At 70.0% G+C, this 111,550-nt stretch carries 108 protein-coding genes, 1 tRNA gene, 1 pseudogene and 1 riboswitch (2 of these 111 only partly in view); of the genes and pseudogenes, 50 read left to right on the plus strand and 60 right to left on the minus strand.

Going from position 1 to position 111,550, the window contains the following annotated elements; genetic code table 11:
• Positions 1-941, plus strand: the 3' portion of a protein-coding gene (locus AC6CCG_RS29865) for an aspartate aminotransferase family protein (protein WP_496658445.1). Its footprint begins 316 nt before the window's first position; 941 of the gene's 1,257 nt are visible here — the last part of the coding sequence; its start codon lies beyond the left edge, outside the window; it ends in the stop codon at positions 939-941.
• 66 nt (positions 942-1,007) lie between these two features.
• Here AC6CCG_RS29865 and AC6CCG_RS29870 read toward each other — a convergent pair whose 3' ends face one another.
• The 5 genes from AC6CCG_RS29870 to AC6CCG_RS29890 all read right to left on the minus strand — a co-directional run bounded on the left by AC6CCG_RS29870 (position 1,008) and on the right by AC6CCG_RS29890 (position 4,948).
• Entirely contained in the window at positions 1,008-2,402 is a 1,395-nt protein-coding gene (locus AC6CCG_RS29870) for an MFS transporter (protein ID WP_496658446.1), read from the minus strand.
• Positions 2,403-2,570: 168 nt separating this feature from the next.
• A complete protein-coding gene (locus tag AC6CCG_RS29875; protein WP_496658447.1) occupies positions 2,571-3,575 on the minus strand; it encodes an SAM-dependent methyltransferase in 1,005 nt (334 codons plus the stop codon).
• 4 nt (positions 3,576-3,579) lie between these two features.
• A complete protein-coding gene (locus AC6CCG_RS29880) occupies positions 3,580-4,137 on the minus strand; it encodes a TIGR03086 family metal-binding protein (protein WP_496658448.1) in 558 nt (185 codons plus the stop codon).
• Complete coding sequence (locus AC6CCG_RS29885) at positions 4,134-4,616, minus strand: SRPBCC family protein (RefSeq protein WP_496658449.1); 483 nt, start codon at positions 4,614-4,616, stop codon at positions 4,134-4,136. The genes AC6CCG_RS29880 and AC6CCG_RS29885 overlap by 4 nt, the downstream gene beginning before the upstream one ends.
• Entirely contained in the window at positions 4,613-4,948 is a 336-nt protein-coding gene (locus AC6CCG_RS29890; RefSeq protein ID WP_496658450.1) for an ArsR/SmtB family transcription factor, read from the minus strand. The genes AC6CCG_RS29885 and AC6CCG_RS29890 overlap by 4 nt, the downstream gene beginning before the upstream one ends.
• A gap of 104 nt (positions 4,949-5,052) precedes the next feature.
• On the opposite strand from AC6CCG_RS29890, the gene AC6CCG_RS29895 reads away from it, so the two are divergent.
• The 4 genes from AC6CCG_RS29895 (at position 5,053) to AC6CCG_RS29910 (ending at position 8,461) form a co-directional block, all read left to right on the plus strand.
• A tRNA-Val gene (locus AC6CCG_RS29895) sits at positions 5,053-5,129 on the plus strand.
• A gap of 349 nt (positions 5,130-5,478) precedes the next feature.
• Positions 5,479-6,348 (plus strand): hypothetical protein, encoded by an 870-nt coding sequence (locus AC6CCG_RS29900; RefSeq protein ID WP_496658451.1) that lies wholly within the window; start codon positions 5,479-5,481, stop codon positions 6,346-6,348.
• A gap of 178 nt (positions 6,349-6,526) precedes the next feature.
• Positions 6,527-6,617, plus strand: a riboswitch (ZMP/ZTP riboswitch).
• 66 nt (positions 6,618-6,683) lie between these two features.
• Entirely contained in the window at positions 6,684-7,487 is an 804-nt protein-coding gene (folP, locus tag AC6CCG_RS29905) for a dihydropteroate synthase (RefSeq protein ID WP_496658575.1), read from the plus strand.
• On the plus strand, positions 7,484-8,461 hold the full coding sequence (locus AC6CCG_RS29910; RefSeq protein WP_496658452.1) for a threonine ammonia-lyase: 978 nt from the start codon (positions 7,484-7,486) through the stop codon (positions 8,459-8,461). Before folP ends, AC6CCG_RS29910 begins: the two co-directional genes overlap by 4 nt.
• Positions 8,462-8,471: 10 nt before the next feature.
• On the opposite strand, the gene AC6CCG_RS29915 is transcribed toward AC6CCG_RS29910, so the two are convergent.
• The 4 genes from AC6CCG_RS29915 to AC6CCG_RS29930 are packed head-to-tail and all read right to left on the minus strand — an operon-like array spanning position 8,472 to position 10,493.
• Positions 8,472-9,248 (minus strand): class I SAM-dependent methyltransferase, encoded by a 777-nt coding sequence (locus AC6CCG_RS29915; protein ID WP_496658453.1) that lies wholly within the window; start codon positions 9,246-9,248, stop codon positions 8,472-8,474.
• The gene (locus tag AC6CCG_RS29920; protein WP_496658454.1) at positions 9,226-9,699 is read right to left on the minus strand and encodes a MarR family winged helix-turn-helix transcriptional regulator; all 474 of its coding nucleotides are present in this window, start codon (positions 9,697-9,699) and stop codon (positions 9,226-9,228) included. The genes AC6CCG_RS29915 and AC6CCG_RS29920 overlap by 23 nt, the downstream gene beginning before the upstream one ends.
• Positions 9,696-10,049, minus strand: a complete 354-nt coding sequence (locus tag AC6CCG_RS29925) for a VOC family protein (protein ID WP_496658576.1) — start codon at positions 10,047-10,049, stop codon at positions 9,696-9,698. Before AC6CCG_RS29925 ends, AC6CCG_RS29920 begins: the two co-directional genes overlap by 4 nt.
• Positions 10,050-10,094: 45 nt before the next feature.
• The gene (locus AC6CCG_RS29930; RefSeq protein WP_496658455.1) at positions 10,095-10,493 is read right to left on the minus strand and encodes a hypothetical protein; all 399 of its coding nucleotides are present in this window, start codon (positions 10,491-10,493) and stop codon (positions 10,095-10,097) included.
• Between the two features lie 144 nt (positions 10,494-10,637).
• On the opposite strand from AC6CCG_RS29930, the gene AC6CCG_RS29935 reads away from it, so the two are divergent.
• The 10 genes from AC6CCG_RS29935 to AC6CCG_RS29980 all read left to right on the plus strand — a co-directional run bounded on the left by AC6CCG_RS29935 (position 10,638) and on the right by AC6CCG_RS29980 (position 17,312).
• Entirely contained in the window at positions 10,638-12,008 is a 1,371-nt protein-coding gene (locus tag AC6CCG_RS29935; RefSeq protein WP_496658456.1) for an ABC transporter substrate-binding protein, read from the plus strand.
• Positions 12,005-12,910: a carbohydrate ABC transporter permease gene (locus AC6CCG_RS29940; RefSeq protein ID WP_496658457.1), complete on the plus strand. Its 906-nt coding sequence runs from the start codon at positions 12,005-12,007 to the stop codon at positions 12,908-12,910. Before AC6CCG_RS29935 ends, AC6CCG_RS29940 begins: the two co-directional genes overlap by 4 nt.
• Positions 12,903-13,775 (plus strand): carbohydrate ABC transporter permease, encoded by an 873-nt coding sequence (locus tag AC6CCG_RS29945; protein WP_496658458.1) that lies wholly within the window; start codon positions 12,903-12,905, stop codon positions 13,773-13,775. The genes AC6CCG_RS29940 and AC6CCG_RS29945 overlap by 8 nt, the downstream gene beginning before the upstream one ends.
• A 34-nt stretch (positions 13,776-13,809) precedes the next feature.
• Complete coding sequence (locus tag AC6CCG_RS29950; protein ID WP_496658459.1) at positions 13,810-14,823, plus strand: acyltransferase domain-containing protein; 1,014 nt, start codon at positions 13,810-13,812, stop codon at positions 14,821-14,823.
• A gap of 41 nt (positions 14,824-14,864) precedes the next feature.
• Positions 14,865-15,176: an ArsR/SmtB family transcription factor gene (locus tag AC6CCG_RS29955; RefSeq protein WP_496658460.1), complete on the plus strand. Its 312-nt coding sequence runs from the start codon at positions 14,865-14,867 to the stop codon at positions 15,174-15,176.
• The gene (locus AC6CCG_RS29960) at positions 15,169-15,687 is read left to right on the plus strand and encodes an SRPBCC family protein (RefSeq protein WP_496658461.1); all 519 of its coding nucleotides are present in this window, start codon (positions 15,169-15,171) and stop codon (positions 15,685-15,687) included. Before AC6CCG_RS29955 ends, AC6CCG_RS29960 begins: the two co-directional genes overlap by 8 nt.
• Complete coding sequence (locus AC6CCG_RS29965) at positions 15,684-16,091, plus strand: DoxX family protein (protein WP_496658462.1); 408 nt, start codon at positions 15,684-15,686, stop codon at positions 16,089-16,091. The genes AC6CCG_RS29960 and AC6CCG_RS29965 overlap by 4 nt, the downstream gene beginning before the upstream one ends.
• A gap of 69 nt (positions 16,092-16,160) precedes the next feature.
• On the plus strand, positions 16,161-16,502 hold the full coding sequence (locus tag AC6CCG_RS29970) for an ArsR/SmtB family transcription factor (protein WP_496658463.1): 342 nt from the start codon (positions 16,161-16,163) through the stop codon (positions 16,500-16,502).
• Positions 16,489-16,950, plus strand: coding sequence for an SRPBCC family protein (locus AC6CCG_RS29975; protein ID WP_496658464.1), 462 nt, complete (start codon positions 16,489-16,491; stop codon positions 16,948-16,950). Before AC6CCG_RS29970 ends, AC6CCG_RS29975 begins: the two co-directional genes overlap by 14 nt.
• 2 nt (positions 16,951-16,952) lie before the next feature.
• Positions 16,953-17,312: a nuclear transport factor 2 family protein gene (locus AC6CCG_RS29980; RefSeq protein ID WP_496658465.1), complete on the plus strand. Its 360-nt coding sequence runs from the start codon at positions 16,953-16,955 to the stop codon at positions 17,310-17,312.
• Between the two features lie 11 nt (positions 17,313-17,323).
• Here AC6CCG_RS29980 and AC6CCG_RS29985 read toward each other — a convergent pair whose 3' ends face one another.
• Positions 17,324-19,858, minus strand: a complete 2,535-nt coding sequence (locus AC6CCG_RS29985; RefSeq protein ID WP_496658466.1) for a PEP/pyruvate-binding domain-containing protein — start codon at positions 19,856-19,858, stop codon at positions 17,324-17,326.
• Positions 19,859-19,990: 132 nt separating this feature from the next.
• On the opposite strand from AC6CCG_RS29985, the gene AC6CCG_RS29990 reads away from it, so the two are divergent.
• Entirely contained in the window at positions 19,991-21,316 is a 1,326-nt protein-coding gene (locus tag AC6CCG_RS29990; RefSeq protein WP_496658468.1) for an MFS transporter, read from the plus strand.
• Positions 21,317-21,397: 81 nt separating this feature from the next.
• Here the strand turns inward: AC6CCG_RS29990 and AC6CCG_RS29995 are convergent, their stop codons facing one another.
• Positions 21,398-21,730 carry a hypothetical protein gene (locus AC6CCG_RS29995; RefSeq protein WP_496658469.1) on the minus strand — a complete coding sequence of 111 codons (333 nt, stop codon included), beginning with the start codon at positions 21,728-21,730 and terminating at the stop codon, positions 21,398-21,400.
• Between the two features lies 1 nt (position 21,731).
• Entirely contained in the window at positions 21,732-22,484 is a 753-nt protein-coding gene (locus AC6CCG_RS30000; protein WP_496658470.1) for a GntR family transcriptional regulator, read from the minus strand.
• Between the two features lie 154 nt (positions 22,485-22,638).
• Here AC6CCG_RS30000 and AC6CCG_RS30005 point away from each other — a divergent pair, with 154 nt between their 5' ends.
• A complete protein-coding gene (locus AC6CCG_RS30005) occupies positions 22,639-22,848 on the plus strand; it encodes a hypothetical protein (RefSeq protein WP_179749047.1) in 210 nt (69 codons plus the stop codon).
• A 150-nt stretch (positions 22,849-22,998) separates the two neighbouring features.
• Here the strand turns inward: AC6CCG_RS30005 and AC6CCG_RS30010 are convergent, their stop codons facing one another.
• The 5 genes from AC6CCG_RS30010 to AC6CCG_RS30030 all read right to left on the minus strand — a co-directional run bounded on the left by AC6CCG_RS30010 (position 22,999) and on the right by AC6CCG_RS30030 (position 30,515).
• Positions 22,999-23,361, minus strand: a complete 363-nt coding sequence (locus AC6CCG_RS30010) for a hypothetical protein (RefSeq protein WP_496658471.1) — start codon at positions 23,359-23,361, stop codon at positions 22,999-23,001.
• A 109-nt stretch (positions 23,362-23,470) separates the two neighbouring features.
• Positions 23,471-25,609, minus strand: coding sequence for a putative phage tail protein (locus AC6CCG_RS30015; protein ID WP_496658472.1), 2,139 nt, complete (start codon positions 25,607-25,609; stop codon positions 23,471-23,473).
• Between the two features lie 36 nt (positions 25,610-25,645).
• Positions 25,646-27,244, minus strand: a complete 1,599-nt coding sequence (locus AC6CCG_RS30020) for an extracellular solute-binding protein (protein ID WP_496658473.1) — start codon at positions 27,242-27,244, stop codon at positions 25,646-25,648.
• On the minus strand, positions 27,202-28,794 hold the full coding sequence (locus AC6CCG_RS30025; RefSeq protein ID WP_496658474.1) for an FAD-dependent oxidoreductase: 1,593 nt from the start codon (positions 28,792-28,794) through the stop codon (positions 27,202-27,204). Before AC6CCG_RS30025 ends, AC6CCG_RS30020 begins: the two co-directional genes overlap by 43 nt.
• Entirely contained in the window at positions 28,791-30,515 is a 1,725-nt protein-coding gene (locus AC6CCG_RS30030) for an FAD-dependent oxidoreductase (protein ID WP_496658475.1), read from the minus strand. The genes AC6CCG_RS30025 and AC6CCG_RS30030 overlap by 4 nt, the downstream gene beginning before the upstream one ends.
• Positions 30,516-30,590: 75 nt before the next feature.
• On the opposite strand from AC6CCG_RS30030, the gene AC6CCG_RS30035 reads away from it, so the two are divergent.
• Complete coding sequence (locus AC6CCG_RS30035) at positions 30,591-31,631, plus strand: LacI family DNA-binding transcriptional regulator (protein ID WP_496658476.1); 1,041 nt, start codon at positions 30,591-30,593, stop codon at positions 31,629-31,631.
• Positions 31,632-31,650: 19 nt separating this feature from the next.
• Here AC6CCG_RS30035 and AC6CCG_RS30040 read toward each other — a convergent pair whose 3' ends face one another.
• Positions 31,651-31,851 carry a DUF1918 domain-containing protein gene (locus AC6CCG_RS30040; RefSeq protein WP_496658477.1) on the minus strand — a complete coding sequence of 67 codons (201 nt, stop codon included), beginning with the start codon at positions 31,849-31,851 and terminating at the stop codon, positions 31,651-31,653.
• 56 nt (positions 31,852-31,907) lie between these two features.
• On the minus strand, positions 31,908-32,711 hold the full coding sequence (locus tag AC6CCG_RS30045; RefSeq protein ID WP_496658478.1) for a hypothetical protein: 804 nt from the start codon (positions 32,709-32,711) through the stop codon (positions 31,908-31,910).
• Positions 32,712-32,785: 74 nt separating this feature from the next.
• Between AC6CCG_RS30045 and AC6CCG_RS30050 the strand changes: the two genes are divergently transcribed.
• A complete protein-coding gene (locus AC6CCG_RS30050; protein ID WP_496658479.1) occupies positions 32,786-33,391 on the plus strand; it encodes a TetR/AcrR family transcriptional regulator in 606 nt (201 codons plus the stop codon).
• Complete coding sequence (locus AC6CCG_RS30055; RefSeq protein ID WP_496658480.1) at positions 33,388-33,768, plus strand: RidA family protein; 381 nt, start codon at positions 33,388-33,390, stop codon at positions 33,766-33,768. Before AC6CCG_RS30050 ends, AC6CCG_RS30055 begins: the two co-directional genes overlap by 4 nt.
• 20 nt (positions 33,769-33,788) lie before the next feature.
• Here the strand turns inward: AC6CCG_RS30055 and AC6CCG_RS30060 are convergent, their stop codons facing one another.
• The 5 genes from AC6CCG_RS30060 to AC6CCG_RS30080 form a co-directional block, all read right to left on the minus strand.
• Positions 33,789-35,048 carry an enolase C-terminal domain-like protein gene (locus tag AC6CCG_RS30060; protein WP_496658481.1) on the minus strand — a complete coding sequence of 420 codons (1,260 nt, stop codon included), beginning with the start codon at positions 35,046-35,048 and terminating at the stop codon, positions 33,789-33,791.
• On the minus strand, positions 35,045-36,658 hold the full coding sequence (locus AC6CCG_RS30065) for a type 2 periplasmic-binding domain-containing protein (RefSeq protein ID WP_496658482.1): 1,614 nt from the start codon (positions 36,656-36,658) through the stop codon (positions 35,045-35,047). Before AC6CCG_RS30065 ends, AC6CCG_RS30060 begins: the two co-directional genes overlap by 4 nt.
• Before the next feature lie 9 nt (positions 36,659-36,667).
• Positions 36,668-37,624 (minus strand): carbon-nitrogen hydrolase family protein, encoded by a 957-nt coding sequence (locus AC6CCG_RS30070; RefSeq protein ID WP_496658483.1) that lies wholly within the window; start codon positions 37,622-37,624, stop codon positions 36,668-36,670.
• Positions 37,625-37,759: 135 nt separating this feature from the next.
• Positions 37,760-38,227, minus strand: coding sequence for a peroxiredoxin (locus AC6CCG_RS30075; protein WP_496658484.1), 468 nt, complete (start codon positions 38,225-38,227; stop codon positions 37,760-37,762).
• Entirely contained in the window at positions 38,214-38,687 is a 474-nt protein-coding gene (locus AC6CCG_RS30080; protein WP_496658485.1) for a DUF3052 domain-containing protein, read from the minus strand. Before AC6CCG_RS30080 ends, AC6CCG_RS30075 begins: the two co-directional genes overlap by 14 nt.
• 271 nt (positions 38,688-38,958) lie before the next feature.
• On the opposite strand from AC6CCG_RS30080, the gene aceE reads away from it, so the two are divergent.
• A complete protein-coding gene (gene aceE, locus AC6CCG_RS30085) occupies positions 38,959-41,727 on the plus strand; it encodes a pyruvate dehydrogenase (acetyl-transferring), homodimeric type (protein ID WP_496658486.1) in 2,769 nt (922 codons plus the stop codon).
• Positions 41,728-41,896: 169 nt separating this feature from the next.
• On the opposite strand, the gene AC6CCG_RS30090 is transcribed toward aceE, so the two are convergent.
• Positions 41,897-43,579, minus strand: a complete 1,683-nt coding sequence (locus AC6CCG_RS30090; RefSeq protein WP_496658487.1) for a hypothetical protein — start codon at positions 43,577-43,579, stop codon at positions 41,897-41,899.
• Between the two features lie 167 nt (positions 43,580-43,746).
• Here AC6CCG_RS30090 and AC6CCG_RS30095 point away from each other — a divergent pair, with 167 nt between their 5' ends.
• From AC6CCG_RS30095 to AC6CCG_RS30105, 3 genes are read left to right on the plus strand one after another with little or no spacing between them, the layout of a single operon-like run.
• Complete coding sequence (locus tag AC6CCG_RS30095) at positions 43,747-44,799, plus strand: hypothetical protein (RefSeq protein ID WP_496658488.1); 1,053 nt, start codon at positions 43,747-43,749, stop codon at positions 44,797-44,799.
• The gene (locus tag AC6CCG_RS30100; RefSeq protein ID WP_496658489.1) at positions 44,796-45,815 is read left to right on the plus strand and encodes a glycosyltransferase family protein; all 1,020 of its coding nucleotides are present in this window, start codon (positions 44,796-44,798) and stop codon (positions 45,813-45,815) included. Before AC6CCG_RS30095 ends, AC6CCG_RS30100 begins: the two co-directional genes overlap by 4 nt.
• The gene (locus tag AC6CCG_RS30105) at positions 45,787-46,407 is read left to right on the plus strand and encodes a hypothetical protein (protein WP_496658490.1); all 621 of its coding nucleotides are present in this window, start codon (positions 45,787-45,789) and stop codon (positions 46,405-46,407) included. The genes AC6CCG_RS30100 and AC6CCG_RS30105 overlap by 29 nt, the downstream gene beginning before the upstream one ends.
• 116 nt (positions 46,408-46,523) lie before the next feature.
• Here AC6CCG_RS30105 and AC6CCG_RS30110 read toward each other — a convergent pair whose 3' ends face one another.
• Genes AC6CCG_RS30110 through AC6CCG_RS30120 form a run of 3 tightly spaced genes read right to left on the minus strand, consistent with a single transcriptional unit; the run spans position 46,524 to position 49,298 of the window.
• A complete protein-coding gene (locus AC6CCG_RS30110) occupies positions 46,524-47,276 on the minus strand; it encodes an inositol monophosphatase family protein (protein ID WP_496658491.1) in 753 nt (250 codons plus the stop codon).
• A 1-nt stretch (position 47,277) separates the two neighbouring features.
• Positions 47,278-48,312 (minus strand): PHP domain-containing protein, encoded by a 1,035-nt coding sequence (locus tag AC6CCG_RS30115; protein WP_496658492.1) that lies wholly within the window; start codon positions 48,310-48,312, stop codon positions 47,278-47,280.
• A gap of 2 nt (positions 48,313-48,314) precedes the next feature.
• Positions 48,315-49,298 (minus strand): pirin family protein, encoded by a 984-nt coding sequence (locus AC6CCG_RS30120; RefSeq protein ID WP_496658493.1) that lies wholly within the window; start codon positions 49,296-49,298, stop codon positions 48,315-48,317.
• Between the two features lie 68 nt (positions 49,299-49,366).
• Here AC6CCG_RS30120 and AC6CCG_RS30125 point away from each other — a divergent pair, with 68 nt between their 5' ends.
• Entirely contained in the window at positions 49,367-50,575 is a 1,209-nt protein-coding gene (locus AC6CCG_RS30125) for a PucR family transcriptional regulator (RefSeq protein WP_496658494.1), read from the plus strand.
• Positions 50,572-51,252 (plus strand): hypothetical protein, encoded by a 681-nt coding sequence (locus tag AC6CCG_RS30130; RefSeq protein ID WP_496658495.1) that lies wholly within the window; start codon positions 50,572-50,574, stop codon positions 51,250-51,252. Before AC6CCG_RS30125 ends, AC6CCG_RS30130 begins: the two co-directional genes overlap by 4 nt.
• Before the next feature lie 13 nt (positions 51,253-51,265).
• Here AC6CCG_RS30130 and AC6CCG_RS30135 read toward each other — a convergent pair whose 3' ends face one another.
• Positions 51,266-51,718, minus strand: coding sequence for a hypothetical protein (locus tag AC6CCG_RS30135; protein WP_496658583.1), 453 nt, complete (start codon positions 51,716-51,718; stop codon positions 51,266-51,268).
• A 139-nt stretch (positions 51,719-51,857) separates the two neighbouring features.
• Positions 51,858-52,025: pseudogene (locus AC6CCG_RS30140) on the minus strand (alpha/beta fold hydrolase); the annotation flags it as partial.
• 118 nt (positions 52,026-52,143) lie between these two features.
• Between AC6CCG_RS30140 and AC6CCG_RS30145 the strand changes: the two are divergent.
• The 7 genes from AC6CCG_RS30145 (at position 52,144) to AC6CCG_RS30175 (ending at position 60,784) form a co-directional block, all read left to right on the plus strand.
• Positions 52,144-53,295 carry an ROK family protein gene (locus tag AC6CCG_RS30145; protein ID WP_496658496.1) on the plus strand — a complete coding sequence of 384 codons (1,152 nt, stop codon included), beginning with the start codon at positions 52,144-52,146 and terminating at the stop codon, positions 53,293-53,295.
• A 57-nt stretch (positions 53,296-53,352) separates the two neighbouring features.
• Positions 53,353-55,416 carry a fibronectin type III domain-containing protein gene (locus AC6CCG_RS30150; RefSeq protein ID WP_496658497.1) on the plus strand — a complete coding sequence of 688 codons (2,064 nt, stop codon included), beginning with the start codon at positions 53,353-53,355 and terminating at the stop codon, positions 55,414-55,416.
• A 155-nt stretch (positions 55,417-55,571) separates the two neighbouring features.
• A complete protein-coding gene (locus tag AC6CCG_RS30155; RefSeq protein ID WP_496658498.1) occupies positions 55,572-57,068 on the plus strand; it encodes a SulP family inorganic anion transporter in 1,497 nt (498 codons plus the stop codon).
• 113 nt (positions 57,069-57,181) lie between these two features.
• Positions 57,182-58,114: an ACP S-malonyltransferase gene (locus AC6CCG_RS30160; protein ID WP_496658499.1), complete on the plus strand. Its 933-nt coding sequence runs from the start codon at positions 57,182-57,184 to the stop codon at positions 58,112-58,114.
• On the plus strand, positions 58,111-59,139 hold the full coding sequence (locus AC6CCG_RS30165; protein ID WP_496658500.1) for a beta-ketoacyl-ACP synthase III: 1,029 nt from the start codon (positions 58,111-58,113) through the stop codon (positions 59,137-59,139). The genes AC6CCG_RS30160 and AC6CCG_RS30165 overlap by 4 nt, the downstream gene beginning before the upstream one ends.
• A gap of 55 nt (positions 59,140-59,194) precedes the next feature.
• Entirely contained in the window at positions 59,195-59,440 is a 246-nt protein-coding gene (locus AC6CCG_RS30170; protein WP_152364508.1) for an acyl carrier protein, read from the plus strand.
• 99 nt (positions 59,441-59,539) lie between these two features.
• Positions 59,540-60,784, plus strand: a complete 1,245-nt coding sequence (locus AC6CCG_RS30175) for a beta-ketoacyl-[acyl-carrier-protein] synthase family protein (RefSeq protein ID WP_496658501.1) — start codon at positions 59,540-59,542, stop codon at positions 60,782-60,784.
• On the opposite strand, the gene AC6CCG_RS30180 is transcribed toward AC6CCG_RS30175, so the two are convergent.
• Positions 60,771-61,688: a LysR family transcriptional regulator gene (locus AC6CCG_RS30180; RefSeq protein ID WP_496658502.1), complete on the minus strand. Its 918-nt coding sequence runs from the start codon at positions 61,686-61,688 to the stop codon at positions 60,771-60,773. The genes AC6CCG_RS30175 and AC6CCG_RS30180 overlap by 14 nt on opposite strands.
• 71 nt (positions 61,689-61,759) lie before the next feature.
• Between AC6CCG_RS30180 and AC6CCG_RS30185 the strand changes: the two genes are divergently transcribed.
• Positions 61,760-62,776: a DMT family transporter gene (locus AC6CCG_RS30185; protein ID WP_496658503.1), complete on the plus strand. Its 1,017-nt coding sequence runs from the start codon at positions 61,760-61,762 to the stop codon at positions 62,774-62,776.
• On the opposite strand, the gene AC6CCG_RS30190 is transcribed toward AC6CCG_RS30185, so the two are convergent.
• From AC6CCG_RS30190 to AC6CCG_RS30210, 5 genes are all read right to left on the minus strand, one after another.
• Positions 62,763-63,668 carry a glycine betaine ABC transporter substrate-binding protein gene (locus AC6CCG_RS30190; RefSeq protein WP_496658504.1) on the minus strand — a complete coding sequence of 302 codons (906 nt, stop codon included), beginning with the start codon at positions 63,666-63,668 and terminating at the stop codon, positions 62,763-62,765. The two genes, AC6CCG_RS30185 and AC6CCG_RS30190, sit on opposite strands and share 14 nt — an antisense overlap.
• A gap of 30 nt (positions 63,669-63,698) precedes the next feature.
• Entirely contained in the window at positions 63,699-64,718 is a 1,020-nt protein-coding gene (locus AC6CCG_RS30195) for an ABC transporter permease (RefSeq protein WP_496658505.1), read from the minus strand.
• Entirely contained in the window at positions 64,696-65,997 is a 1,302-nt protein-coding gene (locus tag AC6CCG_RS30200) for a quaternary amine ABC transporter ATP-binding protein (protein ID WP_496658506.1), read from the minus strand. The genes AC6CCG_RS30195 and AC6CCG_RS30200 overlap by 23 nt, the downstream gene beginning before the upstream one ends.
• Positions 65,998-66,372: 375 nt before the next feature.
• Positions 66,373-68,160: a BCCT family transporter gene (locus AC6CCG_RS30205; RefSeq protein WP_496658507.1), complete on the minus strand. Its 1,788-nt coding sequence runs from the start codon at positions 68,158-68,160 to the stop codon at positions 66,373-66,375.
• Between the two features lie 140 nt (positions 68,161-68,300).
• Positions 68,301-68,798 (minus strand): DUF3145 domain-containing protein, encoded by a 498-nt coding sequence (locus tag AC6CCG_RS30210; RefSeq protein WP_496658508.1) that lies wholly within the window; start codon positions 68,796-68,798, stop codon positions 68,301-68,303.
• Between the two features lie 217 nt (positions 68,799-69,015).
• On the opposite strand from AC6CCG_RS30210, the gene AC6CCG_RS30215 reads away from it, so the two are divergent.
• Positions 69,016-70,881 (plus strand): S9 family peptidase, encoded by a 1,866-nt coding sequence (locus AC6CCG_RS30215; protein ID WP_496658509.1) that lies wholly within the window; start codon positions 69,016-69,018, stop codon positions 70,879-70,881.
• Between the two features lie 6 nt (positions 70,882-70,887).
• Here the strand turns inward: AC6CCG_RS30215 and AC6CCG_RS30220 are convergent, their stop codons facing one another.
• Positions 70,888-71,613 (minus strand): YggS family pyridoxal phosphate-dependent enzyme, encoded by a 726-nt coding sequence (locus AC6CCG_RS30220; RefSeq protein WP_496658510.1) that lies wholly within the window; start codon positions 71,611-71,613, stop codon positions 70,888-70,890.
• A gap of 129 nt (positions 71,614-71,742) precedes the next feature.
• Between AC6CCG_RS30220 and AC6CCG_RS30225 the strand changes: the two genes are divergently transcribed.
• Entirely contained in the window at positions 71,743-72,732 is a 990-nt protein-coding gene (locus tag AC6CCG_RS30225; protein ID WP_496658511.1) for a hypothetical protein, read from the plus strand.
• Between the two features lie 5 nt (positions 72,733-72,737).
• Here the strand turns inward: AC6CCG_RS30225 and AC6CCG_RS30230 are convergent, their stop codons facing one another.
• The gene (locus tag AC6CCG_RS30230; RefSeq protein ID WP_496658512.1) at positions 72,738-73,412 is read right to left on the minus strand and encodes an RraA family protein; all 675 of its coding nucleotides are present in this window, start codon (positions 73,410-73,412) and stop codon (positions 72,738-72,740) included.
• Positions 73,413-73,491: 79 nt separating this feature from the next.
• On the opposite strand from AC6CCG_RS30230, the gene AC6CCG_RS30235 reads away from it, so the two are divergent.
• Entirely contained in the window at positions 73,492-74,823 is a 1,332-nt protein-coding gene (locus AC6CCG_RS30235; protein ID WP_496658513.1) for an MFS transporter, read from the plus strand.
• Positions 74,807-75,568 (plus strand): FadR/GntR family transcriptional regulator, encoded by a 762-nt coding sequence (locus AC6CCG_RS30240; RefSeq protein ID WP_496658514.1) that lies wholly within the window; start codon positions 74,807-74,809, stop codon positions 75,566-75,568. Before AC6CCG_RS30235 ends, AC6CCG_RS30240 begins: the two co-directional genes overlap by 17 nt.
• Here AC6CCG_RS30240 and AC6CCG_RS30245 read toward each other — a convergent pair.
• On the minus strand, positions 75,529-76,059 hold the full coding sequence (locus AC6CCG_RS30245) for a GNAT family N-acetyltransferase (protein WP_496658515.1): 531 nt from the start codon (positions 76,057-76,059) through the stop codon (positions 75,529-75,531). The genes AC6CCG_RS30240 and AC6CCG_RS30245 overlap by 40 nt on opposite strands.
• A gap of 93 nt (positions 76,060-76,152) precedes the next feature.
• On the opposite strand from AC6CCG_RS30245, the gene AC6CCG_RS30250 reads away from it, so the two are divergent.
• Both AC6CCG_RS30250 and AC6CCG_RS30255 read left to right on the plus strand, forming a co-directional pair.
• Entirely contained in the window at positions 76,153-76,407 is a 255-nt protein-coding gene (locus AC6CCG_RS30250) for a type II toxin-antitoxin system Phd/YefM family antitoxin (RefSeq protein WP_496658516.1), read from the plus strand.
• On the plus strand, positions 76,400-76,804 hold the full coding sequence (locus AC6CCG_RS30255) for a type II toxin-antitoxin system VapC family toxin (protein WP_496658517.1): 405 nt from the start codon (positions 76,400-76,402) through the stop codon (positions 76,802-76,804). The genes AC6CCG_RS30250 and AC6CCG_RS30255 overlap by 8 nt, the downstream gene beginning before the upstream one ends.
• A gap of 12 nt (positions 76,805-76,816) precedes the next feature.
• Here the strand turns inward: AC6CCG_RS30255 and AC6CCG_RS30260 are convergent, their stop codons facing one another.
• From AC6CCG_RS30260 to AC6CCG_RS30280, 5 genes are read right to left on the minus strand one after another with little or no spacing between them, the layout of a single operon-like run.
• Positions 76,817-77,884, minus strand: coding sequence for an ABC transporter ATP-binding protein (locus AC6CCG_RS30260; RefSeq protein ID WP_496658518.1), 1,068 nt, complete (start codon positions 77,882-77,884; stop codon positions 76,817-76,819).
• A 2-nt stretch (positions 77,885-77,886) separates the two neighbouring features.
• On the minus strand, positions 77,887-78,744 hold the full coding sequence (locus AC6CCG_RS30265) for a carbohydrate ABC transporter permease (protein ID WP_496658519.1): 858 nt from the start codon (positions 78,742-78,744) through the stop codon (positions 77,887-77,889).
• Positions 78,741-79,664 (minus strand): carbohydrate ABC transporter permease, encoded by a 924-nt coding sequence (locus AC6CCG_RS30270; RefSeq protein ID WP_496658520.1) that lies wholly within the window; start codon positions 79,662-79,664, stop codon positions 78,741-78,743. Before AC6CCG_RS30270 ends, AC6CCG_RS30265 begins: the two co-directional genes overlap by 4 nt.
• A 30-nt stretch (positions 79,665-79,694) precedes the next feature.
• Positions 79,695-81,029 carry an extracellular solute-binding protein gene (locus tag AC6CCG_RS30275; RefSeq protein WP_496658521.1) on the minus strand — a complete coding sequence of 445 codons (1,335 nt, stop codon included), beginning with the start codon at positions 81,027-81,029 and terminating at the stop codon, positions 79,695-79,697.
• 23 nt (positions 81,030-81,052) lie between these two features.
• Positions 81,053-82,075: a Gfo/Idh/MocA family protein gene (locus AC6CCG_RS30280; protein WP_496658522.1), complete on the minus strand. Its 1,023-nt coding sequence runs from the start codon at positions 82,073-82,075 to the stop codon at positions 81,053-81,055.
• Between the two features lie 146 nt (positions 82,076-82,221).
• Here AC6CCG_RS30280 and AC6CCG_RS30285 point away from each other — a divergent pair, with 146 nt between their 5' ends.
• Positions 82,222-83,412, plus strand: a complete 1,191-nt coding sequence (locus AC6CCG_RS30285; protein ID WP_496658523.1) for an ROK family protein — start codon at positions 82,222-82,224, stop codon at positions 83,410-83,412.
• Between the two features lie 69 nt (positions 83,413-83,481).
• Here the strand turns inward: AC6CCG_RS30285 and AC6CCG_RS30290 are convergent, their stop codons facing one another.
• The 5 genes from AC6CCG_RS30290 to AC6CCG_RS30310 all read right to left on the minus strand — a co-directional run bounded on the left by AC6CCG_RS30290 (position 83,482) and on the right by AC6CCG_RS30310 (position 88,317).
• The gene (locus AC6CCG_RS30290) at positions 83,482-84,108 is read right to left on the minus strand and encodes an endonuclease domain-containing protein (protein WP_496658577.1); all 627 of its coding nucleotides are present in this window, start codon (positions 84,106-84,108) and stop codon (positions 83,482-83,484) included.
• Positions 84,099-85,061 carry a VWA domain-containing protein gene (locus tag AC6CCG_RS30295; RefSeq protein ID WP_496658578.1) on the minus strand — a complete coding sequence of 321 codons (963 nt, stop codon included), beginning with the start codon at positions 85,059-85,061 and terminating at the stop codon, positions 84,099-84,101. The genes AC6CCG_RS30290 and AC6CCG_RS30295 overlap by 10 nt, the downstream gene beginning before the upstream one ends.
• Before the next feature lie 43 nt (positions 85,062-85,104).
• A complete protein-coding gene (locus AC6CCG_RS30300) occupies positions 85,105-86,085 on the minus strand; it encodes a VWA domain-containing protein (protein ID WP_496658524.1) in 981 nt (326 codons plus the stop codon).
• Positions 86,082-87,065 carry a DUF58 domain-containing protein gene (locus tag AC6CCG_RS30305; RefSeq protein ID WP_496658580.1) on the minus strand — a complete coding sequence of 328 codons (984 nt, stop codon included), beginning with the start codon at positions 87,063-87,065 and terminating at the stop codon, positions 86,082-86,084. The genes AC6CCG_RS30300 and AC6CCG_RS30305 overlap by 4 nt, the downstream gene beginning before the upstream one ends.
• Before the next feature lie 190 nt (positions 87,066-87,255).
• The gene (locus tag AC6CCG_RS30310) at positions 87,256-88,317 is read right to left on the minus strand and encodes an AAA family ATPase (protein ID WP_496658525.1); all 1,062 of its coding nucleotides are present in this window, start codon (positions 88,315-88,317) and stop codon (positions 87,256-87,258) included.
• 336 nt (positions 88,318-88,653) lie between these two features.
• Here AC6CCG_RS30310 and AC6CCG_RS30315 point away from each other — a divergent pair, with 336 nt between their 5' ends.
• Genes AC6CCG_RS30315 through AC6CCG_RS30325 form a run of 3 tightly spaced genes read left to right on the plus strand, consistent with a single transcriptional unit; the run spans position 88,654 to position 91,944 of the window.
• Positions 88,654-89,643 carry a hypothetical protein gene (locus AC6CCG_RS30315; RefSeq protein ID WP_496658526.1) on the plus strand — a complete coding sequence of 330 codons (990 nt, stop codon included), beginning with the start codon at positions 88,654-88,656 and terminating at the stop codon, positions 89,641-89,643.
• 4 nt (positions 89,644-89,647) lie between these two features.
• The gene (locus AC6CCG_RS30320; protein ID WP_496658527.1) at positions 89,648-90,499 is read left to right on the plus strand and encodes an HAD hydrolase family protein; all 852 of its coding nucleotides are present in this window, start codon (positions 89,648-89,650) and stop codon (positions 90,497-90,499) included.
• Positions 90,496-91,944 (plus strand): amidohydrolase, encoded by a 1,449-nt coding sequence (locus AC6CCG_RS30325; RefSeq protein ID WP_496658528.1) that lies wholly within the window; start codon positions 90,496-90,498, stop codon positions 91,942-91,944. The genes AC6CCG_RS30320 and AC6CCG_RS30325 overlap by 4 nt, the downstream gene beginning before the upstream one ends.
• Here AC6CCG_RS30325 and AC6CCG_RS30330 read toward each other — a convergent pair.
• The 4 genes from AC6CCG_RS30330 to AC6CCG_RS30345 form a co-directional block, all read right to left on the minus strand.
• Complete coding sequence (locus tag AC6CCG_RS30330; protein WP_496658529.1) at positions 91,929-92,291, minus strand: hypothetical protein; 363 nt, start codon at positions 92,289-92,291, stop codon at positions 91,929-91,931. The genes AC6CCG_RS30325 and AC6CCG_RS30330 overlap by 16 nt on opposite strands.
• Positions 92,284-92,676 carry an SgcJ/EcaC family oxidoreductase gene (locus AC6CCG_RS30335; protein ID WP_496658530.1) on the minus strand — a complete coding sequence of 131 codons (393 nt, stop codon included), beginning with the start codon at positions 92,674-92,676 and terminating at the stop codon, positions 92,284-92,286. Before AC6CCG_RS30335 ends, AC6CCG_RS30330 begins: the two co-directional genes overlap by 8 nt.
• Positions 92,673-93,299, minus strand: coding sequence for a PadR family transcriptional regulator (locus tag AC6CCG_RS30340; RefSeq protein WP_496658531.1), 627 nt, complete (start codon positions 93,297-93,299; stop codon positions 92,673-92,675). The genes AC6CCG_RS30335 and AC6CCG_RS30340 overlap by 4 nt, the downstream gene beginning before the upstream one ends.
• 189 nt (positions 93,300-93,488) lie before the next feature.
• Complete coding sequence (locus AC6CCG_RS30345; protein ID WP_496658532.1) at positions 93,489-94,460, minus strand: zinc-binding dehydrogenase; 972 nt, start codon at positions 94,458-94,460, stop codon at positions 93,489-93,491.
• 118 nt (positions 94,461-94,578) lie between these two features.
• Here AC6CCG_RS30345 and AC6CCG_RS30350 point away from each other — a divergent pair, with 118 nt between their 5' ends.
• The 3 genes from AC6CCG_RS30350 to AC6CCG_RS30360 are packed head-to-tail and all read left to right on the plus strand — an operon-like array spanning position 94,579 to position 99,471.
• Positions 94,579-95,919, plus strand: a complete 1,341-nt coding sequence (locus AC6CCG_RS30350) for a glycosyltransferase 87 family protein (protein WP_496658533.1) — start codon at positions 94,579-94,581, stop codon at positions 95,917-95,919.
• 43 nt (positions 95,920-95,962) lie between these two features.
• A complete protein-coding gene (locus AC6CCG_RS30355) occupies positions 95,963-97,930 on the plus strand; it encodes an LTA synthase family protein (protein WP_496658535.1) in 1,968 nt (655 codons plus the stop codon).
• Positions 97,931-97,980: 50 nt separating this feature from the next.
• Complete coding sequence (locus tag AC6CCG_RS30360) at positions 97,981-99,471, plus strand: purine-cytosine permease family protein (RefSeq protein WP_496658536.1); 1,491 nt, start codon at positions 97,981-97,983, stop codon at positions 99,469-99,471.
• Between the two features lie 1,349 nt (positions 99,472-100,820).
• Here AC6CCG_RS30360 and AC6CCG_RS30365 read toward each other — a convergent pair.
• From AC6CCG_RS30365 to AC6CCG_RS30375, 3 genes are all read right to left on the minus strand, one after another.
• A complete protein-coding gene (locus AC6CCG_RS30365; RefSeq protein WP_496658537.1) occupies positions 100,821-101,654 on the minus strand; it encodes a helix-turn-helix transcriptional regulator in 834 nt (277 codons plus the stop codon).
• A 32-nt stretch (positions 101,655-101,686) separates the two neighbouring features.
• Entirely contained in the window at positions 101,687-102,445 is a 759-nt protein-coding gene (locus AC6CCG_RS30370; RefSeq protein WP_496658539.1) for an SDR family NAD(P)-dependent oxidoreductase, read from the minus strand.
• Between the two features lie 117 nt (positions 102,446-102,562).
• Complete coding sequence (locus tag AC6CCG_RS30375; protein ID WP_496658540.1) at positions 102,563-103,477, minus strand: TIGR03560 family F420-dependent LLM class oxidoreductase; 915 nt, start codon at positions 103,475-103,477, stop codon at positions 102,563-102,565.
• 85 nt (positions 103,478-103,562) lie between these two features.
• Between AC6CCG_RS30375 and AC6CCG_RS30380 the strand changes: the two genes are divergently transcribed.
• Entirely contained in the window at positions 103,563-104,207 is a 645-nt protein-coding gene (locus AC6CCG_RS30380; protein ID WP_496658541.1) for a TetR/AcrR family transcriptional regulator, read from the plus strand.
• A 90-nt stretch (positions 104,208-104,297) separates the two neighbouring features.
• On the opposite strand, the gene AC6CCG_RS30385 is transcribed toward AC6CCG_RS30380, so the two are convergent.
• From AC6CCG_RS30385 to AC6CCG_RS30400, 4 genes are all read right to left on the minus strand, one after another.
• Entirely contained in the window at positions 104,298-105,935 is a 1,638-nt protein-coding gene (locus AC6CCG_RS30385) for an alpha-L-arabinofuranosidase family protein (RefSeq protein WP_496658542.1), read from the minus strand.
• Between the two features lie 64 nt (positions 105,936-105,999).
• The gene (locus AC6CCG_RS30390) at positions 106,000-106,881 is read right to left on the minus strand and encodes a carbohydrate ABC transporter permease (protein ID WP_496658544.1); all 882 of its coding nucleotides are present in this window, start codon (positions 106,879-106,881) and stop codon (positions 106,000-106,002) included.
• A complete protein-coding gene (locus AC6CCG_RS30395) occupies positions 106,878-107,855 on the minus strand; it encodes a carbohydrate ABC transporter permease (protein WP_496658545.1) in 978 nt (325 codons plus the stop codon). The genes AC6CCG_RS30390 and AC6CCG_RS30395 overlap by 4 nt, the downstream gene beginning before the upstream one ends.
• A complete protein-coding gene (locus AC6CCG_RS30400; RefSeq protein ID WP_496658546.1) occupies positions 107,852-109,342 on the minus strand; it encodes an ABC transporter substrate-binding protein in 1,491 nt (496 codons plus the stop codon). The genes AC6CCG_RS30395 and AC6CCG_RS30400 overlap by 4 nt, the downstream gene beginning before the upstream one ends.
• Positions 109,343-109,483: 141 nt before the next feature.
• Between AC6CCG_RS30400 and AC6CCG_RS30405 the strand changes: the two genes are divergently transcribed.
• Positions 109,484-110,737 (plus strand): ROK family transcriptional regulator, encoded by a 1,254-nt coding sequence (locus AC6CCG_RS30405; RefSeq protein WP_496658547.1) that lies wholly within the window; start codon positions 109,484-109,486, stop codon positions 110,735-110,737.
• Positions 110,734-111,550: the 5' portion of a sulfatase family protein gene (locus tag AC6CCG_RS30410; RefSeq protein WP_496658548.1), read on the plus strand. The gene runs 668 nt beyond the window's last position; only the first 817 of its 1,485 coding nucleotides appear in the window; its start codon is at positions 110,734-110,736; the stop codon falls past the right edge of the window. Before AC6CCG_RS30405 ends, AC6CCG_RS30410 begins: the two co-directional genes overlap by 4 nt.

Here is a 111,550-nt window from a genome sequence, read left to right on the forward strand (position 1 = left end):
CGCTGCGGCTGGCCCGGCAGGCCACCGGTCGGCCGAACGTGATCGTCTTTCACGGCGGCTTCCGCGGCCGTACGGTCGCCGCGGCCACCATGACCACCTCCGGAACCAGGTTCCGGTCCGGCTTCGCGCCGCTGATGGGCGGAGTGCACGTGGCACCGTTCCCGGATCCGGGCCACTTCGGCTGGCCGGTCGAGGACTGCACCGACTTCGCCCTGAAGCAACTCGACTATCTGCTGCAGACCGTGTCCGCGCCGGCCGACACCGCAGCCTTCCTGGTCGAGCCGGTGCTCGGTGAGGGCGGCTACGTGCCGGGCAACACCCGCTTCTTCGCCGGGCTGCGGGAGCGGGCCGACCGGCACGGCTGCCTGTTCATGATCGACGAGATCCAGACCGGGTTCGGCCGCACCGGACGATTCTGGGGCGGTGATCATTTCCAGGTACGGCCCGATGTCCTGATCACCGCCAAGGGCCTCGCGTCGGGGTTCCCGCTGTCGGCGATGGCCGCGCCCGCCTCCTTGATGGAGCAGGCCTGGCCCGGTTCCCAGGGCGGCACCTACGGGGCGAACGCGGTCGCCTGCGCCGCCGCCTGCGCGACCCTGGACGTGATCGAGTCGGAGGGATTGGTCCGCAACGCCGAGGAGCGCGGCCGGCAGCTGACCGACGGGCTGGCCGCCGTCGCGAAGGACCATGATCAGATCACCGACGTGCGCGGGCTCGGGCTCATGATCGGCAACGAGTTCCGCGATGCCGAGGGCCGTCCGGACGGGGCCACCGCGGCCGCCGTGCAGCAGGAGGCCTCGCGCCGCGGGCTGCTGTTGCTGACCTGCGGGGCGTACGGCCAGGTGGTCCGCTTCATCCCGGCCCTGGTGGTCTCACCCGCCGAGATCGACGAGGCCGTCGGGCTGTGGGCGGGCGCCGTCGCTGCCGTACTCGCTCGCTGAACACGCCGCAGGGCGAGGCCCGGAGCGGACCTCGCCCTGCGGCGGTCGGTGGTCAGTCGGTCAAGATCAACGGAGACCGAGGTCCGGCATCGGGCCACCCCGCGAGCCGGGCCGGCGACCGGCCGGACGGGAGATCACGCCGGGCACTCCGCGGCCGCGCAGCGACACCCCCTTGGTCTCGACCACGAAGACCAGAGCGACGATCCCGACCGCGCAGGCAGCCATCGTGTAGAACGCAGGGATCAGTTGGTTGCCGGTCGACTCGATCAGACCCTCGTTGATGCTCGGTGCGGTACCACCGAACAGCGAGGTCGCCAGGTTGTAGGAGATCGCCAAGGCCGCGAACCGGATGTGGGTCGGGAACATGGCCGGGAAGGTCGCGGAGATCGTCGCCAACTGCGGCACGTACAACAGACCGAGAACGGCAATTCCGATCAAGGCACCTACCGCGTTCGTGCCAATCAGCAGATACATCGGCACGGCCAGTACGAAGAGGCCGATCAGCGAGGCCCACCACATGGGCTTCCGTCCGACCCGATCCGACAAGGCTCCGGCGAAGGGAACGAAGATCATCATGGCCAACTGCGCGATGATCGGAACAAGCAACGCCATCGTGGAGTCCAGCCCGATCTGGACCTCGAGATAGGTCGGCGTGTACGAGATCAACGTGTAGTTGACGACGTTGAGCGCGATCACCAACCCGAAGAGCTGCAGCATCGGCCGCCAGTACTGGGTGACCATATCCCGGAACTGTGTCTTGGCCGTCGACTCCTTCTGGCCGGCTTCCTCCAGTTCCTGGAAGATCGGGGTGTCCTCCATCCTCGACCGCAGGTACAGCCCAATGAGCCCCATCGGAGCGGCGATCAGGAAGGGCACCCGCCAGCCCCAGGCCATCATCGCTTCCGGGCTGAGGATCTGCGACGCCGCGAACATCAACAGCGCGCCGAGCGAGAACCCACCGAGGGTCCCGAACTCGAGGAAGCTGCCGTAGAACCCCCGCTTCTTGTCCGGCGCGTACTCGGCCATGAACGTCGCCGCACCGCCGTACTCGCCACCGGTCGAGAAGCCCTGGATCAGCCTCAGCAGGATCAACAGAAGTGGCGCTGCGTAGCCGATCGTCGCGAAGGTCGGCAGCAACCCGATGCAGAGCGTGGCGCCCGACATCAATAGAATCGTGATCGCCAGGATCTGCTTCCGTCCCAGGCGATCACCCAGCGGCCCCCAGACCATCCCGCCCAACGGACGGATCAGGAAGGACACGGCGAAGATGCCCAGTGTGATCAGGACGTTCTCGCCCGGGATCAGGTTCGCCGTGATGTAGGCCGTCCCGTAGGCGTAGAGCCCGTAGTCGAACCATTCGGTCGCGTTGCCGATGGCCGACGCGCCGACGGCACGGCGCAGGGTTCTGGGATCGACTTCCTCCGGTGGTTTGGCGGACTCGGCGGCTGCTGCATCAGTCATCGAACTCTCCTCCGTCCCGGCCCGGGGCGGCCCCGAACCACGGCAGCGGCGCCTCCGGGCACCAGCGGCCGTAGGATTGTTGACAATCTCCTGGTAACGATACTCAGGAGCGTGCCCAAGGGCCAGCCTTCGGTACGGAAAGCCCGTGACAATCCGTGGCGGCGGCGATTACCGCCGTCGGCCGACGACCGTAACTTCGTTTCGGTTGTGATGCAACTGTCGAGCGAAGATGATCTTGTAGGAATCGCCCAGATTCCCAAGCGCACGGTCGATGTTCTCGACCGGCCGGTTGGTGGTGATCTTGAGTGTGATAATGATCAAGTCACCCGGGCGCTGCAGTCGAGCCGCCGTGATCATGGTCCGGACCGATTGCAGCGGGTCCATCCGCATGTCGTTGACGATCACCTGGAAGGTCCGCTGGGTGCGCCGGATGAACTCCCCCGCGGTGGTCCGGTGCCAGCTCAGGTCGGGCCGGCGCGCGAGCGACGGGGCCGGCTCCCCCGGGTCGACACCGTGCACCCGGCGAGCGCCGTACTCGAGCAGGATCCGGCTCCAGCCGCCCGGGCTGGCCCCGAGATCGAGCGCGTCGCCGCTGATCGTCAACGGCAACAACGAGAACAGTTCCTCGAGCTTGTGCTCGGCCCGCGAGATCTGGTGCGGCGAGTCGGCCAGCCGGACCCGACCGCCGGGCCAGTCGGCCAGCGCGTCCGCCGTTCGGGTCCGACCGACGACGACGCGCCGCTCACCCAGGCAGACCGCGAGGACGTGGTCGCAGCCGGCTCGCCGGACCTCACGGCCGTCAGTCGCCAGCCGGGCGGCGATCGCCGCCCGGATCGCCTCGGGCCGGTGCCGGCTCCGGCCGCTCGCCCAGACCTGCACGGCAATCGGGCTCTTCGCCGGCACCGCCGACGTCGCGAGGTCGATGATCACGGCCGGGTCGTCGGCCTGGTCGACTGGCAGCTGCGCCGTCGCGTTCGCCAGATGCCGGACGAACCGGAGGTCACCGGACCGCGCCGCCGTGACCACCTCGGCCAGTCCCGCACCGTCCAGGCGGATCAGGCCGGCGTCGTCACCGACGGCGACATGATCAGCCACGGGCAGTGATCGTTTGAGCTCCTGCACCGCGAACCGGTAGTAGCGATCCGCGGCGGAGAACAGGACTTCGGTCGTCACCAGCTCAGGGCTGCCGGCCGATGAACGCGATCAACTTCGTCTGGACGTCCGCATCCTCGGGCACCTCGACCTTCGGCCCGTACTGCCCACTGGCCCGCAGCACCTCGTCCAGCGATTCCATGCCGGCCAGCAGTTCCGCCGCGAACTCCTCGTCGAGCGTCTCGTCCTGTCCGGTGGCCCGGGCCAGGTCCCAGGTGTGCATGAAGACGTCGGCGGTGAAGAAGTTCTGCACGGCCTGCGGCAGGGGATGACGCCCGGCCACCGGATGATCAAGGAACTTGCCCTCGGTGGCCGGGTCGTCCAGGAGTTGCTGGATCCCGTCGCTCATCGTGGTCCAGTTGGCCAGCGGGTCCTCGGTGACCGGAGGTCCCTGCGGCAGGTTGATGCCGGCCCCCGAGGCCAGGAAGGCGGGGAACCATTCGGTCAGGTGGCCGACGACGTCGCGCGCCGTCCAGCCGTCCGGCGGCGCGGGCTTGGCCCAGTCCGGCTCGGCGACGTTGCGGACGCGTTCGGTGAACCCTGCGGCGACCTGCCGGTAACGCTCAGCGGGTGTCATGGTCATGGCTCCTTCGTCAGTTGGTCAAGAATGGCATCGATCCGCCGGAGAGATCGATTCAGCCCGGCCTCCATGCCGGAGCTGACGTGGTTGTCCCGGTGCTCCCGGCTGCCGTGGCGCACGGTGATGATCATCGTGGTCCGGCCCTGCTGCTCGGTCAGTCGCAGTTCGCTGATCGCCTCGACACCGGGATTGCCCTCGAAGCCCTCGGTCGAGACCAGCCGGCGCGGCCGGTCGATCACGCGATAGGTGCCGTACCAGCCGAGTTCGGTGCCGTCGGCGTCGCGCGACACGTACCGCCAGCGTCCGCCGACCCGGAGGTCGATCTCGCAGACCACCAGCGGAGCGTCGGGCGAGGTCCACCACCGGCGCACCAGGTCCGGCGTCGTCCAGACCGTGAAGACCAGCTCACGAGGAGCATCGAACGTCCTGGTGATCATGATCTCGGTCTCACTGGGCAGCGTCACCGCGGTCTCGTTGATCATGAGCTGCCGTCCTGCAACTCGGCCAGCAGGGCGTCGAACCGGTCGAACCGATCCGACCAGGTCCGCCGCAGCCCGGACAACCACTTCTCCATCGGTACCAGCGCGGCCGGCTCCAGTCGGTAGACCCGGCGCCGCCCGTCGTTGCGTACCCCCACCAGGTCGACCGCCCGCAGCACCGCGAGGTGCTTGGACACCACCGGCTGCGGCAACCTGAGCGTCTCCACCAACTCCCCCACCGACCGCTCCCGGGCCGCCAGCGCGCCGATGATCTCCCGGCGGCAGGGCTCGGCCACCGCGTTGAACACGTCGGAGGTGGTCGCTGCCCTGGCCATATCGTGATCATATTCCACTATCGACATACGTCAAGCCCGGCGGCGGAATCGCCTTTGGCCCGCCGCCCCGCTGCCGTTACTGTTAGTCGACGCACACCCGGTGCGGGCGCATAGCTCAGCTGGTTAGAGCACCTGCCTTACAAGCAGGGGGTCAGGGGTTCGAGTCCCTTTGCGCCCACCAGACCCCTTGTTCGCAGGGCAATTCACCTGCTTCCGAGGAGATCGCGACCTGGTGCGGAGGATCTGGTGCGCCGGATCGTTGTTGATCTTGGCGTGTGCCCAAGCTTTCGCCGGTGCGGACTGGATCGATGGATCGTCTTCAGTGCCGCTCGGTAAGCACGAATCGCACCACTCGGTCACGAGGATCACATTCCCATAACTATCACTCCGTGGATGTGGGGTGAGCGTAGCTTCATCCGCGTCGGGGGCAGCACCTCTTTCTGCATGAGATCTCCTGCACTCTGGCAACGGTCCCATCCACCCAGCTTCCCGCAGGAGGGAGTCATGCGTAGGGCTTTCTTCTCGCGGTGGTGGGGGCAGCGGTTCTCGCGACCACCATCGCGGCGCCGGCTGCCGCGGAACCGCCGACCACTCCCCTTTCTGGAGCGATCTTCACGACCGATGCCAGCGGTGTGCCCGTCAATCTCAACAGCTACGGCGCCAAGGAGGACGTCTACCTCAACGGCGGTCCAGGCATCAACGCACCCGCTGACGCCGCGGGGCTCCCGGCGGGAACGTACAGCTTCCAGGTCACCGACCCATCGGGCAAGACGCTGCTCTCCACCGATCCGGTGACCTGCCGGCAGTTCACCGTCGACACCAGCGGCGTCATCCAGGACGTCACGCCCTCGGGTGCGTGTGCCCACCTGACCGGCGCTGAGGGCGAGGACGGTGGAGCCACCGTGCAGCTGTTCCCGTTCGCCGACACCCCGAACAACGGCGGTGTCTACAAGGTCTGGGTAAGCCCGACCGAGCTGCTGGACTGCACCGCGCCCGGGAACAAGAACTGCTTCGTCCCCCGCTACAGCAAGACCGACAACTTCAAGGTCCGCGACAACGTACCGATCGAGATCGACACCCGGTTCTCCGAGCACGGCACGCCGGGCTACATCGACGGATTGGCGGTGACGTGGACCGACACTGCCGGAGCCGGCAACGTCAAGTATTCCGAGTACAACCCCGCGGTCCTGGCGTTTCACGAAGCACACGTCGAAGCGGTCGAGCCGGGACAGCACTTCATCACGATCAAGGACCAGCCGGGCTGCATCATCGACGACGTTCACGGTCCGAACGGGACGACCTACCAGCCGGCCGACGGGGCCGTGACCGTTCCGGTCTCGGTCGCGAGGAACACCCAGAAGTCCGCGACCTACTTCGTCGACGTCCACTGCGCGTCGTGATCATGAGCGACCCGATTCCCTGACGACCAAGGGAATCGGGTCGCTCAGCCTCGTACGGCACCGACACGGCTGCGGCGTCTCCAGGGCCGCCGCATCCCGCGGGGCCATCCGAATCTCTTGTCGCCGCATCCCGGCGATCGGCCCCGCCGAAGAACCTCGAGTGATCTTGCTAGGGTGTCGATCGGGCCGTGACTGGCGTCTTGCGATGGATCACCATCAGGGAGCGGCCTCGTCGACGTGACGTCGTGCCGTGCGCCTGGGCTCTGGTTGATCGAGATCCGGGAGACACGGCTGTGCTACCTCATCTGGCTCCCCAGGGAGAGCCCCGCCCGACGCTGGTCGGGATCGTCAACGTCACCGAAGATTCGTTCTCCGACGGGGGAAGGTTCCTGGCTCCGGCGGACGCCCTCGCGCAGGCGCACCGCTTGCACGCGGCGGGGGCCGACGTCATCGAGCTCGGACCGGCCGCCAGTCATCCGGGAGCCGAGCAGGTGACGGCCGAGGAGGAGGTGCGGCGGCTGGAACCGGTTCTGGAGGAGTTGGTCGCCGCCGGGATCGCAGTGTCGGTGGACTCGTACCAGCCCCGGACCCAGCAGTTCGCCGCCGCTCGCGGCGCAACGTTCCTCAATGACATCGAGGGTTTCGCCGACCCGGCACGGTACGCGGAGCTGGCCGACAGCGGCTGTCGGCTCGTCGTCATGCACTCGGTGCAGCGGCACGGTCCCGCCACCAAGGTTTGCACCGATCCCGAGGCTGTGCTGGCCGGCCTGCTGCGCTTCTTCGATCAGCGGCTGGCCGCGCTGCAGGCGGCGGGCCTGGACGGCGAGCGGCTGATCATTGATCCCGGACTCGGCTACTTCCTCGGCGCCACACCGGAACCGTCGCTGGCCGTACTGGCCGAACTCCACACGATCAGAGCCCGGTACGGCGTTCCGATCATGGTCTCGCCGTCGCGGAAGTCGTTCCTCCGCGCGATCACCGGGCGGAACCTCGCCGGGATCGGGCCGGCCAGCCTGGCCGCCGAGCTGTACGCCGCCGGCCAGGGCGTCGACTTCATCCGGACCCACGATGTCGCGGCCCTCCACGACGCGCTCGCGGTCGTCACCGCCGTGGACCGGTACGCGGGAGCCGCACGATGACCCGGCTCGACCCGGCTCGGATCCGGGCGGCCCGAAGCATGATCAATCCGGTCTTCCTCGACTCTCCCCTGTACCGCTGCGAAGCGCTGGACTCCGTCCTCGGCTGTGCGGTGAGCATCAAGCTCGAGACCGCGAACCCGGTCCGCAGCTTCAAGGCGCGCGGGACCGAGGTGGTGGCGAGCCGGGTCTCCGAGACCGGCCCGCGCGCCATGGTGTGCGCCAGCGCGGGCAACCTCGGCCAGGCCCTGGCCTGGTCCGGTCGGCGGCGGGGACTCGAGGTCACGGTCGTGGCCTCTCGCCATGCAGCCAAGGCGAAGCTCGACCGCATCCGTGCGCTGGGCGCGAGGTTGGAGCTGGTGGACGGCGACATCGAAACGGCGCGCGAGCGGGCGGCAGCCATCGCCGGTGATCACGGCATCCGGCTGGTCGAGGACAGCCTGGACCTCGAGACCTGCGAGGGCGCTGCCACCATCGGCCTGGAACTGGTCGAGCACCGGTCGGCCGAACCGCCGTTCGATGCCGTCCTGATCGCGCTCGGCGGCGGCGCCCTGGCGACCGGCGTCGGTCACGTGATCAAGGCCCAGGCGCCCCGAGTCGAGGTGATCTGCGTCCAGCCGTCCGGGGCACCGGCGATGACGCGTTCCTGGCACGAACGACGCGTCGTCACCACGGACTCGATCCACACCATCGCCGACGGCGTCGCGGGCCGGCACCCCATCCCGGAGGTCTTGGGCGACCTGCTCCTCGTCGCGGACGACGCCGTCCTGGTCTCCGAGAAGTCGATCATCACGGCGATGCGCCTGTTGTACGAGCACGCCGGCCTCGTCGTCGAACCGTCGGCCGCGCTCGGTCTGGCGGCCGTCCTCGAAGATCATGATCGTTTCGCCGGCCGGCACGTCGTCACGATCGTCTGCGGCAGCAACGTCGACCTGGACGCCTACCGCGCCTGGCTCGACGGGGCTCCTCCGGCCTGAGTTCTCCTGGTCAGGACGGCATCGCGCGCACGAGGACGAGTGATCCTTCGAAGGTCGGCCGGCGGCGAAGCTCACCGTACGACGCATCCCAGGCACCACTCTCGAGCGACTCCGCGAGCACCCGCGCGTACGTCTCGCGAACATCCGGTGCGACGAAGCTCCAGGCCGAGCACGCCGAGCGCGCCTCCGGGATGAGCAACTGCTCCGGCCGGCCGTAGTAGGCCTCGTTGAACCCGTCGGTGCAGTCCAGCGGGATCGGCACCAGGTCCACGGTCACGTCGCCGCCCAGTCCGTCGCGCAGCCGGCGGATCGTCGGGTACCGACGGCGCTCGGTCTCGATCACCTCCGGAGCGTACTCGGTGAGCCAGAAGCGGTGCAGCAGGTCGGGATCGCAGGTCAGGATGACGACCGGCCCGCGGGTCACCCGGCGCATTTCGGCGAGGCCGGCCTCGAGGTCCGCCCACTGATGCACCGAGAACGTGGTCATGGACGCGTCGAAGGAGTCGTCGGCGAACGGCAGCGCTTCGGCCACGCCGTCGATCGCCGGCACCAGCGAGGGCGGTCGCTGGCGGCGCATGCTCTCGGATGGTTCGACCGCGGTCACCGACCGATCGGTCGGCTCGTAACTGCCGGCACCGGCGCCGACGTTGAGCACCGTCGTGGCGTCGCCGAGGGCGTCCCACACCGTCTGGGCCAGCCGCGGGTCGGGCCGGCGGAAGTCGCTGTAGGACGTGCCGATCACTCCGTAGTCCGCGTCACCCGCACTACCGTCCGCGGTTCGCATCATGGTTTCCTCTCTCGTCAGGTTCGTCCTCGGCCAGCACGCCGCGCAGCCGCCGGAGCAGGTCGACGGCGGCGGCGAGTTCTGCTTCGGTCACGGCCGCCGCCGTACGTTCGGCCCAGGCCAGTCGCCGCGGCCGGATACGGTCGAGCGTGCGGCGCCCCGCCTCGGTGAGATGCACCAACGGGGCTCTCGCATCGGCCGGGTCCGGGGTTCGTTCGACGAGCCCGGCAGCCTCCAGTTGGGCCACGGACTCGCTGGCCGACTGACGTCGCAAGCCGCGTCTCCTGGCGATGCCGGCCACGCTGCGCGGGCCGTGCGCAACGGCACCGAGCGTCAGCCAGCGCGAGGCCGTGAGATCGTCCTCGGCCACAATCGCATCGCCCGCCCGCGTGAACGCGTCGGAGAGCCGAAAGACCTCGTCCACCAGCTCGGTCAGCCGCCGGGCGGAGCTCATGCCCGCTCGCTCAGACAGACCACATGGCCATCGGCATCGCGTACGACAGCCATCCGCTCGCCCCACGGACGAACCTCAGGAGCGTCGACGATGGCACCGCCCGCCGCCGCCCAGCGGGCGACGACCTCGTCGAGCGCCGGGGTCGCGAACCCCACGGCCACCGCGGTGTCGGACGGCGAGGACGCCCGTTCGTGCAGCATCAACTCGACGCCGTCGGCGCTGCGCAGCCAAGCGAATCCCGGGGCGCGGTTCGCGATCTCCAGCTCGAGGACCCCGCGGTAGAAGGCGAGAGCCTCCTCGAGGTTCGTCACGGAGACGACGATGCGCTGGAGGGTCACGGCACGACTCATGATCACGATCCTCCCTCGATTGACAGGGCCCTGTCAATTTCGGATTCAGCTACCCCGCGTGGAGTCCACGACCGGCGAGCGGAGTCTCAGTGGATTGCGATACAGCACGACACGTACGCCCGGGAGTGTCCGTTCAAGATCAACAAGAACGGCGAGATCGACCTCGGACAGGGGCGCCGCCTCGATCACCCGGCACAGCTGCACCGTGCCTGCCGCCCGGTGCCCGCCCTGCTCGCGGTAGGTCATCGCAAACTGACCGGTGAGCCCTTCGAGCCGCCGTACGACATCCGCAACCGCACCGATCGGCACCTGGAACTCCGCCCAGTCCAGCCGCGCGAGCAGCTCGCCCGGCAACCGCAGCAGCCATGGGAAATGCGCCCGAAACGCCAGCTCGCGAGACGCTCCCGACCCACAGGGGTGATCTTCGGCCTGCAGCGTCACCACCTCCTGATTGGATACGTATACATGAATATCGATTCTGCGACCCCTCGGCCCGGCTTCTATCTTGTCGAGCTGATCAATCGAGGTCTAGACTTTCCAGGAAACCGGATTAGTTTTCGATATTTCGAAACTAGTGGAGGGTACGTCATGATCAATCAGATGACCCCTGCGCCCACGCTGAGTCGTCGTTCACTGCTCCGGGCCGCCGGCGCCATGGGTGTCGCAAGCGGAACTTTCGGACTCGCCGGCTGTCAGAACCCGGCAGGGGGCGGTGCCGGGTCCGGCAACGTCACCTTCTGGCTGACACCGAACGCCTCCGATGCCGAGATGGCGGCCTATGTGAAGCGGATGACGACGGGGTTCGAACAGGCGAATTCGGGGACCAAAGTGTCCAGCCTGGTCATTCCGTGGGAGAACGCTCTGACGAAATACACGGCCGCCTTCTCCGGCGGCACACCGCCCGACGTCACGTACCAGATCATTCCGTGGATGAACAAATGGCGGACGACCGGTGTCCTGGCCGATCTGCGCCAGCACTTCTCCGATGCCGACTTGGCCCCGATTCTCGAAGGTTGTCCCCAGGGATATCTGGACGCGGCGCAGGGCGACAACGGCGAACTGCTGGCTGTCCCGTTCACCCAGGGCTACTTCTCTCTGGTGCTCAACCTCGACATCTGGGAGAAGGCCGGCAAGCCCCCATTGCCCAGGACGTATGACGATCTGGTCGAGTTCGCCAAGGCCCTGACCATGGACAAGTCCGGCCGCCGGCTCGGCGACTCCGGGTTCGACAGCACGAGCATCGCCCACTACGGGATGAACTGGCCCCTCGTTCCGGCAGCCGAGGACAATTACGTTTGGCAGTACTTCTGGGCGTACGGGAGCGACTACATCTCGGCCGATCACCAGGACATCGGCTTCAACAACGACGAGGGGCGCGCGGCGCTGCAATCGCTCAAGGCGATGAGCGACTCCGGTGGCGCCACGCCGCCCGGTTTCTACACCGACAACAGCAAATGGGGTGCGGCCGTCTATTCCGGTGCCGTGGCCATGCAATGGACCGATCAGTTCACGCCCGCTCAGGCCAAGCAGTTTCCGAAAGCCCGGGTCAAGGTGATCGACCTGCCGTCCGGACCAGCAGGAAAATTCGTTGTCGCCGGCTGCGGATACTGGGCCGTCTCGGCCAAGAGCCCGAACCTCGACAAGGCGGTCGCACTCGCCAAGTTCCTGCTCAGCCCGGCCCAGGCGGACGATTACATCCGGATGATCCTCGGCCGTCCCACCCGCAAGGTTCAGGGCGACTACTACTCCGAACCGCTCGCGGACCCGCGGATCAACACCTTCCTCAACGAGTCCAGCGCCTACGGCCAGTACGCCCGCCCGACCCTCATCCTGCCGTACCAGCCGCAGGAGTACCTGCTCGGCAAGATCAACGACTACCTGTCCGGCCGACAGGAGCTCGACGCCATGATCAGCGACGCCTCCAACCACGTCCAGCAGATGGCGAAGGCGGCCGGGTGAGCACGACGGCCCGGCGCCGGTCCGCTCGTCGCCGCCTGATCGCGGGTCGGGACGCGCTGCCCTTCGTGCTGCTGAAGGCGGCGGTGTTCGTCACCTTCGTCGTCATCCCGGTCGGCTACACGTTCTACCTGACCTCCCAGCGCGGCTCGCTGCTCAGCGGGCTCCGGTTCGCCGGGCTCGACAACTACCGGGCCGTGGTCCAGGACACCTTGTTCTGGGCAACTCTGGGCAACACCGTGATCTTCATGGCGGTCCTGATCCCGGCCACGATCGTGGCGGCGCTCGCGCTCGGCACGTTGCTGTCCGCGCAGGTCCGCGGGATGGGGATCTACCGGACCATGATCTACCTGCCGTCGCTGCTGTCGGTGGTTGCGACCGGTGTCGTCTGGAAGGTGTTGATCGACTCCGAGACCGGCCCGCTCGATCTGCTGATCCGTACGGTGTTCGGGATCCAGGTGCCGTGGCTGACCAGCGGAACCGTCACGATCGTGTTCCTGTCGGCGATCACGTTGTGGGCGACGGCCGGGTTCTACGCCTTCGTCTTCATGTCGGCGTTCAACGAGATCCCGGAGTCCTTGCTCGAGGCCGCCCGGCTGGACGGGGCGAACCTCTGGCAGGTGTTCGTGTTGATCAAGCTCCCGATGATCAGACCGGTGATGCAGGTGGTTCTGGTCCTGGTCACGGTGAACACGATCCAGGTCTTCGATCTGGTCTATGTCCTGACCCAGGGCGGGCCAGGAACCTCCACCTACACAGCGATGTGGTACATCTACCAGAACGCCTTCAACGGCGGCAGTGTGCCGTATGCGGCCACGATGAGCGTGGTCATGCTGGCCTTCACCGCCCTCGTCTCGGCGATCTTCGTCGCCCGGCGCGACACCGGGACGGTCGGCTATGGCTGACCTGGCCACGGAGGCCCTCCCGCTGCAAGCCCGGGCCGTTCCGCGCCGGCGACGCGGCCGGGTGCTGCGGGTGGTGCCGCTCCACATCGCGGGCGTGCTGGCCAGCGCCGTGTTCGCCGGGCCGGTCCTGTTGATCTTGCTCGCCTCGTTGATGACGAGCACCTTCGCCACGATCTCCTTCGACGTCCGGTCCTGGACACTGCAGAACTATGTCGAGCTCGTCCAGCTGCAGTCGTTCACCCGCTGGATCGGGAACAGCGTGATCGTCGCCGTCTGCGTCACTGCCCTGACGGTGGTGCTGGACACCCTCGCCGCGTTCGCGTTCGCCAAGATCGACTTCCCGGGCCGCGGGGCCGCCTTCGCCCTGATGCTGGGCACCCTGATGCTGCCGTTCTCGGTCACGCTGGTGCCGGCGTATCTGATCGCGTCGTCGTTCGGCATGATCAACCAGTACTCGGGACTGATCATTCCGGCGATCGCCGGGCCGTTCGGCGTCTATCTGCTGCGGCAGTTCATCCGCGGCATCCCGGATTCGATCATCGAGGCGGCCAGGATCGACGGCGCCTCCTACCCGCGGGTGTTCGCCCAGATCGTCCTGCCGCTGTGCCGTCAGCCGATGGCGGTGCTCGCGATCTTCACGTTCATCGGCAACTGGAACAGCTTCGTCTGGCCGCTCCTGATGGCGCAGAGCGAGGACATGATGACCCTGCCGGTCGGCATCGCGACCACGAACACCCAGTTCGCGCAGAATGTCAACGGCATCAATGCCGCCACGGTGTTGAGCCTGCTGCCGATGGCCGTGCTGTTCGTCGTGTTCCAGCGCTACTTCGTTCGCGGGGCCCTGGCCGGTGCCCTCAACGCCTGATCACCCACCCGCCCGCACGAACCCTGGAGAACCCATGACCGCTGATGAAGCCGTCGGCGCCGCGGACGTCCGATCCGGCGTCCGGGACCGGCTCGGCCTGTCGCCGGCCGGCGACGAGGTCCTGGCTCGGCTCGACCGCCTCGGCCCTCCGCCGGAGCCGATCACCGTTCCCGGCGACGACCTCGCGGACCTGCTGACCAGCCTGCGCGTGACCGAGCAGGACCAGGCCGAGATCGCCGCCGAGCGCCCCGACCGGGAACGCGACCCGGACCGCTGGTGGCTCCTGGAACGCTGTTGCCACGAGCTTCAGCAGACCATGGGCGGCGCTGGCACGATCGACGGCTGGCCCGCCCCGACCGCGGCGATGGGCCGCTACTTCTACGTCTGGGTGTTCCTCGCCCACGTGCCCGTACTGCGGGCCCACAACGACGCCCGCGGCATCCCGGCGGACATCACGACGGCGACCATGGCCGAGCTCGCCGCGCAGTTGTTCTATCACCGGTCGATCAACGGCACCGGCGGGCTGAGCGCTCAGCAATGGCTGACCGCCCACTTCCGCGGTGTGCTCTACCGCGTGGGTCGGCTCCTCTACGAACGGCAGCGCTGCTGGTTCGACGCCGGCTCCGGCCCGGCGCGGGGCGACCTGGCGCTCGGTGTCCACATCCCCCGCGGCCGGCTGACACCGGAGTCGTGCGACGAGTCACTCATGGCCGCGACGGAGTTCTTTGCCGAGCACTTCCCGGACGAGCGACCGCTGCGGTGGGCGACCTGCGTCTCCTGGGTGCTGGATCCCCAGCTCCGCGAGTACCTGGACGCCACCACGAACCTGCTCCGGTTCCAGGACCGCTTCACGCTGCTCGACGAGCCGAAGCCCGCGAACGGCGACCAGCCCACCGTCGAGGCGATCTTCGCCCGCTCCCTCGGCGACGGCTCCGGTCTGCCCCGCACCACCTCGCTGGAACGCGCGATCGACGATCATCTGCGCCGGGGCCGCCATTGGCACTTCCGAACAGGCTGGTTGGCACTGCCCGGATCACCTGACAAATAGATCAGGTTTGGCGTATATACGCATTTAGTTATTCTTGTGCCATGGACGTCTTCGAAGCGGTCGCCGATCCGAGCCGGCGGAGCGTGCTGGAACTGCTCGCGGACGGTGAGCAGCCGGCCGGCACGCTGGTCGCCGGCCTGCCGCGGCTGAGCCAGCCGGCGGTCTCCCGGCACCTGCGAATCCTGCGCGAGTCCGGCCTCGTCGACGTTCGGCCGGACGGGCAGCGCCGCCTCTACGCGCTGCGCCCGGACGGGTTGTCCGAGATCGACCGGTGGATCGGCCGCTACCGCCGGTTCTGGTCCGACCATCTCGACGCGCTGGAACGGCACCTGGAGCGTTCGAACGATGCCTGATCACGACGGCGTTCTTGATCATGGCCGAGAGGGTGCGGTGATCAGTTTCGTCCGGCGACTGCCGTACCCGATCGAGAAGGTGTGGGCCGCACTCGCCGATCCCGATGAGCGGCGACAGTGGTTCGGTCCGACCATGATCGACGGCAGGGCGGACGGCCGGATCGACCTGGTGCCGACCGGCCCGGCGGCCCCGGTGCCGGACAAGCGGATGACCGGCCGGATCCTGGTCTGGGACCCGCCCCACGTCCTGGAACACGAATGGCGGCAGGCGCCGATCGAGGACGGCGTCGTCCGCTACCAACTCGAGGCCGACGGCGACGAAACCGTGCTCCGCTTCACCCATCGCGGGCTGAGCGCTCGCAACGCCCGCGGGTTCCTGCCCGGCACCCACGCCTACCTCGACCGGCTGGCCGCCCACCTGTCCGGAGCGATCCCGCCCAACTGGATCCGCCGGTACGACGAGCTGGCACCGGGCTATGCCACTCCCGCGGCGGAACAAGGAGAACGATGACCCGGACCGACAAGGCGGCGCGGCGGCTCGCCGCGATGTTCCTGTTCGGCGGCAGCCTGCACTTCCTGGCGCCCGTCTGGTTCGACAAGATCATCCCGTCGGCACTGCCGGGCCGGACGCGCGCGTACACCTATCTGTCCGGGGTCGGCGCGCTGGCGATCGGAGCCGGGCTGACGACCCCGGAGACCCGGCGCCCGGCCGCGGCAGCCGCCGCCGCGTTCCTGATCGGCGTCATGCCGGCCAAGATCAAATTGGCCCGTGACTGGCTGGACAGCGACAGGCCCCGCTGGGCCAAGGCGCTCGGCGTCGCCCAACTCTTCTGGCAGGCTCCGCTGATCGCCGACGCGATCAAGGCCGGCACCGATCCACAGCAGGCCGACGCTCACGGCTCGCGCGCACGTTGATCGGTGAGCACTCCCAGATCTCCACCCACAGCCGTTAGTACAAACATTCATTTGTGATACGGTCGCGTCATGGCACCCGAACCCGCCGCGGAACTCGATCTCGCCCTGCGGGCGCTGGCCGACCCGAATCGGCGGGCGATCCTCGCCGTCGTGCGGACCGGACCGCGGCCGGTCGGGCAGATCGCCGAGGAGGTCGGGTTGTCGCAGCAGACGACCTCACACCATCTCGGCGTGCTCCGTTCGGCCGGGCTGGCGAGTCGTACGGCGGAGGGCACCCGGCACCTGTTCGCGATCAACACGGACGGGCTGGCGGCGGTGCGGTCGTATCTGGACGACTTCTGGCCGACCAAGCTGGCCGCACTCAAGGCGGCGATCGAAGCGCGAGAGGACACGGACCGTGGCCGCGTTTGAGACGTCGATCGAGATCGAGGCGCCGCCCGAAGTGGTGTTCGAGTATCTGACCACCGACGCCGGGATGACCGCCTGGATGGGCCAGTACGCCAGCCTCGACCCACGGCCCGGCGGCCGGTTCGCCGTCGACATCGCCGGGTACGCGATCCGCGGCGAATACCTCCAGGTCGAGCGGCCGCGCCGAGTCGTCGTGTCGTGGGGCAGCGTCGGCACCGAGAGCCTGCCGCCCGGCTCCTCCACGGTGGAGTTCGTCCTGACCCGTACCGTCCTCGGAACCCTGGTCCAACTGACCCACGCGGACCTGCCCGAACCTGATCTTCCCGGCCACCAGGACGGCTGGGCACACTTCCTGCCCCGGCTGCGGATCGTCGTCACCGGCGGCGATCCCGGCGTCGATCACTGGCGCCCCGGGACCGACCGGCAGCACCGATTCCAGAAGGAGAAATGATCATGACGCAGAGCACCGCCCAGACCGTCGTCCGGGACTACCACCAGGCGTGGACCAGTGGCGATGTCGATCAGGCCATGACCCTCGTCGCCGACGACATCACCTGCCGTGCCCCGGGGATCGATCTCGTCGGCAAGGAGGCCTACCGGGAGTACCTCGCCGGGTTCGCGCCGATGCTCACCGGGATCGGCGACATCGCCGACTTCGCGACAGAGGACAAGGTGGCGCTGTTCTACTACCCGCGTACGGCAGCGACCGGCAGCGCGCCCGCCGGCGAGTGCTTCACGGTCCGCGACGGCAAGATCATCGAGAACGTCCTGGTGTTCGATCGCCTCTCGTTCTCGCCGCCCGCCGCTTCCTGAGCGCCGCGACCTCACCCGCTCATGATCATGACGGTGCCGGCGGCGCCGTCGACCGTGACGCGGTGCCCGTCACGGAGCTGTCGGGTGGCTCCGGCGACGCCGACGACGGCCGGGATGCCGTACTCGCGCGCCACGGTGGTGCCGTGCGAGATCATGCCGCCCGTCTCGGTCACCAGGGCCGCAGCGTTGAGGAACAGCGGCGTCCAGCCCGGATCGGTCGAGGGACAGACCAGGATCTCGCCGGCGCTCACCGAGGCGGGGTGCGGGTCGAGCACGACCCGCACCGGACCCGTCGCCCGGCCCGCCGCGGCACCGAGCCCACGCAGCATCGAGGTCGACAGCTGATCCTCGTCCGTCGCAGGCAGGCCGACGACGGTGCCGTCGGAGAGCACCACCGAAGGAACGTGCCGACGCTTCAGTTCGACGGCATACGTCTCGCGCCGCTGCCGAACGAGCTCGCGCACCGGCGCACCGTCCAGCGCACTGCGTAGCTCGGCGAGTCGGAGAAACATCACATCGCCCGGACCGGCCAGCCTGCCGCGCTCGACGAGTTGATCACCGAGCACGAGCAGTTCGGTCCGCAGCACGGCGAATCCACGCATCAGAAGGAGTTTGGGCAGTTCGCGCAGGCCGCGCAGTTCCCGCGATCGGCGCAGCAGCTGCCCGACCAGCAGCCGGCGCAGCGGCCTCCACCACGGGACTCGACGGGTCAGCGCGACGACCTCGGCCTCCGCCTCGCGCCGGGCTCGGTCGAAGTTCGTGCGGGCGTTCTCGCCGGTACGGATCGCTTCGACGTAGCTGGCCAGCGACGCGAGCAACGGAGTCGGGTCGTCGCTCCAGCGTGGCGTCCCCAGGTCGATCTCGGCGGGCCCGCGGCAGCCGAACTCTTCCAGGAAGGCGCGCAACCCTCTGCCGATCGGCTCGGCCAGGGTCCCCAGCCGGTGACGCTCGGCCAATGCGCGGGGATCGCCCTCGAGGTCACCCGCTGCGCCCGCGGCCTCGATCGACTCGGCGAGGGCCCAGAGCGAGAGGTCCATCTCGGTGGTCGGATTGGCCGGGATACCGCGGTAGGCGGCCTGAACCTCGGCGCTGCTCGCGAGGCCGTCGAGCAGCCGCGTAACGTACTGCTGGGACCAGCTTCCCGCGGTGTTCGCCGCTCGCGGCAGCGTCGACTCGATCCGGCAGAGTCCCCGGTACGCGCTCTCGATGAACCGCACCCGTGCCTCCGGGGCTGCGCCCGGTGCCGGCACTCCACCGGCCGATGCGACGAGCGCGGCGAGCTGCCGTTCCGCCTGCTGCCGCGCCAAGGTCCGCGCGGCCCGGGGAAATGCCAGTGCCGCGATCATCGATGGCTTCATCCGGCGCCGGGCGACCGGCCGGCGATCGCGCGGCCCGGCCGGGCGAACGGTGAACCGGGCGTCCCCGGCCAGGCTGTCGATGATCCGGCCCGACGGCGCCGCCAGGCTGTCGGCGAAGGCCACCAGCTGTTCGCGCTTCGCCGGATGCACGACGCCCTCGGTGATGTCCCAGTAGAGCCAGCCGCGCACGTCGGTGATCACGGTGGAGAACCCGATCGAGGCGAGATAGGTCTGCATTCCCTGCTGCCGGGTCATGATCATGGTCGAGCCGATCGGCGTGAACGGCTGGGCCAGTCCCTGATAGACGTTGACGGACCAGTAGGCCCGCAGCCCGTCGTCGGGGGCGGCCGGCGTCGGGAAGGCCGTAGTGACGGGCCTCGCCTGGGTCAGCCAGAGGCGCCCGGTCCGGTCGATCGCCCACTCGGCGTCCTGCGGCGTGCCGAACTCCCGTTCCAGCCGGCGACCAAGATCACGGAGCCGTACCAGCTCGTCGGCGCTGAGACAGCCCGAGGGGTGTGCGACGCCGCCCTGCGCCGGCACGACATAGTGGTCCGGCACCACGGTCCCGGCCACGACCGCCTCGCCCACGCCAGCCACCGCCTCGATCACGGTTTCGGACCGGTTCCCGGTCACCGGGTTCACGGTGTGCAGGACCCCCGCCTTGGCCGCGTCGACCATGCGCTGGACGACGACCGCCATGGCGACCGCACCGTGCTCGACCGCCCTGGCTTCCCGGTACGCGATCGCTCGCCCGGACTGCAGCGACGACCAGCAGCGCCCGATCGCCTCCTCGACCGCGCCGGTGCCCCGGACGTCGAGGAAGGTGTCGTACTGGCCCGCGAAGCTGGCGTCGGCCAGATCCTCGGCCGTCGCGGACGAGCGGACCGCCACCGCCACCGGCGCCGGCTCGGGGCCCGACAACGCCAGGTAGGCAGCACGGACGGCCGCCCGCAACCCGGGAGCGGACAGGCCGGACCAGGCGTTGCCGACACCGCCGCGCCGAGCCCGCGTGGTGATCACGAAGCCTTCCGGAACGTCGAAGCCGCGTTGGATCAACTCGGCCAGACCGGCCGCCTTCCCGCCGACCAGCGGCCGGTGTTCGGCTCTGATCTCGTCCAGCGACAGCAGCAGGGGCTCGCGGGCCGCTCCCGGTCGAAGGCGGTCCGGTGCATCGGTCGTATCGGTCATCCGCCAACCCTGGCAACCCAACCGCGGTTGAGTTCAAGCCGACGTCCGCGCATTTCGTTGCGGGACCGCTGTCCGATCCGGCCGCAACCATTCGTAGCAGAAGTGAGCGGTCACCCAGACGGGGTTGACCAGATGACCGAACGGATCCCGGAGATGAACACCACCGAGCAGGAGCAGGAGAAGAAGAGCCTCTTCAAGGCGAAGCAGTTGCTGAGCGTGCTGTCGGCGCAATCGGCGTCGACGTTCGCGAACCAGGTGATCGCCCTGGTCGTCCCGTGGCTGGTGCTGACCCGTACCGGCAGCGCGGCCAGCGCCGGCACCATCGCCTTCATCATGGGCATCGCGGCACTGGCCGGGACGCTCACCGGCGGACTCGTCACCGACCGGATCGGCGGCCGCCGGGTTTCCGCGCTGGCCGACAGCCTCAGCCTGATCACGGCGCTGATGCTGGCCGCGGCGCTCTGGCTGGACTCGTTCTCGCTCTGGCTGGTCGCGGTGACGCAGGTGCTCGGCGTGTTCTTCGACGGCCCGGGCAACATCGCGAAGTCCAGCATGGTGCCGGCCGCCGCGGAGAAGGAGGGCATTCCGATCACCCGCGCGATGGGATCGGCGCAGACCCTGCAGGGTGTCGCGACCTTCGTCGGGCCGATCACCGCGGGCCTACTGATCGCGACCGTCGGCGAGGCGAACACGCTGCTGCTGACCACCGTGCTCTTCCTGATCAGCATCGTGATCGTGGCCCGGCTGCCGAAGCAGGTGATCACCCACGAGCGCCCGATGTCGCCGGTCCAGGTCTACTACGACCTGCGCGACGCGGTCCGCTTCCTGATCAAGGAACCGTTCCTCGGCAAGATGCAACTGGTCGGCCCGCTGATGGGTGCGGTGATCGTGCCGATCTCGGCGCTGATCTTCCCGGCCTGGTTCGTCTTCGGCCAGCAGGACTCGCGGGCCCTCGGCACCTTCCTCGGCGCCGGTGCCGTCGGCGGCATGGTCGGCGGCGCGATCTTCGCCGCACTGGCGCAGAAGCTGCCGCAGCGGACCTGGCTGATCGGCGCGACCGGCCTGTACGGAGTCGCCCTGCTGGGCCTGTTCTTCCTGCAGCCCGGCTCCATCCCGGCGATCCTGGTCAGCTTCGTGGCCGGGACGATGATGAGCGTGATGTTCGCGGTCCCGTTCACGGCCTTCTACGCCAGGACCCCACAGCGGCTGCTCGGCCGGGTCGGCAGTCTGGGGGCCGCCAACGGCGCCTTGTTCGGCGCGGTCGCCTCACTCGGCTTCGGCCACTTGATCAACAACGTCTCCGCGCCGCAGGCCCTACTGACCTCGGCCGTGATCATGGGTGGCATCGCGATCACCCTGGCCGTGCTGCCCTTCGTACGGCTGCTGGACCGGCCCACCGAGTCGGAGCAGCCGGCCGAGCAGACGGGCGAGTTGATCTTGGCCGGCGACGCCCGCTGAGTCGACCCCGGTCGCGACCGCTCGCCGAAAACAGAGCCCCCGGACTCCGTCAGGAGCCGGGGGCCTTTGTTCTGTGGGGTTCTACGCGTCGCAGGTCCCCTCGGACTTCTCCTGGAAGTCGTCGTCCAGGATGTGCCAGGCGACCCGGTTCTTGACGACCTTCTGGGCCCGGTCCGCCGGAACGTACGGCGGCAGGTCGCTGATCTTGCCGACCATGCTCCAGTCGGCACCACTGCCGCCCACCGGACGTTGCATCCAGGACCAGCCGTTGGCCAGCCGCTCGATGCGGTACTCGCTCCCCGCCTGAAGTTCGGCCGGCGCGGCGTCGCTCGACGTCGCCGGAAGGACGACCAGGTCCGTGGCCTGGAACTCCGTCTCGGACTTCCGCTCGGTCGGGAAAATCGGTGCATCCATGTCATTCACCTTCCGTTAAGGGATATTGCTCGACGATCACGTTCCTGTCCGCAGGCAGGAACTCGATCGTGTCGCGCACGGCTATATCCCCCGAATAGGCGCTTTCGTTACGGAGAAGCAGGGCAGCGCCCGCACCCATCGCCAACATGCTTTGCTCATCCGTGGTAGCAAACCTGGCCGAGGTCTCAACCCGCCACCTCGTCTCAGGCATCCCCGCCCCTTCTAACGCTGCCACCGTCCCGCCTGGAATGTCCCGAGGGTTGTCCAGGCCGGCCTTGTGCGCCACGTCCAGCGGATAGCTGGACTCCTCCAGAGACCACGGGATCCCGTCGATCCTCCGGAGTTGCCGACGCACGACGACCATCGTCTCCGGCTCGATTCCGAGCCGGAAGGCGATCGAGTTCGGCGCCGGCACGATGCGCATGTCGAAATCCGAGGACGGCTCGCCGATCTCCTTGGCCCGTTCGGACCACTCGTGAGTGAACGGGGAGACGTGACTCGGATGTGGCAGCACGGCTGGGTTCCTGACCACCATGCCGTCCCGACCCCGTGTCGCCACCAGGCCCTCGGCCTGGAGCTCGGCCACCGCACGTCGCACCGTCTCACGCGAGACGTTGTAGAGCCGCTCGAGCTCCGTGTACGTGGGCAGCTGGGCACCGCGAGACAGTTCCTTACCGCCGACGGCCCGGCCATTGATGATGGCCGACCGCAGGTCATCGGCGATCTCGCGATACCTCGACACGACCTGCAGCATAGCCCAACACTGGCGGATCAGTCTGTGGTGTTTGGTCTTGACGTACTAGACCAATAGGAGGATTGTTGTTCTCGGCAGGTCGGGGTGTCGGACGGTACGCATACCCCGGCGCCTTGACCTCGCCTCCAGGACTAGCGGATGGAGGCAAGACCCGATGGCGGGCGAGTTGGTTGAACACCGGGTGCAGCTCTGGTTCGGGCAGCACCTGCTCCGGGAGTATCGCGCCGAGCCGACAGCGGCTACGGAGTACGCGAAGGCCATGGGCCTGCGCTTCCCGGGGATCATGATCAAGGTCGACCGGGCGGCGGTGGACGGTCTGGTTCACCTTCCCTGCGAGCAACTGTGGACCGTCATGACTCCATGATCGACGGTCGCCGATGATCACGTGACCCGCATCCGCAGCCACCCCCGAAGGTTACGGCCGCGACGTCCATGATCACGCCGGTCCCCGGACCGCCGGCACGACAAGCGAAGAAACAGCCTTCACTCGGTACTCGATCGACCGCGGTCAAGCTCAACGACGACGCCGCGGCCGCCAGGCCGGGTCGTACTCAGGATGGCCGGCGTGGGCCAGCGCCAGCGCGCGGTGCATCGCGACGGTCAGCGCATCGGCCTCGCTCTCCGGGTCGTCCCCGAAGACCGCGTCGCCGATCTCCTCGTCGGCCCAGTTCGCTCCCCCGCCGTCGGTGAACCAGTCGACCGCGCCGAACGCGGCGCTCTCGATCCAGTCCCAGTCGGCGTCCCGGGTGGCCTCCTTGCGCAGCCGTACGCTGAGCGCGAGCAGGGCCTGGTGCGACTCGCGCAGGGCCGGATCGGTCAGTTCCGCCGTCCGGGCCGTCACGAACGCGGCCAGTCGTTTGCGTTCCTTGCGGTTCATCCCGCAGACCTCCCTCGTTCGGTACGAGGCGTCCACGGTAGCCAGCACCACGCTGTGACACATCACTCTTTGGAATGATCACGGCGGCGTGCCGTCGTGCACCTGCCCCTCACCCGACGAGCTGGTACGCGAACTGCACCTCGAGGCCCTGGGCGGCCGCGGCACCAGCGATCCGGAGCCGCAGCCGCAGCGGCGCGGACAAGCCGTCGATCAGGATCGGCTCGGACAGGTTGGCCGCGCCGGTCTCCGGCGTCGCCTCCAGGTCGGCGCCGCCGAGCGGTTCACCGTCCGCGGTCAGCCGGACTCGGCAGATTCCCGCCGCGGTCCGGCGGATCACCGCCAGCACGCGGAGGCGTTGTCGGTGCAGATAGAGCAGTTCGCCGAGGTCGTGGTCGCCGTCGGTGACCGCGCCCGGCAGGTGCAGGGTGAGGTAGCCGTCGTAGGCGACGATCCCCTTGTTGTGCAGGAACCTCGAGAGTACGCCGGCGTCGCCGGTGGTCCGGTAGGGACCACCGTGGTTGTGCGACAGGTCGTTGTCGGAGACGAGCACGTCGGCCGCGCCGCTGACGATCCCGTAGTCCTGCCGATTGGTGCCCTCCGGCAGGCCGCCGATCACATTCCCGGTGATCACCACCCGGCTGGCCTTGCCGCGCAGATTGATCCCGGAGCCGTGCCGGATGATCACGCCGCCGCCGGTGTAGCCGGCCGATCCCGCGCCCTTCAGGTCGATCACGTCCGAGCCGGCCACGGTGATCGGCCAACGTCCGTTCAGCGCGGTGCCGGTCGCGTCCTGCACGGTCACGCTGTCGCCGTCCTCCCAACCGTGCGGCGCGTCCAGGGTCACCCGGACGCCGCCGTCGACGGCCGTTGCCGCGGTGATCGTGCGGCCGTACTTCGGATGGGCGGCCCGGCCGTTGTTGCCGATCACGCTGCCGGTGATCGTGATCACCGGTGCGTCGAGGTCGAAGCCGTGCCGGCCGGCTCCGCGGACGATCACGCCGGAGAACATGGCGCTGCCGGCGAAGCCGTCGGTGATCCGGACGTTGTCGGTGAAGCCGTCCTGCGAGATGTAGCAGTTGGCGAACTTCGCGTCCGCGCCGGCCTCCAGCAGCACCGGGTAGCCGTGGCCGTTCTCGAACCCTCCCGCCTCGAAGTACAAGAACTTGGGCAGACTCTCGGTGTCCGGAGTGGTGTTCCGCATCCAGATGCCGTGCCGGCCGAACAGGATCGCCGTCTCGACGAACTTGATCGAGCCGCCGAGGCCGTCGATCACGACGTTGTCGGTGCCCGGGTTCTTCGTCCCCGCGGAGATCGCGCACTGGACGAACTCGACCGGGTCGGCCCGGTGCGTGTCGCCGATGCCGTTGAGCAGGATCACCTGATCACCGCGGAACCCGTTCCAGACGCAGTGCTGGAACCTGATCGTGTTGCAGCCCTGCAGCACGATCCCGTGATGCCCCTCCTTGAACCGGCAGCCGGTGAAGGACACGAAGTAGTTGTTGATCGTTTCCACGTCCGGGTGCCGTTCGGTCCGGACGAACGCCCCGCCCTTGAGCAGCGGCCGTTCGTCCGCCGGGTCGAGGTCACCGCGCAGTTGCAGGTCACGGAAGCCGCCGCCGCGGACCCCGCGGAGCAGGAACGCGTCGGTGTCCGGCGTCTTGATCAGCAACTGGGTGCCGAGGTCGGCCTCGACCAAGGTCTTCGGCTCCCGGTAGTCCCCCATCCCGGCGCCGACGAAGGTGATCGGCGCCATCGTCACGACGACCGTCTGCTCGATCCGGAACACCCCAGGGCCGAAGATGATCTTGCCGCCGTCAGGGAGCGCGTCGACCGCGTCCTGGATCCGTGGCGCCTGGTCGCCGTCGTCGCTGCCCACGCCGAACCAGGCCGCCTCGACCTCGCCGGCCACGAACCTCTTCCAGCGACCCTTCGCCGCTCCGGCCACGGCGAAGATCGTTCCGCCGTTGTCGGGCTCGGTCGCCTCGGCGTCCCAGTAGAGCAAGCCGCCACCGATCCCGGGCCGCGCCTCGGCGTAGCCGAGCAGCAGCGCCAGGTCGCCGGTCGCCGACCCGGTGGTCTGCCGGAGCTTCCCGACATCGGTCACCGTCGCGGCGCTCGCTGCGGCCCGTGGGTCGGCGTGGGCGGGCCGGGCCAGGGCCGCCGTGCCGGCGGCAGCAAGGCCGGCGACGCCGAGCGCCGAGAGAGCGCGGCGGCCGAAGCGGGTCGGTTCGTGATCATGACTCTCCATCGAGCCACTCCTTCACAGGTTGGATGGGCCAGGGATTCAGCGGTTGCCGAGCTGCTCGAGGTACTCGGATCTGATCTTGTCGCCGGCTGTCGTGCGCCACTCCGCGACGACGTCGTCCCAGTGATCGATCGGCTTGCGCCCGGCCAGGATGTCGCTCTCGGCCGAGGAGATGAGCTTGGTGATCTCCGCGCTCTTGTTGATCGACGTGTCCGAGGACAGCGCCTCGCACGGGTTGGTCTGCAGTAGGGCGATCGCCTTCTCGTGGTACCCGCGTTGCCGGGTCACCCGGTCCTTCGTCGACGGCCCGAGGACGTGCGGCGAATCCGTGAGGTACTCCAGGGGGAGCTTCACCTCGGTGATCCCGAGATCGGTCCGCTTCGGCACGCCGTCCACCCAGTCGTAGTGCTGCCCCTCGACTCCGAACTTCCGCAGCAGATACTCCTTCGTGCCGAGCGGTGCGGCCAGCCAGTCGAGCACCCGGAGCACCTGCCGGATCCGGTCCGGCTCGGCCTTCTTCAAGGCGGTCAGGGCGAACGCGGGCGGGCCGGACCGGTGCACGCCCGCTCCGCCCTCGAAGCCGGGCTCCAGGATGCCGCCGACCTCGATGCCGGGGTACGTGTCGTACAGGATGTCCCAGGCGGCGTAGCCGTCCGGGTTGAGCGCCAGCGTGCCGTTGCCGAACAGCTCCCGCAGCTGCAGCCGGCCGCCGAGCGTGTCGGGATGGAAGTAGCCGGCCTTCATCAGCTCCGCCGTCCGGGCGATCGCCTCCTTGCGTTCCTCGGTCTCGTACTCGGAGGTGAGCGTGCCGCCGTCCAGCCGCCACTGGTTGGGCATCTTCAGCATGCTGCCGATGTAGGTGATCACGGACCGGAAGTTGCCCAGCGCCCAGGTGTTCTTGCGCGGATCGGTGAGTCCCTTGAGCAGCTCGGCCCACTCGGCGAAGCTGGCCGGCTCGGCGTTCAGCCCCTTGGCCTCGATCAGGTCGGTCCGCGCGAACATGATCGTTCCGGCCACAGAACGGGAGATCGGCACGGCGTAGATGCCGTCGCCGTAGACACACTGCGACCAGGACGCCGTCGGCAGATTGGCCAGGAACGGGTACTCCCCGACCGCGTCCCCGGAGACGAACTCGGAGAGATCGGCACAGAGCCGGGTCAGCACCTGGGACCGGTTCGGCAGCGTGCTGGAGATCAACAACGCGTCCGGCAGTTGGCCGCTGGCGACGACCGTGGACACCTTGGCTCCGTAGTCGGCGGCCGGCGTCATGGTGAGCCTGACCTCGGCGCCGAGAGCGGCGTTGATCGCCTGCCAGTACGCGTTGCCCTCCACCCCGGGCGGCGTCGGGTTGAACATGTTGGTGAGGAACTCGACCGTGCCCGCGCCGGCTCCGCGCGGCTCGGCGAAGGCCGCGACCGGGTCCTTCGGATAGCCGTAGTAGGCCGCCATCAGGCCGGCCTCGGTGGCCGGCAGGTCCGGCTTCACCTTGGCGTAGGGGCGAAAGCCGGGCAGGTCGACCGCGGCCTTCCCGGCCGGCGTGCTGGTCTGCGGTTGTCGATCACTGCACCCGGCGAGGGCGAGCCCTCCGGCACCGATCAGGCCGAGGACGCTGCGCCTGCTGACGTCGTCGTCACGCATGGTTTCTCCTTCGAAACTTGATCAAGGTGAGGCCGAGCGCCGTGCTCGGTCAGAGCGGCGCGCAACCTCGGGTAGTCGTAGTCCTGGACGGCGCGGCCGGTGCTCAGGGACTGCGCGGCCAGTTCGCCGGCGGCCTCGCCGAGCATGCCGAAGTTCGGTTCCATCCGGGCCGACAGGTAGCCGACGTGGCTGGCCGAGAAGCAGACCGGGACGGTCAGGTTGCCGATCCCGCCGCGCGCGGGGAACAGGATCTCGGCGGGCAACTGGTAGAGATCGGCCGGCGCGTTCCTTGGTGTGCCGGTGACCGTGCCCTCGCCGACGATCGCGTCGTCGCCGTCCGGGTAGTACTGCACCAGGTGGCAGTCGATGCCGTACTTCCAGGCGCAGACGGCGGTCGGCTTCCGCTCGTTGGGCCGGCGGAGATCATGTTGGGTCAGCACGGCCGCGCCGATCATGCGGCGCGCCTCGCGGATGTAGAGGGCGTGCGGAAACCCTTGGCCGTAAGGGCTGTCGACGAACTCATCGGGAGGCAGGCCGAACCCGGCGGCGTCGGCCCGGAAGCTCTCCGGCAGCGACGGGTCGTTGGCCAGCCAGTAGAGCATGCCCTGATGCCAGCTGACGTGCTCCGCGATCACCCGCTCGCGGGTGGCCCAGTCGCCGTCCGGGTAGGGCCAGGAGGCGCCGGGAAGATCGAACCCGATGAACAACGCCTGGTTCGTCTGGTACTTGCCGTTCGGCAGTTCCGCCGTCTGGGTGACGATCGAGGTGAGCCCCGGGAGGCCACGGTGTGCCAACAGCTGTCCCAGGTACGCGTAGCGCCGCGGGTCGTAGTCGTCCGGCCGCGGGAACGGGATCCGGTCGGCGTTCTTGGACAGGATCCCGCGGAAGTTGTACGCCTGCGTCGCCTGGTCCGCCTCGCCCGGCCCGAGGTCGGGCCGGGCCCGGACCGGGTAGTGCGTGTTCGGACGGAACGGGGCGAACCGGAACGCCTTGTGCGGAAGGAATCCGGCCAGGTCCTCGCCGTACTGCTCGGTGCTCTCCCGCCCGGTCGCGTACGGCACGCCGGCCGCGGCCAGCAGGTCGCCCTCGTAGGAGGCGTCGATGAAGAACCGCGCCGAACGCCAGCCGCGCGACGTCCGCACAGCGGTGATCGAGTCGCCCTCGACCCGCACGTCGACCGGCCCGCTGATCCGCTGGTCGAGCAGCACCTGCGTCTCGGCCTCGTCGAGCAACTGCCAGGCGACCCGTTCGGCAACCTTGGCCTCGAACCGGTAGCGGACGTCGAACGGGTAGCGATCGCCGTCCTCGCCGTACTCGGCACCGATCGCCGCAAAGAACTCTGCCGTGAGCCCGGCCAGGGCCTCCGGAACGTTCGGGGTGTCGGTCTTCACCAGGCCGCCGGCGACGATCCCGCCGACGTGGCCGGTCGGTTCCAGGACCAGGCTGCGGTAACCCCGCCGGTGCAGGCGGGTCGCGGCCATGATCCCGGCCAGGGTCGCACCGTAGATGATCACGTCCGGCTCGGGGGCCCGGCTCGGCATGATGATCATGGCGCCGGGACTCGCGGTTCCGGCTGCACGTAGACCGGGGTCGGTCGGGCCGCCTGGGACGGCCGGGTGCGCCGGAGGGAGTCCGGCCAGGCCACCGGCGCGCCCAGGGTGCCGGCCAGGATCCGTTGCAGGTCGGCGATCCGGTCCGGTGACCCGGCGACGGCGTGCGGCTCGGTGCGCTCCCGTACGCAGAGGGCAGCCAGGGCACCGACGGCCTCGCCGATGCTCCACTCCACCGGGTGCAGCCGGTAACAGCCGTTGGTGATGTGCGTGGTGCCGATGTTCTTGGCGGCCGGCAGCAGGTTGCGGACCCGGACCGGGATCAGCGCCCCGAGCGGGATCTGGAACGGGTAGACCTCGAGGTTCACGTAGTTCACCCCGGCCGTGCTCGGGTGCAGGTCGATGTTGTAGTGGCCGACCCCGACGCCGTCGGCGAAGATCGCCGAGCCGGCACCTTCGCCACCTTGTTGATCACGATCCAGGACCGCCACGTGATCTTCGAGAACGGTGAACCGGGCCTGGATCCGGCGGGCCTCGCGGATGTAGGCGTACTTCGCCAGGCCGTCCTCGGTGCCGGTCAGGTCCGGCCGCAGCTTCAGTCCGGGATAGCCGATCCCGCCGTCGTGCCGGGGTGCCTCGGTCTGCATCCAGTGCAGGTACGACAGCGACAGCTCGCGGCACCGCTGCAGGGCCCACTGCCGCCGGGTCTCATCGATCCCAGGGCCGATCAGCGGGGCCTCCCAATAGTCGGTGTTCGGCCAGTTGACCAGCGAGATGTCGGTGTCGATCACGCTGCGGTCGAACTGGCTGCGGGCCCGGATCCGGCGGAAGTGCCACAGGTCGGCGGCGAACGGGAGATCCATCTCGGTCTCGAAGATCCGGTTCTCCCGGCCCGCCATGGTGTGGATGTCGATCTTCTCCCAGGACAGCTGCGGCCCGGGCCAGAAGTCGCTCTTGTGAGTCCGCCAATGATCATACGAAACGGGCCGGTCGATCGTGTGGTCCTCCCCCGGCCGGTATTCGACCGGGAAGCACCAGGTGATCGACTGTTGATCATGGGGCATCGGCTCCGGCGCGGCGAACCGTTCGCCGGTCTGCTCGGCGGACTCGGCGCCGATCACGTGCTCGACGCCGGCCAGCTCCAGCAGGTCACCCAGCTCGGTCGCGTCGACGATCAACGGTGCGGTCAGCTCGCGTACCGCGCCGGAACGTTGATCATGAACCGTCACCGCGGTGACCCGGTCGCCGTCGGTGGCGGCGGCGACCGGACGGTGCTCGAGGAGCACGGTGATCAAGCCCGCCGATCGATACGGTGCCAGCAGTTCGTCGATCACGGCGACCCCGACCCGGGGCTCGTGGCACAGCCGGCTCACGTTGCCGAGGCCCGGATTCAGGTCCGGCAGGGCCGCTGCTTCCGGCGTCAGCGGATAATTGCGCCGGTAGTAGTCGCGGATCCGGCGACGCAGGTCGGCGTAACTCGCCGAGATGTGCCGTGTCTCGATCCAGGGATGCTCGTCCGACGGCACCGCCTGCGCGGTGAGTTGACCACCGAGCCAATCGGTCTCCTCCGTCAAGGTCACCCGCAGCCCGAGCCGAGCCGCCGCAAGGGCGGCCGCCACCCCGCCGAGCCCGCCGCCGATCACCAGTAGGTCGTCCATGTCCCCGTCCACATCGATCAGAGCTAATATTTGCTGATACATCCTGACGGTTGTATCGAACATTCACAGCCCTGTCGCTGTCAAGACACCCCAGCAGGGAATCTCGACCTGCAATGAACTTGCTGATATAACTTGGCCATGGCAACCCAGCTCGATGTGGCCCGCGCGGCCGGCGTGTCCCAGGCGACGGTCTCGATGGTGCTGACCGGGACCGCCGACGCGGGCCGGATCTCCCTCGACACCCGGGACCGGGTGCTCGCGGCCGCCAAGAAGCTGCATTACAGCCCGCGGCCGGCACCGGCCGGCCCGGCCCGTCCGCGGCCCGGCTCGCCGTACCTGCTGGGCGTGCACACCTTCGAGCCGATCTTCCCGACCAGCGCCCGCGACTACTACTTCGAATTCCTGCAGGGCATCGAGGAGCAGGCCGGCGCCGAGGGCTGCAACCTGATGTTGTTCACCGCCGCCCGGGACGGCGACGGCGGGCGTCGCATCTACGGCGAGGGCGGCAACCGGCTGGCCCAGGCCGCGGGCAGCCTGCTGCTCGGCCATCACGCGAACCGGGCCGACCTGACCCGGCTGGTGCAGGACGGCTACCCGTTCGTCTACATCGGCCATCGCGAACTGCCCGGGGTCGAGCTCAACTACGTCGGTGGCGACTACCGCACCGGCACCGGGCGGATCGTCGACGAGCTGGTGGCGCTCGGCCACCGGACGTTCGGCTATCTGGGCGAGCCGGTACGGGACGAGCCGCAGGAGGACCGCTGGAACGGGTTCGCCGCCGCCCTGGACCGCTTCGGGCTGGCGGTGCCCGAGCCGGCCTATGTCCACCCGGCCGAGCTGGCGGCGGCCTGGCTGGACCACGCGCTGGCCGACGGCGCGACCGCGATCCTGGTCGAGTCGGCGGGCCTGGTCCGGGTGCTGGCCGCGATGGCCAAACTCCGCGGCCTCCGGATCCCGGAGGACCTGTCGGTGGTGCTGCTCGTCGACGATCCCGACGAGGGTGCCCGGCCGCTCCGTTGGGCCACCCTGAAGGTCGCCCGGAACGCGATGGGCCGCCGGGCCGTACGGTTGCTCACCGCCCTGCTGGCCGACCCGGACGGGGAGTACGAGCGCCAACTGCTGCTGCCCTGTGATCACGAACTCGGCGACACGGTCGGACCGCCGCCCGCCGGCCGATGATCATGAACGACTCCTGCGGTCAGGCCTCCCCGTTCTGATCGCCGGACACCACGACGCAGTCGGGTCCCGGGAACACCAGACCCTCGCTGCCGTCGGCGTGCCGGACCAGGTAGGGCGGACTGCCGTCCGAGCCGCGGACTTCGATGATCGTGCTGTGTTGCTCCGCGTCGCCGACCTTGCGACCGTGCACCAGGAGCTTGTCGCCGACCTTGGCCTGCATCAGCCATCACCTCCTGTTCCGAGGATAGAAGGACGACCCGGGTTTGGCGATGGCCCTCAGAGATCGACCGCGGTCCGGGCCAGCTGGGCGATCGCGCCGAGTTCCGGGCAGTCCGCGCCGATCCGGTTGCCCACCGGCGCGGCCGCCTGTTGATCACCGATGCTGATCAGGAAGCCGTCGTCGAACTCCCGGGTCGGGCGGCACAGCGGCCGGGTCGCCAGCACCGTCAGCGCCTCGAGCTGCGGGATCTCGAGGCGGCCGGTCCGCAGCACCCGGTCCGTCGAGCGCAGGGTCGCCCGCCCGTCCGGGGCGAGCTCGACCTGCCGGCCGGTGGGCTGCCCCGAGGCGATCTCCCGAACCAGAATCGGCGGCGGCACGGCGCCGTCCGGCAGCGGCTCCTCGAAGCGGCCCTCCCAGAACGGCTGCAGCAGGGTGGTCAGCTTGTCCCACTCGGGCGCCGGCGTGGGCGCGCAGGGATCTTCGCGGCTGGCCGTCAGTGCTCCCATCCGCAGCGTCGCGACGAAGGTGTCCGAGCACCGCATGTCGTCCGGTCGCGGCCGGGCCGCCTCCCGGCGAAAGGCCTCCGACTCCAGCAGGGTTCCGATCCGGTTCAGCGTCTCGGTCCCCACCCGGCCGGCCGCCGGGCGCTCGGTGAGGGCCAGTCCGATCCCGTCGCTCGGCGTCACCTGCAGTTGCCGGAAGACGCCGGCGACGCCGCCGGTGATGGTCATGGTGAAGGCGCCGAACCGGGCCAGCGGCAACGGTTCCGGCGGCAGCAGGGCGCAGCCGGCCGCTGTGGCGCCGAGGGCGGCGATCACCAGCGCGGCCCGACGGTGGAAGCCGCGCCGAGTGATCATCATCCCGCGAGTATGCCGCACCGTGCGGCCGTGTGCCCGGCTCGACTTTCTAGAATCTGGATTCTAGTATCTGCGGCATGGGCCGCCGCCGAACCTTCGATCCCGAGGTCGTGCTGGACCGGGCGATGCACGTCTTCCGCCGGTACGGCTACGAACGCGCGTCGGTCGAGCGGCTGGAGGAGGCGACCGGGCTGAGTGTCGGCAGCCTCTATCACGCATACGGCGACAAGGCGGGACTCCGGCGGGCCGCGCTGGAGCACTACCTGTCCCGGTTCGTCACGACCCGGCTGGACCAGGTCGTCGGACCGGATGGGACGCTCGATGATCTTGAGAACTACCTGCTGCAACTGTTCGCACCGCCGCTGAACGACGGATTCGGCTGTCTGATCACCAACAGCGCCGTCGAGGTGGCCGGCGCGCCGGGAGCCGAGCGGGATCTCGTGGTCCGGGCCCTCGAGCTGATGCGGACCCGGTTCACCGAGGTGCTCACCCGCGAGCTCGGCGCCACCACGGCCGGGCCGGCCGCCACCCGGCTGCTGCTGCTCGCCCAGGGCACCCTGGTGCTGGCCCGGCTCGGGCTGCTCGACGCTGCGGCCGAGGCCGCGGTGCGCGACGAGTTCGCCCGGCTCCGGGCGGCCCGCGGCCCTACCGGATCTTCTTCGAGGAAAGGAAAGACTCCATGATCACCCACCTGCACCCGAGCAGCATCGCCCCCTCGCCGTTCCTCAGCCCGGGCGTCCTGGTGACCAGCCCCGAACGGACCCTCTACGTGTCCGGCCAGGTCGGCATCACCGCCGACGGCCGGGTCGGCGAGGGCATCGCCGAGCAGACCATGATCGCCACCGGCAACCTGCGTGCCGTCCTCGCCGAGGCCGGGATGGGCGTCGAGCACGTGATCAAGTACACGATCTACCTGACCGATCCGGCCGACCTGGAGGGCTTCCTGGCGGCCGGCGCCGACGCGGTCCCCCAGCCCGGCCCGGCCGGCACCCTGCTCATCGTCGACCAGCTCGCCGACCCGCGCCTGCTGGTCGAGATCGAGGCCGTGGCCGCGGCCTGAGCCACGTCCTCCACGGCCGGTCAGAGCGCGGAGCCGAGGCCGATCAGCGCCGTCGGGTCGAGCCGATGCCGGCCGTCACGGACGTCGAACAGCCCGGCCAACCGGGGCAGCCAGGCGGCGTTGGCGGCCGGCATGTACTGCGGGGAGTTCAGTTCGATGCCGTTGAGCGGGTGCAGGTGCGCGGCCAGCACCTGGGAGTGAATCGCGGCGAGGCCGGGGTTGGTCAGGTCCTGCACCGCGACCAGCAGACCGCGCTGCCGGGCCCAGGCCGCGGCGGCCAGGGCGACGCTGTGACCCTTGCAGGTCTTCAACGCCAGCCCGCTCCAGCCGCGGGCATGCGCCGGTTCGAGCTGGTCCAGGCCGGTGAACCCCTCGTCGAGCAGCACCGGCTTGCGGACTCCGACCGGGTGCCAGTCGAACTCGTCGAACGAGGCCCGCGGCGTCGGCTGTTCGAGATAGTCCAGAGCGGCGTAGGCGTCCGGACAGACCCGCTCGACGGAATCCAGGTAAGCCAGCACGGCGGCCGGATCCCGGCTGGCCTCGTTCGTGTCGACCGACAGTCTCGGCTCGCGGGTCCAGCCGACGGCGGCCCGGAAGATCTCCACCGTACGGGCCGCGTCGGCAGCCGGGTCGCCGGACAGCTTCAGCTTGAACCGCCCGAAGCCCCGCGCCCGGACCTGATCACCGACCTCGGCAAGATCATCGCCCATCCCGATCAGCCACCAGCCGGGCAGTTCCCGCCGCGGCGGCCGCAGCGCGTCCCGGATCGCGCGCACCGTGCCGCCGGGGAACAGCCGATCCGCACTCGGGATCGCCACATCCTCGTCGTAGAAGGAGAACGCGGACCGGCCGGTCAGCCGGCCGACGGCATCGTGGATCGCCGCGTCGTACGGGCTCGCACAGACCGACCGGGCCAGCATCGGCGCCGGCTGATCATGATCGGCGGCGACGCTCTCGTGCAGCCGGAGGCCCAGCTCCAGCGGATGCGCGGTCCCGCCGGTCCGGCCCCGCAGCGACGCCGCGATCCCCCGGCCGTAGTCGATCATGGCCGCGAGCTTGTCCTCCCGCGGCCGGTCGGCGCCGGGCCAGGCCCACAGATCGCTCAGACAGATCGAGCCGCGCCCGGTCGCGGTGGCGCCGCCGGCCGTCACCCGGACGGTCGCAGTCAGTTCGATCAAGGTCGTGACGGCGCCGCTGCTGATCACCAACGGGGTCCGGAGTTCGTGGACGGCCAGGTCTGCCTCGGCCTCGGCGACCGAGCAGGCGGTGAGTTCGGTCATCGGGCGGCGGCACGCGCCTCTTCGTACTCGCGGCGGATGTCGTCGCCACCCTCGGACCGCCAGCGGGTGACCACCTCGCTCCAGCCGGACACCGGCTTACGGCCCTGGATGATGTCGCCCACCTCGCTGTTGATCATGGTCGTCAGGGTCGGCCCCTTGGCCGAGTCGGTCGACGAGTAGAGGCCGATCGTCTCCAGCGGCAGCGCATCAGGCCCGACCGCGTTCTCGTACGCGCACTCGGCTCGGGTCACCTGCGGCCCTTCCGGTGTGTACATGATGTTGGGATAGCCGGGGAACTGGGTCACCGGCCACTGCTCGACGGTGCCGAGCTTGGTCGGCTTCGGGCCTTCGATCTTGTCGTCCCAGGTCCAGTCGACACCCTCCAGCCCGTACTGGGCGTCGAGCCACTGCTGGGTGCCGAACGAGGCACCGAGACAGTTGAGCACCCGGAGCAGCATCCGGATCCGGTCCGGCGGCGCGTCCTTGCGGATCGCGATCATGGCCGACTTCGGGTTGCCCAGGTGCACCGGCGCCGCGCCGCCGCCGTCGAACTTCGGCGGCACGACCGGCGACACCTGGAGGTCGGGGGCGCCGGCCCGGTAGGTCGAGTAGGCGCGGGTGAAGCCCATCCCGCCGACCTGGAACAGCATGAACCGCTCGCCGGAGAACAGCGGCACGAACTGCGGCTGGCCGAACGAGTCGGGATGGAACAGGCCCTCGGCCCACATCCTTGCGACGAAGTCGAGCCAGTCCGGGTACGCCTCGGACTCCACCTCGTGCCGGAACCTGCCGTCGTCGACCTGCCAGACGTTGGGCAGCCCGAACATCAGCTTGATGAAGTTCGAGGTCGGCTGCACCATCGCCCACCGGTTCTGCTTCGGGTCGGTGACGGCGCGGCACAGCTCCAGGAACGCGGCGCCGGACTCCAGCTCGATCGACTGGCCGAGCCGTTCGATCACGTCCAGCCGCGCCTCCAGCCGCGTGCCGATCGGCAGCAGGGGCACCGGCACCCCGTAGATCCCGCCGGCGTAGACGCAGCTGCGCCAGGCATCGGCCGGCAGGTTGGCCAGCATCGGATAGTCCCTGATCGCATCACCGGCCAGGTACTCGGTCAGATCGGCGAACGTGGCCGGCAGAAGTTGATCAAGACGCGGTACGGACGGGATCCGGATCAGGTCGGGCAGTCCGCCGCCGGCGATCATGGTCTGGAACTTCTGCTGGTAGTTCGCGTCGGCCACGTACTCCAGCTTCAGCGTCGACCCGAGCTTGCGGTTCACGTTCTGCCACCACTGATTGCTGTGCATCGGCGGCGCCGCACTGATGCTGGTCACCGTGAAGCCGGTGACCTCGCTGCCGTCGCCGGGCGGCTCGGTGACCGCGTCGTGGGCAGGGTGCGGATAGCTGAGGAAGCCGTCGATGGCGTTCTGGTGCGAGGCGGGGAGGTCCGGCTTGACCGCGTCGAAGCGGACGTGGTTCGGCAGGGCCACCCCGGCGTTGCGCCGGCCGGTGTCGCCACTGTCTGCGGTCGTCGTACAGCCGGCTGCCAGCGGGGCGATCGCCGAGGCGACGGCAAGCCGCCCGCCGTGGGTCAACAGGGTGCGTCGGTCCATCTCGACCTCCTAGCGACGATGCTGGTTGTTGTGCTGCCGCGAGCGTTCGAAGTACGCGTCCAGCGGCTCGATCTCGTACTCGGCGAGCAGGTCGGCCACCGGCAGGCCGGGCTCCTCGCCGGTGATCATCACCGCGCCCAGCTCGCCGGGATCGGTGATCGTGACCGCCCGGCCGCGGGCCCGTTTCAGTGCCCTCAGGCCCGGCCGGTTGAAGTCCAGATGGACCACGGCGCAATTGGTGTTGATCATGGTCGTGACGGTCGGGACGTAGTTCGTGCTGGCGGCGATCCGGCGCCCGACCGGCGACCAGATGTCGCTGGTCAGGTTGCCGACCCCGACCGAGGCCACGAGGTGGGACCGCAGCTGATAGGCCCAGTACGGCTGCATCGTGCCGCCGTGGTAGCGGGAGGGGAAGATCATCACGTCCGGGCACAGCGGCCGGTAGCCGTCCAGCAGTTCGAGGAAGTTCAGGTCGAAGCAGATTGCCGCGCCGATCCGGCCGAAGTCGGTCTCGATCACCGCAGGCCCGCGTCCGGGCACCAGCCCGAACTCGGATTCGGTGACCACCAGCCAGTTCTTCGCGTACCTGCCCGCCTCGGCGCCCGACCGGTCGATCACGGTCACGGCGTTGCGCCAGATCCCGTCGGCGTCCGGCAACGCGGAGGCGTAGCCGAGGTAGCAGGAGGCCGACCGGGCCAGCTCGGCCAGGGCCGGTCGCATCGCCGCCTGCATGGCCGGCTGCAACGCGATCCGGGCAGCCGCGTCGATGCCCTCGTAGCGGTCGCAGAGCTCGGGCAGCAGGATCAGGTCCGGCCGGTCCGGCAGCACGGCCTCGATCTCGGAGCGCCAGAAGTCCACCATCGCGTCGACCAGCCGGTCCTCGCTGCGGCCGGGCCCGGGATAGGCCGGCGGCACCACGCCCACCGCACTCACCACGACCTGGCGACGGTCAGCCTGCTCCGACATTGCGCCTCGACCCCAGCTCCAAATTAGGACTATTTGCCAGACTAAAACGAGCGTAGGGTGCGGTGTTCCGACCGTCAAGGGGTCAGGAGCGCAGGCGAGATCCGTACAAATGGATCGTTGAATGAACGAACTAACTCAGCCGAGCAGCAGGGCCGGCAGATCGCGGCGCTCGCCGATCGCGGTCACGGACGCGGCCGTGACGACGCCGTCCGGGTCGATCAGGAAGGTGCCGCGCCGGGCGCAGCCGAGATTGTCGTCGAACACGCCGTAGGCCTGCGCGATCCGGCCGTGCGGCCACCAGTCGCTGACCAGGTCGAAGGCGAGCCGCTCGGCGTCCGCGTACGCGCGCAGGGTGAACATCGCGTCGCAGGAGACGGCCAGCACGGTGAGCTCACGCTCGGCGAGCCGCGGCGTCAGCTCCCGCAGCTCGGCCAGTTCGGAGGTGCAGATCGAGGAGAACGCCCAGGGATAGAACACCAGCGCGACCCGGCGCCCGCGGAGGGCGGACAGCCGGATCTCCTGCCCGTGCTGATTGGGGCCCCGGAGGTCGGGCGCGACCGCGCCCGCGACCGGGGGTTCGGCGGGAGGCTCAGCGACGGGCACTCTTGGGCCGGACCAGCTTGTTCGCGGCCCAGTCCCCGGACACGTTCGCGCTGACCGTGACCGAGAGCCCTGCGGAGACCGCGGCCTCGTTCACCTCGGCCGGGTCCACGAAACCCTCGCGCCCGACCTTCGGCGTCAGCAGCCAGACGTAGCCGTCCTCGGCCAGGTCGGTCAGCGAATCGACCAGCCCGTCCGCCAGGTCGCCGTCACTGTCGCGCCACCACATGAGCACGACGTCGGCGGCCTCCATCACCTCCTCGAACAACTCGCCGTCGATCGCGTCCTCGACCATGATCCGGACGTCCTCGTCCACGTCCTCGTCCCAGCCGAGTTCCTGCACGACCAGACCGCTGCCAAGACCAAGCTTGTTGTCCCCGGAACCTACGGCCTCGGGCCCTGACGAGCTCACTCCCCTGCCTCCACTCGAAAATCCCGCTCCTCCGGAGTCCGCCCTGGTCATCTGGACGGAACCCGAGGGAATCCTTGTGGCGCCAAGCCTGCCAGAGCCGCGCGGGATTGGGGAACCCCGGACACATCTCGGCGCGTCCCGCGTCCCGGACCGCTACCCTGCACCGACGGCGCGCCACCGTCGAGAACGCCCCGGGGCGCCGTGCCGATTCGGCCGTCGGGACGCGGTTGAGACAACGTTCCGCCGGAGTGACAGGATTGGTGGCATCCGAGATGTACGGTCCCGGCACACCCCGCCGGGAGTTGATGAAGAGGAGCCTTCAATGGCCAAGCCCGGACCCCGACCGGCCATCACCGCCGAGGGTTTGCCGTCGCAGATTCCCGATATCGATCCCGAGGAGACCAGCGAGTGGCTGGAGTCCCTGGACGGTCTGCTCGACGAGCAGGGCCGACACCGGGCCCGCTTCATCATGCTGAAACTGCTGGAGCGCGCCCGGGAGCGGCAGATCGGTCTGCCCGCCCTGCGCAGCAGCGACTACATCAACACGATCCCGCCGGAGTCGGAGCCCTGGTTCCCCGGTGACGAGCACGTCGAGCGCCGGATCCGTGCCTTCATCCGGTGGAACGCGGCCATCATGGTCAGCAAGGCGAACCGGAAGGGCCTCGAGGTCGGCGGCCACATCGCGACGTACCAGAGCGCGGCGAGCCTCTACGAGGTCGGCTTCAACCACTTCTTCCGCGGCCACGAACATCCCGGCGGTGGCGACCAGGTCTTCTTCCAGGGCCACGCCTCCCCCGGCATCTACGCCCGGGCCTACCTCGAGGGCCGGCTGACCACCGACCACCTGGACGGGTTCCGCCAGGAGGTCTCTCGCGGCCAGGGCAACGGGCTGTCCTCGTACCCGCACCCGCGGCTGATGCCGAACTTCTGGGAGTTCCCGACGGTGTCGATGGGCCTCACCGGGATCAACTCGATCTATCAGGCGCGGTTCAACCGCTACCTGCACAACCGCAAGATCACCGACACCTCGGAGAAGCGGGTCTGGGCGTTCCTCGGCGACGGCGAGATGGGCGAGCCCGAGTCGCTCGGAGCCATCGGCCTGGCCGCGCGCGAGGAGTTGGACAACCTCACCTGGGTGATCAACTGCAACCTGCAGCAGCTGGACGGCCCGGTCCGCGGCAACGGCAAGGTGGTGCAGGAGCTGGAGTCGATCTTCCTCGGCGCCGGCTGGCACGTGATCAAGGTCCTCTGGGGCCGGGACTGGGATCCGCTGCTGGCGGCCGATCGCGACGGCGTCCTCGTGAACAAGATGAACACCACGCCGGACGGCCAGTTCCAGACCTACTCGGTCGAGGACGGCGCCTACATCCGGGAGAACTTCTTCGGCGGCGACCCGCGGCTCAAGCAGCTGGTGGCCAACCTCTCCGATGATGATCTTCGGCACCTGTCCCGCGGCGGCCACGACTACCGCAAGGTGTACGCGGCGTTCAAGGCGGCCACCGAGCACGTCGGGCAGCCGACCGTGATCCTGGCCCAGACCGTCAAGGGGTGGACGATCGACGCGCTCGAGGCGCGCAACGCCACCCACCAGATGAAGAAGCTCACCACCGACGATCTGAAGGCGTTCCGGGACCGGCTCTACCTGCCGATCGCCGATGATCAACTGACCGACGCGTACAACCCGCCCTACTTCCACCCGGGCACGGATTCGCCCGAGTACGAGTACCTGCAGGAACGGCGCAAGGCGCTCGGCGGCTACCTGCCGGAGCGGCGGGTCAAGCCGACGATCATCAAGCTGCCCGGCGACGAGGTGTACGCACCGCTGATGGAGTCGGCCGGCGAGAAGGCCAAGGTGGCCACCACCCAGGCGTTCGTCCGGCTGCTCCGCGACCTGATGCGGGACCCGGAGATCGGCCGCCGGATCGTGCCGATCGCGCCGGACGAGTTCCGGACCTTCGGCATGGACTCGATGTTCCCGACCGCCAAGATCTACTCGCCGCACGGGCAGACGTACGACTCGGTGGACCGCAAGCTGCTGCTGTCCTGGAAGGAGTCCACGGACGGGCAACTGCTGCACGAGGGCATCTCCGAGGCCGGCGCGATGGGCTCGACGATCGCGGCCGGCTCGGCGTACTCGATGCACGGCGAGCCGATGATCCCGGTCTACATCTTCTACTCGATGTTCGGGTTCCAGCGGACCGGCGACTCGATCTGGGCGATGGCCGACCAGCTGGCCCGCGGTTTCCTGATCGGCGCCACCGCCGGCCGGACCACGCTGACCGGCGAGGGCCTGCAGCACGCCGACGGCCACTCGCCGCTGCTGGCCAGCTCCAACCCGGCGGTCGTCCACTACGACCCGGCGTTCGGTTTCGAGGTGGCCCACATCGTCAAGGAAGGCCTGCGCCGGATGTACGGCTTCGGCACCGACGATGATCATCCCGAGGGCGAGAACCTGATCTACTACATCACCGTCTACAACGAGCCGGTGCACCAGCCGGGCGCCCCGGCGGAGCTGGACGTGGACGCCCTGCTGAAGGGTCTCTACCACTACGCGGCCGCGCCGCAGGTGGAGAACGCGCAGCCGGCCCAGATCCTGGCCTCCGGCGTCGCGATGCCGAGCGCCCTGGAGGCGCAGCGGATCCTCGCCGAGGAGTGGGGCGTGGCCGCCGACGTGTGGTCGGTGACCTCCTGGAACGAGCTGCGCCGGGACGCGGTCGAGGTGGAGAAGTACAACCTGAACCACCCCGACGAGGACCGTCGCTGGCCGTTCGTGACGCAGGCGCTGCACGGCAAGCCCGGCCCGGTGATCGCGGTCAGCGACTACATGCGCGCCGTACAGGATCAGATCGCGCCCTGGGTGCAGCACACCTGGTGCTCGCTCGGCACCGACGGCTTCGGCTTCGCCGACACCCGCGCGGCCGCCCGCCGGTTCTTCCAGGTGGACGCGCAGGCGATCGTCGTCGCCACGCTGCAGTCACTGGCTCGGGAGGGCAAGTACGACCGGCACGCGGCCGCGGCGGCGTACGAGAAGTACTCCCTCGGCGACCCGACCGCGGTCGCCGGCGTCGCCCAGGAGGGCGCCGGCGCCTGACCCCCGCGGCCCGGCCGGGCGCACTTGCTCCCGGCCGGCCACTTGTCGGTTTTTCACGTCCCGTGAAAAACCGGCGCTTTACCAGAGTTGCTTCTCTGGTAAAGCGGGAAGAAGGTTGGTGTGGCGGTACGGGAGTGACCCGTGGGACGTGTCGGCGGTGCGGGGCGGGTCAGCGGCGGGGGCAGATCAGCAGGCCGTCGATCTCCGGCGCGTCCTCGCAGGCGTACCGGTCCGTGATCGCCCGGCGCAGGGGTTCCGGCTGCCGCGGCAGCTGGAACCAGCTGCCGTCGATCAGCAGGTAGCGCGCGGCCGGATCGTCAAGGCAGGCGAGGTTCTCGGCGTACCCGGTGGTGGTCAGCACCGCCGGGTTGTGCCGGGCCCGCTGCAGCCAGACCGCCGCGGGATAGCGACACGGGGACGGGTTCCGGACGAAGTAGTTGACGTCGCCGAAGGCCAGGTAGATCACCGGGGTGTCGGCCCCGATCAGCCGGCGCACCTCGCGGCCGGTGTGCTGCCGACGCTCGGTCGCCTCGGCGGAATAGATGTTGATCAGCCCGGTCTGCGGCACCTCGGTCAGCGGCGTGGTGCCGGTCGGGCCCGGGGCCACGATGCTGATCATGGTCGCACAGCAGACCGCTGCCGCGGCGGCGGGCCGCGATCCGGTCGGCGGATCCCCGCGCAGCGTCAGCACCACCCCGAGCACCATGGCGAGGCCGAGCCCGACCAGCACCGCGGCCGGCTGGTCGACCCGGACCGACGCCGGCAGCCGGACCGCCACCGCCGCGGCCAGCGCGGCGACTGCGGTGATGATCAACAACCGGACTGCCGTGGTCGGCGCGGCTCGCCGTACCGCGAGCACCAGCAGGGCGGCCGCGATCACCGGGAACGCCACGAAGTGGTAGACGAAGAACTGCTGCTGCACGACGGCGGGCAGCAACGCCAGCAGCAGGATCAGGGCGGCCAGCACGCCCAGCCGTACCCGTGTTCGTGAGGTCCGGCCCGCGAGCAGGACGCCCAGCGCCGCGGGCAGCATGATCATCACCGGCCAGGCCAGCAGGGCGCTGCCCAGGCCGAGCGCGGTCCGCCAGACCGGCTCCGTGTTCGGCGGCTGCAGCGCGGACAGCTCCATCAGCCAGCGCAGTTCGCGCGGCCAGAACCGGACGATCAGCCCGACCCAGGCGAGCCCGGCGACCGTCGCGACCGCGGCGGCCAGAGCGGCCCGTCGCCGCACCAGCACGGCGAGCACGACCAGCCCGATCAGCGCGGTCGGCAAGGTGACGATCTTGATCGAGGCCGCCGCGGCGAGCAGCACCCCCGCACCGGTCGCGGCCGCCCACCAGAACCGGCCGTCGTCGCGGCCGAGCAGGCCGACCGCCACCCCCAGGACGGTCAGCACCAGGGCGAGCCAGTCCGGTTCCCACACCGCGACCGCGCCCTGCAGCCCGGTGGCCGCGGCGACGGCGAGGGCCAGCGGCTGCGCCGTCCCGGCCGACAGACCCCGGTCCCGCAGGGCGCGGAACAGCAGCAGCCCGGCGAGGCAGCAGAGCAGCAGCGCAGAGACCTGCAGCGCGAACTCGAACCGGCGGCTGCTCTCGCCGAGCAGCCGGGCCGGGGCGAACGCGGCGGCCATGATCAGCCGGTACGGCAGCGGCCGATGGGTGAACGTCTCCGCCACGGGCACCGGCGAGGTCTGCTCGACCCCGGCCTGGAACCGGACGTCGCCGTTCAGCGGCAGCAGCGCGGCACAACCGGCCGCGATGATCACCACGACCGGCGTCACGAACCGGATCAGCCGGGCGGGCTCGGCCGCACCCAGCAGCCGGGCGCCGCGGTCGTCGAGCGTCGAGACCATCGCTACCCCCGTAGCTCGAGACTCTCGTCGGTCTGGGGAACTCCCAGGAGCAGGTTTCGAGGCGATGATGAACATCAGGTAACCGGAGAATATTGCCGAGTTGACGAACAAGCACCGAGCCGGAATCGAGATCGGACGCCGATCCGAGGGCTGCTACGGTCATGCCCGTGGCACACCTGGTCCGCCGGCTGGCACGCAACTCCGTGGTGCGTAAGCTGACGAAGAACGAACTCATCCGGAACAATCGGTACTTCCAGGCATTGCGGTACAGCGTGGTCCGACATCCGATCGAACGCGGCGGTGCCCAGGTCCCGATCGCGCTCAAGGTCCGGGTCAATTCCAAGCTCGACATCGAACCCGGATCGCCCGCGTTCTTCGGCGCGTTGCGCGGCGTCGTCTGGGCCGATCCGCTGCGCATCGCTCGATGGGACCACATCGCCGTCTGGCGGGTGAACCACGACCCGGCCGCGACCTCGCTGGCCAACATGCTGGGCGACCGCGTCTTCCCGTCGGCCAATCGCGACCTGGTCTGCCTGATCGACGAGCTCAATCCGGAACTGACCTCGGCGCACGACCTGCTCACCCTGCTGGGCCGGACCCGGACGGCGCCGACCTCGGACCAGTTCACCGAGCAGCGCAACCTGCTCGTCGTCGTCGACCCGCCGACCCGCACGGCGATGTCGATCGCGACGACCTGGAGCCGGACCCGGACCGTGGTCCTGCTGACCCGGCCCAGCCCGTTCCAGCCGTCGACGTTCGCCGACGCGGACGCGCTGCTGCTCGCGGACACGGTCGACCCGAAGCCGTACCAGGATCTCGGGATTCCCTTCCTGACAAGGTTTTCCAAGTTCGACGACGCCCTCGCCCAGGTGAAGGCCCTGGTCAGCGGGTCGGTGGAGCGGCCGCCGGGCTACCACTTCGCAGTGAAGGGCCGGATCGATGATCTTCCCGAGGCCGTCGATCACGAGACCGACATCGTCTGCGTGATCGAGGACGGCGCCGTCGACGCCAGCACGCTGCCCACGTTCGCCGACTACCTGACCGCCCTGATCGACCGCTCCCAGCTGGTCGCGGTGCACTCCCGCTTCCTCTACAGCCACGAGTCGCTGATCCGCGGCGACCGAGCGGACGTGCTGCTGCAGCGGCTGATCTCACGCGGCGCCCGGATGCGGGTCCTGTCCGGCCAGTTCACCGCCCAGCCCGGCTGGAGCGGACGATGACCGCGCCGACCAAGATCGTCCACCTGTCCGGGTCCGCCCTCGCCGGCGCGCCCGGCATGCTGGCCCGTGCCCAGAATCAGTTGTACGGCTATGACGCGGTGCATTTCCGAACCGGTGACCACGGGCATTTCCGGGACTTGATGTCGATCAACACTATTCCGGTCCGGCCGAATGCCTTGGACGCAGAACTCGTACGCCGGCATATTGCCGAGGCCGACGTCATTCACGTCCATAATCTCGTCGCGCCGTTCGCCTTGTCCTGGCTCGCCGAAGTCGACGGAATCAACGAACGGACCTTGATCTATCAGGTGCATTCCCCGACCCGGGAACGCCCCATTTATCGTGATCTCTCCGACGCCGTCGGATTGGAATGGGACGCCCGGCTGGCCGTTTCCCAGGTCCATCCGCGGCTCTTCCCGACGATGACCCCGGTGCCGAACTGCCTGTACCGGGACTGGTTGACGCCGCGGCTGCGATCCCGGCCGCGCTTCGACGGCCCGGTCCGGGTGGTGTTCTCGCCGTCCACCCCGTCGCGGGCCCGCTGGAGCAGCAAGTCCTCGCCCGCGTTCGACGCCCAGTTGAAGCAGCTGGGCGACAACCGGCGGTTCGAGTTGATCAAGGTCACCGACGTGTCGCCGGAACGGCTGTCGGCGACCCGGTCGGTGGCCGACGTGAGCATCGACGAGGTCCTCACCGGCGGCTTCCACCTGGTCTCCTACGAGGGCATGGCGGCCGGCAACGTGGTCGTCAACGGCGCCGACGAACTCTCCCTGGCCGCGTTCGCGATGGGCTTCCGTACCAACGAACCGCCGCCGTTCCTGCGCACCGATCTGGACGGCTTCGCCGAGCAGCTGGGCCGGCTCGCCTCGGACCGGCGGCTGCTGGCCGACTGGATGGACGCTTCGCACGACTACTACTGGCGGGTCATGTCGGCCGAACGCGTGGTCGGCCTCTACGACGAGATCTACCGGTCCGGGAAGGCGGGGCATGGCGAACGCGCTGACGCGGTTGCGTGATCATCTTTCCGGTACGTCGGTCGACCTGGTCGGCAACGGCCCCACGGCGACGCTGTGGCGGCCGCGGCCGTCGGTGCGCGTGGTCACCGTCAACGCCGGCCTGAAGCTGATGGCCGAGCAGGACGCGATGGCCGATCTGTACTGGGTGCAGGACGAGCGGTTCATCGCGACCAAGCCGCAGGCCCTGCTGCCGTACCTGGACCGGACCCGGTTCTTCGCCGCCAACGCCGACATCGCGCACCAGGCCGGCATCGTCGACGACCGCCTGATCCCGATCCGGATGCTCGACTACGAGACGTTCTCCCGGGAGCCGCGGATCGGCCTCGGCCACGGCTACAACGTGGTCTTCGGCGCCCTGCAGATCCTGCGCTGGTGCGGCGTCCGCCGGATCGACCTGTACGGCGTCGGCCTGCGCTACTGGTCCACCGACACGAGGTTCGACCAGCAGGTGCGCGGCTTCGACGTCGACCTGCACCGCTCCGGCGACCAGGTCCGCCTGGTCCGCCAGGCGCTGGACATCGTCGAGGCCGACGGCATCGAGGTCGAGATCCACGGCGAGTCCGCCCTGTCGATCGCCCGCACCGCCCGCTGAACTCGCCCCCGCAGTTTTTCACGTTAACGTGAAAAACTGGCACTTTGCCAGGGAAGCATCTCTGGTAAAGCGCCAGTTTCCCGTGGGTGGTGGGCTGCCGTGACTGGGCCGTCGGGTCAGCTGGCCAGGATCAGGGCCTTGGCCTCGGCGACGGCCTGCCGGGAGCCGGCCAGGTTCCAGCCCTGGCCGCGGTGCTCGACGATCTCGGCGGCGCCGCCGGCGCCCAGGACCAGGGCCGCGCCGGGCAGCCAGTCCCAGAGGTTCAGGTTCTTCTGCAGGAACAGGCCGGACCAGCCGCTGGCCACGCCGGCCAGGTCGATCGAGGCCGAGCCGAGCATGCGTACCGTCGCGGTCGCGGCCACCACGGCCCGCCACGGCTGGAAATGATCATCGTCGGCGAACTTGTCGGGATGCAGGTAGGTACAGACCGAGACCCGGTCCAGCGGCTGGTCCGCCAGGCCGACGAGCGGCTTCGCGTTGCGGGTCGTCGGCCGGTCCGGGCCACCGACCCAGAGCTCGTCGCGGGCCGGGTAGTAGACCGCGCCGACGATCGGCCCCTGCTCGCCGATCAGGCCGATCGCCGAGCACCAATACGGGACCTGAGTGAGGAAGTTGTACGTACCGTCGACCGGGTCGATGTACCAGGTCCGGGCACCGGGCCGGCTGGCGCCCTCCTCGCCGACCACGCCGTCGTCCGGCCGGTGCTCCAGCAGTCGGCTCACCACCCGCTCCTCGGCCGCGTGATCGGCGGCCGAGACGACATCGGAGATCGACGTCTTGTAGTGGGTCTCCAGGCCGTCCGCCAGCATCGCCGCTGCCAGCGTGCCCGCGTCTCGGACCAGGTCGGCGGCAAGATCGGGATCGTTCACGTCACGACCCTATCGACCGGGCGGAGCGGCTCGCGCACCAGTCCAGCAGTCGCTGCACCGGCCAGGTGTTGATCACCCGGTCCGGGTCGATGCCGGCCGCCTCGGCCCGTTCGCACCCGTACGCCAGGAAATCCAGCTGGCCGGGCGCATGCGCGTCGGTGTCGATCGAGAACAGGCAGTCCATCTCGACCGCCAGCTGCAGCAGCCGGGTCGGCGGGTCCCGGCGCTCCGGCCGCGAGTTGATCTCCACCGCGACGCCGAACGCCCGGCACGCTTCGAAGACGACCTCGGCGTCGAACGTGGACTCCGGTCGGGTGCCGCGGTCGCCCTCGATCAGCCGGCCGGTGCAGTGGCCGAGGATGTTGGTGCGCGGGTTGGCGATCGCGGTCACCATCCGGTGCGTCATCGACTCGGAATCCATCCGCAGCTTCGAATGCACGCTCGCGACGACCACCTCCAGGTCGGCGAGCAACTCGTCCTCGGCGTCCAGCGACCCGTCGTCGAGGATGTCGACCTCGATCCCCTTGAGGATCCGGAACGGCGCCAGCGCCTCGTTGAGGTCGTCGATCACCGCCAGCTGCTGCCGGCGCCGCTCGGTGGTCAGCCCGCGGGCCACCGTGAGCCGCGGCGAGTGGTCGGTGATCGCGCAGTACTCGTGGCCGAGCGTCCGCGCCGTGATCATGGTCTCGTCCAGCGGGCTGCCGCCGTCGGACCAGTCCGAGTGGCAGTGCAGGTCGCCCAGGATCCTCGCCCGGAGTTGATCACCGCCGGTGGTCAACGGGGCCTTCGCGTCCCGCAACTGCTGCAGATAATCGGGTACGGCGCCGGCCATCGCCTGGCCGATCACCGCTGCGGTCTTCGGGCCGATGCCGGTGAGCTTGCCCCAGCTGCCCCGGTCCTGATGATCTTGCCGCTCCGCCTCGGACAGCTGGTCGACCGCGTCGGCGGCCCTCCGGTACGCCTTCACCCGGTGCGTGTCGGCCCGGCTCCGCTCCAGCAGGAAGCCGATCTCGCGCAACGCGACGACGGGGTTCATGATCACGGATCCTTTCGGTCATCGGGGCTGCGGCGGGGACGCGGGCGAAGCCGTACCGTCGGCATCTCAGGCGCCTCCATCACGCGTTCGGAGCGGTCCACGACGGGCGGGAACCGGTCGGCCCGGTCCAGCCACTCCCGCCGGTAGCCGGCCACCTCGTCGTGACTGCGACCGACGAAGTTCCACCACATGACGAGCTCCTCGGCGAACGGCTCGCCGCCGAGCAGCAGCACCCGGCCGCCGGCCTCGCTGCGCAGCGTCAGCGTGTCCCGCCCGGTGCCGAGGTAGAGGAGTTGATCATGGTCGACGCCGCGGCCGGCGACCTCGACCGTCCCGGTGATCACGAAGACGCCGTGCTCGTGGCCCGGCCGCAGCGGCAGGGTGACCTCGGCGCCCGGCTGCAGCTCCAGATCGACCGCCAGCAAGGCCGTGTACGTGTGCGCCGGAGACCGTACCTCGCCGACGGCACCGAGCAGCACGATCCCGGCCACGCCGTCGCCGGCCAGCTCGGGCAACTCCCGGTGCGAGACGAAGGTCGGTGCCGTGAAGCGGTCCGACTCGGGCAGCGCCAGCCAGAGCTGCAGCCCGTGCATGGTCGGCGGCTTGTCCTCCGGCGACAGCTCACTGTGCACGATGCCGCGGCCGGCCGTCATCAGGTGCAGTTCGCCGGGCCGGACGCGGGCGCGGCTGCCCAGGCTGTCGGCGTGGTCGATCTCGCCCTCGAGCAGCCAGGTCACCGTCTGCAGCCCGGTGTGCGGATGCGCCCAGACCCGCATGCCGGGCGCGCTCGACACGTCCTCCGGCCCGTAATGATCAAGGAAGCACCAGGCGCCGATCATCCGGATGTTCCGGTCCGGCAGGGCGCGGACCACCTGGGTGGTCTTGCCGAGCCAGACCGTACGGCCGGTCAGCAGCAACTCCTCCGGCCCGGCGGCCCCGGACGCCGTGCAGGCGTACTCGTCCGGCTTGGTCTCGACGTCACTCACGGGCGGCCTCCTCTCCCTCACCGAAGCTTAGGGCGGGCCGGCGACGGCGGGTGCAATAGGCTCAGGCCATGGCCGCGACCACTCGAGGGATCATCAAGTCGCTGCTCCCCTCGGCCAAGACGCGCGCCGCGATCGGTCGCCGGCTGTCGGCCGTCACCGGAGCGATGGCGACGGCCACGGTCGCCGAGATGGAGGCCCGGCACAGCTGGTTCGTCCGGCTGGACGCCAAGCACCGGTCCTGGATCACCCTGGTCGCCCAGGCCGGCATCGACGGGTTCGTGCACTGGTTCAGCGAGCCCGAGCCGGCCGGGCCCAGCACGATGGACGTGTTCGGCTCGGCGCCGCGGGAGCTGGCCCGCAAGATCTCGCTGTATCAGACCGTGGAGCTGGTCCGGACCACGATCGACGTGGTCGAGCAGCAGATCGACGAGGTGATGCCGCGGGCGGACCGGCCGATCCTGCACGCCGCGATCCTGCACTACAGCCGCGAGCTCGCCTTCTCCGCGGCCGAGATCTACGCCCGGGCCGCGGAGTTGCGCGGAGCCTGGGACGCCCGGCTGGAGGCGCTCGTGGTCGACGCGGTGCTCCGCGGCGAGACCGACGAGGCCGTACTCTCCCGGGCCTCGACGCTCGGCTGGGGCTCGGCGACGACGGCCGTGGTGATCGTCGGGCCGGCGCCGGAACACGAACCGGCGCAGGCGATCGAGTCGATCCGGCAAGCCGCGACCAAGGACGGCCTGGACATGCTCGGCGCGGTCCAGGGCGATCGGCTGGCGATCATCCTCGGCGGCGCGGAACTGGCCGAGCCGGACCGGGCCACCGCCGCGACGGCGCGCTTCGTCGACCGGTTCGGGCCCGGACCGGTCGTGGTCGGGCCGCCGGTCGAGCACCTGATGGACGCGCCGGCCAGCACCCGGGCGGCCCTGTCCGGTTTCCGCGCCGCGGACGCGTGGCCGGAGGCGCCGCGCCCGGTCAGCGCGCAGGACCTGCTGCCGGAACGGGCCCTGTCCGGCGACGGGCATGCCCGCCGGGCGCTCGCCCACGACATCTACCTGCCCCTGGCGGCGGCCGGCGGCGGGCTGCTGGACACCCTGATCACGTTCCTCGACCACGGGAACTCGGTCGAGGCCGCGGCCCGGGCTCTGTTCGTCCACGCCAACACGGTGCGCTATCGGCTGCGGCGGATCCACGAGGTCACCGGCTATGGGCCGACCGATCCGCGCGACGCGTACACGCTGCGGATGGCCCTGACCCTCGGCCGGCTGCTGAAGCCGTGAGCCTCGACCCCCGGCGGGCGGCGGCGATCGCGGCCAGCCGGGCCTGGTATCAGCTGACGTACGGGCTGCACGGGGTGCGGCACCGGATCGACGACGGCCTCTGGATCGCTCTCGACCCGCCGCCGCCCTGGCATTCCGGCGCGCTGACCTTGCGACCCGGGTTGTCCGCGGCATGGGTCGTCGCACACCTCGGGCCGGAGTTCGGCCTCTCGGTCGCCGACGACTACGCCGACCTCGACCTGTCCGGCTTCGAGTACGAGGTGCTCTTCGACGCGACCTGGATCCACGCGCCGGCACCGTCCGCCGGACCCGTACCCGAGGACTGGGCCGTGATCGACTCCGCGCCGGCGCTGGCCGAGTGGAGCGAGCTGCACGACTATCGCGGCGTGCTGACCGAGCCCGCCCTCCGGCTGCCGGACCTGCGGATCCTGGCCCGCCGCACCGGTGAGCGGCTCACCGGCGGCGCCGTACTGCACCGGACCGGCTCCGTCGTCGGCGTCTCCAACGTCTGGTCGACCGAGCCGCCGTCCGGCTGGACCGCGATCATGATCATGGCCGGCCGGCTGTTCCCGGGCCGTCCCTTGGTCGGGTACGAACGCGGCCAGGACCTCGACGACGCCCGAGCCGCCGGCTTCGTCGCCGTCGGCCCGCACCGGGTCTGGCGCCCGCTGCCCTGACCCGGGCGTGCTCTCAGCCGTCGAGCCAGGCTCCGATCGCCGCCATGAAGGGCTCGTACCGGCTGTACCAGACGGAATGGTCGGAGCCCGGGATGATCATGGTCCGCACACCGGATCCCTCCAGCTCCGCGGCCCTGGTGCGGCGGCGCTCGGACTCCGAGCCGCCCGGGTCGGCGAGGACGACGAGCGACCGGCCGGGCACGACCCGGCCGGGCGGCCGGTTGCGCGAGTCCAGGATCAGGCTGACCCCGGTCGGGACGTCGAACTCACGAGCCGACGCCTCCTCGGCCCGGCGGTCCGCGTCGGTCCAGTCGGGCCGCCGCTCGCGAAGCCCGTCCAGCGTCCGGTTCGCCTTGTTCCGGGCCCAGCCGTCGGTCAGCCGAGCCCGCTCCGTCGCGAGTCCCTCCCCCGCGGGCGGGTCCGGCAGCACCGGATCCTCGCCGGGTGCCCCGACCGTGGCGTCCACGTAGATCGCCCGCGCCGGCCGCAGCGCGTCCAGGCACAGCGCCGCGACGGCCCCGCCGATCGACTGCCCGATCAGCAGCGCGGGTTCGGCCGGGACCGTTCGGGCGAGCGCAACTCGCCAACGTCGCCTCGGGATCGGGCGCCGAGCCGCCGTGACCGGGAAGATCGACGGCCAGCGCCCGGTAGCCCAGCTCGGCCAGCGCGGGGCCGACCCGGTGGTACTGCCGCCAACTGCCCATCAGTCCGTGCAGCAGCACCGCGACTCGATCGCCACTGCCCCATTCCCGGTCGTGCAACTCGCCGTCCATCCGGAAACCCTGCCAGGTCTGCCCTGGAAACCGGAGGCCGCCGGATAGAGTGCGCGAATCCCGTACCGCGGAAATGAGGTGTGCCACGACCGGATCGGCGTCGCCCGCAGGCCGCCCGGTGCTGCCGTTGATCAGCCCCGCGGCGATCGAGGTCTTCACCCACGTGATCACCCGCGGCCCGGTGCCGCGGGTGGAGATCGCCCGCGCGACCGGGCTGTCGTTCGCCGCCGTGACCAAGGCCATCGCGCCGCTGATCGAGGGAGGGTACGTACGCGAGCACGGCAGTGTCCCGGCCAAGGCGGGCACCGCCGGGCGGCCGGTGAATCCCTTGTCCGTGGTCGATGACGCCGGCCTGATCGCCGGGATCAAGATCAATCCGGGTGAGCTGATCGGGGTGATCACCGGCCTCACCGCCGAGGTCCGCCGGGAGGCCCGCGTCCAGCTGCCTGACGACGACGTCGACTCCGTGATCACCGCGACGCGGACCATGATCGACGAGCTGACCGCCGGTCTCGACCATGATCGACTGTTCGGGCTCGGGGTCGCCGTGTCGGGTGACGTAGACCGGCGCGGCGGGGTGGTCAGGGAGTCCGCTCGGCTCGGCTGGCGGGACCTGCCGCTGGCCGCGCGGCTCGGTGCGGCGACCGGACTGCCGGTGGTGATCGAGAACGACGTCCGAGCGCTCACCATGGCCGAACACTGGTTCGGCGTCGGCGTGGACACCACCTCGTTCGCGATCATCACGATCGGCACCGGGATCGGCTGCGGACTGCACCTGAACGGTGACGTGGTCGAGGGCGCGTTCGGCGTGGCCGGCGAGATCGGTCACCTGCCGCTGGGCGAGGAGGGCCTGGTCTGCAGTTGCGGCCGGCGAGCCTGTCTGGAGACGGTCGCCTCCGCCGCGGCGATCCTGGCCGCGGTCCGGTCCGCGGCCGGGCTTCCGGAACTGACCTGGGCCGAGGCGCTGCGCCGCGCCCACGACGGCGACCCGGCGGCCGTCGCGGCGTTCGCCCGCGCCGGCACCGCCATCGGGCGGGCGCTGGCCACCGTGGTCAACCTGGTCGGCCCCGAGGTGATCCAGGTGGTCGGCGAGGGCGTGGCCGACTTCGACCTGTACGAGGACCGGATGCGGGCGGCGTTCCATGATCACGTCTTCGGTGCGGCCGACCGGTGCCGGATCGAGACGCGGTCGCACAGCTTCACCGACTGGGCCCGCGGCGCCGCGGTCGCCCTGCTCCGTTCAGTGGTGCGGAACGGCCGACCCAAATAGTTGACGACGTGAAGTAACTCCGGGTACGGTCACAGCACCGACTCAGGAGGCACTGCGATGACGCATTCCGATTCCGTACGCCGGTCCCGATTCCCCCGTTGGCGCTGGGCCACCGCCGGACTCGCGCTGATGATCACCGCCGCCGGGCTGACCTCGACGCCGGCCCTGGCCGAGCCCGCACCACAGCCCGCCGAACGCCCGGTGACGGCCGCGAAACCGTACCTGGGCTGGAGCAGCTGGAGCCTGCAGGCGACCAAGTACCCGGGCGTCAACCCCGACGGCGAGGGCAGCTGGCTGACCGAGGAGCGGGTCAAGGCACAGGCCGACGTGATGGCCGCCGACCTCGCCGAGTACGGCTACGAATACATCAACGTCGATGCGGGCTGGCAGTCCGGCGGCGACGAATACGGGCTGCCGACGGTCAACCATGATCGTTTTCCGAGCGGGATGAAGGCCCTCGGCGACTACCTCCATGATCGCGGCCTGAAATTCGGGATCTACACGGTGGTCGGGCTCGGCAAGGACGTCTACCGCGACGGCACGACGCCGATCAAGGACGCCCCGGGCTGCACCACGGCGGACCTGGTCTACGACGACCTGCGAACCACCAACGGGTGGGACATGTCGTACAAGATCAACTACGAGAGCCCTTGTGGACAAGCCTATGCGGACAGCATCGTCAAGGTGTTCGCCGACTGGGGCGTCGACTTCGTCAAGATCGACGGCGTCGGGCCGGGCTCGTTCAAGGGCGGCCCGAACTACGACAATCGGGCCGACATCGAGGCCTGGTCGAAGGCGATCGCCAAGACCGGCCGGCCGATGACCTTCCTGGTCTCCTGGGCGATCAGTCACCGCTACGCCGACGACTGGAAGCAGTGGTCCAACGGGGTCCGGGTGGACACCGACGTCGAGTGCTACTGCGAGACCCTGGTCAGGTGGAACCAGTCGGTACGCCAGCGCTGGTTCGACTCGGTGCAGTGGCTGGACGACGCCCGGCCGGGCTTCTGGCCCAACCTCGACACGCTGAACGTCGGCAACGGCGAGATGGACGGGCTGACCAAGGCCGAACGGCAGAGCTACGCCACCCTGTGGTCGATCGCGGCGGCTCCGCTCTACATCGGCGACGACCTGACCAAGCTGGACGCGTACGGGAAGCAGCTGCTGACCAACCGCGAGGTGATCGCGATCAACCAGCGCGGCAACCCGGCCCGTCCGCTCGACCAGACGTCGCAGCAGCAGGTCTGGTCCGCCCGCAACGACGACGGCAGCTACACCGTGGCGCTGTTCAACCTGGCCGAGGAGGCGGCCGAGGTGACGACGACGTGGCGCGAGCTCGGCTTCGGCGGCCCGGCCCGGGTCCGCGACGTCTGGGCCGGCCGCGACCTGGGCGTCCAGCGCTCCGGGGTCGGCGGCGAACTGCCGGCTCACGGCTCGCGGCTCTACACGGTCCGGCCGGTCGACCCGTACGCCGACGCCCCGTCGATCCCCACCCGGTTGCGGGCCACGGACACCGGGCCGGACCGGGTCGCGCTGGCCTGGCAGCCGGCGACCGACGGCGGTGCGCCGGCCCGGTACGCGGTCACCGTGAACGGCACCGAGGTGCTGCGGACCGACCGCCCGCAGGCCACGGTGACCGGACTCGATCCCGCGACGGCCTACCGGTTCGAGGTACGGACGATCGGCGCCCGCCGCACCTCCGCGCCCAGCGCGCCGCTCCGGCTCAGCACCACCGGTCCGGAGGGCCCGCGGACCTATCAGGCAGAGGCAGCCGGCAACGAGTTCGCCGGCGGGGCCGGGGTCTGGGACTGCTCGGGCTGCTCCGGTGGCCGGAAGGCCGGCTACATCGGCGGGTCGGGCACCATGGCCTTCCCGTCGATCACTGCTCCGGCCGACGGCACGTACCTGCTGACGATCGACTACGTGGCCGCCGACGCGTCCCGCCAGGCCAAGATCACGATCAACGGCCGGACCACCTGGATCAACGCGCCGCGCAGCAACGACGACGACTGGAACACCCCGCAGACGCTGCAGGTCCCGGTCCGGCTCGACGCCGGCGAGAACAAGATCACCTTCGGCAACCCGGACGGCAGCGCGCCTGATCTTGATCGCTTGATCGTCTGACCGAACGTACGGAATTCCGATCTTCCGGGAACTCGTCACCTGGGTACCGAGTTGTCAGGGCAGAAGCCGGGCTCGGGGCCGGCCAGCGACTGCGGAGACGGAGGCCCGATGATCTTGCCCGACCCTGCCTGCCCGCGGAACCCCATGATCAACTGATGCTCACGGCGTCCGACGAGACCTCCGCCGGCGCTCGATCACTCCGGTCGGTCCTGCGGCACGACCTGCCGGCTTCGCTGGTGGTCTTCCTGATCGCCATCCCGCTGTCGCTCGGCATCGCCGCGGCCTCCGGCGCCCCGTTGATGGCCGGCCTGGTCGCGGCCGTCGTCGGCGGCGTCGTGGCCGGCACCCTGGGCGGATCGGTGCTCCAGGTCAGCGGTCCGGCGGCCGGGCTGACCGTGGTCGTGGCCGGGCTGGTGGATCAGTTCGGCTGGCCCGCCACCGCGGCGATCACCTGTGCGGCCGGGGTGCTGCAGATCCTGCTCGGCGTGACCCGGGTCGGCCGGCTGGCGCTGTCCCTCTCCCCCGCCGTCGTCCACGGCATGCTGGCCGGCATCGGCCTGACCATCGCCTTCCAGCAGCTGCACGTGGTGCTCGGCGGCGCGGCACAGAGTTCCTTGATCAACAACGTCGCCGAGCTGCCCGGCCAGATCGTCGGCCACCACCCGCCGTCGGTGCTGATCGGTCTGGTGACCGTGGCGCTGCTGCTCGTCTGGCCGCGGCTGCCCAGGGCCAGGGCCGTTCCGGCTCCGCTGGTGGCCGTCGTCGTGGTGACCGTCGCGGCGGCCGTACTGGCGCTGCCGGTCGACCGGGTCCAGCTGCCCGCTGACCCGCTGCGCAGCCTGATCCCGCCGGTGCTGCCGGCCGGCGGCCCGGTGCAGATCGGCGTCGCGATCCTGACCATCGCCCTGGTCGCCAGCGTGGAGTCGCTGCTGTCGGCGGTCGCGGTGGACAAGCTGCACCGGGGCCCGCGGGCCGACCTGGACCGGGAGTTGGTCGGGCAGGGAGCGGCCAACGCGCTCTCCGGGCTGCTCGGCGGGATGCCGGTGACCGGCGTGATCGTGCGCAGCTCGACCAACGTCGCCGCGGGGGCCCGGAGCCGGGCCGCCGCGATCCTGCACGGGATCTGGATCGCGCTCTTCGTGCTGGCCGCCGGGGCGCTGCTCGAGTCGATCCCGATGGCGGCGCTGGCCGGGGTGCTGCTGGTCACCGGGGTCAAGCTGATCCAGCTGGCCCACATCCGGACCCTGCGCCGGCACGACGAACTGCTGGTCTATCTGATCACCGGCCTCGGCGTCGCCGGTCTCGGCCTGGCCGAGGGGGTCCTCGCCGGTCTGCTGGTCGCGGTCGGCCGGCTGCTGCACCGGCTGGCCCGGTCGACGGTCACCGCGTCCGAGCAGGACGGCGTGTGGACTGTTCGGCTCGGCGGCTCGCTGGTGTTCCTCGGCGTCGCGTCCCTGGTCCGGACGCTCCGATCGGTCCCGGTCGGAGCCCCGGCCCGGGTCGAACTCGGAGTGGACCACCTCGACCACGCCGCGTACGAGGCGTTGCAGGACTGGCGTCGCGGGCACATCGACCGCGGCGGCACGGTCGACCTGGACGACGCCGCGGTCCAGGCCGCGCTCGGTGGCCGGCCGGCTCGCGCGCCCGAGTGAGAGGGAGATCACCCTGCCGTTCACCCCTTTGTAGGGTTCCCACAACCAGCCGAGAGGACTTTCGTGATGTCCCGGTACGGCGATCGCCGGCCGGGCGAGAGAGAGTTGGGACCGTGCTCGCGATCGTCGCGCCCGGACAGGGCGCCCAGACCCCCGGCTTCCTGAGCCCCTGGCTCGCGGATTCGGCGTACGCGAGCGACCTGACCCGGCTGTCCGAGGTCGGCGGGCTGGACCTGGCCCACTACGGGACCGAGGCCGATGCCGACGCGATCCGCGACACCGCGGTCGCCCAGCCGCTGCTGGTCGCGGCCGGCGTGCTGGCGGCCGAACGGCTGCTCGGCGACGGACCCGCGACGGACGTCGTGGCCGGCCACTCGGTCGGCGAACTCACCGCGGCCGCCGTCGCCGGCGTGATCCCGGCCGAGCAGGCGATGCTGCTGGTGGCCGAGCGCGGCCGGGCGATGGCCGAGGCCGCCGCGGCGACGCCGACCTCGATGACCGCGGTGATCGGCGGCAAGCCGGACGAGGTGCTGGCCGCGATCGAACGCCACGGGCTCACCCCGGCGAACAACAACGGCCCCGGCCAGATCGTCGCCGCCGGCACCGTCGAGCAACTGGCCGCGCTGGCGGCCGACCCGCCGGCGCGGGCGCGGCTGATCCCGCTCAGCGTCGCCGGCGCCTTCCACACCACGCACATGGAGCCCGCAGTGACCCGGCTCGCCGCCGTGGCCCGCGACCTCGATCCGAAGGATCCGAGCACCCGGCTGCTCTCCAACGCCGACGGTCAGGCCGTCGCGGACGGCCGCGAGGTGCTGGACCGGCTGGTCCGGCAGGTCGCGGCGCCGGTCCGCTGGGACCTCTGCCTGGAGACGCTGGCGAGCCTCGGCGTCACCGGCCTGCTGGAGCTGCCGCCGGCCGGCACGCTGACCGGCATCGCCAAGCGGAACCTCAAGGGGGTCGAGCTGTACGCGCTGAACACGCCCGACCAGCTCGCCGAGGCCCGAGCCTTCGTTCAGCAGCACGCCAGCCGGGAGGTCAGCCGATGAACAACGCAGCCAGCAGCCCGACGCTCCAGATCTCCCGGGGCGCCGACTACTCGCGGATCCTCGCCGTCGGCGGCTATCGACCCCGCCGGTCGGTGACCAACGCCGAGATCTGCACCATGATCGACTCCTCGGACGAGTGGATCCAGACCCGCTCCGGGATCAAGGAGCGGCGCTGGGCCGGCCCGGACGAGACGATCCAGATGATGGCCGTCGCGGCCGGCCGGCAGGCCCTGTCCAAGATCGACCTGGAGCCCGGTCAGATCGATGCGGTGATCATCTCCACGGTCACCCACTTCCACGCCACACCGGCGATCGCGACCCGGATCGCGGCCGAGCTGGGTGCTAAGGGCGCCGCGGCGTTCGACATCTCCGCCGCCTGCGCCGGCTTCTGCTACGGCGTCGCGATGGCCGATTCCATGATCAGGACCGGCACCGCCCGGCACGTCCTGGTGATCGGCGTCGAACGGCTCAGCGACCTCACCGACAAGCATGATCGCGGCACCGCGTTCCTGTTCGCCGACGGTGCCGGCGCCGCCGTGGTCGGCCCGAGCGAGACGCCCGGTATCGGCCCGGTGGTCTGGGGTTCCGACGGTGATCAGGCCGACCTGATCACCCAGACCGCCGCCTTCGACGAGGCGGCGCGGCAGACCGGACCGAACCACCAGGACTTCCCGACGCTGCGGATGGACGGCAATCCGGTGTTCCGCTGGGCCTCGTACACGATGGCGAAAGTGGCCGCCGAGGCGATGGACCGCGCCGGCGTCACCGCGGACCAGATCGACGTGTTCGCCCCGCACCAGGCGAACCTGCGGATCGTCGACGCCATGTTCCGCGCCCTGAAACTGCCCGAACGGGTGGTGATCGCCCGGGACATCGAGTACCAGGGCAACACCTCCGCAGCCTCGATCCCGTTGGCGATCGACGCCCTGCTCGCCTCCGGCGAGGCGCACAGCGGCCAGATCGCCTTGATCATCGGATTCGGGGCAGGCCTGGTCTATGCCGGGCAGGTGATCGTCCTCCCGTAGTGACGATCAGGACCCCTATTCTCACGTACCACCCAGACAAGGAGACCATCGAGAAATGGCCACCACTGAAGAGATCCGCGCCGACCTCGCCGAGATCGTCAACGAGGTTGCCGGCGTGCCGGCGGACGACGTGGCGCTGGACAAGTCGTTCACCGATGATCTTGACGTCGACTCGCTGTCGATGGTGGAGATCATCTATGCCGCCGAGGAGAAGTTCGGCGTGAGCATCCCGGATGAGGAGGCCAAGAACCTCCGTACCGTAGGCGACGCCGTTGCCTACATCGAGCGCGCGTCGTCGTAACCCACAACGCGCCGGTTCGCCGGGCCACGGCAACACCCCGCCGGGCCCGGCGAACCTATCTCTCGACCGTCCAGGCCCCAAGAAAGGCGAACCACCCTCATGTCTCGCACCCGTGTCGTTGTCACCGGTCTCGGAGCCACCACCCCGCTCGGTGGTGACGTCGCCAGCACCTGGGAAGGTCTGCTGGCCGGCAAGTCGGGGGTACGCAAGCTCGAGGTCGACTGGACCGCCGAGCTCCCGGTCAAGATCGCCGCGCCGGTCGCGGTCGATCCGTCCGAGGTCCTGGACCGGGTGGTCGCCCGCAAGCTGGACCGCAACGCCCAGCTGGCCGTGATCGCCGCCGAGCAGGCCTGGACCGATGCCGGCTTCGGCTTCGGCGAGGAGAACGATCTTGATCCGGACCGGACCGGCGTCGCGGTCGGTACCGGGATCGGCGGCATCAGCACCCTGCTGGGCAACTGGGACACGCTGCGGGACAAGGGCGTGCGCCGGGTCAGCCCGTTCGCCGTACCGATGCTGATGGCCAACGCGGCAGCCGCGAACATCAGCCTGCGGATCCGCGCCCGTGCCGGCGCCCACACCGCCGTCTCCGCCTGCGCCTCCAGCAACGAGTCGATCGCGCTGGGGATGGACATGATCAGGCTCGGCCGCGCCGACGTCGCCGTGGTCGGCGGCACCGAAGCCGTGATCCACGCGATGACCGTCGGCTCGTTCGGCCAGATGCAGGCCCTCAGCCGCCGCAACGACGACCCGGAGCGGGCCTCCCGCCCGTGGGACGTCGACCGCGACGGCTTCGTCATGGGCGAAGGCTCGGCGATGTTCGTGATCGAGTCGCTCGAGCACGCCCAGGCCCGCGGCGCCAGGATCTACGGCGAGCTGGCCGGAGCCGGGATCACCGCCGACGCCCACGACATGGTCGCCCCGGAGCCGACCGGGCACAGCCAGGCGAAGGCGATGATCAAGTCCCTGCAGGACGCCGAGCTGTCCCCCGCCGACGTCGTCCACGTGAACGCCCACGCCACCTCGACCCCGACCGGCGACGGCATCGAGGCGCTCTCGGTCCGGGAAGCGCTCGGCGAGAACACGACCGCAGTCGTCACCTCGACCAAGTCGATGACCGGTCACCTGCTCGGCGGCGCCGGCGCCCTGGAGTCGATGGCCACGCTGCTCGCCCTGCACCACCGCGTCGTACCGCCGACGATCAACCTGGACAACCCGGAGCCGGGCCTCGGCATCGACATCGCCACCGAGCAGCGCAAGCTGCCCGACGGCGACCTGGCCGGCATCAACAACTCCTTCGGCTTCGGCGGCCACAACGTCGCGCTGGCCTTCAAGACGCTCTGAGCGACTCCCGCGGCACGGCGGCCGCCTCGTGGAGCACCTCGATCATCCGGGCCACCGTCGGGGCCGCCTCCGGCCGTGACACCGCGGTGACCCGACGGGTGACCGTCGGCGCCAGCGGCCGCAGCGGGACGTCCGGCGGCAGCTGGTCGGCGGCCAGGCCCGGCACCAGGGCGACCGCGACGCCGGCCTCGACGAGCCGGCCGATGGTGAGGTAGTTGTCCGCCTCGAAGGCGATCGTCGGCGTGAAACCGCCCTCGCGGCAGAAGCGGTCCAGCATGTCGCGGCACATCGGGTCCGGCGAGCAGTCCCGGATCCACGGCTCGGCGGCCAGTTCGCGGACGCTGACCAGGTCGGCGTCCGAACGGTCGTGGCCGGGCGGCAGCGCGACCAGCACCGGGTCGTCCAGCAGCGGCACCTGCTCCAGGTCGCCGAGGTCGAGCACCGGGTCCGGCGGATAGTCGAAGACGACGGCGAGGTCGAGGCGTCGGGCGGCGACGGCTTCGATCGCCATCAGCGGGTCCAGGATGTCCAGGCTGAGCGTGATCTCCGGGTGCCGGTGACGGAACTCGGTGATCGCGTCCGGGATCAGCCGGGACGCCGCGCTGACGAAGGCGCCGAGCCGCAGTCGCCCGGTGCGCAGCTCGATCAGGTCCTTGACCTCCTGCTCGGCCCGCCGCAGCTGATCCTCGACCTGCTCGGCGTGCCGGCAGACCAGCCGGCCGGCCTCGGTCAGCCGGACGCCGCGGGCGTGCCGGACGAACAGCGGGGTGCCGAGCTGGCGTTCCAGCGCCGCCATCTGCTGGGACACCGCCGAGGCCGTGTACGAGAGCCGGGCGGCGGCCCGGGTCATCGAGCCGGACTCGGCGACCGCGGCGAGGATGCGAAGGTGGCGTACGTCAAGCATGCATTCCACCTTAACGCTCCCCCACACAACCATTGCTGGTCTTAAGCCTCGAACCTGGGCAGGCTGATGGTGTGAGCGAATCCAGCACCCTGAGATCCCCCGTCACGCCCGGTCTGGGCCGGAAGGCGACCGGCGCGCTGGCGGCCGGCCTGTCCCTGTTCCTGATCGGTACGTCGGCACCGGTCGCCGCCACCATTCGTGAGGTCCCGCTGTTGACCGGCCAGGCGGCGCGCTATCTCGTCGCCGGCGTCCTCCTGGTCGCGATCATGATCATCAAGCGCTCGTTCGCGGGGTCGTCTCCGCGGCCCGTCATGGTACGGCCGCGGCGGCGCGACCTGCTCGACATCGCCTTGCTCGGCACGATCGGCATCGCCGGGTTCAACGTCTTCCTGGTCTCGGCGTCGTTCCGGGTCGACCCGGCCCTCGTCGGTACGGTGCTCGCCGCCACCCCGGTGCTGCTGGCCGTGGTCAGCCCACTCCTCGTCCGCTGCCGACCGAGCGTCCGGGTCGTGGCCGGCGCCGTCGTCGTCACTGCGGGCACCGTGTTCATCACCGGCGTCGGCGCGGCGGACCCGATCGGCATCCTGCTCTGCGCGGGCGCGCTGGCCTGCGAGCTGGCCTTCACCCTGGTCGCCGTACGGCTGATCGAGCGGTTCGGCACCTTCACCACGACCACGCTCGCCGCGGTCTCCGGCGGTGCAGTGTTGATCATGGCGGCCCTGATCGTGGACGGCCCGGGCGCGGCCGCGACGATCATGATCAGCCCGGCCGACCTGGTCCGGATCCTTCACCTGTCCCTCGCCGTCGCGATCGGCGCCAACCTGACCTGGTATCTGGCGCTGCCCCGCCTCGGCCCGGCCCAGTCCGGCCTGTTCTACGCGCTCAGCCCCGTCGGCGCCATCGCGGCCTCCGCGATGCTCGGCATCGGGCTGCCGGCGCCGATCGTCCTGGTCGGGCTCGGGCTGGTGGCGCTCGGCGTGATCATCGGCGTCTGGCCGGAACGGACCCGGGCCGGAAGCAGCATGCGCCGCACCCCACGAGGAGGTGCGGCGCATGCCAGGGAACCGGTGTCGATCAACCGGCCGTGAGGCCGTCCACCCACTCCTGGTTCTCGCTGATCCACTTCTTGACGGCCGGCCCGTAGTCGTCCGGCTTCTCCTCGACGTTGAACATCGCGTTCTCCAGCGAGTACAGCGTCTTGGAGTCCATCTTGAAGTTCTTGAACCACGGCGTCAGTTCCGGGAACTCCGACTCGAAGTCCTTCTTCGCGAACGAATGGATCTTCTCGGTGGCGCCCATGGCGCCCTCCGGATCCTCCAGGTCCTTGATCGGGAACGCGTCGTAGGCCCAGTGCGGCCGCCACAGCGTCACCACGACGTTCTCACCCTTGTCGGTCGCGGCCTTGAGCTCCGCGAGCATGGCCGGCGTCGAGGAGGTGACGAACTCCATCTTGTCCAGCTTGTACGTCGGGATCGCCGAGTCGTTCATCTGCTTGGTCAGACCCGCACCGGACTCGATGCCGACGATCTTGTTGTTGAACTTGTCGGCGTTGGCGGCCAGGTCGGCCAGCGAGTCGACCGGGGCGTCCTCGTTCACCGCGACCGTCAGCTTGGCCTCCTCGTTCCAGATCCCGAGGTCGACGATCTGGTCGCCGAACCGCTTGATGTAGTCCTCGTGCGTGATCGGCAGCCAGGTGTCGAAGATGACGTCGTAGTCGCCGGTCGAGAGACCGGTGTAGCCCGGGGCGACGTCGACGTACTCGAGTTCGACGTTGTACCCCTTCTCGGTCAGGATCGCCTTCCACAGTTCGGAGGCGGCGATCCCTTCGTCCCAGCCGTTGAAGACGCCGACCTTCAGGTCCTTCTTCCCCTCGCCGCCACCCGGCTCGGCCGGGGTGGTGCTCGGCGGCGAACAGGCGGCCAGGGCCGCGAACGTCGCCACGGCGGCTGCCGCGAAGATCATCCTGACTTTCTTGATCATCTCATCCCTTTCGTGAACACAGCGCGTCTGTCACTGCGCGGCCGGCTGCGCTTCAGGCTCCGGTCGCTTCGTCGGTGGCGTCTCGGTCTGCTCCGCGGGCGGCTCGGCCGCCGGGGTCCCCTCGGTCGTCGCGGCCGGTGCCGGGCGGGACCTGCGCCGCGGCGACTGGCGCTGCTGCCCGAGCACCCCGCTCAGCCGGTCGAGGATGATCGCGATGATCACCACGGAGAGCCCGGCCTCGAAGCCGAGCGGGATGTCCAGGCTGCCGAGGCCGCGGACCACCTCGCCGCCGAGTCCGCCCGCACCGACCATGCCGGCGATCACCACCATGGACAGCGAGAGCATGATCACCTGGTTGACGCCGGCCATGATCGTCGGCAGCGCCAGCGGCAACTGGATCTGGCGCAGCACCCGCCACGGGGTCGAGCCGAACGCCTGGCCCGCCTCGACCACCTCGCGGTCGACGTTCTGGATGCCCAGCTGGGTCAGCCGGACGCCCGGCGCCATGGCGAAGATGATCGTCGCGAAGATGCCCGGAGCCACACCGACCCGGAACAGCAGCAACGCGGGGATCAGATAGACGAAGACCGGCAGGGTCTGCATCAGATCGAGGATCGGGCGCATGATCATCGCCGCGATCCGGGACTTCGCGCCGAGGATCCCGAGCGGGACGCTGAACACGATCGCGATCGCGCTGGCGACGAGCACCATGGCCAGCGTCTCCATCGCGTTCTCCCACTGATTCACGCCGACGATGATCAGCAGCCCCGGGATCGAACCGATCGCGAGGATCCACCGCCGGGCCAGCAGCGCCAGACCGGCGATCACCAGGATGATCACCCAGAACGGCGGCGCCTTCAGGAAGAACTCCGCCCAGGCGAAGAAGAAGTCGAGCACCGCCCGGACCGCGGCGAAGAAGCCGGAGAAGTACGTGGTGAGGAAGGTGATCCCGCCCTCGACCCAGGAACCCAGAGGGATCCGGAACCCGTCGTCGGTGAAGAACGACTGGAAGAACCGGATCAGCGCGTCACCGAAGCTCAGCAGAGTCATCGCCCGCTCCTTCCTTCAGCGCGAGATCGACGGCACCGGACGGCAGCCGCCCCTCCTCCTCCGCCGCGGCCGGGGACTCCGGCGAGCGCGGACCGGGCGACGAACTCCCCAGCGAAGCCAACAGCGTCACCCTGGGTACGACACCCACCAACTGGTCGTCCTCGACGACCGCGATCGGCAGCGCGCTCTCCACGGCGGGCTCGACCAGATCGATCAGGCTGGCGTCCGGTGGGGTGCTGCTGAAGTCCGTGCGCAGGACGGCCTTCAGGTCGGTACGGCTGGCCCGCACCAGGTCGATGGTCTCGCGATCGGTCACGTACCCGAGCAGCTTGCGGGCCGGACCGGTGACGAAAGCCGCCGAGGTCTGCAGGTCGCGCATCATCCGCAGCGCGCCCCGCGGCCCCGCACTCAGCGGTACGACAGCGCGCGGCTGTTCCATCGCACTGGACGCGGTGAGCACCCGGGCCCGGTCGACGTCCTGGACGAACTGCGCCACGTAGTCGTTCGCCGGGTCGGTCAGGATCTCCTCCGGCGTACCGATCTGGACGATCCGGCCGTCCCGCATGACCGCGATCCGGTCGCCCAGGAACATCGCCTCGTTCAGGTCATGGGTGATGAAGATGATCGTCTTGTTGAGCTCCTGCTGCAGCGTGATCAACTGGACCTGCATCTCACGCCTGATCAACGGGTCGAGGGCGGAGAACGCTTCGTCCATCAGCAGGATGTCGGTCTCGGCGGCCAGCGCCCGGGCCAGCCCGACCCGCTGCTTCATGCCGCCGGACAACTCGTCCGGATAGCTGTTCGCCCAGCCGTCCAGGCCGACGATCTTGATCATCTCCAGTGCCTTGGCGGTCCGGCGCGGCTTGGCGACGCCCTGCACCTCGAGCCCGTACGCGGCGTTCTCCAGCACGGTCCGGTGCGGCATCAGCGCGAAATGCTGGAACACCATGGACACAGCCTTCTGCCGGATCGTCCGCAGCCGAGCCGGCGCAATACCGCTGATCTTGGTGCCCTGCACCGCCACACTGCCGGCGGTCGGCTCGAGCAGCCCGTTCAGCATTCTGATCAACGTCGACTTGCCCGAACCGGACAACCCCATCACGACGAAGATCTCGCCCGGCTTCACCTGGAAGCTGGCGTCGATGACGGCGGCCGTCGCGCCCGGACCGAGCCGGTCACGCGGCGCTCCCGCCTTCAACTTGCGAACGGCCTCTTTCGAACGACGGCCGAAGACCTTGAACAGTTCATAGGCCTCGACCGCAAACGTGGCATCGCCCACGGCACCTCCCCGGTTGCTCGCGCAGTCCTCCCGATGGACCACTGGCCTCGTACTAGTCCCAATGCGCGCAGGACGAACCAGCCGTGAGTGGATGGCCGACAGTCGCCGTACCGTTCCGTCGCATCGGACATGTCGGCAACGACCACGCTGCACTCACGAAGCCATCCTCACCGTAACAAACTGCCCAGTCCGGATCGGAGGGATCACCACGCATCGACTTGATCGAGCACTCAAGATCTACGGAACTTGCCTTGTAAACAAGGGGATTCTCAAAGTTACCTTTTTGTGACATTTGCCGCCGACCCACGGCGGGCGCGCGGCAAGATCACGATTCAAGATCGTGATCTTGCTAACGCGCACCGCCGCGAATCGTGATCAACGCAACTCGGGATCGGCCGGTTCCGGCTGCTCGGCCCTACCGTTGGTCTTCGCGTCGGCCTTGTCGGTGGCCTCGATCACCACCGCGAAATCCTCACCGTGGTTGGTCAAACCGGTGACGACCGCCTTCTCCATCACCTCGGTGCCGACCGTGTCCCGCAGGATCATCGGGTCGCGCTGCAGGTCCTTGGTCAGCGAGACCGCCAGCCCGACCATCACCGCGGCGAACGGCAGAGCGGCGATGATCGTCACGTTCTGCAAGCCCTGCAAGGCGTTCTCGCCGCCGATCAGCAGCATCACGGCCGCGACCGCGCCGGTCAGCACGCCCCAGAAGATCACCACCAGGCGGCCCGGCTCGAGCGAACCGCTCTGCGAGAGCGTACCCATCACCACCGAGGCGGCGTCCGCACCGGAGACGAAGAAGATCGCCACCAAGATCATCACCAGGACCGCGGTGATCTGCGGGATCGGCAGCTGGTCGAGCATGCCGAAGAGCTGGGCCTCCTCGCTCCCCTGCGCCGCGAGGTCGACCCCGCCGCGCTGCATGAAGATCGCCGTACCGCCGAAGACGCAGAACCAGACCAGGCTGACCAGGCTCGGCATCAGCAGCACGCCGGAGACGAACTGCCGGATCGTCCGGCCGCGGCTGATCCGGGCGATGAAGACGCCGACGAACGGGGTCCAGGAGATCCACCAGGCCCAGTAGAAGACGGTCATGCCCTTGAGCCACTCGGCCATCGCGTCGCCGCCGCTGGCCTCGGTCCGGGCCGCCATGTCGGCGAGTTCGGAGAAGTAGCTACCCACGGCGGTCGGGATCAGATTGAGGATGAACACGGTCGGCCCGACCACGAACACGAAGATCGCCAAGATCACGGCGAGCACCATGTTCACGTTCGACAGCAGCTGGATCCCTTTGGCCACACCGGAAACGGCGGACAGGATGAACGCAATGGTCAAGATCACGATGATCGCGATCAGGATCCCGTTGCCGATCTCGCCGATCCCGCTGACGATCTGCAGACCGCTGCCGATCTGCAGCGCGCCCAGGCCGAGCGAGGTGGCCGAGCCGAACAGGGTGGCGAAGATCGCCAGGATGTCGATCACCTTGCCGGCCGGACCCTCGGCCTGCCGCCGCCCGAACAGCCCGGCGAAGGCGGAGCTGATCAACTGCTTGCGGCCGAGCCGGAACGTCCCGTACGCGATCGCCAGCCCGACCACCGCGTAGATCGCCCACGGATGCAAGGTCCAGTGGAACAGCGTGGTCGCCATCGCCGTCTTGAGCGCGGCGTCGGTGCCGGCCTCGGCCGTGCCGGGCGGCGGTTCGACGAAGTGGGTCAGCGGCTCGTTGACGCCGAAGAACATCAGGCCGATGCCCATGCCGGCACTGAACATCATCGCGATCCAGGACACCGTCTTGAACTCGGGCGGCTCGTCGTCCCGGCCGAGCGGGATCCGGCCGAACTTGCCGGCCGCCAGCCAGATCACGTACACGACGAAACCGGTCGCCACCACGACGAAGAACCAGCCGAGATTGGTCTCGATCCAGTCCAGCGCCGACGACGAGGCCGCGCCGAGTCCGATCGGGTTCGCGAATCCCCAGACGCAGAATGACAAGGCCAGGGCGGCGGCGACGCCGAACACGACCTTGTCCAGTTTGAGATTCGATTGATTGGGCGGGCCGGGCGGCTTCCTGATCGCCGGATGGGTGGCCCGCCGGCCCAGTCCCGCAGGGCCTTGCTGGTCTACGTTGGTGGTCTCGGTCTGGTTGGGCTTCGGTTCAGTCACAGGTCTGAATCAGCGGACGCGGAGCGTGCGCCCCCTCCGTTCCGGTGGTCGGCACGCGACCGGCCGATTCCGGCCGCGACGGCCTTTCCACCCTGCCGGGTGGACACGGAATCCGCAAACTTGCGCCGATCCTCGGCGCGTCAGACCACTTCGTGCAGCCAGCGGACCGGGGCGCCGTCGCCGGCGTACCGGAACGGCTCGAGCTCGGAGTCCCAGTCCTTGCCGAGCAACTCGTCGAGGACCGCGGTCAGGTCCCGGCGGCCGAGCGAGGCGGTGGCCATCGCATGCCGGATCCGGTCCTCGGGGATCATGATGTCGCCGTGGATGCCGGTGATGGCGTGGAAGATCCCCAGCGTGGGCGTGTACGAGTAGCGCTCCGCCTCCGTCGCGGCGGTCGCCTCCTCGGTCACCTCGAACCGCAGCCGCTGCCAGCCCTTGATGGCGCTGGCCAGCTTCCCGGCGGTGCCCGCCGGGCCGGTCCACGAATATTCAGTTCGGTAGCTCGCCCGCTCGACCGGCTGTGGGATCCAGTCAAGCCGCACGGGCATGCCAAAGACGCCTCCGACGGCCCACTCGACATGTGGGCACAACGCCGACGGCGCGGAGTGGACGTACAAGACGCCACGAGTTGTGCTCATTGATCCTCCCAGTGCTCCTACCGGCGCCAGAGGGCTGCCTTCCCCGACATCCTCGACTCGGCACGCTCCGGGTTGATCGCCACCCATTCTGCACCATCCGTACCAACTGCACCAGCGGACACAGAGCGGGTAAGCGCTTGCGTTGGCACCCTTTAGGGTGGTGATCATGTCGGTTGAGCCCTTCGGATCCTGGTCCTCGCCCGTCACCCCCCATCTGATGACCGCCCAGACGACGAGTCTGGGCTCGCCGGTCCTCGACGGAGACCGGATCTTCTGGACCGAAACCAGGGCCGACCAGGGCGGACGGACGACCATCCGGTGCCGCGTCGGCGATCAGGCCCCGACCGAGGTCACCGGGCCCGAGTTCAACGTACGGAGCCGGGTGCACGAGTACGGCGGCGGCGCCTACGCCGCGGCCGACGGTGTGGTGGTCTTCGCCGACTTCGCCGACCAGCGGCTCTACCGGACCGACGCCGCGGGCTCCCCGCCGGTGCCGATCACGCCCGCGGGCGGGTTCCGCTATGCCGACCTGGAGCTGCACCCCGGCCGCGGCCTCGTCCTCGCGGTCCGCGAGGAGCACCAGGGCGACGCCGAGCCGGTCAACACGGTCGTCGCGCTCGCCCTGGCAGGCGACAACGCCGACGGCGGCACGGTGCTCTGCTCGGGCTCCGACTTCTACTCCGCGCCGCGGCTCGGTCCGGACGACCGGATCGCCTGGGTCGAGTGGCACCACCCGAACATGCCGTGGGACGCCACCGCCCTGATGGCGGGGCGGCTGGACGGCGGCCGGATCCGCGATCACACGCCGGTCGCCGGCGGCCCCTCGGAGTCGGCGATCTACCCGGAGTGGCTGCCGACCGGCGAGTTGATCTTCATCTCGGACCGCACCAACTGGTGGAACCTCTATCTCTGGGACGGCGCCGCGGTGCGTCCGCTGCACCGGGCCGAGGCCGAGTTCTGCGAGCCGCCGTGGACGGTCGGCGACCGGCCGTACGCGATCATCGACGCGACCGAGCTGATCTGCACCTGGCGCCGCAACGGTGCCGCCGGGATCGGCCGGCTCGACGTACGGACCGGCGAGCTGCACCCGTTCCCGGACAGCGGCGAGCCCGGTTCGGTGACCGTCGGCGGCGGCCTGCTGGCCACCGTCATGCGGTACGAGGACCGGCCCGACTCGTTGTCGATCATGGACCTGGCCAAGCCGGTCTGGACCGAACTGCGGGCGGCCGGCGACGTGCCGATCCCCCGCGAGGTGATCTCGACGCCGATGCCGGTCTCCTGGTCCAGCAAGGCCGGCCCGGTCTTCGGTTGGTACTACCCGCCGACCAATCCCGGCCACACCGGCCCGGACGGCGAACTGCCGCCGTTGATCACCCGCTGCCACGGCGGCCCGACCGGCTTCACCCCGGCCAGCCTGCGGCTCGACGTGCAGTACTGGACCTCCCGCGGGATCGCGGTCCTGGACGTCAACTACGGCGGCAGCACCGGCTACGGACGGGAGTACCGGGAGCGGCTGCGCGGCACCTGGGGCCTGGTCGACGTCGAGGACTGCGTCGCCGGCGCGACGGCGATGGTGGAACAGGGCCTGGCCGACGAGAAGCGGCTGGCCATCCTCGGCGGCAGCGCCGGCGGCTACACGACGCTGCGGGCACTGACCGCGACCGACCGGTTCACCGCCGGGATCAGCCTGTACGGCATCGGCGACCTGGAGGCGCTGGCCAAGGACACGCACAAGTTCGAATCGCATTACCTGGACGGGCTGATCGGCCCGTACCCGGAGGCGCTGGACACCTATCAGGACCGCTCGCCGATCCACCACGTCGACCGGCTGAACGCGCCGATCCTGATCCTGCAGGGCTCCGAGGACAAGGTGGTGCCGCCGAACCAGGCGGAGACGATGGCCGCCGCGGTCCGCGCCAAGGGGCTGCCGGTCGCGATGGTGATCTTCGACGGCGAGGGCCATGGCTTCCGCCGCTCGGAGAACATCCAGGCCTCGATCCAGGCGCAGTTGTTCTTCCTCGGCCAGGTGTTCGGCTTCACCCCCGCCGACGACCTCCCGCCGATCAAGATCGACAACCTCTAGGAAGTGCTAGCCGGCGGGATTCCAATAGTCGTTGGGATCCAGGCGAGCACCGAAGATCGACTGGCCGACCCGCACGGTGGTCGCGCCGTAGCCGATCGCCAGCTCGAAGTCGCCCGACATGCCCATCGACAACTCGTCGTAGCTGCCGACGGCGGCGTCGTCGTCGCGCAGCCGGGCCTGCAGGTCGCGCATCACGCCGAAGCAGGCACCGACCCGTACCTGATCATCGGAGAAGATCGCCAGCGTCATCAGGCCGCGCACCCGCAGTGAGCTGTAGTCGGCCAGCGCGGCGGCGAAGCCGGCCACCTCCTCCGGAGGCAGTCCGAACTTCTGATCTTCGCCGGACGAGTTGACCTGGATGAAGACGTCCAGGCCACGGCCGGCCTGCTGCAGCCGGCGGTCCAGCGCCTCGGCGACCTTGATCGAATCCAGCGCGTGGAACTCGGCCGCCCAGTCGGCGATCAACTTCGCCTTGTTGGTCTGCAGGTGGCCGATCGCGGCGAACCCCAGGTCCTCGACGTCGCGCAACTGCTCGGCCTTGGCGGCCAGTTCCTGGGGCCGGTTCTCACCGAACAGCCGCTCCCCCGCCCGGTACGCCTCCATGATCAACTCCGGCGGATGGGTCTTGCTCACCGGCAACAGTCGGACCTCCGACGGGTCCCGGCCGGCGGCCGTGCAGGCCTGGTCGATCTTCCGGCGGACCGCCGTCAGGTTCTCCTCAATCGTCGCCACGGACGCCACCCTATGTGTCCACTTCCGGCGTCGACACGGCGACAGCGGAGGCCCGCGGGCCGTAACCTCCGTCCAAGCGTCCGGGTCAAGAATCGACCCACGGACCCAGATCGGCGGGAGAACTTGACCATGAGCCCGATGCACACCGGCCGAACCCTGCTCGCGATCGCCGTCGCCGCCTGCCTGGCCGTCCTGCTGGCCGCACCGGGCCCGGCTGCCGCCGCGACCGCGACCCCGGTCTTCAGCGTGACCGGGCTGCAGGCCACCACGGCGGTCCAGACCTTCGACTACCTCGGCTCCGACCAGGCGTTCGTCACCCAGCGAGTCGGAGCGGACACCGAGCTCAGCCGCTGCGTCCTGACCGCGCGGACCTGCGCCCGGGTGGACGGCGTGAGGCTGACCGGCTACGGCCACGGCGAATCGCTCGAGGCGTACGTCCAGGACGGTCGGATCCTGCTCTGGGTCGGCTCCCACGGCGGCACCACGACGACGTACTTCTGGTCGACCCGGGTGTCCCTGATCGAGTACCACCCCGCAGTCGGGGATCAGCCGGCGAGCTTCAGCCGGCTCGGCTCCCTGACCGGCCTCGCCGCGGTGGCGCCGGGCTACTCCGGCGAAGGCGTCCGGGTCGCCGTGGCCACGGCCGACGGCGACGACCGGATCGCCCTGCGGGTCCAGGTCGGGGCCACCGGGTCGTCCTCGTACTACGGCGTCTTCGACACGTCGGCGCTGACCGCGGCCATGCTCGGCGCGACCGGGACCCAGCTGGCCGTCTCGACGGTGCTCGGCGACACCGACATCACGAAGTCCCGGTTCAAGGAGCCGAGCCGGCCGCACGGATCGTTCCAGGGCTTCGACATCGTCGGCGTCGGGTCGGGCAACAAGTACCTCTACGTGTACGGCGGCGGCGACGGCGACATCCCGACGCTCTACTCGTTCCTCTACACCAACGGCGGCAACACGACCCAGAGCACCACCTACACCGCCGACGGGATCGGCACCCCGGAGGCCGAGGGCGTCAAGGTCGAGACCGACCCGCTCAGCGGCGGGGCGCGGCGGATCATGGTCGGGGCCAAGCAGCAGCCCGGATCAGCCTTCCCGGTCTACCGCCTGACCTGACCGGGTCAGAGCACTCCGTACTTCGCGAACGCCTCCGTCGAGGACATTCCGGCCTCGATCTCTCGGCGGACCAGGTTCTCCGCCGACGCCTTGGCCAGGGCCCGCTCCAACACCTCGTCCTCGATGTCGCGCGGCACGACCAGCACGCCGTCGACGTCGCCCAGGACCAGGTCGCCGGGCCGGACCCGGACGCCGCCGAGCTCGACGTCGACCCGGTAGTCGACGACGGCACTGCGCGGTCCCGAGTCGAGTGCGTACGCGCCGCGCGAGAAGACCGGGAAGTCCTGGGCGAGCACCGCCGTGGTGTCGCGGTGGTGACCGTCGAGGACCGCTCCGACGGCCCCGCGGGCCTGGGCCGTCGCGGTCAGGATCTCGCCCCAGCAGGCCGCCTCGGAGCGCCCCGGCACGCCGACGTAGACCTCACCCGGCTGCAGTTGGTCGAGCGCCTCGGTGAGCCGGCCGAACGGGCGTTCCGGTGGCCCGAACACGTCCCGCATCAGCACCGGCATCGCCCGGCCCGCGACCCGCATCTCTGGCCGCAGCGCCTGGACCGCCGACGGCAGGAACTGGTGATAGCGGCCGACGGCGTCGAGCACGTCGCCCACGACAGCCGTGTACAGCCGCTCCGTGACGAGGGCGAGACGCTCGGCGTCCGCCGCGGGGAGGCCCGATTCGGTCATGCGTGCAACCTATCAACTTCTCAGATAAGTTAGGAGGGTCCTGCCACCACGGCACCGCGGCCGACGTCGGGAGCGTGCGATGACCCATCCCTCCGAGCAGACCACCCGCCTGACCCCGGGCGCGCGCAAGGCGGTGATCGCCGGCACCGTGGGCACCCTGATCGAGTGGTACGACTACGCGCTGTACGGGGCCGCCGCGAGCCTGGTGATCAACCGGCTGTTCTTCCCCGACCTGGTCCCGGCGGCCGGCGTGCTCGCGGCGTTCGCCACCTTCGCGGTCGGCTTCTTCATCCGGCCGCTCGGCGGCGTGATCATCTCCCACATCGGCGACCGGGTCGGCCGCAAGCCGGCCATGATCATGTCGGTCGCCCTGATGGGCGGCGCGACGGTGCTGATGGGGCTGCTGCCGAGCGCCCAGACCCTCGGTGTGCTGGCCCCGTTGTTGTTGATCTTGCTCCGGCTGGTCCAGGGATTCGGGGCCGGCGCCGAGCTGGCCGGCGCGATCACCCTGATCGCCGAGTACGCCCCGCAACGCCGGCGTGCGCTCTACACCGCGATCCCGAACGCGGCCACGGCCGGCGGCTCGGCGTTCGCCACGCTGGCCTTCCTCGCCGTCGCCGGGCTGCCCGACGAGCAGTTGCTCTCCTGGGGCTGGCGGATCCCGTTCCTGATCTCCGCGGTCCTGTTCGTCACCGCGCTCTACATCCGCAACCGGCTGGACGAGACCCCGGAGTACGTGGCCGCGATGGAGTCCGCCGAGCGACGGCGGCAGCGGGAGCGGCTCCCGCTCGGCGAGCTGTTCCGCGGCAGCCGGCGCGAGGTGATCCTCGGTTTCCTCTCGATCTCGGGGCACAACGCGTGGGCGTACGTGCTCAACACGTTCGCGCTCAGCTACCTGACCACGACCATGGGGATGCCACGCACCGAGGCGCTGATCCCGGTGATCACCGCGGCCTTCGCGGGCATGATCTGCTGCCCGTTCCTCGGCCTGGCCGCGGACCGGTTCGGCCACCGCAGGCTGTTCGTGATCGGCGCCGGGTTCGCGATCGTCTGGGTGGTGCCGCTCTTCCTCGGCCTGAGCAGCGGCAACGTGATCATCGCGACGCTGGTGATGGCGGTCGCCTTCGGCCTCGGCTTCGGCGCGATGGCCGGAGCCCAGGGTGCGTTCCTGGTCAACCTGTTCCCGGTCCGCTACCGCTACTCCGGCGTCGCCGTCGCCCGCGAGTCGAACGGTGTGTTGATCGCCGGGCCGACTCCGTTCATCGCCTCCGCCCTGGTGCTCGCCGGCGGCGGCTCGCCCTGGCTGGTCTGCGGTTACGTCGCGCTGTGCTGCGTCGCTACGATCGGCTCGGTGCTGGCCCTGGGCCGGACCAACCCGGACCCGGTGACGGAGCATGATCATGATCGATGAGGTCCAGCGGACCACGCTGTCGTTCCAGGTGGCCGCGATGCTCGGCCGCTACCTCGACGAGGAGGAGTTGGCCGAGGGCGACCCGATCCCCGCGACCCGGGAGCTGGCCGAACGGTTCGGCGTTTCCGTACCGGTGGTCCGGGAGGCGATCGCCGAACTGGCCGGGCAGGGCCGGCTGACCCGGTCGCAGGGCCGGGCCACGGTGGCCCGGGTGCCGTCGGCCGCCGACCTGGAGGGGATGTTCCGGTCCCGGATGCGGCGCGAGGCGGACGCCGTGCTGCAGTTCCACGACTACCGGCGGGTGCTCGAGGTCGGGGCGGCCCGGCTGGCCGCCGGTCGCGCCACCCCGGCCGACGTGGCCACCATGAGGGAGCGGCTGGAGGCCTGGCGCAGCCTGCCGGAGGACTCACCGGCCCTGCTCGAGGCCGACATCACCTTCCACCGGGCGATCGCCGAGGCGGCCCGGAACGAGGTGCTGCTGATGTCGATGGACGCGGTGGCGGCGCTGCTCTACGACGCCCGGGTGCTCGGCTGGCGCGGCTGGCTGCACGCCGGGCGGACGATCGAGCAGATCGCCGACGCGCACGCAATGATCATCGACGCGGTCGAAGCCGGCGACCCGGACCGGGCCGAGCGGGCCATGCATGATCATCTGGACCAGGCCAGCTTCGGCCTGCACACCGAGCTCGACGAGCCCGGCGCCGGTCAGGACGCGGGACGGGCGTCGGCCCGGAGCAGCCCGTAGTAGACCGTGTCGTGGTAGCGGCCGCCGATGAAGGAGCGGCCGCGGAGCAGACCCTCGCGGGTGAAGCCGGCCTTCTCCAGGGACCGTTGCTCGGCGTGGTTCTCGCCGTTCGTGGTCGCCTCGATCCGGTTCGCGGTGGTGTGGTCGAACAGGTAGTCGATCAACTGTCGCTGGGCCAGCGTGCCGAGGCCGCGGCCGCGGTGCTCGGGCAGGATCGCGATGCCGATCTCGTACGTGACGCCGACCGGGGTCCCCCGCCCCTCGGACTTCCAGGACACGATCCCGACGGCGGCGTCGTCCTCGTCGGTGACCGCGATCATCCCGAAGTGCGGCCCGAGGTAGCCGTCCTGCTCCCACCGCCGCTGCCGCGCCTGGACGTCGGTGAACCCCGGCCATTCGAACGGCCCGAGCGCCTCCGGGTCCGTACTCAGGCGTTCCAGGAACGGCAGGTCGTCCTCGCGCAGGGCACGCAGCACGGAACGGTCGGTCATCGGCTCCTCCTCCAGTGGGCAGGAGCAGCCTAGGTCTCGAACGCTCCGCCTGCAGCGGAACCAGGTGTAGCACATCGCGCTACGCTAGGGCCCATGGCCGAGCAGATCAGTCAGCGAGAACTCCGCAACGAAAGCGGGCGAGTCATGCGCGGACTCGCGGAGGGCCGCTCCTTCGTGGTGACGAGCCACGGGGAGCCCGTCGGTGAGCTGCGCCCACTCCGCCGTCGCCGATGGGTGGATGCGCAGGTCGCGGTCGAGATCTTCCGGGGTGCGCCGCCGCTGGATCGGCAGCGGTTCCGCGACGAGGTGGACGCGGTGCTGGACCAGGACGCGGTCCCCCGTGGCTGAACGTCTTCCAGCCGGTCTGCTGGATACCTCCGTCATCATCGACCTCGAGCAACTGTCACCAGAACAGCTACCGATCCAGGTCGCCGTGACCTCGGTGACCCTTGCCGAACTCGCGGCAGGACCCGCGGCAACTCGCGACCCCGCCGAACGTGCCATCCGCCAGGACCGACTGCAGCGCACGGAAGCGGCGTTCGATCCGCTGCCGTTCGACCTTGAGGCCGCGCGCGCGTACGGGCGGATCTACAGCGCCGTGGTCGCGCGAGGGCGAAAGCCTCGTAGCCGAATCGCCGATCTGTTCATCGCGGCGATCGCCTTGGCCGAGGACCTGCCGCTGCTGACCCGGAACGCGGGCGACTTCGCCGGCCTGGAAAGGCTGGTCGACATCGTCGAGGTATGACCCCGGCTGCCGTCACCGTCGCAGGCCCGACTCCGGGTCGAAGCAGTGCACGGTGGCGCGGCTGGTGTCGATCATGACCGGGTCGCCGGGACGCAGCTCGCCGAAGCCCGGGACCCGGGCGGTGAACGGGGTGCCGTCCAGGTCGATGATCACGTCCGAGGCGTTGCCGAGCGGTTCGACGACCCGCACGGTTCCGTGCGCGTCGTCGGCCGCCGCGGGCCGGAGGCCGCACTCCTCCGGACGGAGTCCGACCCGGACCGGGCCGCTCTGTGCCTCGGCGACCGCCACCGTCAGCCGGGTGCCCGTGACGGCCAGCCGGCCTCGGTCGGCGGGTTGGGCGTCCAGCAGGTTCATCCGCGGCTTGCCGACGAAGGAGCCGACGAACTCCGTGGCCGGCCGGTGATAGATCTCGTACGGGGAACCGTACTGCTCCAGCCGGCCGCGGCTCATCACGGCGATCTTGTCCGACAGCGTCATCGCCTCCTCCTGATCATGGGTGACGTAGACGCTGGTGGCGCCGAGCTCGGCATGCAGCAGCTTCAGCTCGCTGCGGGTCTGATCACGCAGCAACGCGTCCAGGTTGGACAGCGGCTCGTCGAACAGGAACACCGCCGGCCGCCGCGCGATCGCCCGGGCCAGTGCGACCCGCTGCCGCTGCCCGCCGGACAACAGCCGCGGCCGGCGGTCCAGTACGTGCTCGATGTCGAGCCGCCGGGCGGCGTCGCGGACCCGCCGGTCGGTCTCGTCCCGCGGCACCTTGCGCATCCGGAGCCCGAAGGCGATGTTGTCGTAGACGCTCATGTGCGGATACAGCGCGTAGTCCTGGAACACGAAGGCAAGATCACGCTTGTCCGGCTCCAGGTCGTCCACCCGGTGCCCGTCGATCAGGATCTCGCCGGTGGACACGTCCTCCAGCCCGGCGATCATGTTCAGCGTGGTCGACTTGCCGCAGCCGGACGGGCCGAGCAGCGACACGAAGTGCCCGTCGGCGATGGTGTAGTCGAGGTCGTGCACAGCGACCGCGGAGCGCTTGCCGCGACCGAACGACTTGCTGACGCCGACCAACTTGATCTCGGCCATGATTATCCCTTCACCGCGCCCTCGACCAGGCCACGGATGATCCACTTCTGGGCCAGCAGCGCCAAGATCAACACCGGCACCGCGGTGATCACGCCGGCGGTCGCCGCCGACGTGTAGTCCATCGCGAACAGTCCCTGGAACGCCGCGGTCCGGACCGGCAGCGTCACCGCCTTGCTGGTGGTCAGCACCTTGGCCAGGAAGAAGTCGCTCCAGCTGGTGATGAAGGCCAGGATCGCGGTCGCGGCCAGCCCCGGAGCCGCCAGTGGTACGGCGATCCGGGTCATCACCTGGAGCCGGTTGCAGCCGTCGATCCGGGCCGCCCGCTCCAGGCTCGGCGGCAGGTCGGCGAAGAAGCCGACCATCATCCAGACCACCAGCGGCAGGATGAACGCCGTGTAGGTGATGATCAGCCCGATCAGCTGGTCGTAGGCGCCGAACGCGCGCAGCAGGATGAACAGCGGCACGGCGAGCACGATCACCGGGATCGCCTGCACGGTGAGCATGCCGAGCAGCAGCGCCTGCCGGCCGCGGAACCTGGCCCGCGCCAGCACGTACGCGCAGGCCGAGCCGAGCGTCATCGTGATCATCGTGGTGGCGATCCCGACGATCGCCGAGTTCGCCATCGGCACCAGGAACGAGCCGTCCGCCAGCAGCCGTTGGTACGAGTCCAAGGTGACCGCCCCGAACGAGTATCCCCCACCCTGCAAGGCTTCCGGCGGGTAGAGGCTGTAGACGACCATCCAGCAGAACGGCGCCAGCAGGTAGATCAACAACAGCACCACCAGCGCCCGGTGCACGACGGTGCCGATCAGTCGCCGCCGGTCCCGCCGCCCGCGCCCCGAGCCCGTCGAACGGTTCATGATCGTCCTCCGCTCTCGCCGCGCTGCCGGAAGATCGCGATCCAGACGACGGTCACCACGATCACCAGCACCATGGTGATCACGGCCATCGCCGCCCCGTACCCGCGATCGAGATAGCTGAACGAGGTCAGGTAGGCGAGGAAGTTGATCGTGGTCGTTCCCTCGGCCGGACCGCCGGAGCCGCCGGTCAGGACGAAGATCGTGTCGAACACCTTCAGCGACCACATCGACTGCACCACCAGGGCGAACAGGATCGGCCCGCGCAGGTTGGGCAGCGTGACCCTGGTGAACCGCTGCCAGGGACCGGCGCCGTCGATCACCGCGGCCTTGTAGATGTTCGCCGGGATGCCTTGCAGGCCGGCCAACATCAGCAGGCAGAGGAACGGCAGCAGCTTCCACAGTTCGGCGAAGATCAACACGTTCATGGTGAGCCCGGGGTCGGCCAGCCACTGCACCCGCTCCGGGACCACGCCCAGCCGGAGCAGCACCGTGTTGGCGATCCCGCCCGGGCCGTCGAAGATCACCTTCCAGATGATCCCGTTCACCACCGGCGGCACCGCCCACGGCACCAGCAGCAGCACCCGGGCCAGCGTCCGGCCGCGGAACTCCCGGTTCAGCAGCACCGCGATCGCGACCGCGAGGGCGACGCCGCCGAGCACGGTGAACACCGAGAAGTAGAGGGTCCGGCCGAGGGCGGCCAGGAACTGCCCGTCGGTCGCCAGGTCGGCGTAGTTGCCGAGGCCGACGAACGGCCGGGCCCCGGCGATCTTGTCGTTCCACTGGAAGCCGGACATGTAGAGGGCGTACCCCATCGGATAGCCGAGCAGCGCCACGACGATCGCGACCGCGGGCAGCGCCATCAGCACGCCGAACCGGACGTCCCGGAGCCGGCGGACGTCCGTCCTGCTGGCAACGCTCATGATCATTTCCCTCTCACGGTGGACGTCGGCTCAGCGCGGCAGGTACTTCGCCACCAGTTCCCTGGTGCCGACCGCGGTCGCGTCCAGTGCCTCCTTGGGCGTGATCTTGGCGTTCATGGCCTGGTTGAGCTGGACCGACAGCAGCTGGTCCAGCTCACTGGACCAAGGCGTGCCGTACCGCTTGGTCGCGTACTCGGTGGACTGCTGGTACGTGGACAGCACCGGCAGCGCCTCGAGGCTGGCCGGGTCGGTGAGCACCGACTCCGAGACCGGGAACCAGCCCTCGCCGGCCACGATCTCGCGCTGCACCTCGCCGGTCGCGACGAACTGCAGCCAGGCCAGTGCGGCCTCCTTGTTCTTGGAGAACTTGCTGATCGCGAAGCCCTCCGAGCCGTCGATCGTCGCCGAGCGGACGCTGATCCCCGGGATCAGCCCGTTGCCCACCGTCTTCGCGTCCAGCGACGACTTCTCCCCCGTCGCCACCGACCACTGGAACGGCCAGTTGAAGACGATCGACACGCCGCCGCGGGCGAACAGGTCGGCGAGGTCGGCCGAGTGGCTGAGCTGCAGCGACGACGGGTCCATCACCTTGTGCACCTGGAGCAGCTCGACCAGCCGGGTCAACGCCTCGACGCCCGCCTCGTCATTGAAGATCGGCTGGTAGTCGGCGTCGTACATCTCGCCGCCGTTCAGCAGCAGCATCCGGAGGAAGTTCTGGTACGCACCCGCCGGGTTCCCCAGATCACAGGCGAACCCGTAATGATCATCGGTGGTGAGCTGCTTGGCCGCCGTGACGAACGCGTCCCAGTTCTCGGGGCCGATCTCCGGGTCCAGACCGGCCTTGCCGAAGGCGGTCTTGTTCCAGAACATCGTCTGCACACTGGAGAACTTCGGCAGCCCGTACACCTTGTCCTGCCAGCTCACCGCGTCCAGCGCCGGCTTGATCAGGTCACCCGGCACGGCCGACGGATCGAGCTCCTGCAACCAGCCGGCCTGGCCGAACTCCGCGGACCAGCCCGCCCAGGTCATCACGACGTCGACGCTGGAGTCCTGGGCGGCGAACAGGGTGGCGTAACGATCATGGAGGTCGTTGAAGTTGCCCTGGGTGTAGGAGGCGATCTTGATACCGGTCGCCTTCTCGAACGCCGCGATGGTCGACTTCTGGAACGTCGTGTTCGTGTTGTCGTCGATGATCGTCAGCTGCCCGGTCGGCTGGGCGCCGGGCTTGAGCGGCGCCTCACCGCCGGCCGGTGCGCCACCGGTGCCCGGGTCGTTGGCACTCACGCAACCGCCGAGGGCGAGGCCGCCGGCGGCAAGACCACCGAGGCCCAGGGCGGACCGGCGGGTGAAGAGGTTGTTCGTCATGGTGCGCTCCTTCGTCGGAGTGATCAGATTTCCTGCGGCAGCCCGCTCTCCAGGCTGGTGTGCACCGCGGCGATGGCCGCGGTGATCAGGCGGCCGGCGGCGATGCCGGGAAGGTCGCGGTCGGCACCGTTCAGGACGGCGACGAAGTCGCCGATCATGTCGACGCCGAGGCCGCGGAGTTCGTCGTAGTGGCGGTAGCCGCCGAGTTGGACCCACTGGCCGCCGGCGTCGTCGTAGCGGGTCAGCCCGCTGTCGGAGATGTTCAGCCGGAAGCTGGTCGTGTCGGTGTGCAGTTCGTACCGGAAGTCGAAGACCGCCGGCAGCGACGTGGGCAGCACCCACTGTGAGTTGAGCACCGTGACCGAGCCGTCGTCCATCGTGAAGGTCGCCGTGATCGCGTCCCAGGTGTCGACGCCGAGCGCCGGCAGCACCCGCTTCACCCCACGGGCGAAGACGCCGACCGGGCGGCTGCCGGACAGCCAGCAGGCAAGATCAAGACTGTGCGGCATCAGGAACCAGGCCGGGGAACTCTGCGCCGCCCAGGACAACATCTGGGTGGGGACGAAGATCGTGTCGTTCAGGTTGATCACCTGGTTGACCACGGCGCCGGCCTCACCGGCGCCGAGTTGGCGGCGGACCTCGGCGAAGCGCGGGTTCCAGCGGTTCTCGAAGGCGATCATGATCTTCGCGCCGTGCGCCTCGGCTGCCGCGGCGATCGCGTCGGCATCGGCGACCGTGGTGGCCAGCGGCTTCTCGATCATCAGGTCCAGACCCTGGTCCAGGCAGCGCACCGCGGCCTCGCGATGGGCGAAGTCCGGGGTGGCGATCACGGCAGCGGTGAGGTCCGGATGGGCTGCCAGCATGGCGTCGAGATCCGGGTGGACCGGAACGCCGAGGTCGCTGCCGGCACGCTCCCGTACCGCGGGATCGGGGTCGCAGACGGCGATCAGGTCGGCCTGCGGATGCTGCCGGATCGCCGCTGCGAACAGCGATCCGCGGATTCCGCCTCCCACGACCCCGAAGCGCGGCCGGCCGGCTGCTGACATCCACATCACCCTTTCGAAGACCTTCCCGAAGTATGTTTGTTGTGAAACCATACATACTGCGGACGAGATCGTCGAGAGGGCACCGATGACGATCCCGTTACGGCGATGATGATGCTCGACAGAAGCCACGAGATCGGAGGCAGCGGGTGACCACGATCGGCCCGACCCGGAAGCCAGGCCTGCTCAGCCCGGCGGCGATCGGACGCACCAATCGCTCGAGGGTGCTCGAACTGCTGCACCGCGACGGCCCGGCGTCCCGCGCCCAGCTGGCCCGTGCCCTCCAGGTGAACCGAGCCACGATCACCTCCATCCTGCAGCCGTTGATCGACAACGGCACCCTGGTCGAGGGCGCCTCGGTGGCCGCCTCACCCGCCGGCGGCAAGCCGGCCCGGCCGGTCTGGTTCCGGCCCGACGGGCCCGAGCTCGGCTCGATGCGGATCGCACCGCACGCGATCATCGGGGCCCGGCTGGGCGTCGACGGCACCATCCGGCACCAGGCCGAACGCCCCCTCGAGAGCGGTGCGCCGCTGGCCGAGATCGAACGGACGATCTTCGCCGTCGCGCACGAGTGCTTCGACGACGCCAGCCTGCTCGGCGTCGGCATCGCGGCGTCCGGCACGATCAACACGGCCAGCGGTTCGATCATCTCGCTCCAGCTGGCCCCGGTGCTGAACCACTACCCCGCCACCGAACGACTGGGCCGCGAGCTGGGTGTCCCGGTCTACATCGATCACCATCCGCGGGTGCAGGCGCTCGGCGACAAATGGTTCGGCCACGGCCGCGGGCTGGCCAGCTTCGCCTCCGTCTACACGGGCGAGGCGCTCGGCTTCGGCCTCGTCTACGACCACGAGATCGTCCGGGGCGAACAGGGCGCCGGCGGCGAGTACGGCCACACCGTCGTCGACCTGCACGGCCTGCCCTGCCCGTGCGGCCGGATCGGCTGCTGGGAGACGATCGCCACCCTGACCTGGCTCCGCGCCGAGGCCGAGCGACGCGGCCTGCCGGAGCCGGCCAAGATCGACTGCGGCCGGCTCACCGAGCTGGCCGACCAAGATCATCGGGTCGCCGCCGACCTGCTCCAGCTGTACGCCCAGAACCTCGCGGTCGGCCTGGCCAACAACGAGCAGATGATCGCCTCCGGCCGCTACCTGATGCACGGCGACGTCTGCGCCGGCGGCACCCGGATGCGGGATCTGCTGGAGCGTTGGCTGGTCGCCTACAGCCCGGACCGCGACGGCGTCACGCCGACCGTGATCATGGCCGATCCGACCGAGCGGATGACCCTGCTCGGCGGCGGCGCCCTCGCCCTGTCCGCCGCCTTCGCCTCGATCCTCTGACGGCCGGCGCCGACGACGCGGCACGGCAACCGGCGAAGGCGTTGCGTTGCGGGGCTGTGTGTCAGGTGATCAGGCGGCGCGGCCCAGGCGGCCGTTGATCAGTGCGCCGCGGATCGACCGGAGCACCCATTCGGGATCCTCGGTCAAGTGCGGCCAGGTGAAGTGCAGCACCGTCCAGCCAGCGGCGGCGAGATCGGTCCATTTCCGTCGATCACGATGGAACTGCTCCTCGTGCCGGTGGAACTCATAGCCGTCGACCTCGATCGCGACCCGCTCCCGGTGGAACACGACGTCGACCACAGAGCGGACCCCGTCGACCCGGATGGCGCAGTTGCCCAGCCAGCCGTCGATCCGGGCCCGTCGCAGCAGCTCGTGCAGGTTGCGTTCCGCGGCGGACGATGGCCGGCGGCGCGACCTGGTCAGCCAGCGGTGCCGGCGCGCGTTGTCCCGGCGGCGTGGCGTCTCGGCGAGCGCGTCGTCCAGCCGTCCGATCGAGATGAGTCCGGATAGCGTCCGCGTCGTCCCGGCCGTGGACGACGGGGTCCGGCAGGGCGAGCGCGGCTCACGCCAATTGGCACTGTTCTGCAGCGCAACGACGCCCTGCCGCTCGAATCCGCCGGCCGGGCAGCCTTGCCTTGCAGATCTGTGCCAATTGGGGATCGGGCGACGAACCCGGGCACGGGCTCCTAGGGCCAGCGGGCGCCGAGGGAGATCATGCCGAGGGCGGCCAGGATCGCGAACGCGAGACCGAAGCCGGCGTAGCGTTCGGTGACCTCCTGCTCGACCTTCTCGGTGCCGACGGAGGTGCCGATGTCGGCGTAGACCTCCTTCAGCTGCCCGGCCGACCGGGCCTCGTACGCCTCGCCGCCGGTGATCTTGGCGATCCGCTGCAGCTCGGCCAGGTCGACCGGCACCCGTTCGATCCGGCCGCCGATCTCGATGGTGCCGGTCTGGGTGCCGTACGCGATCGTGTAGATCGGCACCTTCTGCGCCTTCGCCTGCTCCGCAGCGGTCGCCGAGGACCGGCCGAGCTGGGTCTTGCCGTCGCTCAGCAGCACGATCCGGGCCGGCACCGGCGCCTTCGGGTCGTCCGGGTCGGGCGGCACCTGGGTCAGCGCGGCCAGCGAGGTGTAGATGCCTTCGCCGATCGCCGTGCCCTGGTCGGGCTGCAGGTCGCGGATCGCGGCGGTGACGACGTCCCGGTCGGTGGTCGGCGGGACCAGCGTCGAGGCCGTACCGGCGAAGGAGACCAGCGAGACGTTGAACTTGGCCGGCAGCGAGTTCACGAAGTCGGCCGCGGCGACCTTCGCGGCGTCGAGCCGATTCGGCTGTACGTCCTCCGCGAGCATGGACAGCGAGATGTCGATCGCGACGACGATCGTGGCCCGCTGGCGCGGCACGGCCACCTCGTCCTTCGGCTTGGCGAACGCGACGGTCAACGTGGCCAGGCTGAGCACCGCCAGCCCGACCGCGACGTGCCGCAGCCAGGTCCGTTCCTTCGGGATGACGAAGTCGAACATCGTGCGCCCGGAGGTGTTGCTGCGCTGCTTCTTCCGCCAGATCAGGATCAGGTAGACGCCGACGAGCGCCGGCACCAGCAGCAGCAACAGCAGCCGGAGCGGCTCCATGAAGGCGATCATCGGAATCATCATGTGCGGAGTCCTTCGACAGGCTCAGGACGCGGACAGTGGATCACGGCCATTTTGCCCCCAACGAGATCGCGCCCAAAGCAGCGAGCACGGCGAAGAGCAGTCCGTAGCCGGCGAACCGGGCGGTGAGCTCGACGGTCGAGTCCTGGAAACCGACCTCGGAGCCGATGTTCTTGTACACCTGCTCCAGTTGGGCGGCGGTCGCCGCCTTGAAGTACTCGCCTTGGGTGTCCCGGGCGATCTCTTGCATCAACGCGTGGTCGACCGGTACGGGTTCCCGCTTGCCGTCCAGGTCGACGTAACCGTTCTCGGTGCCGTACGCGATCGTGTAGACCGGCACCTTCGCCTCGGCCGCCGCGGCGGCCGCCTGCTTCGGCGCCCGACCGGCCGTGTTCGTACCGTCGCTGAGCAGCACGATCGCCCCGGGCGCGACGTTGTCCGGATCGTTCGGGTCCTTCGGCGCCTGGCGCAGCGCCCGCATCGAGGTCGCGATCGCCTCGCCGATCGCGGTCGACTCGGCCAGCTGGATGCCGTTGATCGCGTTCTCGACCGTGTTGTGGTCCAGCGTCGGTGGCACCAGGATCGACGCCGAGCCGGCGAACGCGACGATCGAGACGTTGTACTTGTCGGGCAGCTGCTCGACGAACTCATTGGCCGCCTTCTTGGCCGCGTCCAACCGGGTCGGCTGGACGTCGACCGCCTGCATCGACAGCGACGAGTCGAGGGCGATCACCACCGTGGCCCGCTCCCGGGGCACCGGCACCTTGTTGCTCGGCCGGGCCCAGGCGACGGTCAGCGTGACCAGGCTGAGGATCGACAGCGCGACCGCCAGGTGCCGCCGCCACTGCGACTGCTTGGGGATCACCGCCTCCAGCATCGAGGTGTTGGTGAACCGCATCCCGCGCCGGTTCTTCCGCATCATGGCGAAGATGTAGCCGATGATCAGCAGCGGGATGACGAGCAGCGCGAACAGCCGGTCCGGCGAGAGGAAGGTGAGATCCCTCAGCCATTCGATGAAGTTCACTTGGCCACTCCCTGCGGCGGCGCGTGCAACATGCTGGCGACTCGGCGGTACGCCAGCACGAACCGGGCGATGTCCTGCACCCAGTCTCTGTCGGTACGCAACTGGATGTGGCCCACCCCGGCCCGCCGGAGCGCGATCCGGATCCGTTCCCGCTGCGCGGAGCTGGCCGCGTCCATCCGGGCCCGGGCGTCCGTGTCGCCCGTGTTGACGTAGCGCTCGAAGTCGGTCTCCGGGTCCCGGATCAGCATGTCGCCGACGTCGGGGAACTCGATCTCACGCTTGTCCACGACCTCGATCGCGAGCACCTGGTTGCGGACGGCGAGCCGGCGCATCGCGCGTTCCCATTCGGGCTCCACGTTCGGGTCGAGCTCGTGGTCACCCGGGGTGAGGAAGTCGGACACGACGACCCGGAGGCCGCGCCGCCGCTGGGTCCGGGACAGCTGCTCGACGGAGGCGGCCAGCGACATCGGGCCGTGCGCGTGGTCGGGCACGAACGGCTCCGTCAGCATCCGCCGCAGCAGCCCGTACAGTGCGGAGCGGCCGGACCGGGCCGGCAGCCGGCGCAGCTGCTCGGGCCGCATGATGTAGCCGCCGAACCGGTCGCCCATCTTCTGGCTGAGGAAGCCGATGGTGGCGATCGCGGCGATGCCGAGGTCACGCTTGGTGACGCCCTCGGTGCCCCAGTTCATCGACGGGGTGACGTCGAGCAGCGCCCACACCTCGAGCTCGCGGTCGGCCATCGTGTCCCGTACGTGCGGGACGGTGGTCCGCGCGGTCACCGCCCAGTCGATCTTGCGGACGTCGTCCTCGCCGGCGATGTAGGCCCGCGCGTCGCTGGTGTCCGAACCGGGGCCGGGCAGCAGCCCGAGATGATCACCGTGCAGGAAGCCCTCGAGCCGGCGCACGATGGCCAGTTCGAGCCGGCGCAGCGCGGCCTCGGGGGCGAGCTTGTTGAGCGGGATGGTCGGCCGGGTGGGCATGCCGAGTACCGACGACGGCGCACCGTGCTGGGCCGCCTGGTCCGGACTGGGCTCGGCGAACTCGACCGGCTGGCCGCTGGGCGGCGGCAGCGGCCGCGCCTGGGACGGCATGGCCGGCGGTCCCGACGGCGGCGGGAAGGCGGGAGCCCCCGAGGGTGGTGGGAATTGCGACAACGGCTGGGCCTTCCTCCTAGTGGAAGTCCGGCTGCGGCGCCTGCTGGTGGTTCGGCGAGCCCTGCTGCTGGTTGTTCCAGACCGGTGTCGGCGGCGGCACCATGGCGACGATCCGCTCGACCACCTGGGCCGGGTTGATGTTGTCGGCAACGGCGTCGAAGCCCAGCACCAGGCGGTGCGACATGACGTCCTTGGCGACCGCCTGGACGTCGGTCGGCAGGACGTAGTCACGGCCGTGGATCAGGGCCAGCGCCCGCGACGCGGCCACCAGGCCGAGGGTGGCGCGCGGGCTGCAGCCGATCTGGATCACCGAGGTGAGGTCCGGCATGTTGAACTCGGCCGGGGTCCGGGTGGCCAGCACCAGCCGGACGATGTACTCGGCGACCAGGTTGTGCACGAAGACGTCCTCGGCCCGCCGCTGCAGGTCGCGGACCAGGTCCGGGTTGAGCACCGGATTCGAGGACGGCGGGTCGACGCTCATCCGGCGCAGGATCTCGAACTCCTCGTTGCCCCGCGGGTACGGCACGTCGACCTTGAGCAGGAACCGGTCCCGCTGCGCTTCCGGCAGCGGGTAGACGCCCTCGGACTCGACCGGGTTCTGGGTCGCGATCACGATGAACGGCTTCGGCGCGGGATGGGTCTTGCCGCCGATCGACACCTGCCGCTCGGCCATCAGCTCCAGCATCGCCGACTGCACCTTGGCCGGCGCACGGTTGATCTCGTCGGCCAGGACGAAGTTGACGAAGACCGGGCCGAGCTCGACGTCGAAGCCCTCCTGGCTCGCCTTGTAGATCCGGGTGCCGACGATGTCGGACGGGACCAGGTCCGGAGTGAACTGGATCCGGGCGAACTCGCCGCCGACCACGGTCGCGAAGCTTCGTACGGCCAGCGTCTTGGCCACACCGGGCACGCCCTCGAGCAGGATGTGCCCCTTGGCCAGGAGCCCGACCATCAACTGCTCGACCATGTGTTCCTGGCCGACGATGACCCGCTGCACCTGGGAGATCGCCTCGCCGAGCAGCTGGGCCACTCGCTGATTGGCGCCCTGGGTCTGCTGGCCCTGTGTCGCGCTGCTCACTCAGTCTCCTCGTCGTTCTTCGCCTGCCGCGCGGAACCGGCCGGGTCCGACGCGCGACTGGCCCGCTTGCCACCACGAACCTACCGGTGCCTCCGGCGCCACGTCATTCTCGCAGACGGGGTTTCGCGCCGTGACGGCCTGCAGGGCGGGCCGATGCCGACGCGGCAGCGCCATTCCACCATCGCATCGGCCCACCTTCGGGGGTCTCCCACCGTACAAACCGGCAGACCCGGAATCACGCCTCGGGGAGCGATTCACAGCCTCCGCACAGCGGGGGTCCGCCACGGTCGTGGTCGGCGCGCTGCGATGCCCCGGGATGTGGTGAGATGGGTGGCGATGTCCACACCCGAACCGCCGCCGGGTCAGCCGGAGTACGTCCCGGTCCATCCGCTGCTGCCCGACGACCCGCCCAAGATCGGCGGCTTCTGGCTCGACGCGCGGCTGACCGCGGGCCCGTCCGGTGTGGTCTACACCGGGCACGGCCCGCATCCGACCGATCCCTCGGCGCCGGCCGGCGGGGTGCCGGTGATGATCGTGCTGCTGTCCGAGGGCGCGGCGGCCGACGCCGCGGCCCGGGACCGGTTCGCCGGCGTGGTCAACGCGATGCACATCGACACGGTGCTGGCGCGTGGCGGTGAGGGTCAGGACACCGGACGGCTCGGCCGCCGCTACCAGAGCGACGAGGACGACCCGGTGACCCCGGACGGCCACCCTGCCGCGCCATGGGCCGCGCTCGCGTACGACGGCTCGCCGGCCGCCGCGGCGGAGGCGCAGCGGGTGCTGGACCAGGTCACGCTGGCCACGCTGCCGATGCAGGGACAACCGTCCGGGCCCGACTACCGGCTCTACTGGATCGACCGGATCAAGCCGGGCCTGGCCCGGCTCTGGCCGCTGCCCTGGCCCGGCCGCTACGACCGCGCCGGCTGGGTCAGCATCCTGATCTCCTGGCTGCTGATGATGCTGCTGGCCGCGCTGGCGGTCCTGATCGCGATCTTGATCTTCCGGAACCAGCCGCCGCAGTCGCCGCCGCCGCCGATTCCGCCGACCGCCAGCCCGCCGCCGTCCGGCTCGCCGCCGCCTTCGTCGGGTTCCCCGCCGCCGTCGTCCGGGTCGCCGCCTCCTTCGTCGGGTTCGCCTTCCCCGTCCTCGGGTTCGCCGTCGCCGTCCTCCGGTTCGCCGTCGCCCTCCGAGGGCTCGCCGTCCCCGACCGAGGGGTCGCCGAGCCAGACGCCGTCCATGTCGGGCTCGCCGTCGCCGGGTCAGACCGGTGGTCCGACGCCGTCCGAATCCGGCGGTGGTACGCCCTCGCCGCGGTCCAGGCTGTAGCGCGATGACCGACGTCGATCCCGGCCCGCGGCCGGGCACCCGGGACGCGGCGACGCCGCCGGCCATGATCGTTTCCGATCTCGACGGGACGTTCCTCTCCCCGGACGGCTCCGTGTCCGCGATCAACGCCGACGCGGTGGTCGCGGCCCAGCGGGCCGGCATTCCGGTGATCTTCGCGACCGGCCGGCCGATCCGGTGGCTGGACGTGATCAGCGACCTGCCGGGCATCCACCCGCTGGTGATCGCCAGCAACGGCGCGGTCCTGTACGACGTCACGGAGCGACGGATCGCCAGGTCCCACACGATCGACGGATCCCTGGCCCTGAAGGCGGTCCAGGTGCTCCGGGAGGCGTTGCCGGGCTCCAGGTTCGCGTTCGAGGAGGGCGAGCGCTTCGGGTACGAGCCGGGCTATCTGCTCACCGATGACAGTGCCGCGGATCCCGCGGTGACGGTCGGCCCGGCGGACGAACTGGCCGTCGGCGGTGATCATGTGAAGGTGTTGCTGCGGCACCCGTCGAAGAGCTCCGACGAGCTGGCGGTCGCGGCCACCGAGCTGGTCGGTGACCTGCTGACCGTGACCCACTCGTCGCTGCCCGGGTCCCGCCTGATCGAGATCAGCCGGCTCGGGGTCAGCAAGGCCTCGATGCTGGCCGAGGTCTGCGCCGACCTGGCCATCCCGCTGGCCGACGTCGCGGCGTTCGGTGACATGCCGAATGATCTTGACCTGCTGTCGACGGTCGGTCGTCCGCACGCGATGCGCAACGCGCACCCCTTGCTGCTCGAACTCGACCTCACCGTGGTGCCCAGCAACGAGGAGTCCGGCGTGGGCCGGACGATCAGCGGCTGGTTGGAGTGAGCCGCCCGCTGCTGCTCCGCCGGGTGCGGCTGGTCGGTTCGGCGGACCCGGTCGATCTGGTGATCACCGACGGCCGGGTCGGCGGTGATCCTGCCGGAGCCGAGATCATCGACCTGGACGGCCGGTTCCTGCTCCGCGGGCTGTGGGACCACCATGTCCATTTCGATCACTGGGCCGCGGCCCGGCGTCGGCTCGACCTGACCGGCGCCGGGTCAGCGGCCGCGGTGGTCGACCTGGTCGCCGCCAGGGCCGCGAACGCACCGGCCGTGATCACGGGCTACGGCTTCCGGGACGCCGCCTGGCCGGACCAGCCGACCTTGGCCGCACTCGACCGGGCCGCACCGCCGGACACCGTCGTGGTGCTGGCGTCGAACGATCTGCACTGCGTCTGGCTGAACTCGACCGCCTTCCGCCGGTACGGTCTCGAGCCGACCCTGGACGGCCTGGTCCGGGAGACCCCGGCGTTCGCCGTGCTGCAGCAGCTCCGCGACGGCGACGAGGAACGTTCCGACGATCAGATCGCGGAAGCGGCGCTGGCCGCGGCGGCCCGTGGCGTGGTCGGGATCGTCGAGCTGGAGTTCCAGGACAACCTGGCCGTCTGGTCGCGCCGGGTCGCGGCCGGGATCCGGTCCCTCCGGGTCGAGTGCGGCGTCTATCCCCCGCAACTCGCCGACGCGGCCCGGCTCGGGCTGCGCACCGGACAGGCGTTGCCCGACGGCGACGGGCTGCTCACCCTCGGCCCGTACAAGATCATGACCGACGGCTCGCTGAACACCCGGACCGCGGCCTGCTGGGACCGCTACCCGGAGCCGGCCGATGATCATGATCACGGCATCCTGCAGTACGACCTCGCGACGCTGACCGCCATGATCACCGAGGCGGCGGCGGCCGGGCTGGACAGCGCCGTGCACGCGATCGGCGACCGCGCGAATTCCGTTGCGCTGCGGGCCTTCCGGGCCACCGGCAGCCGCGGCCGGATCGAGCACGCCCAGCTGCTCCGGGACGAGGACCTGCCCTGCTTCGCCGAACTGGGCGTGATCGCCAGCGTGCAGCCCGACCACCTGATCACCGACCGGGCGGTCGCCGACCGGCACTGGGCCGGCCGGACCGGCCGGGCCTTCCCGTTCGCGAGCCTGCTGGCCGCCGGTGCCACCCTGCGGCTGGGTTCGGACGCGCCGGTGTCGCCGCTGGACCCGTGGATCACGATCGCCGCGGCCGTGCACCGTACCGCCGGAGCCGAGCCGCCGTGGCACCCGGAGCAGCGGATCGGCGTCACCGAGGCACTGAACGCCTCGACCGACGGCCGGGCCGCCGTCCGGCCGGGCGATCCGGCCGATCTGGTGATCACCGAGCTGGATCCGCTGACCGCGACCGCGGAGCAGCTCCGGGCGATGCCGGTGTACGGCACCCTGCTCGGCGGCGACTGGACCTATCGGGCGAGCTGACCGAGGTCGACCAGCCGGGACGTGGTGCCGAGGCGACGGGCCGCCTCGGCGATCCCCTGCTCGAACCCGGATCGGGTCGACTCCCGGAAGCCGAGGAAGAAGCGGTTCGCCAGCGGCACGCCCCAGCGCAGCCACTCGGCGACGTTGTAGACCCGGTGGATGATCATGGTCGCGGTGCCGTCCGGTTCGGCCGACCACTCGCCGCGGTACCACCAGCCGCCCTGGTGAGCCGCCGTGTAGCCGTCGGTCTCGGTGGCCGCGATGTTGTCCCGGAGCAGTGGCCAGACCTGGTCGATCGGCGCGTCGATCCGCCCGGCCACCTCGGCCAGGAGTTTCCGTTCAGCCACGGGGATCCGACACCCTCGTGTTCTGGAACGACGCGAACCTCCAGCCCTCGCCGGTCTGCACGGCGGTCAGGCTGATCACCGAGTCGCGAGTCGGGTCGGGCTTGCCGTCGACGGTCGACGAACCGCCGGCGATGATCAACATCGCGCCGTCGGCCAGCGACCTGATGTCCGCCTCACCCTGGTAGGGCTCGAGCTTGATCGGCATCCGGAACAGCTCCCGGTGCCCCTCCTCGATCGCGGTCCTGCCGCGCAGTCGCAGACCGAAGAAGGTGATGTAGTCGGCGTCCTCGGTGAACAGGTCGGCATAGCCGGCGGCGTCGCCGGCATTCCAGGTGTCGGTCAGCCGGTGCAACAGCTGGTGGACGGGTTCGGCGGTGTTGATCATGAGGTTCTCCCTGATTCTGGTTCCGGTTCGCGGAGCACGTCGTCGAGGAGGTCGAGCCGCACGGTGCCGGCCCAGTCGAGCTCGCCGCGCTCGATCCGGTCCAGCACGGTGCCGATCCAGTCGAGTTCGGCCTGCTGCACGGCGCGTTCGTACTCGAGTTCGAGCAGCACCACGTCCGGCAGTCCCTCGCCGCGCAGGGCGGTGAGTTGCTCGGCCAGCCCGGTGACGGTGCCGGTGATCGTCGCGGCCCTGGTCCGCAGCGACTGCCGCGCCGTCGCGGCCGGCAGCGCGCCGAGCAGCGAGACGGCCGCCACGAACGTCCGCCGGTCCAGGTCCGGGACTTCGATCAAGGTCCGCAGCCGGCCGGCCAGCTGGCCACGGCCCTCGTCGGTGATCCGGTAGACGGTCCGCTCCGGGCGCCGCCCGTCCCGGACCGTCTCGGCCGGCTCGATCAGCTCGTCGCGGGTCAGTCGCTCGACCGCGTGGTACAGGCTGCGCGGCAGCCCGGTCACGTAGTCCTTGTGGGTCGCCACGATGAACCGCTGCAGCTCGTACGGGTGACTGTCCCGCACCGAGAGCATCGCCAGCACCGTGAGCCCGACCAGATCCGCACCGCGCGCCATCGCCCCTCCTCTTCATAGTGCAAAATGCACTATAGCACTTCGCGCTACATGGCGGGAGCACGACGGGATCGTGAGGCACCGGTCCCGGCGCACGGTCCGAAGCCCGCCCCCACACGCCGACCGGTCACTCCTGCAGCGACACGCCGCCAGAACCGCTGCTTTGGTGACCGGTCGGCGAAAATCGGGGGGTCAGGTCAGGACGACCTTGCCCACGGTTCGGCGTTGCTCCAGGTCGGCGTGGGCGCGGGCCGCTTCGGCCAGCGGGTATGGGCTCACCAGTGGCTGCCATTCACCGCGGGCGGCCCGGCGCAGCGCTTCCTCCACGTACGGGCGCAGGGCGGTCGGCCCGGTCCCCGGACGGAAGCCGAAACCCCAGGAGGCGGTCAGGCCGCGGGCGACCAGCTCGTCGCTGTCGAACCGGGTCGCCGAGCCGGCCGAGTAGCCGAACATGATCAACCGGCCGCCCGGCGCGAGCAGCTCGAACGCCGCCCGGCCGACTTCGCCGCCGACGCCGTCGAGCACGACGGTCGGTGGCTTCCGTACCGACTCGGGCCAGTCCGGCGCGTTGTAGTCGACCAGTTCGTCGGGCGCCAGGGCACGCAGTCGGTCCAGCTTCTCCGGGCCGCCGGCCGCGGCGATCACGGCGGCCCCGGCAGCGCGGGCTGCCTGGACCAACAGCCAGCCGATCCCGCCCGCAGCGGCCGGGATCAACACCGTGTCCTCCGGTCCGAGCGCCGCCTTGCCGAGGACCCCGACCGTCGTCCGGCCGGTCCCCACCAGAGCCACCGCGTCGGTGGCCGACACCGGGCCGCCTAGCGCGTCGAGGTCGTAGAGCAGGTCGGGCGTGGTGACCGCCTGCTCGGCGTACCCGCCGGGAACCAGGCCGAGATGGGCGACCACCCGGCGGCCGAGCCAGGTCGGGTCGACTGCCGCGCCGATCCGGTCCACCCGTCCGGCCACTTCCCGCCCGGGGATCGTGGGCAGCTCCGGCGGGGGCATCGGTCCGCCCGTCTCGCCCCGTCGCAGCACGGCGTCGAGCAGGTGGACCCCGCTCGCCGCGACGGCCACCCGGACCTGGTCGGGCGCCGGTTCGAGGTCGGGCAGGTCGTCCAGGACGAGCTGGTCCGGGGAGCCGAAGGCATGAAGTCTGATCGCTCTCATGCCCACCACGGTGCGACCTGAAGTGAAGTTGAGGTCAACGGTGTTCCCGGTCACGTGGACCCGGCTGACCTGACCACCGTCCCCGCGGGCCGCGGCGACAACTGGTTAGATCGAGCCCATGGGTCCGTCCACGCGTAGATCTGCGACGCCGACGTCGAACGGGACGAGTTCCGGCCGCCGCCGCCACCGCTGGGCCAACCCGTTCACAGACCCGGAGCCCGGACCCCCGCTGACTCCGCGCCGGCTGCTGGCCGGGTTCCTGATCAGCCTGCCGGCGATCCTGATCGGGCTCTACGTCGGCTCGACCACGTTCCGCGGCGGCACCCTGTTCCCGTGGGATCCGGTCATGGTGGACCTGGAGGTGTACCGGCTGGCCGGTCAGACGCTGCTCGACGGCGGCGATCCGTACCACCTGCCCGGATCGCTGCCGTTCCTCTACCCGCCGATCGCCGCCCTGCTCGCGGTGCCGATGGCGTTGCTGCCGCTGGCCCTGGTCGAGGTGGTCTGGACGATCGGCGGCGTGCTGGCCGTGCTCGCCGTGCTGCACCGGTTCGGCCTGAGCGGGACCCGGCTGGCGCTGGTCGGGGCGGCGACGATCTTCATCACCGAACCGGTGAACCAGACCCTGAGCTTCGGCCAGGTCGGCATCTTCCTGGTCGCCCTGGTCGTGCTCGATCTGGTGCCCGGCCCGCGGATCCTGCCCGGCCGACGGTTGCTGCCGCCCGGGGTGCTGACCGGGCTGGCCGCCGCCGTGAAGCTCACTCCGGCGATCTTCTGGCTGATGCTGCTCGGGGCCGGGCGACGCGGGCTGGATCCGGAGCGCCGGGCCGGGCTGGTCAGCATCGGCTCCGCGGCGGCGCTCACCCTGGCGGCCGCCGCGATCGTCCCGGCGACCTCGCTGGACTTCTGGGGCCGGCTGGCCCACGGCGACACCGGGCTCGGCAACAGCTTCGTCTACTTCACCAACCAGTCCGTGATGGCCGACGTGGTCCGGGTGCTCGGCATCGGCCGGGGCAGCCAACTGCTGGCGCTCGCGGCGTGCGCCGTCGTCGCGCTGCTCGGGGCGTGGGTCGGTCTGCTCTGGCACCGCCGCGGGATGACCGGGTTCGCGGTGGCGCTGTGCGGACTGGCCGGGCTCCTCGCCTCGCCGGTCTCCTGGAGCCACCACTTCGTGTGGGTGGTGCCGATCGCGCTCTGCCTGGCCGGGCCCCTGCTGCCGCGGCAGGTCGGCCGGGTCCGCGGACTGCCGCTGTGGTTCCAGATCATCGGCTGGGTGTTCGTCGGGTGGATCGTCATCGCCCCGTACAAGCAACTGCCGGGTGGCGCGGACGTCGAGCTCACCTGGTCGCCGGTGCAGAACCTGATCGCCTCGACGACAGCCCTGCTCGGCCTGGTGATCTTGATCACGGCCGCGTTCTTGATCTTGCGCCCGAGCGAACGGCGACCGTCGGCCGGGTGACCGCCGGGCGAACCGTTCGCGTCCGGCAGGTATCGTACGAACGATGACCGCCGAGCCGACGAGCCCTTCTACCGCCGCCGACGATCACCCGATCTCCTCCCGGATTTGGTTCCTCGATCGCCGTACCGCCGCCTATCTGGCGGCCCTGCTGATCCCGCTCGCCGGGTATGGAATCGTCCTCAAGATCATCCGGATCGCGGACCGCGGCGAGCTGCCGGGACCGATCGCGCTGCTCGACCAGCTCAGCTCGGATCTGTTGTTCGGTACGGGATTCGGGCTGGCCTGGATGGTGATCTTCGCCACCCTGGGCCGGCTCCGGTTCGGCCGTCCGGTCGCCCTTTTCACCATGCACGGCTCCGCGATCATCGTCGCCGCGGTGACCACGGCCTTCCACGTCTACTACCTGCGGACGGGTTCGCCGCTGACGCTGAAGCGGCTCACCTCGGCGGTCGACTCCGCCGGCGAGATCTCCGGGCTGATCGCCGCCGAACTGCAGCCGGCGATCGTGATCTTGCTCCTGTCCGCCATCGGGTACGCCGTCGCCGGCCCGGCGCTGATGCTGCGGTTGTTCGCCCGCCGGGCCGAGGGTCGCGGCGCCGGATCCCGCCGGCCGCCGCTGGCCGCGGCGGTGCTCACCCTGGCGCTGCTGCTCGGCGCGGTCTACAGCGGGCCGTCATCGCCCAGCTACTTCTCCCGGACGCCGGTGCTGGCGGTCGGGCTGAGCGGCCTGGACGACCGGGCGGCCACCCGACCGGCCGACCTGCCCGAGCCGGACACGATCAGCCCGCCGGTCGGCACCAAGCTGGTCGCCGGTCCGAAGGCCGAGCGCCGCAACGTGGTGATCATCACCCTCGAGTCGCAGCGGGCGATCTCGACCGCCCCGTACGCGGCGGACCCGTCGATCACACCGAACCTCGCCGCGTTGGCCGAGCCCAGTCTGGTCGCCGAGCACGCGTACGCCGTGATGCCGCACACGTCGAAGTCGCTGACCGCGACGTACTGCGGGATCGAGCCGCCGTTCGACACCAGGAACAGCGAGTCCGGGCTCGAGGAGCCGGAGGGCCGCGGCGTGGCCGGGCGCTGCCTGCCCGAACTGCTGTCCGAGCAGGGCTACCGGACCGGCTTCTTCCAGTCCGCGACCGAGACGTACGACCAGCGCCGCGAGGTGATCACGAACCAGTTCGGCTTCGACGACTTCGCCGGCACCGAGGACCTGCCGACCGACGAGTTCTCGACGGCCAACTACTTCGGCTACGAGGACGACGTGATGCTGACGCCGAGCCGCGACTGGATCGAGCGCGATCCCGGCCGGCCGTTCCTGCTCGGCTACCTGACCGTCACCGCCCACCACGACTACGCGATGCCGGACGGGTTCGAGACCGAACAGCTCGCCGACGACCCCGAGCTGAACAACTACCTGAACGGGCTGCGATACCAGGATCGCTTTGTGGGCAAGGTGATCCAGCAGTTCAAGGACCTCGGGCTCTACGACGACACGATCTTCGTGATCTCCGGTGATCATGGTGAGGGCTTCGGCGAGCACAAGCTGCGCCAGCACGACAACACGATCTATCAGGAGGGCGTCCAGATCCCGCTGATCGTGCACGACCCGCAGCGGTTCGCCGGCGGGGAACGGATCACCACCCCGGTGCAGCACCCGGCGATCCTGCCCACCGTGACCGACCTGCTCGGCTACTCGATCAGCGGCGGCACGTACCGGTCGGCGTCGCTGCTGAGCCGGGCGGCCCGGCCGCCGGTCATGATCAGCTGCTTCGAGGAGGCCAGGTGCCTGGCCCGGATCGAGGGCTCGCTCAAGTACATCCACCACTACGGCTACCGGCCGGACGAGGTGTTCGACCTGGCCGCGGATCCCGGCGAGACCAGGAACCTGGCCGAGACGATCCCCGCCGACGACCTGACCCGCTATCGGGACGAGGTCCTGCAGTGGCGGCGCCAGGTGGACCGGATGTACGACGACTACCGCAACCCTCCCCCACCGCAGCCTCGCTGACCTCGGCCGGACGGGCGCCGATCGGGGTCCGCGCATGTCATGATCATGGGATGACGGACTCCGCACCATCCGATCTCGGCGACCCGGCGGATCCGGGCGGCCGGGCGGCCCGGGTCTTCGGAGGGATCGAGACCAATGCCCTGAATCCGATCGCCGAGGACGAGCGGGCCGGGCGTCCGCGGGGCCTGTTCTGGCCCTGGTTCGGCGCCAACGTGTCCGTGTTCGGGATCAGCTACGGCGCCTTCGTGCTCGGCTTCGGCATCTCGGCGGGACAGGCGATCGCCGTCGGTGTGATCGGCATCATCGTCTCGTTCGCCCTCTGCGGATTCATCTCGCTGGCCGGCAAACGCGGTTCGGCGCCGACGATGGTGCTGACCCGGGCCGCGTTCGGGGTCCGCGGCAGCCGGCTGCCGGCGGTGATCTCCTGGCTGCTCACGGTGGGCTGGGAGACCGCGCTCACCTCGCTCGCGGTCCTGGCGACCTCGACGGTGTTCACCGCCCTCGGCTGGCACGGCGGCACCGCGACCAAGATCGTCGCCCTGATCGTGGTCGCGGCGTTGATCTTCGTCAGCGGCGTGTTCGGGTTCACGATGATCATGCGGCTCCAGGTCCTGATCACCGTCGTCACCGGCGTCCTCACCGTGGTCTACGCCGTCCTGGTGCTGAGCCACGTGGACCTGGCCGCCGTCGGTTCGCTGCCGGCCGGCGCCGTGCCGCAGGTGATCGGCGGGCTGGTCTTCATGATGACCGGCTTCGGGCTCGGCTGGGTCAACGTCGCCGCGGACTACTCCCGCTACCTGCCGCGCTCCGCGAACAGCGCCGCGGTGGTCGGCTGGACGACGTTCGGCGCGGCCCTGGCCCCGGTCCTGCTGTTGATCTTCGGTGTCCTGCTGGCCGGCTCGTCGCCGGCGCTCAGCGAGCAGATCGCCGGCGACCCGATCGGTTCCCTGACCACCCTGCTGCCGACCTGGTTCCTGATCCCGTTCGCGATCGTCGCCGTGCTGGGGCTGGTCGGCGGAGCGGTGCTGGACATCTACTCGTCCGGCCTGGCCCTGCTCAGCGCCGGGCTGAAGGTGCCGCGCTGGGTCGCCGCCGGGATCGACGGCACGCTGATGATCATCGGCTCGATCTACATCGTCTTCGTCGCCAGCGACTTCCTGGGCCCTTTCCAGGGCTTCCTGATCACGCTCGGCGTACCCGTCGCGGCCTGGTGCGGCATCATGCTCGCCGACATCGCCCTCCGCCGCACCGACTACGCCGAAGCCGATCTGTACCGGACCGACGGCCGCTATGGTGACGTCCGGCCGGCCCCGATCATCCTGATCACTGCCGGCACCGTGATCGGCTGGGGCCTGGTCACCAACGCCGCCGCCCCCTGGCTCGGTTGGCAGGGCTACCTGCTCGGCCCGCTCGGCGGCCGCGAAGGAGCCTGGGCCGGCGCCAACCTCGGCGTCGCCGCTGCCTTGATCATCGGCTTCGTCGGCTACCTGCTCCTCGCGCGCCGCGCCGTCCGACGCCAGGAAGGTCCGTCCGGCGGCTAGCTGGACTCGCCCCCGGCCCGCAGCCTCGCCCCACGCCGTCGACCCGCGATTCTCGGCCCGCGCCGTCGACCCCATCCCGTGCCTCGCACGACCGGCCCGCGACAACCCCGACCGGCGCCGTCGACCCACATCACCGACCCGCGACTCTCGGCTCAGCCTCGTCGACCCCATCCCGCGCCCCACACGACCGGCCCGCGACAACCCCGCCCAGCGCCGTCGACCCACCCCGCGCCCGCACCGCCGGCCCGCGCCCCGCACCAGCGGCCAACGCCCCCAACACCGGCCCGCGACAACCCCGCCCGGCGCCGTCGACCCACCCCGCGCCCCACACCGCCGGCCCGCGCCCTACACCACCGGCCCTCGCGCCCCGCGCAGGAGCCTCCCCGCTCAACCCCAGTGGCACTGACCCCTCCTCGCCACGGAACGCGAGCGAGGCGAGGGCCGGATCGCGCCGGCGTCTCGCTGCCCTGGCACCGCGCGAAGAAACCGCAGCCGCCGTGCCCACGACCCGGGTCACCCACCCCGGCCCCATCGCCCCGCGCCAGCAGAACCGTGACGCCAGACCGTCATCGAGAGTGACGTTGCGAACACTTGGAATCGATTTCACAGATACGAATCGTCACACTCGGCGCGCCGGGAGGCGGCGAGAGGCGGCGAGAGGCGGCGAGAGAGGAACGCTCATTCTCGTGGTTCGCTGAGACGCTCCACGCCGATGTGGGCTCATCCCTGCGGCGTCGTCCCGTGCCCGTCTGCCTCGGCGCCGCCGACCCAGCCCGCACCGCCAGCCCACGGCGCTTCCCGCGCGTGGGCCTCGCCGATCAACCCGGCTGCACCCACCTTCCGATCCGACCGACCGATCCTGCCGGGACGCGCGGCGACCTCCCCACCTCTCTGCCGATCGGCCGGATCCGACCCGACCCGCCACCCCAGCCGGACCGCGCGGCCAGCTCTCCACCTCTGTGCCGAGCGGCCGGCTCCGAGACCACCCGCCACCGCTGCCAGAACACGCGGCCCGGCGCCGGCCGAACAGTCACCCCTGCCAGAACACGCGGCGACATCCCACCTCCTGCCGAGCGGCCGGCTCCGACCCGACCCGCCACCCCGCCGGAACACGCGACGAACCACGTCCTCCCTGCCGCTCGGGCGGCAGGGACCGAACAGCCACCCCCGCCGAGACACACGGGGCTCCCCTCACCCTCTGCCGCGCGGCCGGCTCCGACCGAACAGCCACCCCTGCCGGAACACGCGGCGAACTCCCCTCATCTCTGCCGCGCACCGCCACCGACCGAACAGCCACCCCCTGCCGGAACAAGCGACGAACTCCCTCTTCGCCGCCGGGCGGGCGGAGGTCAGGAGAGGGATTGGGCGCCCAGGACGCTGAGGAGGCGGAGCTTCTCGGCGTCCTCGGTGCCCGGGGTGGCGGTGAAGATCAGCAGGGAATGGGACTGGTGATCGTCGTGCAGGTGCTGGCACTGCACATTGATCACCCCGAGCTCGGGGTGCTGGATCCGCTTCTCGTCGTGACGCGGACCGACGTCGTGGGCCGCCCACAGGTCGGCGAACTCGGGGCTCGTCGCGCTCAGGTCGGACACGATCCGCTGCACCGTCGGGTCGTCCGGCAGCCGTGCCGAGGCCCGGCGCAGATCGGCGGCGAAGTTGCGGGAGTGCAGCGGATGATCTTCGGCGGGATAGATCCGGCGCGCCTCCGGTTCGGTGAACCAGCGATAGATCAGGCTGCGCCGCAATCCGGTGAAGCCGGTCTGGTTGCCGAGCAGCGCCACGGCCGACGGAGTCTGCACCAGGGTCTCGGCGAGCAACGTGATCACCTGCGCCGGGGTGTCGGCGAGACGGTCCAGCACCCGCATCAGACCGGGGCTGACGTGCTCCGACCGGGCGGTGCGCGCCGGCGGCTGGTGACCGGCAAGCCGGAACAGGTGATCGCGTTCGTCGAGGCTGAGCCGCAGGCCGCGACTGATCGCCGCCAGCATCTGCTCGGACGGCTGCGGACCGCGCCGCTGCTCGATCCTCGTGTAGTAGTCGGTCGACATCGCGCTGAGCAGGGCCACCTCCTCCCGCCGCAGACCGTCCGTCCGCCGGCGCGAGCCGCGGGGCAGCCCGACGTCCTCCGGTTGCAGCGCGAGGCGGCGGCTGCGCAGGAAGTCGGCGAGCTGGGCCCGGTCCATGCCTCGATCCTCTCCCGTACGGTGCCCGGCGGTCAGAGCAGGATCCCGCCGGACGCCTCGATCCGCTGACCGGTGACCCAGGCGGTCCGGTCCGACAGCACGGCCGCGATCAGCCGGCCGATGTCGTCCGGCTCGCCGACCCGCCCGAACGCGGTCTGCCCGGCCATGAAGGTCCGGGCCCGGTCGTCGTCGCGCATCGTACCGCCGCCGAAGTCGGTCGCGACCGGCCCTGGCGCCACGACGTTGACCCGGATCCCGCGCAGACCCAGCTCCTTGGCCAGGTAGCGGGTCATCACCTCGACGGCCCCCTTCATCGCGCCGTACAGGGTCCAGCCGTCGCCGGCGAACCGGGCCAGCCCACTGGACAGGTTGAGGATCGCTCCGCCGTCGTTGATCATCGGCGCCAGGGTCTGGATCAGGAAGTAGACGCCTTTCACATGCACCGCGTAGAGCAGATCGGCATCGGCCACGGTGGTCTGGCCGAGTCGGGTGGTGGCGGCGTGGCCGGCGTTGTTGATCAAGTAGTCGATCCCGGTCCGCTGCCACGCGGCCAGCCGGGACCGGAGATCATCGGCGAACCCGGCGAACGCGCCGACGTCGGCGGTGTCCAGCCGCAACGCCGCGGCCCGTCGCCCCGATTGTTCCAGTTCGGCCACCACGGCGGTCGCCTCGTCGGCGTTGCTGCGATAGGTGATGATCACGTCGACCCCGTCGGCCGCCAGGGCCAGGGCCGCGGCCCGGCCGAGGCCGCGGTTGCCACCGGTGATCAAGGCGAGCTTGCTGTCCGTCATTCCGATTCCGTCCTTCGCCGCCGGCGGCCCTTCCGCCGGTTCACCTCAAGCTTCGGTACGGGCGCGACGGCGGCCAAGGCCCCTTCGATCCAGGGATCGCCGATCCCTGGCTACGACTCAGGCCGGCGGCTCCGGCGGCTCCCGATTCGGCTCCACCTCGGCCAACTGCGGTACGGCAGCGGCCAGCACCTTGATCGTTTCGGGCGTCCAGGCCTGCGACATCACCAGCCCGACGTGGTCGATCCCGAGCGCCGCCTGATCGCGCACCCGCCCCACGAACTCCCGGGCGGTCTCGTCCGGGCCCAGCCGCGTGGCCAGCGTCTTCGTGATCTCCCCGTACGGCCGACCCAGGTCCGCACAGTGTCGGGCCAGCACCCCGAGCTTGTGGCGCAGCCGTACGCCGCCGTCCGGCATGTCGAACAGGTTGCAGGCGTCGGCGTACTGCGCCACCAGCCGCAATGTCTTCTTCTCCCCGTCGCCGCCGATCAGGATCGGCGGACGGGACCCCAGCGGGAGTGGATGGCCGATCGGCGCGGACAGCCGATAGTGCCGGCCCTCGAACGGGGACTGATCATCGCGCCACATCCGCAACGCCAATTGGAGCGTCTCCTCCAGCCGCTCGAACCGCTCGGCGACCGGGCCCATCGGCAGCCCCATCCGGTCGGCCTCCTCGCCGTGGTAGCCGGCGCCGATGCCGAGCCAGGCACGGTCGCCGGTCAGCACGTCGAGGCTGGTCACCGCCTTGATCAACAACGCCGGCGGCCGGAACGTCACCCCGGTGACCATTGCGCCGAGCCGGACCCGCTCGGTCCGCGCGGCCAGAAACCCGAGCGTCGTGTACGCCTCCAGCATGTCGGTCGCGTCGGCGGAGACGGTCGGATCGGCCTGCAGCAGGTGATCCGGAACCCACACCGTGTCGATGCCGGCCCGGTCGGCCGCTTCGGCGACCTTGATCAGGTTGTCCCGCAGCCCGGTCGGACCGTCGGGCCAGGTCTGGTTGGTCAGGCTGATGCTGATCTTGATCCCACTCATCGTCCTCACTCCTTCGCTCGCGTACTCCAAACCTAGAGTAACTCTAAAATTGGTGCAACGCCAAACTTGGTGTTAGATTTCCCTCGTGGGACTTCGTGAGCAGAAGAAGGAACAGACCCGGGCCCGGTTGATCGAGACCGCCTGGCGGCTGGCCAGCGATCGCGGCTTCGAGCAGGTCACGGTGGCCGAGATCGCGCGGGCGGCCGAGGTGTCCGAGGCGACGCTGTTCAACTACTTCCGGACCAAGGAGGACCTGTTCTACGCGCCGCTGGAGTCGTTCGGTGATCAACTCATCGCCGCGGTACGGGACCGGGCCGCCGGCACCGCGCCGCTCGCGGCGGCCCGCGAGTTCCTCTTGCAGAGCAGGGGTCTGCTGGCCCAGCCGGACGGCAACGGGACCACCGCGAAGGCCCAGCTGGAGACCACCCTGCGGGTGATCAGCGAGAGCCCCGCGCTGCTCGATCGGGAGCAGCGAGCCTTCGCCCGCTACACCGAGGACCTGGCGGCCGTCCTCAACGACGAGGACGGCGGCGACGACCCGTTCACTGCGGCGGTGGTCGCCCATACCGTCGTCGGCGTGCACCGCAGCCTGGTCGCCTACGTCCGCCGGCGCGTGCTCGGCGGGGCGTCGCTGCGGCGCGTGGCCGACGAAGTGCGCGAGCACGGTGCCCGGTCGTTCGACCTGCTCGAGACCGGCCTCGGCACGTACGGTGCCGGCAGGGACGCCTAGGAGCACGTTCCCTGAGCCAGCCGAAGGGCAGGCCAGATTCCGGCTCGGCGCTTCGACAGGCCCAGCGCTTCGACAGGCTCAGCGCGCGACTTACACGGCCAGCGTGAGCAGGCTGATCGAGTGGGCCGGCAGGCTGATCCGGCCGTCCTCGAGCGTGACCCGGCGCGGCTCGGTGAGCACGACCCGGCCCGGGTCGCCGATCGTGTTGATCGCGAACAGATCCGACTCGGCGGCGCCGATGGTCCGCAGCTCGGCCGCATCGGGGACGGAGGAGACCATGCCGTCGACCGACAGCTGCGCGGTGACGTCGGTGTCCGCGGAGCGGTTGATCACCGCGACCGTCAACCTGCCGTCGTCGGTGAGCGCGGACGACACGTCCAGGTCGGGCACGGCGCGCGGCAGTGTCCAGAACCGGCCGTCCGGCCGGCGGTGGGCGTCGGTGAGCCGGGTGTCGGTCCAGGTCGCGCCGCATCGGGCCTGACTCCGGGTCGGCCGCCCGCCGAAGTGGTTCTGGTACAGGTCCCAGACGTGGTACGTCGCCGTCCGGACCGACCCGTTCGGCCGGACGTTGATCAACCCGTTCGCGTTGATCAGGTTCACCGTGTTCGCCATGGTCACCGGGACCGGCAGCTGGGCAGCGCGGTGCATCGCGTGGAACACGCCGGCGTAGAAGAGCGCATCGGCCAGGGTGCGCGGACTGGTCCGGTTGACCCGGGTCGGGGTCTCCTCGGTCTGCCCCGGCAGTTCGCGCGGCGCCGTACCGCCGTCGTCGCCGGGCTGCGGCTCCGGCCAGCCGCGCGGCTCGACGTGCCTCATGTTCCACTCGTCCATGGAGATCGCCAGCGGTCGCTCGATCCGGTGCCGGGCCGCCAGACCGTGCACGTTCTGGGAGAACTCGACGATGGCCTGCTCGAAGAACAGGGCCTGGCCGACGACCGCCGCGAACTCGGCCGGGCTCGGATCGATCAGATGCCGGCTGGCGCCGTACAGATGCAGTGAGAAGTAGTCGGCCAGCTGACCCAGACCGGCCACCACCGGTTCGAGCCAGGACTCCCGTTCCTGCCCGACGGCGATGAAGCTGAGGTCGGGGTCGACGTTCCGCATGAACCGGGCATGCTCCTGCGCGTCCTCGACGTAGCGCTGCGGGCTGCGGTGGCCCATCTGCCACCGGCCGTAGACCTCGTTGCCGAGACCCCAGTAACGCACCCGGTACGGGTCCGGATGGCCGTCGGCCGCACGCAGCCGGGTGAGCTCGGTGTCGCCGCCGTGGTTGGTGTACTCGACCCAGCGGACGGCATCGTCGACGCTGCGGCAGGAGTGGGCCAGGTATGGCTCGGCGCCGACCGCTTCGGACCAGGCGAGGAACTCCGGCGTGCCGAAGCGGTTGGACTCCTCCGAGCCCCAGGCCAGTTCGAGCCGGCGTGGCCGGGAGTCCCGCGGGCCGACGCCGTCGCGCCACCAGTAGGCCGACGTGAAATTGCCGCCCGGCCAGCGCAGCACCGGCACGCCGAGCTCGCGGCAGGCCTCCAGGACATCGGCCCGGCAGCCCTGCAGCGGTCCCGGTTCCTTGATCGACAACTCCGAGCCCTCGTCGAAGACACCACCGTCGATGTTGCCGTAGAAGGCCTGCTCGAGGAAGTGGCCGTAGATCTGCTGGTCGATGGCCTGGTCCAGTGGCCGGGTCCCGAGGTCGATGGACGCCGTGTCGATGTTCGCAGTGTTGATCATGACTCCTGGGTTCGCGGGTACGGATGGTCGAGGCCCTTCGACAGGCTCAGGGCACGGGAACAGGTCATTGCTTGACGGCTCCGGCGACGCTTTCGACGAACTGCCGTTGCAGCGCGACGAAGACGGCGATCACCGGGGTGAGCGAGATGACCGCACCGGCGGCGAGCCCGGGATAGTCCGTACCGTACTCGCCGACGAACGCGGTCATGCCGACCGCGAGGGTGCGTAGATCGGGTTGACTCAGGGTGAACACCAGCGGCAGCAGGTAGGCGTTCCAGGCGCTCAGGAACTGCAGGATGATCACCGTCGCGGTGACCGGCCAGGCCAGCGGCAGGAACACCCGGAAGAAGATCGTCAGCGGGCCGGCGCCGTCGATCCGGGCGCACTCCTCGAGTTCCCTGGGCAGGCTGCGGAAGTAGCCGGCATAGAGCAGGGTCGCCGCGACGTGGCCGCCGGCGCCGAGCCCGAAGATCACCCCGAGGTGGGTGTTCAGCAGGCCGAGCTGGTCGGTCAGCTGGGTCACCGGGATGATCGTGTAGCCCTCGGGCAGGAAGAACGTGATCAGGAAGATCGCAATCAGGCCCTTCTTCCCGGGGAAGTCGCAGCGACCCAGGACGTAGCCGGCCAGCGCGCTCCTGATCACGATCAGGAGCACGGTGCCGACGGTGATGATCACGGTGTTGATCATGTAGTCGGAGAACCCGACCACGGACCAGGCGCGGGCGTAGTTATCCCAGACCGGCTGGTCCGGCAGCAGCGAGAGTCCCTTGCCGAAGATCTCCGGCTGCTGCTTCAGCGAGGCCGAGACGAGCCAGACGAACGGGTAGATCCAGATCGCGCAGAAGATCATCAGCGCGGCGCCGATCAGCCACCTGCCCTTCGACCGGCGCAGGCCCTTCGACCGGCGCAGGCCCTTCGACGGGCTCAGGGGGCGGTGGAGGGTCATGGCTGCCTCCGCCGGACGGCCCGGATCCCGGCGGCCTGGGCGACGGCCAGGATCACGGTGAGCAGGCCGAACAGGACCGCCGCCGCGGAGGCGTACCCGAGCTGCGGCACCGTCGCCTCGTAGGCCGTCCGGTAGATGAACAGCTCGATCACCTCCGAGGAGTACGCCGGGCCGCCGCCGGTCAGCGTCGTGACGAGGTCGAACACGTTCAAAGCTCCGATGATGTCGATCAAGGTGATGATCACCAGGAACGGCCTCAGCAGCGGCAGCGTGATGTGCCAGAACTCGCGCACCGGACCGGCCCGGTCCACCCGGGCCGCCTCGCCCAACTCGGGTGGGATCGTCTGCAGCGCGGCCAGCCAGTAGATCATGGTGATCCCGAGCCACTTCCAGACCCAGACCAGGACCACGGTGACCAGCGAGGTCTCGGAGTTGGCGGCGAAGTTCACCGGGGACTCCAGCAGGGCCATCCGGACCAGGGCCAGGTTGACCGGGCCGCCGGCGTCCAGGATCAGCGTGAACACGACGCCGATGATCGCTCCGGTGGTCACCACCGGCAGGAAGATCAACGTCCGGAAGAAGCCGCGGAACGGCGTGCGCCGGCTGTTCAGCACCAGGGCCAGCAGCAGCGCGCCGCCGACCCGCAGCGGCACGCCGATGATCATGAACACCAGCGAGTTGCGGAAGGCGCTCCAGAAGAGGTCGTCGGCCAGCAGTCGCTCGAAGTTGCCGAGCCCGATGAACGTGCCGCGCAGGGCGAAGCCGGGCCAGTCCAGGAACGCGTACCACCAGCTCGCGACCAGCGGATACACCGTGTACGCGCCGTACCCGAGCACCGTGGGCAGCAGGAAGAGGTAGATCCACCAGCTCTGCCGCAACCGGCTCCACCAGGAATTCCGGCGCGGCCGTCCGGAGCCGGCGGGCGCGTCGGCTCGCGGCTCGGTGAGCCTGGGGGCGGTCGTCCCCACCGTCACGGCCGGTAGTCCTCTCCGGGTTTCCAGTCGGCGAACACCCAGTCCTCGAGGCTGACCTGGGCACCCTTGCCGGCGGCCGCCTTGACGGCCCGTTCGCGCTCCTTCGTCATCGAGTCCTGCAGGGTCTTCAGCGCGCCGGCGTAGTCCTTGGTCGCTCCGGTCAACACCGCCTGGGCGATCGCGCCGAGGTCCGGGTCGACCGGCCGCTGCTCCACCAGGGCCTTGGCGACGTCGACGTTGCGGACCTGCGGCTGCGGCGCGAACTTCACGTCCTCGGTCATGTTCGCGATGTTGGCGCGGTAGGCCGGATGGACGTCCGCCTCGGCGACCAGTTGATCAAGGACCGGCGGTTGGTCCATCGCTCCGGCGAGCTTCTTCAGGAACTCCTGGTCGAGCATGGAGAACATCACGTCGGCGGCGAGCTTGGGCAGCTTGGCCTGCGCCGACACCCAGAACGTGCCGCCGGGAGGTGCGCTGTAGATCGTCGGCGGATTCCCTTCCGGGGTGGCGATCCGCCAGACCCCGATCCCCCGGTCGACCGCTTCCGGTTCCTGCACCTTGAGACCGCCGATGTACCACGGCCCCCAGGCGTAGACCGCCGCCTCGCCGGCCGCCCAGCGGGACCGGGCGTCCCGGGTGTTCATCGACGGCGACGCCGGATGGATCAGGCCGTCGCGCTGCAGGGAGAGCAGGAACTCGAACGCGTCGAGGTACGGCTGCCCGGCGTAGGCGTACTCACCGGTCCGCGGATCGATCGCCCCGACGCCGCCGGCGGCCATCGCGAACCGTTCCACCTGGCCGCCGAGATAGCCGGGTTCCTTGCCGGGCAGCACGAGCGGGTGTGCCTTGTCGGAAAGGCTCTGCTTCAGCTTCTGCAGGGCCGCCCGGTAGTCGTCCCAGCTCGACGGCGACTGCTCCGGGTCGAGGTCGGCCTGCTTCAACTGCGCCGTGTTCAGCCAGGGGGAGCCGTCGTGCCACCGGCCGCTGAACAGCGGGAACGAGTAGACCTTGCCGTCGAACCGGTGGATGCCGTCCAGCAGCTGGTCGGCGATCGGCGAGCCCTCGAGGTCGACGAAGTCACCGATCGGCTGGAACCAGCCGGCCCCGACGAGCGCCGCCGGGCTGCCGTCCAGGCCGGCCAGTGAATGGACGTCGGGTGACTGGCTGCTTCGGCGGGCCAGCTGCAACGCCTGGCCGAGCGCCGGTCCGTCCATCTCGCGGCGGCTGACGGTCACACCCGGATGGGCCTGCTGGTACGGCTCGAAGAGCCGCTGGGTGAACAGCGTGGTGAGCGGCCGGAAGTGGTCCCACCACTGGACGGCACCGGTGCTGGCGCCACCGCCGGGTGCCGGTGACTGGGCCGGCTCGCCGCTGCCGGTGCAGCCGGACAGCACGGTTCCGGCGATCGTCGCACCGGCGAGTCCCGCCGCGGTGCCGAGCAGCCGCCGGCGACTGAGTCTCGGAAAGCTGTCCGGGACGTAGCTCATCGGGGACCCCCTTGTTCGTACCGACGCCGATGCCCCGACCGTAGGGCCGCCTGACGGTATCTGTCAATGACCTTGACATAAGTGACGGCTATTTACGATTGATCGATTGTCGGAAATGTCGGGGTGCCTTACAGTGGGCGCGTGCGCAACCACGACGGCGGGCACCCGATGCGCCGCGACCACGAGGAACGGGTGATCGCGGCGCTGCGCGACCTCGGGCCGCTGAGCCGCTCGGAGCTCGCGCAGCGGGTGGGGATCTCGCGCACGACCATGTCCGACATCACCCACCACCTGATGAATCGCGCGGTGATCGTCCAGTACGAGGCGCCCGACGAGGCCGACGACGAGCGTCGGCAACCCGCCGGGCGCGGCCGGCCGGCCAGTCGGCTGGCCCTCAACCCCAGGGCCGGCCAGCTCGCCGGGATCGACTTCGGGCACCGTCGCGTGCATGTCGTCGTCGTCGACGCCGCGCACCGGATGGTCGCCTCGGAGATCCGCCGCTACCCCGGCGACTCGGACTGGCCGGCCCGGGTGGCCGAGGCGCTGGAGCTGCTCCAGCAGTTGGGCCGGCGCGCCGACGTTGAGCTCGCCGGGCTGACCGGGATCGGGGTCGGGTTCCCGGGGCCGTTCTCGCCGCGGATGCCGACGTTCGACTCGGAGGATCATCCGGAGACGACGCCGAGCGAGTTCGTCCGGAACCGGCTGCGGGAGCAGTACCCGGTGCCGATCATGATCGACAACAACACCCGGCTGGCCGGGCTGGCCGAGGCGGTCTGGGGCGGCGCCGAGACCGATCACCTGGTGTACGTCCGGCTCTCCGACGGGATCGGCGGCGGTCTGGTGATCGGCGGCCGGCTGGTGACCGGGGCAGAGGGCTTCGCCGGCGAACTGGGACATGTCTCGGTGCGGTTGGACGGACCGGACTGCCGCTGCGGCAAACGCGGCTGTCTGGAGACCATCGCCTCCGTGCCGGCGGTGCTGGCGCGGTGCCAGGAACTGGGCGCCCGGGTCACCTCGCTGAGCGAGCTCCGGACCGCCGTCGAACGGGCCGATCCGCTGGTGGACCGGGTGCTCCGGGACGCCGGTGACGCCCTGGGCCGGGTGCTCGGCACCATGGCCGTCACGCTCAACCCGGCCGAGATCGTCGTCGGCGGCGAGATCGTCCAGCACGCCCCGCAACTGCTGGCCCAGGCCCGGATCATGATCAACTGGGAGCTGCAGTCGATGGCCGGGTCGGAGCTGCGGGTCCGGCCGGCGTCGCTCGGCGACGAGGACGGCGCACTGGGTGCCGTCGCCGCGCTGCTGCACACCTCGCCGCTGCTGGCCAACTACCCCGTCGCCGGTACGACGCCGGACGATGATCATCGAGAAGCAGAGGACCTGACCGCGTCGTGACCTCCAACGTGCTCTTCCTGATGACCGACCAGCACCGGGTGGACACCCTCGGCTGCTACGGCAACCCGACCGTCGCCACGCCGAACCTGGACCGGCTTGCGGCGAGCGGCACCCGGTTCGACCGTTGGTACACCCCGACCGCGATCTGTACGCCGGCCCGGGCCAGCCTGCTCACCGGCCAGGCACCGTTCCGGCACCGGCTGCTGGCCAACGCCGAACGCAACGTCGGCTATTTGGAGGACCTGCCGCCGGACAGCTTCAGCTTCTCCGCGACCCTCCGCGAGCGGGGCTACAACTGCGGGCTGATCGGCAAGTGGCACACCGGGACGCATCGCACGGCCGAGGACTTCGGCTTCGACGGGCCCGACCTGCCGGGCTGGCACAACCCGGTCGACATCGGTGACTACCTGGCCTATCTGGCCGAGCACGGCTACCCCGAACACAAGATCACCGACGAGATGCGCGGCACGATGCCGAACGGGCGGCCGGGCAACCTGCTGGCGGCGCGACTGCAGCAGCCGGTCGAGGCCACCTTCGAGGCCTACCTGGCCACCCGGACGATCGAACTGCTGGAACGCTATGCCGCCGACCGCGCGGACCAGGGCCGGCCGTTCTACCTGGCGTTGAACTTCTTCGGGCCGCACCTGCCGTACGTGCTGCCGGATCGCTACTTCGATCTGTACGATCCCGACCGGATCGAGTTGCCGGCGTCGGCGGCCGAGACGTTCGAGGGCAAGCCGCCGGTGCAGCGCAACTACAGCGCCCACTGGGCGTTCGACACCATGACGGCCGCCGACAGCCGGAAGCTGATCG

Source organism: Microlunatus sp. YIM B11417, from assembly GCF_059617205.1.

What these genes read in the sequence shown, in the direction of transcription:
- AC6CCG_RS29870 (WP_496658446.1), bottom strand. Translation starts at nt 2,402, where the DNA reads ATGACTGATGCAGCAGCCGCCGAGTCCGCCAAACCACCGGAGGAAGTC.
- AC6CCG_RS29880 (WP_496658448.1), bottom strand. Translation starts at nt 4,137, where the DNA reads ATGACCATGACACCCGCTGAGCGTTACCGGCAGGTCGCCGCAGGGTTC.
- AC6CCG_RS29885 (WP_496658449.1), bottom strand. Translation starts at nt 4,616, where the DNA reads ATGATCAACGAGACCGCGGTGACGCTGCCCAGTGAGACCGAGATCATG.
- AC6CCG_RS29890 (WP_496658450.1), bottom strand. Translation starts at nt 4,948, where the DNA reads ATGGCCAGGGCAGCGACCACCTCCGACGTGTTCAACGCGGTGGCCGAG.
- AC6CCG_RS29910 (WP_496658452.1), top strand. Translation starts at nt 7,484, where the DNA reads ATGACCCGGCTCGACCCGGCTCGGATCCGGGCGGCCCGAAGCATGATC.
- AC6CCG_RS29915 (WP_496658453.1), bottom strand. Translation starts at nt 9,248, where the DNA reads ATGATGCGAACCGCGGACGGTAGTGCGGGTGACGCGGACTACGGAGTG.
- AC6CCG_RS29920 (WP_496658454.1), bottom strand. Translation starts at nt 9,699, where the DNA reads ATGAGCTCCGCCCGGCGGCTGACCGAGCTGGTGGACGAGGTCTTTCGG.
- AC6CCG_RS29925 (WP_496658576.1), bottom strand. Translation starts at nt 10,049, where the DNA reads ATGAGTCGTGCCGTGACCCTCCAGCGCATCGTCGTCTCCGTGACGAAC.
- AC6CCG_RS29935 (WP_496658456.1), top strand. Translation starts at nt 10,638, where the DNA reads ATGATCAATCAGATGACCCCTGCGCCCACGCTGAGTCGTCGTTCACTG.
- AC6CCG_RS29945 (WP_496658458.1), top strand. Translation starts at nt 12,903, where the DNA reads ATGGCTGACCTGGCCACGGAGGCCCTCCCGCTGCAAGCCCGGGCCGTT.
- AC6CCG_RS29950 (WP_496658459.1), top strand. Translation starts at nt 13,810, where the DNA reads ATGACCGCTGATGAAGCCGTCGGCGCCGCGGACGTCCGATCCGGCGTC.
- AC6CCG_RS29955 (WP_496658460.1), top strand. Translation starts at nt 14,865, where the DNA reads ATGGACGTCTTCGAAGCGGTCGCCGATCCGAGCCGGCGGAGCGTGCTG.
- AC6CCG_RS29960 (WP_496658461.1), top strand. Translation starts at nt 15,169, where the DNA reads ATGCCTGATCACGACGGCGTTCTTGATCATGGCCGAGAGGGTGCGGTG.
- AC6CCG_RS29965 (WP_496658462.1), top strand. Translation starts at nt 15,684, where the DNA reads ATGACCCGGACCGACAAGGCGGCGCGGCGGCTCGCCGCGATGTTCCTG.
- AC6CCG_RS29970 (WP_496658463.1), top strand. Translation starts at nt 16,161, where the DNA reads ATGGCACCCGAACCCGCCGCGGAACTCGATCTCGCCCTGCGGGCGCTG.
- AC6CCG_RS29980 (WP_496658465.1), top strand. Translation starts at nt 16,953, where the DNA reads ATGACGCAGAGCACCGCCCAGACCGTCGTCCGGGACTACCACCAGGCG.
- AC6CCG_RS29985 (WP_496658466.1), bottom strand. Translation starts at nt 19,858, where the DNA reads ATGACCGATACGACCGATGCACCGGACCGCCTTCGACCGGGAGCGGCC.
- AC6CCG_RS29990 (WP_496658468.1), top strand. Translation starts at nt 19,991, where the DNA reads ATGACCGAACGGATCCCGGAGATGAACACCACCGAGCAGGAGCAGGAG.
- AC6CCG_RS29995 (WP_496658469.1), bottom strand. Translation starts at nt 21,730, where the DNA reads ATGGATGCACCGATTTTCCCGACCGAGCGGAAGTCCGAGACGGAGTTC.
- AC6CCG_RS30000 (WP_496658470.1), bottom strand. Translation starts at nt 22,484, where the DNA reads ATGCTGCAGGTCGTGTCGAGGTATCGCGAGATCGCCGATGACCTGCGG.
- AC6CCG_RS30005 (WP_179749047.1), top strand. Translation starts at nt 22,639, where the DNA reads ATGGCGGGCGAGTTGGTTGAACACCGGGTGCAGCTCTGGTTCGGGCAG.
- AC6CCG_RS30010 (WP_496658471.1), bottom strand. Translation starts at nt 23,361, where the DNA reads ATGAACCGCAAGGAACGCAAACGACTGGCCGCGTTCGTGACGGCCCGG.
- AC6CCG_RS30015 (WP_496658472.1), bottom strand. Translation starts at nt 25,609, where the DNA reads ATGGAGAGTCATGATCACGAACCGACCCGCTTCGGCCGCCGCGCTCTC.
- AC6CCG_RS30020 (WP_496658473.1), bottom strand. Translation starts at nt 27,244, where the DNA reads ATGCGTGACGACGACGTCAGCAGGCGCAGCGTCCTCGGCCTGATCGGT.
- AC6CCG_RS30025 (WP_496658474.1), bottom strand. Translation starts at nt 28,794, where the DNA reads ATGATCATCATGCCGAGCCGGGCCCCCGAGCCGGACGTGATCATCTAC.
- AC6CCG_RS30030 (WP_496658475.1), bottom strand. Translation starts at nt 30,515, where the DNA reads ATGTTCGATACAACCGTCAGGATGTATCAGCAAATATTAGCTCTGATC.
- AC6CCG_RS30035 (WP_496658476.1), top strand. Translation starts at nt 30,591, where the DNA reads ATGGCAACCCAGCTCGATGTGGCCCGCGCGGCCGGCGTGTCCCAGGCG.
- AC6CCG_RS30040 (WP_496658477.1), bottom strand. Translation starts at nt 31,851, where the DNA reads ATGCAGGCCAAGGTCGGCGACAAGCTCCTGGTGCACGGTCGCAAGGTC.
- AC6CCG_RS30045 (WP_496658478.1), bottom strand. Translation starts at nt 32,711, where the DNA reads ATGATGATCACTCGGCGCGGCTTCCACCGTCGGGCCGCGCTGGTGATC.
- AC6CCG_RS30050 (WP_496658479.1), top strand. Translation starts at nt 32,786, where the DNA reads ATGGGCCGCCGCCGAACCTTCGATCCCGAGGTCGTGCTGGACCGGGCG.
- AC6CCG_RS30055 (WP_496658480.1), top strand. Translation starts at nt 33,388, where the DNA reads ATGATCACCCACCTGCACCCGAGCAGCATCGCCCCCTCGCCGTTCCTC.
- AC6CCG_RS30060 (WP_496658481.1), bottom strand. Translation starts at nt 35,048, where the DNA reads ATGACCGAACTCACCGCCTGCTCGGTCGCCGAGGCCGAGGCAGACCTG.
- AC6CCG_RS30065 (WP_496658482.1), bottom strand. Translation starts at nt 36,658, where the DNA reads ATGGACCGACGCACCCTGTTGACCCACGGCGGGCGGCTTGCCGTCGCC.
- AC6CCG_RS30070 (WP_496658483.1), bottom strand. Translation starts at nt 37,624, where the DNA reads ATGTCGGAGCAGGCTGACCGTCGCCAGGTCGTGGTGAGTGCGGTGGGC.
- AC6CCG_RS30080 (WP_496658485.1), bottom strand. Translation starts at nt 38,687, where the DNA reads ATGACCAGGGCGGACTCCGGAGGAGCGGGATTTTCGAGTGGAGGCAGG.
- aceE (WP_496658486.1), top strand. Translation starts at nt 38,959, where the DNA reads ATGGCCAAGCCCGGACCCCGACCGGCCATCACCGCCGAGGGTTTGCCG.
- AC6CCG_RS30090 (WP_496658487.1), bottom strand. Translation starts at nt 43,579, where the DNA reads ATGGTCTCGACGCTCGACGACCGCGGCGCCCGGCTGCTGGGTGCGGCC.
- AC6CCG_RS30100 (WP_496658489.1), top strand. Translation starts at nt 44,796, where the DNA reads ATGACCGCGCCGACCAAGATCGTCCACCTGTCCGGGTCCGCCCTCGCC.
- AC6CCG_RS30105 (WP_496658490.1), top strand. Translation starts at nt 45,787, where the DNA reads ATGGCGAACGCGCTGACGCGGTTGCGTGATCATCTTTCCGGTACGTCG.
- AC6CCG_RS30115 (WP_496658492.1), bottom strand. Translation starts at nt 48,312, where the DNA reads ATGAACCCCGTCGTCGCGTTGCGCGAGATCGGCTTCCTGCTGGAGCGG.
- AC6CCG_RS30125 (WP_496658494.1), top strand. Translation starts at nt 49,367, where the DNA reads ATGGCCGCGACCACTCGAGGGATCATCAAGTCGCTGCTCCCCTCGGCC.
- AC6CCG_RS30150 (WP_496658497.1), top strand. Translation starts at nt 53,353, where the DNA reads ATGACGCATTCCGATTCCGTACGCCGGTCCCGATTCCCCCGTTGGCGC.
- AC6CCG_RS30155 (WP_496658498.1), top strand. Translation starts at nt 55,572, where the DNA reads ATGCTCACGGCGTCCGACGAGACCTCCGCCGGCGCTCGATCACTCCGG.
- AC6CCG_RS30165 (WP_496658500.1), top strand. Translation starts at nt 58,111, where the DNA reads ATGAACAACGCAGCCAGCAGCCCGACGCTCCAGATCTCCCGGGGCGCC.
- AC6CCG_RS30170 (WP_152364508.1), top strand. Translation starts at nt 59,195, where the DNA reads ATGGCCACCACTGAAGAGATCCGCGCCGACCTCGCCGAGATCGTCAAC.
- AC6CCG_RS30175 (WP_496658501.1), top strand. Translation starts at nt 59,540, where the DNA reads ATGTCTCGCACCCGTGTCGTTGTCACCGGTCTCGGAGCCACCACCCCG.
- AC6CCG_RS30180 (WP_496658502.1), bottom strand. Translation starts at nt 61,688, where the DNA reads ATGCTTGACGTACGCCACCTTCGCATCCTCGCCGCGGTCGCCGAGTCC.
- AC6CCG_RS30190 (WP_496658504.1), bottom strand. Translation starts at nt 63,668, where the DNA reads ATGATCAAGAAAGTCAGGATGATCTTCGCGGCAGCCGCCGTGGCGACG.
- AC6CCG_RS30195 (WP_496658505.1), bottom strand. Translation starts at nt 64,718, where the DNA reads ATGACTCTGCTGAGCTTCGGTGACGCGCTGATCCGGTTCTTCCAGTCG.
- AC6CCG_RS30210 (WP_496658508.1), bottom strand. Translation starts at nt 68,798, where the DNA reads ATGAGCACAACTCGTGGCGTCTTGTACGTCCACTCCGCGCCGTCGGCG.
- AC6CCG_RS30215 (WP_496658509.1), top strand. Translation starts at nt 69,016, where the DNA reads ATGACCGCCCAGACGACGAGTCTGGGCTCGCCGGTCCTCGACGGAGAC.
- AC6CCG_RS30225 (WP_496658511.1), top strand. Translation starts at nt 71,743, where the DNA reads ATGAGCCCGATGCACACCGGCCGAACCCTGCTCGCGATCGCCGTCGCC.
- AC6CCG_RS30230 (WP_496658512.1), bottom strand. Translation starts at nt 73,412, where the DNA reads ATGACCGAATCGGGCCTCCCCGCGGCGGACGCCGAGCGTCTCGCCCTC.
- AC6CCG_RS30235 (WP_496658513.1), top strand. Translation starts at nt 73,492, where the DNA reads ATGACCCATCCCTCCGAGCAGACCACCCGCCTGACCCCGGGCGCGCGC.
- AC6CCG_RS30240 (WP_496658514.1), top strand. Translation starts at nt 74,807, where the DNA reads ATGATCATGATCGATGAGGTCCAGCGGACCACGCTGTCGTTCCAGGTG.
- AC6CCG_RS30245 (WP_496658515.1), bottom strand. Translation starts at nt 76,059, where the DNA reads ATGACCGACCGTTCCGTGCTGCGTGCCCTGCGCGAGGACGACCTGCCG.
- AC6CCG_RS30250 (WP_496658516.1), top strand. Translation starts at nt 76,153, where the DNA reads ATGGCCGAGCAGATCAGTCAGCGAGAACTCCGCAACGAAAGCGGGCGA.
- AC6CCG_RS30260 (WP_496658518.1), bottom strand. Translation starts at nt 77,884, where the DNA reads ATGGCCGAGATCAAGTTGGTCGGCGTCAGCAAGTCGTTCGGTCGCGGC.
- AC6CCG_RS30265 (WP_496658519.1), bottom strand. Translation starts at nt 78,744, where the DNA reads ATGAACCGTTCGACGGGCTCGGGGCGCGGGCGGCGGGACCGGCGGCGA.
- AC6CCG_RS30270 (WP_496658520.1), bottom strand. Translation starts at nt 79,664, where the DNA reads ATGAGCGTTGCCAGCAGGACGGACGTCCGCCGGCTCCGGGACGTCCGG.
- AC6CCG_RS30275 (WP_496658521.1), bottom strand. Translation starts at nt 81,029, where the DNA reads ATGACGAACAACCTCTTCACCCGCCGGTCCGCCCTGGGCCTCGGTGGT.
- AC6CCG_RS30280 (WP_496658522.1), bottom strand. Translation starts at nt 82,075, where the DNA reads ATGTCAGCAGCCGGCCGGCCGCGCTTCGGGGTCGTGGGAGGCGGAATC.
- AC6CCG_RS30295 (WP_496658578.1), bottom strand. Translation starts at nt 85,061, where the DNA reads ATGATTCCGATGATCGCCTTCATGGAGCCGCTCCGGCTGCTGTTGCTG.
- AC6CCG_RS30305 (WP_496658580.1), bottom strand. Translation starts at nt 87,065, where the DNA reads ATGCCCACCCGGCCGACCATCCCGCTCAACAAGCTCGCCCCCGAGGCC.
- AC6CCG_RS30315 (WP_496658526.1), top strand. Translation starts at nt 88,654, where the DNA reads ATGTCCACACCCGAACCGCCGCCGGGTCAGCCGGAGTACGTCCCGGTC.
- AC6CCG_RS30320 (WP_496658527.1), top strand. Translation starts at nt 89,648, where the DNA reads ATGACCGACGTCGATCCCGGCCCGCGGCCGGGCACCCGGGACGCGGCG.
- AC6CCG_RS30335 (WP_496658530.1), bottom strand. Translation starts at nt 92,676, where the DNA reads ATGATCAACACCGCCGAACCCGTCCACCAGCTGTTGCACCGGCTGACC.
- AC6CCG_RS30340 (WP_496658531.1), bottom strand. Translation starts at nt 93,299, where the DNA reads ATGGCGCGCGGTGCGGATCTGGTCGGGCTCACGGTGCTGGCGATGCTC.
- AC6CCG_RS30345 (WP_496658532.1), bottom strand. Translation starts at nt 94,460, where the DNA reads ATGAGAGCGATCAGACTTCATGCCTTCGGCTCCCCGGACCAGCTCGTC.
- AC6CCG_RS30350 (WP_496658533.1), top strand. Translation starts at nt 94,579, where the DNA reads ATGGGTCCGTCCACGCGTAGATCTGCGACGCCGACGTCGAACGGGACG.
- AC6CCG_RS30355 (WP_496658535.1), top strand. Translation starts at nt 95,963, where the DNA reads ATGACCGCCGAGCCGACGAGCCCTTCTACCGCCGCCGACGATCACCCG.
- AC6CCG_RS30360 (WP_496658536.1), top strand. Translation starts at nt 97,981, where the DNA reads ATGACGGACTCCGCACCATCCGATCTCGGCGACCCGGCGGATCCGGGC.
- AC6CCG_RS30365 (WP_496658537.1), bottom strand. Translation starts at nt 101,654, where the DNA reads ATGGACCGGGCCCAGCTCGCCGACTTCCTGCGCAGCCGCCGCCTCGCG.
- AC6CCG_RS30370 (WP_496658539.1), bottom strand. Translation starts at nt 102,445, where the DNA reads ATGACGGACAGCAAGCTCGCCTTGATCACCGGTGGCAACCGCGGCCTC.
- AC6CCG_RS30375 (WP_496658540.1), bottom strand. Translation starts at nt 103,477, where the DNA reads ATGAGTGGGATCAAGATCAGCATCAGCCTGACCAACCAGACCTGGCCC.
- AC6CCG_RS30385 (WP_496658542.1), bottom strand. Translation starts at nt 105,935, where the DNA reads ATGATCAACACTGCGAACATCGACACGGCGTCCATCGACCTCGGGACC.
- AC6CCG_RS30390 (WP_496658544.1), bottom strand. Translation starts at nt 106,881, where the DNA reads ATGACCCTCCACCGCCCCCTGAGCCCGTCGAAGGGCCTGCGCCGGTCG.
- AC6CCG_RS30400 (WP_496658546.1), bottom strand. Translation starts at nt 109,342, where the DNA reads ATGAGCTACGTCCCGGACAGCTTTCCGAGACTCAGTCGCCGGCGGCTG.